Source organism: Nocardioides sp. BE266, from assembly GCF_031457855.1.
Lineage (GTDB): Bacteria > Actinomycetota > Actinomycetes > Propionibacteriales > Nocardioidaceae > Nocardioides.
In genome coordinates, this window is record NZ_JAURTI010000004.1 from 1 (window position 1) to 111,326 (window position 111,326).

Sequence of the window (111,326 nt, forward strand, 5' to 3'; positions counted from 1 at the left end):
CAGGCCACTCCTGCCCGACAACCCACGTACATGCATGTGAGAGGCCCCGGCCCGCAACCCCCTCACCCCGAGGCGGTCACGTCATACCGTCTGAGGTCTAGGGTCAGCGCCATGGCCGACTTCTCCCTCTCGCGCAGCACCCGTATCCAGGCGGCCCCCGCGAGCGTGCACGCGCTCCTCGACGACTTCCGTGAGTGGCAGAAGTGGTCCCCGTGGGAGGGCCTCGACCCTGCCATGCACCGCGAGTACTCCGGCCCCGACCACGGCGTCGGCTCGACCTACCACTGGTCGGGCAACAAGAAGGCCGGCGAGGGCGAGATGCGCATCAAGGAGTCCACGCCGACCTCGGTCGTCGTCGACCTGCAGTTCCTCAAGCCGTTCAAGGCCACCAACGTGACGACCTTCAGCCTCGCCCCGACCGGCGAGGCCACCGACGTGACCTGGACGATGACCGGCCGGCGCAGCGCGATCATGTCCCTGATGGGCTCGCTGTTCTTCGACAAGGCCATCGGCAAGGACTTCGAGAAGGGCCTGGCCTCCCTCAAGCAGGAGGCCGAGCAGGTCTGACCCGCCGCTACTGGCCCGTGAGTCTCTGAGCGACTCAAGGTTGATCCGCGGTGCCGGCAGCCCGGTCGGGTCGTGGTTCCGCCTCCGCTCTGCGCCGTGAGTCTCTGGGGGACTCACGGGCCAAGGGCACGGCGGGGTCGGGGGTCGGGTCGGGGGTTGGGGTACGGCGCCGGGCCGAGGTCGTGGGCCGGGAAGTGTCCACAGGGGACCTTGAACTCGCCGCATGGTGGGGGCCTGTGGATGGGCGGCTGTGGGTGTCGGTCGGGGTCTCTGGGATGGCGGTACGAACGCTCCGCAAGTGAGCGCAGCCGACCAGCACGGGAGACCACTGATGACGACCACTGAGACGCACAGACCCGACTCGACGGCCGAGCGGGAGGACGAGGCCATCGGCAACGAGTACGGCGGACCCCGGGTGGTGGTGTCCGAGCGGCACCACCTGGAGCCGGGGGAGACGGAGCGGTGGACCGACGCGGAGAGGCTCTGGTGGTCGTTGGGGCCGTTCGCCGGTGAGATTCCCGGACTCGTTCGCCGGGTCCGGCGGATCCTGGACGTCTCCCAGCGCGGCCTGGCCAAGCTGCTGGGGGTCTCGCAGTCGGTCGTCGCACGGTGGGAGACCGGGCGCACCAGCCCCCGGGCCATCGTGCTCCACCGCCTGCTCGACATGGCCAACGTGAAGATCGGGCTCACGGACAAGGACAGCGGTGAGGTCGTGGAGCCGATGCGTGATGACGGCGCGCGCAACCGTGCCGGGAGCCGGTTCCCGGCACACGCCGACCTGAAGGCCAAGGGGTGGTGGATCCCGCGACACCTGCGGACCTGGACCACGAACGACGCCTACCGGTGGCACAAGCGGTCGCGCCTGGCCGAGCAGCCGTCGATCGGCTACCGGGCCTCGCGGCACTGGAAGCGCCTCGAACGGGAGGTGTGGGGGACGCCGATCGACCATCCCGCGCACCACCAGGTCGTCGCCGAGCTCCACGCCCGCGACGAGCAGCGAATGGAGCGCCGTAGACAGGCTGCATGAGGCCGGCGGCGATGAGACGCGCGGTTCGGCGCGGCTGAGGGGCTACTAGCCTGACGGCATGACCCACAGAGCCGACGCACCCGACCTGAAGCCCCGGAGCCGAGCCGTCACCGACGGCCTCGAGGCGACCGCTGCGCGAGGGATGCTGCGGGCCGTAGGCATGGGAGACGACGACTGGGAGAAGCCCCAGATCGGCGTCGCGTCGAGCTGGAACGAGATCACCCCCTGCAACCTCAGCCTCGACCGGCTCGCGAAGGCGGTGAAGAGCGGCGTGCACGCGGGCGGTGGTTACCCGCTGGAGTTCGGCACCATCTCCGTCTCCGACGGCATCTCCATGGGCCACGAGGGCATGCACTTCTCCCTCGTCAGCCGTGAGGTCATCGCCGACTCGGTCGAGACCGTGATGATGGCCGAGCGCCTCGACGGCTCCGTGCTGCTCGCCGGCTGCGACAAGTCGCTGCCCGGCATGCTGATGGCTGCCGCCCGTCTCGACCTGGCGAGCGTCTTCCTCTACGCCGGCACGATCATGCCCGGCCAGGTCGACGGCAGGGACGTCACGATCATCGACGCCTTCGAGGCCGTCGGCGCCTGCCTCGCTGGCAAGATCACCCGCGAGGAGGTCGACAAGGTCGAGCGCGCGATCTGTCCCGGCGAGGGCGCCTGCGGTGGGGCGTACACCGCCAACACGATGGCCAGCGTCGCCGAGGCCCTCGGCATGAGCCTCCCCGGCAGCTCGTCCCCGCCGGCCGTGGACCGTCGCCGCGACGGGTTCGCCCACAAGTCCGGCGAGGCCGTCGTCAACATGCTGCGCCAGGGCATCACCGCCCGCCAGATCATGACCCGCCCCGCCTTCGAGAACGCGATCGCGATGGCGATGGCCCTCGGCGGCTCGACGAACGCCGTCCTGCACCTGCTCGCCATCGCCCGCGAGGCCGAGGTCGACCTGACCCTCGACGACTTCACCCGTATCGGCAAGAAGGTCCCGCACCTCGCCGACATGAAGCCGTTCGGCCGGTTCGTCTGGACCGACTTCGACCGCGTCGGCGGCATCCCGGTCCTGCTCAAGGCGCTCCTCGACGCCGGCCACCTCCACGGTGACGTCCTCACCTGCACCGGCAAGACGATGGCGGAGAACCTCGCCGAGCTCGACCCGAAGCCGCTCGACGGCGTGATCCTGCGCGAGCTCGACAAGCCGATCCACGCCTCCGGCGGCCTGACCATCCTCAAGGGCTCGCTCGCCCCGGACGGCGCAGTGGTCAAGAGCGCCGGCTTCGACGACTCGACGTTCACCGGCACCGCGCGCGTCTTCGACGGCGAGCGCAAGGCCCTCGACGCGCTCACCGAGGGCGCGATCAAGCCCGGCGACGTCGTCGTCATCCGCTACGAGGGCCCCAAGGGCGGCCCCGGCATGCGCGAGATGCTCGCCATCACCGGCGCGATCAAGGGAGCCGGCCTGGGCAAGGACGTCCTGCTCATCACCGACGGCCGCTTCTCGGGTGGTACGACCGGCCTCTGCGTCGGCCACATCGCCCCCGAGGCCAGCGACGGCGGCCCGATCGCCTTCCTCCGTGACGGCGACCAGATCACCCTCGATGTCGCCAACATGACGCTCGACGTCCACGTCGACGAGGCCGAGCTCGCCCAGCGGGCCGAGGGCTGGGAGCCGCTCCCCCCGAAGTACACCCGCGGCGTGCTGGGCAAGTACCGCAAGGTCGTCCAGTCGGCCGCCCACGGAGCGGTCTGCTACTGACCCTGCAGGCACTCTCCATCCGCTCGAGGTGTCACTGACCGGCGTCTGAGAAGGTGGGCCCGTGCCCACCCCCGCCACCTCCGCAGAGCTCGACGCCGCCGACCCGCTCGCCCACCTCCGGGACCGGTTCGTCGGTGCGACGACCGACCTCGTCTACTTCGACGGCAACTCGCTCGGCCGCCCGGTCGCGGCGGCCGCCGAGCGGCTGGCTGGGTTCGTGCAGCAAGACTGGGGCGGTCGGCTGATCCGCGGCTGGGACGAGCAGTGGATGGACCTGCCGACGACCCTCGGTGACGACCTCGCGCGGGTCTGCCTAGGTGCCGCCGCCGGCCAGACGGCCATCGGCGACTCGACCACCGTCTGGCTCTACAAGCTGATGCGCGCCGCCGTCGACGCCGCCGTACGCCGCGACCCCACGCGCACCGAGATCGTCATCGACACCGACAACTTCCCGACCGACCGCTACCTCGCCGAGGGCATCGCCGCCGAGCGCGGGCTCACCCTGCGGTGGATCGAGGTCGACACGAGCGAGGGCGTGACCGCCGAGCAGCTGCGCGACGCCGTCTGCGAGCGCACCGCGCTGGTCGTGCTCTGCCACGTCGCCTACCGCTCGGCCTGGCTGGCCGACGCGCCCGAGCTCACCCGCATCGCCCACGACGCCGGCGCCCTCGTGCTCTGGGACCTCTGCCACTCGGCCGGCTCGGTGCCGGTGGACCTCGATGCCTGGGACGCCGACCTCGCCGTCGGCTGCACCTACAAGTACCTCAACGGCGGCCCCGGCTCACCGGCGTTCGGCTACGTCAGCGCCCGCCTCCAGGACGAGCTGACCCAGCCGATCCAGGGCTGGATGGGCCACGCCGACCCGTTCCTGATGGGCCCGGGCTACACGCCGGCGAAGGGCATCCGCCGCTTCATCTCCGGCACGCCGCCGATCCTCGGGATGGTCGCGATGCAGAGCATGCTCGAGCTGGTCGAGGAGGCCGGCATCGAGGCGATCCGCGCGAAGTCCGTCGCCCTGACGTCGTACGCCGTCGAGCTGGCCGACGCGACGCTGCCCGGGGTCACCCTCGCCTCACCGCGCGACCCCGCCCTGCGCGGCGGCCACGTGACCCTCCACCACGACCGGATGCGCGAGGTCACCGCGCGGCTGTGGGAGCGCGACGTGATCCCCGACTACCGCGACCCCGGCGGGCTGCGGATCGGGCTCTCGCCCTTGTCGACGTCGTTCGACGAGGTCGAGCGCGGCATCGCCGCCGTCGGCGAGGCCCTGCGCGGGTGATGTCGGTCAGGGCCTGAGCTCGTCGTCGAGGCCGGCGAGGTAGGCCTCGCCGCGTTGCACCTGCTCGGCGCGCTCGTCAGGGGTCAGCCCCTCCCACGCCTCCTCCTGCGCCCGCATACCCCGGGCCGACATCTCGGCGAAGTCCGGGTCGGACGCCAGGTCGCGCACGTCGCGGCGCCCGGTCAGGACGTCGCGCACCATCGCGCCGAGGGGGCGGTCGGCGTACTCGTCGGCGAGCGCGCGCAGCGTGCGGCGGAACACCTCCGCCGACGCGCGGTCGCCGGTGAACTCGTCCAACCGGTCCTCGGTCACGTGGCGTCCCGGAGCTCGGCGAGCACCCGGCGGGCGGTCGCCTCGAGGTCCTCGCCCTGCAGCTCCGGGCTCGAGAGGGCGAACAGCGCGTCGTTGATCGGCGTCTCGAGCCCGGGCTCGCGCCCGAGGTCGTCGCGCAGGTCGACCGCGTCCGCCCACTCGGTGACCTCGGCGGCGTCGATCTCGCCGTCGACGAACCGCGTCAGGACGGCGGACACGTGCCGGACCTCGAGGTCGAGCAGCTCCTCCTCGTCCCAGGGGAAGCCGGCCAGGCGCGCCTGGGACTCGCGGGCGCTGACGCGGTGCTCGACGAGGTCCTCGAGCGCCTGCTGGCGCGAGATGTCGGTGTCGCTCATGGTCAACCTCCCAGCTTGTCCTTGATGTGGATGATCTTCCCATCGGGCCCGTAGGTCGTCTTGATGTACTTCACCGTGTTGCCGGCCTCGTCGACGACCTTGGTGTACTCCGCGTAGGACCCGGGCACCCGACCGGGGACGTTGGACGTGAACTGGGTGTTGCCGTTGGGCAGCCTGGAGACCGCCGTGTCCTCCGCACCGCCCGGCAGCTTCTTCTCGAACCGCTTGAGGTTGCGGGCCTGCTTGGCGTCGAGCGCCTCGCGTCCGATGCGCTGGCCCTTGCGGGTCGCGCGGTAGGTGTCCGCGATCTTGCGTGCCTTCCGGAACTTGTCGAAGGCGTCCTTGACGCGCTTCAGCTTCGGCGCCGCGACCGCGATCTTGCCGACGGCGCGGGCTGCGCGCAGGCCCCGCAGGGCGGCGAGGACCAGCTTGGCGTAGCGGATCGCCCGCGCTGCGATCACGCCGGCACCCACGGCGGCCGCACCACCGAAGGTGACGAAGCTGAGACCGACGCTGATGCCCGCGGTGACTCCGCACTCGATCGCGAGGTCCTTCAGCAGGTCCTTGATCGTCTGGCGCGTCTGGTCGACCTGGCTCGCGTAGTCCTCGCAGGCGTCGCCGAGGGCGCGCAGCTCGGTGGCCAGGTCGTCCGAGGAGGTGCGGAGCGTGGAGAGCACGGAGGTCGCGGTGTCCACCTCGGGCGAGCGCTGCTCGCGCACGAACGACTTCGCGGTGTCGACGGACCAGCCGATGGCCTCGACGGAGCTCGCCGCGGCCCGCCAGGCGGACGCCGCGTCGCGCAGCTGGTCGGTGTTGGCGCTCGGCCAGCCCCAGCCCTGGAGGTGGTCGACCACGTGGTTCCACCAGTCGGGCATGTCCTGGTTGTCGCCGCCGAGCGAGGACGGCGGCGTGAAGTCGGCGACGACCTCGGCCTCGGACTCGTTGCCCGGGCCGGCGTCGATGCTGCGGCGGTAGACGGAGTCGGCGTTGGCGCGCCGGTGGTTGTGCCCGGACGTCGCCGACGCGGTGGCGACGTTGCCGAGCGCCTCCACCAGTCCCTGCATCGCCTGTACGGCGACCGCGGCCGCGTCGTCGTACCCGGCGACGAAGTCCTCCGACGACGTGTCGTCACCCCCGAGCGCGTGGTAGCCGCCGAGCTTGCCGGTCAGCGTGCGATAGGCCGACGCCACGCTCGTGTTGGCGCTGAAGAGCGCGTCCGCCGCGGAGTCGTAGGCGCCCGCCTCGATCTCGAGCCTCATTGCAGCGACCGCCACATCGCGAGGTTGGCATCGCCGGCGGCCGTGTAGTTGCCGTGGGCGGCGCGGGCCGCGGCGCGCAGGTCTGACATGGCCTGCCGCATCGCGACCATGCCCGCGGTCCACTGGGCGTGCGCCTCCGAGTGGGCCTGCGCCGCGAGGCCCTCCCACTCGTCGTGGAGTGCGCGCATCTGCGTCTCGAGGTCGCTGGTGATCGTGTTCAGCGCCGCCTCGGTGCGCTCGAGGTCGCCGATCACCGCGTCGAGCTCGTCGGGGTCGAGGGAGAAGCTGTCGACGTCGGCCATCAGCCGAGCCTGTCCACGATCCGCGCGGCGACCTCGTCGGACCGCTGCTGCGACGCGTCGTCCTGCTGGATGAAGTCGTCGCGGGTCACGACCAGCAGCTCGCCCATCGAGGTCAGCGCCTCGTGGACGTCGCCGGCCGCGGTCTTCCACTCCTCCCAGGCCTCGACGAAGGACTCGGCTGCGACCCCGGTCCACCCGGAGTCGAGGAATCCCCGCACGCGCGTGTCGATACGTGACGTGTCGTCGCTCAGCCGGTCGGCGCCCTTGCGCACGTCGTCGATCCCCCGGTCGAAGGATCGCAGTGTCAGGTTGATGGTCACGGTGCCTCCTCGTGTCCGCTCACCGGGTGCATGCCCGGTGGCGGCGGGCCCAAACTCCCGGCCGTAGGCTCCCGGGGTGACCACACCGCCGGCACCCAGCACCAACGCCCACGGCCAGCGCCTCGGACGCGCGGTCGACTGGACCCCGGCGACCCCGCCGGACAACGCGACCGTCCTCGAGGGGAACGGCGTGCGACTCGAGCCGATCGGTCCGCAGCACGTCGACGACCTGGTGACCGCGGTCTGTGGTGAGGACGACGACCAGCTCTGGACGTACCTCTTCTGGGACCGCCCACGCGACCGCGACGAGATGGCCGCGATCGTCGAGCACGGCGTGGCCGACCCCGGCCAGGTGATGTACGCGATCGTCCCGGTCGAGACGGGCCGCGCGGCCGGCTTCTGCTCGCTGATGCGCATCGACGCGCGGATGGGCTCGATCGAGGTCGGCGGCATCGCGTTCGGTCGCCAGCTCCAGCGCAGCCGCGCCGCCACCGAGGCGATGGCGCTGCTCATGCGGCACGTCTTCGACGACCTCGGCTTCCGGCGCTACGAGTGGAAGTGCGACAGCCTCAACGCCCCGTCGCGGCGGGCCGCGATCCGGCTCGGCTTCATCTGGGAGGGCCGGTTCCGCAACGCCGTGGTCTACAAGGGTCGCAACCGCGACACCGACTGGTTCTCCATCACCGACCGCGAGTGGCCGCGGGTCCGCAAGGCCCTCGACGACTGGCTCGACGACCGCAACTTCGACGTCATGGGCCGCCAGCGTGTCCGCCTGGCCGCGCGTCCGCCCGAGCACCAGGAGGCATAGCGACATGGACCAGCGCGTCAGCTTCATCACGCTCGTCGTGACCGACATGGAGGCCACCCGGCGCTTCTACGTCGACGGTCTGGGGTGGGAGCCGGAGCTCCACGAGGCCGGCGAGGTGCTGATGTTCCGGGTCGCCGACAAGGTCGTGCTGAGCCTGTGGGCCGAGGCCTTCTTCATCGAGGAGGTCGGCCACCGGCCCGCGCGCGGCGGCGTACCTCCGATCACCCTCGCGCACAACGTCGCCACCAGGCGGGGCGTCGACACGGTCCTCGAGCAGGCCGAGGTCGCCGGCGCCAAGGAGATCGGCGAGCCGGCCGAGCGCGAGTGGGGCGGCTACACCGGCTACTTCGCCGACCCCGACGGCTTCCGCTGGGAAGTCGCCTACAACCCGGGCGAGATCGGGCAGTCTGTGCTCCCGTGAGCGACCACCTCGAGCAGACCGCCGTACCCGGCTGGGACGACTACTTCCTCGGCATCGCGACCGCGGTCGCGGCGCGCGCCAAGTGCACCCGCCGCCGCGTCGGCGCGGTGCTGACGATCGACCACCGGATCATCGCCACCGGCTACAACGGCGCCGCGCCGGGGGAGGCCGACTGCCTCCAGGGGGCGTGCCCGCGCGGGCAGCTCGGGTACGACGACGTGCCCGGGCTCGGCGACTACGACCGCCCCGGCACCGCCGGCTTCTGCATCGCCATCCACGCCGAGGTCAACGCGCTGCTCTTCGCGACCCGCGACACCAAGGGCGCGACCGCCTTCATCACCGACCCGCCGTGCCCCGGCTGCCGCAAGGCCCTCGCCGCGGCGGGCGTCGTACGCGCCGTCTGGCCGGGCGGTGAGCACGACCGCGAGGGCCTCACTGCGTGGGATCGGTAGCCCCACTGGCCCTTGAGTCTCCAGGAGACTCAAGGGCGAGGCGCCGGCGCTCTTCGGCCTTGCGCCGCCTCTTCACCTCGCCCCGAGCGATGAAGAAGGCGATCAGGATCGGGACCGCGAGCTTGCGCACCGGCTCGACCCACCCCGGGAGGCTGGGCAGGTCCGGCCACGGGATCGCGGGGAGGTGGATGTCGGGCCACGGGATCGCCGGGAGGTGGATGTCGGGCCACGGGATCGAGGGCAGGTCGGGCCACGGGATGTCGAGGCTCGGCCACGACACCATCGAGAGCAGCCAGACGAGCAGGATCGGTACGCCGACGCCCGCCGCCGCGACAGCAGTCTGCCGTGCGGTGTGGAGGTGGGGGTGCTCCCCGATCCACTCGGACCGCCGAGCTGCCTTCGACCCCGCCTCCGGCTCGAGGTCGGTGCCACCGAGGCCGGTGTGCGCCTCGGCCTCGGAGCCGTGGAGGGTCACCCGCCGGGCCGGACCGATCATCGGGAACTTCAGCCGCAGCGCGGTGTCCTCGCCCTTCGGCGAGAGGACGATGGTCTCGTCGGAGGTCTTCCTCCGGCCCACCTCGACGTCGTCGCGGGTCCACACCACCTCGCGGGTCAGCGCGCCCGGCTCGACCGCGACGGCGTGCTCGTGGCCCTCGTGCTCGACGTACCAGCGCTCGATGTCCCCCATGTCTGCAATACTAGAGCACGTACTCCAAGAATAGGAAGTGATGCATGGCCCGGACGGTCGACCCCGAGAAGCACCTCGCTCGGCGGCTCGTGATCATCGACGCCGCCCTGACCTGCTTCGCGGTCCACGGCTACGCCGGCACGACCACGGCCGCGATCTGCCGGGAGGCGGGCATCGGGTCGGGGACGTTCTTCCACTACTTCCCGACCAAGCAGTCGCTGCTGCTCGCGATCCTGGCCTACGGCACCGACGAGACCCGCGAGTGGTTCGCGGCCCGACGGCCGGACGAGGACCCGCTCGCCGTCGTCGAGGCCTACCTCGACCACACCGCCGAGGAGATGTCCGACCCGCGGCTCGCGGGCTTCGTCCGCGCCGTCAGCGCGGTGATGGGGGAGCGCGAGGTGGAGGCCGCGCTGGCGCTCGACTCGCAGGTCCTGCTCGAGGGGCTCGAGCCGTGGATCTCTCGCGCCCGCGACGCCGGCCAGGTGCGCGGCGACCTGTCCGCGCACGACCTGACGGTCTGGGTGCTCCTGGTGATCGACGGCTTCCTGGGTCGGATCGCGGTCGACGAGGACTTCACGGCCGCGGCGCAGCGCGACGCCCTCCTCGACGCCGTACGCCGACTCCTCGCGCCCGCCACCCAGCTGGTCGAGTAGCGAGGAACGAGCGTATCGAGACCCGACTCAGTGGGGCTTGACCCAGATCAGCTCGTCGGACTCCCACTTCTCCAGCGCGACCGGGACGAGCATCGTGAGCGCATCGGCGATCGAGAGCGTCTTCAGCTCCTCCGCGTGTGCCTCGCCGTGGTCCTGGCCGACGGCGTTGTTGTGCTGGTCGACCCGCGAGTCACGACCGTCGGGGCTGCCCTGCTCCTGCGCGCGCGCGATCGAGGCGGCGACCGGGCGGCCGAAGCGGGCCGTCAGCAGCGCCTGCCACATGAAGTGCCGCATCGCGTTGGTGCGGCCCGGCACCCCGCGGCCCTGGGCGGCCGCGGTGGTCAGCGCCGACTGGGAGATCCGCAGCACCTCGAAGGCTCCCGCCGGCCCGACGCCGGCCTTCAGCGCGGCGGTGTAGAGCCGCGGGACGCCGGTCGCAGCGTGGATGGCCTGGTCGAGGAATCCCATGGACACACAGTGACAGACTTCCCGCATGGCCCCGCCGCTCCGCTTCCCGCGCCCGCTGCGCCCCGGCGACCGCATCGGCGTGACCTCGCCGTCCGCCGGCGCCTCGGGTGACGCGGCGACCCGGATCGAGTTCTGCGTCGACTGGCTCCGCAACCGCGGGTACGACGTCGTGGTGGGGGAGTGCATGGACGGCACCGGCCTCACCTCCGCGCCGGCCGCGGACCGTGCGGCCGAGCTGACCCGGATGCTGGCCGACCCCGACATCCACTGCGTCGTACCTCCCTGGGGTGGGGAGACCGCGATCGACCTCGTCGACCTGATCGACTACGACCTGCTCGCCGGGGCCGAGCCGACGTGGCTCGTCGGCTACTCCGACCTGACGACCGTCCTGGTCCCGCTGACGACCCGCCTCGGCTGGGCGACGCTGCACGGCGACAACCTCGCGGACACGCCGTACGTCGTCCCGGACGGGCTGCTGCACTGGCTCGACCTCGCGAGCGGGACCGGACCGTTCACGCAGCGCGACTCCGGCCTCGTCGCCGACTGGTGGCGCTTCGCGGAGGACCCGCACGCCACCGCCTGGAAGCACGTCGGCACCGGTCGCTGGGAGGTCGAGGGCGGCGGCAGCCTCGACGTCTCCGGACGCCTCATCGGCGGGTGCGCCGAGACGATCGGCCACCTCGCCGGGACGTCGTACGGCGACGTGCGCGCGTGGGCGGAGTCGCTCGACGAGCCCACGATCCTGTACGTCGAGTCGTGCGAGGAGGACGCGGTGAACACCTGCCGCTACCTCCACTCGCTGCGGCTCGCGGGCTGGTTCGACCGGGCGGTGGCCGTTCTGGTCGGGCGGACCAACGCACCCGACCACCCCGACATCACCCAGCGCGGTGCGGTGCTCGACGCGCTCGGCCGGCTCGACCTGCCGATCGTGTGGGACCTCGAGATCGGGCACGTGCCGCCGCACCTGCCGCTGGTCAACGGCGCCCTCGCCCACGTCGTCGTCGACCGCGACACGCGCGAGATCACCCAGACGCTCGCCTGAGGCCGGCCGCACAGCGGGGGGTGGTCGCTGTCGGTGGTGCGTGGCAGGGTCGAGGACATGAGCGATGCGACTCCTGACCCGAAGGCACGCCTCACCCACGACGACATCCTCGCGGCCGGTCTCGACGACTGGCGCAAGGTGCTCAACCGGCTCAAGGCGCGCTTCCGCACCGGCGACTTCGCCACCGGCGTGGCGCTCGTCGACCGGATCGGCGCGGCCGCCGACGAGGCCAACCACCACCCCGACGTCCAGCTGACCTATCCCGAGGTGATCGTGACACTCAGCAGCCACGACGTCGGCGGCATCACCAGCCGCGACCTCGACCTCGCGCGCCGGATCAGCGGCTTCGCCGCCGAGCTCGGCGCCCATGCGGACACCTCCGGCCTGACCCAGCTCGAGCCGGGCCTCGACTCACCGGCCCCGCAGCATCTCGGTGCGTTCTACGCCGCGCTCCTGGGCGGCGAGGTGAACGACCAGGGCGAGCCGGTCGACCCCAGCGGCCAGGCGCCGGGTCTGTGGTTCCAGAAGGGCGAGCGCGGCGAGTCCGACCTGCCCGCCCAGGACCACGAGCAGCGCTGGCACTTCGACGTCTGGGTGCCGCACGACGAGGGGGAGCGCCGCCTCCAGGCCGTGCTCGACGCCGGCGGGCGGCTGGTCAGCGACGCCGAGGCGCCGTCGTTCTGGGTCGTCGAGGACGCCGACGGCAACCGGTCCTGCATCTGCACCCCGCTCGACCGCGGGTGACCAGGGTGAGCGACGACCCGCTGACGTACACCCAGGTCGCCGCCGAGGAGGGCCTCGGCGACTGGCGGATGATGTTCCAGACGCTGGAGACCCGGTTCGACACCGGTGACTTCGCGACCGGCCTCGCGCTCGTGGCGCGCATCGGCGAGGCCGCCGAGGAGCTCGGCCACCACCCCGAGCTCGACCTGCGGTTCAGCACGCTCCACGTGCGGCTGATCAGCCGCGACGTCTTCGGCGTCACCCGGCGCGACCTCGACCTCGCGCGTCGGATCAGTGCCCTCGCGGCCGAGGCGGGCGTGACGGCCGATCCGGGCGCCGTGGAGATCGTCGAGCTCGCCCTCGACACCACCGACCACGCCGAGGTGAAGCCGTTCTGGCGGACCGTGCTTGGCTACGACGACCACCCGCTCCACGACCGGGAGGTGCGCGACCTGACCGGCATCGGCCCGGCGATGTGGTTCCAGCACACCGACCCGCACGCGCCACCGGTGCAGCGGTTCCACCTCGACGTCCGGGTGCCTCCAGAGGTGGCCGGTCCGCGGATCGAGGCGGCCCTCGCGGCGGGCGGCACGCTCGTCAGCGACGAGCACGCGCCCGCGTTCACCGTGCTCGCCGACGCGCAGGGCAACAAGGCCTGCATCACCACCGGGCTCGGTCGCGACTGACCCGTGCGCGCCGCCACATGGCGAGACTCGCGTTCCAGATGTTGGGACGACTGTCACACTTGCTTGACGCCGGACCGCTCCGGCGACGACGGTTGTCGCATGCGCACCGAGATTCTTGTACGCACGCGACGCGTGAGCTGAGGTCACTCGACCGCACGCTCCCGCGTCACCCCTCGTCGCCCACCGGGCCGAGGGGCTTTTTTATGGGCTCACAGCTGTTGGGCAGGCACCGCACAAACGAACCAGGAAGTAGATCCATGAGCGAGCAGGTCACTGGAGCGCAGAGCCTCGTGACGTCCCTCGAGGCAGCCGGCGTCACCGACATCTTCGGCATCCCGGGCGGCGCGATCCTCCCGGCGTACGACCCCCTGATGGACTCCACCCGGATCCGCCACATCCTCGTCCGCCACGAGCAGGGCGCCGGCCACGCCGCGCAGGGGTACGCCGCCGCGACCGGCAAGGTGGGCGTCTGCATGGCGACCTCCGGCCCGGGCGCCACCAACCTGGTCACGCCGCTGGCCGACGCCCACATGGACTCGGTGCCGCTCGTCGCGGTCACCGGCCAGGTCGGCGCCGCGATGATCGGCACGGACGCCTTCCAGGAGGCTGACATCCGCGGCATCACGATGCCGGTGACCAAGCACAACTTCCTGGTGACCGACCCCGCCCAGATCCCGAGCACGATCGCCGAGGCCTTCCACATCGCCTCCACCGGTCGTCCGGGTCCGGTGCTCGTCGACGTCGCCAAGTCCGCGCTCCAGGCCCAGACGACGTTCGCGTGGCCCGCCGAGCTGCACCTGCCCGGCTACCGGCCTGTGACGACGCCGCACGCCAAGCAGATCAAGGAGGCCGTGCGCCTGATCCGCGACGCGAAGCGCCCGGTGCTCTACGTCGGCGGCGGCGTGATCCGCTCCGGCGCCTCGCGCGAGCTGGCCCAGCTGGCGGCGCTGACCGGCATCCCGGTCGTCACCACGCTGATGGCCCGGGGCGCGTTCCCCGACAGCCACCCGCAGCACCTCGGCATGCCGGGCATGCACGGCACCGTGGCCGCTGTCGCGGGCCTGCAGAAGAGCGACCTGATCATCAGCCTCGGCGCCCGCTTCGACGACCGCGTCACCGGCAACCTCGACTCCTTCGCCCCCAACGCGCTGGTCATCCACGCCGACATCGACCCGGCCGAGATCGGCAAGAACCGCCACGCCGACGTGCCGATCGTCGGCGACTGCAAGGAGGTCATCGCCCAGCTGGTGGCGCTCCTGCAGGCCGAGGGCGCTGACGGTGACTACGAGGCGTGGGTCGCATTCCTCGCCGGGACCAAGCAGAAGTACCCGCTCGGCTACGACACGCCCACCGACGGCTCGCTCGCCCCGCAGTACGTCCTCGAGCGGCTCGGCCAGATCGCCGGCCCCGACTCGATCTACGTCGCCGGCGTCGGCCAGCACCAGATGTGGGCCGCGCACTTCGTCGGCTACGAGAACCCGAAGACGTGGATCAACTCCGGCGGCCTCGGCACGATGGGCTTCTCGGTGCCGGCCGCGATGGGGGCGAAGGTCGGCATGCCCGACAGCACCGTGTGGGCGATCGACGGCGACGGCTGCTTCCAGATGACCAACCAGGAGCTGGCCACCTGCGCGATCAACGACATCCCGATCAAGGTCGCGATCATCAACAACGAGTCGCTCGGCATGGTGCGCCAGTGGCAGACGCTCTTCTACAACGAGCGTTACTCCAACACCGACCTGCACTCCAAGCGGATCCCCGACTTCGTCAAGCTCGCCGACGCCTACGGCTGCATCGGCCTGGCCTGCGAGACGCCCGACGACGTCGACGCCACCATCGAGAAGGCGATGGCGATCGACGACCAGCCCGTCGTGGTCGACTTCCGGGTCCACCGCGACGCGATGGTGTGGCCGATGGTCGCCGCCGGCACCAGCAACGACGAGATCAAGTACGCGCGCGACCTCGCGCCCCAGTTCGACGAGGACGACATCTGATGAGCAGCAAGCACACGCTTTCGGTCCTGGTCGAGAACAAGCCCGGTGTCCTCGCCCGGATCGCCGGTCTGTTCTCGCGCCGGGGCTTCAACATCGACAGCCTCGCCGTGGGTCCGACCGAGCACCCCGAGGTCTCCCGGATGACCATCGTGGTCAACGTCGACGAGTCCCCGCTCGAGCAGGTCACCAAGCAGCTCAACAAGCTCGTCGAGGTCATCAAGATCGTCGAGCTCGACGGTCCCGGCTCGGTCAACCGCGAGCTGCTGCTGGTCAAGGTCCGCGCCGACGCGACCACCCGCGGCGCGGTGCTCGACGCCGTCCAGCTGTTCCGGGCCAAGGTCGTCGACGTCTCGCCCGAGGCGGTGACGGTCCAGGCCGTCGGCAACGCCGACAAGCTCGCCGACCTGCTGCGGGTGCTCGAGCCCTTCGGCATCCGCGAGCTCGTGCAGTCCGGGATGGTCGCCATCGGTCGCGGCTCCCGGTCCATCAGCGAGCGGACCCAGCGCCCGGTCGCCGTACCCGCTCCCGTGTCCGCCATCCCTGTCGCTGGCTGACCAAGATCTCGATACGCCGCTCGTTCCTCGCGGCTACTCGATCACCTAGTGATTCACCCCAACATGAAGGAGAGCCCCCAGTGGCTGAGATGTTCTACGACGACGACGCCGACCTGAGCCTGATCCAGGGCAAGAACGTCGCGGTGATCGGCTACGGCAGCCAGGGCCACGCCCACGCCCTGTCCCTGCGCGACTCCGGCGTCGACGTCCGGATCGGCCTGCAGCCCGGCTCGAAGAGCCGCGACAAGGCCGAGGCCGAGGGCCTGCGCGTCCTCACCCCGCGCGAGGCCGCGGAGGAGTCCGACCTGATCGTGATCCTCGCGCCCGACCAGCACCAGCGCAAGCTCTACGCCGAGGAGATCGAGCCCGCGCTCACGCCCGGCGACACCCTCGTCTTCGGCCACGGCTTCAACATCCGCTTCGGCTACATCACCCCGCCCGAGGGCGTCGACGTCTTCATGGTCGCCCCCAAGGGCCCCGGCCACCTGGTGCGTCGCGAGTACGTCGACGGCCGCGGCGTCCCGGTGCTCGTGGCGGTGGAGAAGGACGAGTCCGGCAAGGCCTGGGACGTCGCCCTGTCCTACGCCAAGGCCATCGGTGGCCTGCGCGCCGGCGGCATCAAGACCACCTTCACCGAGGAGACCGAGACCGACCTGTTCGGTGAGCAGGCCGTGCTGTGCGGCGGCGCCTCGCAGCTGGTGATGTACGGCTTCGAGGTCCTCACCGAGGCCGGCTACCAGCCCGAGGTCGCCTACTTCGAGTGCCTCCACGAGCTCAAGCTCATCGTCGACCTGATGTACGAGGGCGGCATCGCCAAGCAGCGCTGGTCGGTCTCCGACACCGCGGAGTTCGGCGACTACGTCTCCGGCCCACGTGTCATCACGCCGGACGTGAAGAAGAACATGGAGGACGTGCTCGCCGACATCAAGAACGGCGCGTTCGCCGAGCGCTTCATCTCCGACATGGACAACGGATCGCCGGAGTTCACCGAGTTCCGCAAGGTGGGTGAGTCGCACCCGATCGAGCAGACCGGTCGCGAGCTGCGCAAGCTCATGGCGTGGGTGAAGTCGCACGACTCCGACTACACCGAGGGCACCTCCGCCCGCTGATCCGCCAGCTGTTCTGAGCGTCCTGCTCCCTCGGGGCACCCCGAGGGAGCAGGATGTGCCCCGTGACCCAGCGCCGTACTGACGTCGACGTCGTCCGGTTCCTGGCCCTGGTGTCGATGTACGTCGCCCACGTGGCGCCCGTGCCCGGGCCCGCCCACGTGCTCGAGCTCAGCGAGTACCTCACGATGCCGCTGTTCGCCGTGCTGATCGGCGTCGGTGCCCAGCTCGGCGCGCGGGGCGCACCCGGGCGCTGGTGGTGGTCGATGCTCGTGCGGGCCGCCGTGCTCGTCGGACTCGGGCTGGCCCTGGAGCGCGCCGGCTCGCAGGTCGTCATCGTGCTCGTCCACCTCGGCGTGCTCGTCGTGGTCGCCGGGCTCCTCGCCCGGCTGCCGAGCCTCGTCGTCGCAGCCGTCGGCGTCGCTGCGGTCGTCGTCGGCGAGCTCTTCCTGGGCGACGCCGGTACCTACTTCGTGGGGGACGGCTGGACCGACGACCTCAGGCGGTTCCTGTGGGTGGGCGGTCCCTACCGCCTGCTGACCATGGTCCTCTTCGCGGCCGTCGGCATCGTGCTGGCCCGGTGGTGGGTGACGGGAGAGCGGCGACGCTCGATCCTGCTGCCCGGCGCGGTCGGCGCGGTCCTTCTCGTGCCCGCCGCTGTGATGCTCGCCGCCGAGCAGGCCGGCCGGATCGACCTCGTGCCCTACTCGGGCACCCTCCAGGAGACGGTGCTCGACACCCTCCTCGCAGCCGGCGTCCTCGGCGTCGGACTCGCGCTGGGCCGTCTTCTGGAACGGGTCCGGCCTCTGGTCGGCCTGCTCGCGACGGCCGGCGCGATGACCCTCACGCTCTACGTGCTGCAGGTCCTCTGGCTCGCGTACGACGTCCGCGTGCTGCACCCCGGCGCCCGGGACGACTCGTGGACGAACCTGGGCGTGCTGGTGGCCGGCTCGCTCGTCATCGCCGCGGCGTGGCCCGTCGTCGTACGACGTGAGCCGTGGCGTCGCGGGCCGCTCGAGGGCGTCGTCGCAGGGGTCACCTGTCTCGTTCCGGGAGCCCGTCATTAGGGTTGCCTAACCTTAGGTGTAGCCTGCTCGACTGTGCTGGCGAACTACCTGATCGGGTTGCGCGAGGGGCTGGAGGCAGCCCTGGTCGTGAGCATCCTGGTCGCCTACCTGGTCAAGACCGACCGACGACACCTGCTGCCGCGCGTGTGGGCCGGTGTCGTGCTCGCCGTCGGCGTCAGCCTGGCCTTCGGCGCGGTGCTCACCTTCGGTCCGCGCGGGCTGACGTTCGAGGCGCAGGAGCTGATCGGCGGCGGGCTCTCGATCATCGCCGTCGGCTTCGTGACCTGGATGATCTTCTGGATGGCGCGCGCCGCGCGGGGCTTGAGTGGAGAGCTGCGGGGGCAGATCGACGCTGCCGCCGAGGGCAGCCGCTGGTCGCTGGTGGTCGTCGCGGTGCTCGCCGTCGGCCGCGAGGGGCTGGAGACCGCGCTGTTCCTCTGGGCGGCGACCCAGGCCGGCACCCGCGAGACGGTCGGCACCGCCACTCCGACGTGGGAGCCGCTGCTCGGTGCCGCCCTCGGCATCCTGACCGCGGTCGCGCTCGGCTACCTGATCTACCGCGGCGCGATCTCGATCAACCTGTCCCGCTTCTTCACGTGGACGGGCGCGTTCCTCATCCTCGTCGCCGCGGGTGTCCTGGCCTACGGCGTGCACGACCTCCAGGAGGCCCGATTCCTGCCCGGCCTCCACGACCTGGCCTTCGACGTCTCCGACACGGTCGACCTGAACACCTGGTACGGCGCCGTGCTCAAGGGGATCTTCAACTTCTCGCCGGCGACCACCAAGCTCGAGGCCGCCGCCTGGCTGCTCTACGCCGTCCCGGTGATGGCCCTGTTCTTCGTCGGCGCCCGCCGACGCTCCACCACCCCGGCCGCGCCGTCGCGCGCGGCCGCCTGAGAAAGAAGCACCTGCCCATGCGTACGTCCCTCGTGGTGACCGCCCTGATCACCCTCCCTCTCCTCGCGGCCTGCACGGAGAACGCCGACCCTAGCGGCTCGGGCGCGGCGGCCGACCCCCGCGCGCTGAGCGTCGACTCGTCCGCCGACGCCTGCACGCTGTCCGCGACCGAGGCGCCGGCCGGCACGCTGACCTTCGACGTCACCAACTCCGGCGACCAGGTCACCGAGTTCTACCTGCTCGGCGAGGACGGTCTCCGGATCGTCGCCGAGGTCGAGAACGTCGGGCCGAGCATCAGCCGCGCGCTGACCGTCAACGCCCCGGCCGGGTCCTACGTCACCGCGTGCAAGCCGGGCATGACCGGCGAGGGCATCCGCGCCGACTTCACGGTCACCGCGTCCGACGAGGACGTCGCGGTCAGCGAGGACGAGGCGCAGCTCGTCGAGGACGCGCAGACCAACTACGCCGCCTACGTCGAGGACCAGTCGGCCCAGCTGCTGGAGAAGACCCGGCAGTTCGTCGAGCTCTACGAGGCCGGCGACGACGACCAGGCCCGCGCCCTCTACCCGGTCGCCCGCACCCACTGGGAGCGCATCGAGACCGTCGCGGAGTCCTTCGGCGACCTCGACCCGATGATGGACGCCCGCGAGGCCGACCTCGAGCCCGGTCAGAAGTGGACCGGCTGGCACCTCATCGAGAAGGACCTCTGGCCGCAGCGCGCGAAGGGCTACGCGCCTCTGACCGACAAGCAGCGCGCCACCTACGCCGACGACCTGCTCGCCAACACCGAGGAGCTCGATTCCCGCGTGCAGGAGCTGACCTACACCGTCGACGCGATCGCCAACGGCTCGCGCGGCCTGCTCGAGGAGGTCGCGACCGGCAAGGTCACCGGCGAGGAGGAGTACTGGTCGCGCACCGACCTGTGGGACTTCCAGGCCAACGTCGACGGCGCCCGCGTGGGCTTCGAGGGCGTCCAGCCGATCCTCGAGGAGAAGGACCCCGACCTCGCCGACCAGCTCACGACCCGCTTCGACGAGCTCCAGACGCTGCTCGACGCGCAGCGCGACGGCGACGGCTTCGTCTCCTACGACGCGCTCTCCCCGGCCGAGGTCAAGGACTTCTCCGACTCCGTGAACGCGCTCTCCGAGCCGCTCTCGCGCCTCACCGCGGCGGTCCTGTCCTGACCGAGCAGCCGGCGGCCCGCACGGGCGGACGACTCAGCAGGCGCGGGCTGCTGGGTGGTGGCGCCGCGGTCGCGGGCGTGGCCGGCGCCTTCGCCGCAGGTCGTACGACGGCGCACGCCGGCGACGGTGAGGCGGCCCTGTCCTCGGGCGGGCGGGCGACGTCGTACGGCTTCCGGGGTGCGCACCAGGCCGGCATCACCACGCCGGCCCAGGACCGGCTGCACTTCGCGGCCTTCGACGTGGTCACCGACTCCCGCGACGAGCTCGTCGACCTGCTCCAGCGCTGGACGCTGGCCGCCGAGCAGATGACCGCCGGCGACCCGGCGGGCAACGGCGCGGTCGGCGGGGACACCCACCTCCCGCCCGACGACACCGGCGAGGCGCTCGGCTTGCCGGCGAGCGGCCTGACGATCACGTTCGGCTTCGGGCCGTCGCTGTTCCGCGACGCCAACGGCAAGGACCGCTTCGGCATCGCCGACCGGCAACCGGAGGCGTTGCGCGACCTGCCGCACTTCCCGGGCGACGTGCTCGACCCGGCCCGCTCGGGTGGCGACCTGTGCATCCAGGCGTGCGCCGACGACCCGCAGGTCGCCGTGCACGCGATCCGCAACCTGGCCCGGATCGGCTTCGGCACCGTCTCCGTGCGGTGGTCGCAGCTCGGCTTCGGCCGCACCTCGACCACCTCGACCAGCCAGTCCACCCCGCGCAACCTCTTCGGCTTCAAGGACGGCACGGCCAACGTCAAGGCGGAGGAGACCGCCGCGCTCGACGAGCACGTGTGGGTCGGGTCGGACGACGATGCCGCTGCCTCCTGGCTCGCCGGTGGCTCCTACCTGGTGGCCCGGCGGATCAACATGACGATCGAGGTGTGGGACCGCCAGCCGCTGGGTGACCAGGAGATGTTCGTCGGCCGGACCAAGGACACCGGCGCCCCGCTGTCGGGTGGCGAGGAGTTCACCGAGCCCGACTTCGACATGCCCGGCAGCAACGACCAGCCGGTCATCCCGGTCGACGCGCACGTGCGGGTCGTCCACCCCGACCAGCACGGCGGCGCCCGGATGCTGCGCCGCGGCTACAACTTCGTGGACGGGTCGAACTCCGTCGGCGGTCTCGACGCCGGGCTGTTCTTCATCGCCTACGTCCGCGACCCCGAGACGCACTTCATCCCGCTCCAGCTCGCGATGTCGAAGACCGACGCCCTGGTCGAGTACCTGAAGTTCACCGGCTCGGCGCTCTTCGCCGCGCCCCCCGGCGTGCAGCCGGGGGAGCACGTCGGCCAGGCCCTGTTCGCCTGATCCGCCCGGCCCTAGAGTCGGACGGCGCGCACCTTCACCGGCAACGCGCTGGTCCGCGAGAACTGGGCGGCCGTCCTCGCGGGCGTGCCCGACTTCCGTGCCGAGCTGCTGGCGCACGCGGTCGCCGGCGACGACGAGTGGGGCGAGGTCGACTGGTCCGGGCGGCATGTCGACGGATCGGCGTTCGCGATGCGGGGCGTCATAATCGTGACCGTGCGTGACGGCCGCGTCGCGGCTGCCCGGCTGTACGTCGAGCCGGTCGAGGCCGACGGCGAGACCATCGAGGCCGCGATCGACTCCCTCTACCGACCGCCTCGCTGAGCGGCGCGGTGCTTCCACCGGGCCGCAGGGTGCGCGACGATGCGGACATGAGTGAGACAGCGACCTCCGGCTCGGGCCTCGAGCAGACCCGCCGGCTCGGCGTCGAGACGACCGGCATCGAGATCATCGAGGAGTCCGAGCGCACCGCGCAGCCCAAGGACCTGTTCTGGCCGTGGTTCGCGGCCAACGTGTCGGTCTTCGGCCTGAGCTACGCCTCGTTCGTCCTGTACTTCGGCATCTCGTTCTGGCAGGGCGTCCTGGTGTCGGTGATCGGCATCGTGGTGTCGTTCCTGCTCTGCGGGATCATCGCGATCGCCGGCAAGCGCGGCTCCGCGCCGACGATGATCCTCAGCCGGGCCGCCTTCGGCGTGACCGGCCAGAAGGTGCCGGGCGTGATCTCGTGGCTGGTGTCGATCGGCTGGGAGACCTTCCTCGCGATCCTCGCCGTGCTGGCCACCTCGACGATCTTCACGAGGCTCGGGTGGGGCGGTGGCACGGGCACCAAGGTGGTCGCCGCTGTCGTCGTGGCCGCCCTCATCGTCAGCGCGAGCGTCGCCGGCTACCACATCATCATGCGGATGCAGTCCGTGCTGACGTGGGTCACCGGCATCGTGACCGTGCTCTACATGGCGCTGACCCTCGACGACATCAACTGGTCCGCCGTCCAGGACATCCCGGCCGGCTCGACCCAGGCGGTGATCGGCGCGCTCGTCATGGTGATGACCGGCTTCGGCCTCGGCTGGATCAACATCGCGGCCGACTGGTCGCGCTACCAGCAGCGCACCGCCTCCGGCCCGTCGATCGTCGCTTGGAACACCTTCGGCGGCGCCCTCGCGCCGGTCGTGCTGGTGCTGTTCGGGCTGGCGCTGGCCGGCTCGTCGAGCGACATCCTCGACGGCGTCGCCGGCGACCCGATCGGCACGCTCGCGACCCTGCTGCCGACGTGGTGCCTGATCCCGTTCCTGCTGGCCGCGATCCTCTCGCTGGTCAGCGGAGCGGTGCTCGGCATCTACTCCTCGGGCCTGACCCTGCTCTCGCTGGGCGTGCGGCTCAAGCGTCCGCAGGCCGCCGGGGTCGACGGGGTGATCCTCACGCTCGGCACGATCTACGTGGTCTTCTTCGCCGACAACTTCATCAACCCGTTCCAGAGCTTCCTCATCACGCTCGGCGTACCCCTCGCCGCGTGGGCCGGCATCATGATCGCCGACCTGGCCCTGCGCCGTCGCGACTACGACGAGGAGGCCCTGTTCGACGCCTCCGGCCGCTACGGAGCCTTCGACTGGACCTCGATCGGCACGATGATCGTCGCCTCGATCGTCGGCTGGGGACTGGTGATCAACACGTTCTCCGACGACGCCTCGTGGAACAACTGGCAGGGCTACCTCCTTGGCCCGCTCGGCCTCGGCGGCAAGGACGGCGCCTGGGCCTTCGCCAACCTCGGCGTGCTCTTCGCGCTCCTGATCGGCCTCGTCGGCGGATACCTCCTCCGGCGTCGTACGGTCCAGCGCCAGGAGGCCTGACCACCCGCACTGGCCCTTGAGTCTCTGGGCGACTCAAGGGCTAGCGCGGCGCTTGTCTGCCCGCCGTACGCCTTGAGTCTCTGAGCGACTCAAGGGCTAGTGCGGGCCTTGTCCGCCGGCCGTACGCCTTGAGTCTCTGGGCGACTCAAGGGCGAGGGCGCGCCCCCGCCACGCCCGGGATGCGCCTTGAGTCTCCGAGAGACTCAACGCACAGCGTCGCGGGGAACACGCAGGTCAGGGGCGGTGTTGGGGGAGTCGTGAAGATCGAGATCTGGTCCGACGTCGTCTGTCCCTGGTGCTACATCGGCAAGCGCCGCATCGAGAACGCGCTGGCTGAGTTCGGCCACGCCGACGAGGTGGAGGTGCACTGGCGCTCCTTCCAGCTCGACCCGGGCGCGCCGACCGAGCCCACCGAGAAGACCTCGGTGATGCTGGCGCGGAAGTACGGCCAGTCGGCCGCCGGCGCCCAGCAGATGCAGGACCGCGTCGAGGCCGTCGCGGCCGAGGAGGGGCTGATCTACCGCCTCTCGGAGACGCTGCACCTCAACACCGTCGACGCCCACCGCGTCATCCACTTCGCCCACGAGCAGGGCGGCCATGAGCTGCAGGGCCGGGTCAAGGAGGCGCTGCTCGAGGCGTACTTCACCGACGCCCGCAACCTCGCCGACCACGCCGTGCTCCGCGAGGTGGCCGTCGCCGCCGGTCTCGACGCCGCTCGCGTCGACGAGGTCCTCGGCTCCCGCGAGTTCGAGAACGACGTGCACGCCGACATCGAGCAGGCGCAGGCCTACGGCGCCACGGGTGTGCCGTTCTTCGTCATCGACCAGAAGTACGGCGTCTCCGGCGCGCAGCCGACCGAGGTCTTCACCCAGGTTCTCGAGCGCGCCTGGTCGGAGTCGCACCCGCAGATCGAGGTGCTGGCGACCGGCGAGGAGTGCGGGCCCGACGGCTGCGCCATCTAGCCCCGGCGCCATCTAGCCCTGCGCCTTCTCCCCACGTGCGGCCTTCTCGGCCGTGGTCTCGACCCGCGTCGCGCGGGTCTCGGGCCGCTTGGCGAGCACGATCCAGGTGAGGATCAGCTTCTGCGCCGAGGGCGACCAGGATTCCCAGTGCTCGCGCGAGCCCGGGTGGCGCTCGAACGCGGCGGCGAGGTCGTCGGGCACGACGAGGTCCTCGACGTCGTCCATCAACGTCCACATGCCCGTGTCCTTGGCGACCGCGATGGCCGCGGCGCCCGCCGGCTCCATCAGGCCGGCCTCCTCCAGGCGCGCGACCCGGCCCTTGTTGATCCGGGTCCACATGCTCGAGGCGCGGCGGGGGGAGAACCACTGCATCGAGCGCAGGTCGTCCACGGGCTTCACCGTCGAGTCGACCCAGCCGTAGCGCAGCGCCTCGACCACGGCCTCCTCGTAGGAGAACGCCCGCTCGGCGGCCTTGCGCGGGCTGACCAGCCAGACGCCCTGCGGCTGCGTGTGGTGCTCGCGCAGCCACGCGCTCCACTCCTCGACCGTGGCCGGCTCGAGCAGCTCGGCGTCGTCCATCGCTCCCATGGCGGCATCCTAGGAGCGACAACCGACACCAGAGGGAGCCGAACTCTGGGACGTCTCCCGGCCGCACCCGACCCGCGGGTAGTGTGGTCCGGGCACAGCGTCGTGCAGTCCCGCACCCACCCTTGAACCACCACGAGGACCCGCTGTGAGCGCACCCGTCAAGCCCGTCGTACTCATCGCCGAAGAGCTGAGCCCCGCCACCATCGAGGCGCTGGGCCCGGACTTCGAGATCCGCACCTGCAACGGTGCCGACCGCGCCGAGCTGATCCCGGCGATCGCCGACGTCGACGCGATCCTGGTCCGCTCGGCCACCAAGGTCGACGCCGAGGCACTCGCCGCCGCCAACCGCCTCAAGGTCGTCGCCCGTGCCGGCGTCGGCCTCGACAACGTCGACGTGAAGGCCGCGACCCAGGCCGGCGTCATGGTCGTGAACGCCCCGACCTCCAACATCGTCAGCGCCGCCGAGCTGGCCGTCGCCCTCATGCTCGCCGCGGCCCGCCACATCAGCCCGGCACACGCCGCGCTGCGCAACGGCGAGTGGAAGCGCTCGAAGTACACCGGCATCGAGCTCTACGAGAAGACCGTCGGCATCGTCGGCCTCGGCCGCATCGGCGTCCTCGTCGCGCAGCGGCTCAGCGCGTTCGGCATGAAGGTCATCGCCTACGACCCGTACGTCCAGGCCGGCCGCGCCGCGCAGATGGGCGTGCGCCTCGTCGACCTCGACACCCTGCTCGCCGAGTCCGACTTCATGAGCGTGCACCTGCCCAAGACGCCCGAGACCGTCGGCCTGATCGGTGCCGACCAGCTCGCCGCGGCCAAGCAGAGCCTGGTGCTCGTCAACGCCGCCCGCGGCGGCATCGTCGACGAGGCCGCCCTCTTCGACGCCCTCAAGACCGGCCAGATCGCCGCCGCCGGTCTCGACGTCTTCGCCAGCGAGCCCTGCACCGACAGCCCGCTCTTCGAGCTCGAGAACGTCGTCGCCACCCCGCACCTCGGCGCCTCGACCGACGAGGCGCAGGAGAAGGCCGGCATCGCGGTCGCCCGGTCCGTGCGGCTCGCGCTCAGCGGTGAGCTCGTGCCCGACGCGGTCAACGTGCAGGGCGGCGTGATCGCGGAGGACGTACGTCCCGGCATCCCGCTGACCGAGAAGCTCGGCCGCGTCTTCACCGCCCTCGCCGGCGAGGTCGCCCAGCAGCTCGACGTCGAGGTCCGCGGCGAGATCACGGAGTTCGACGTCAAGGTCCTCGAGCTGGCCGCCCTCAAGGGCATCTTCGCCGACATCGTCGAGGAGCAGGTGTCCTACGTGAACGCCCCGCTGCTCGCGGCCGAGCGCGGCACGGAGGTACGCCTGGTGACCGAGGCCGAGAGCCCCGACCACCGCAACCTGATCACCATCCGCGGCACCCTCGCGGACGGCACCCAGGTGTCGGTCAGCGGCACGCTCGTCGGCATCGGGCAGAAGGAGCGGCTCGTCGAGGTCAACGGCTTCGACGTCGACCTCGAGCCCACCACCCACCTGGCCTTCCTCACCTACGAGGACCGGCCGGGCATGGTCGGCACCGTCGGCGGGATCCTCGGCGACGCGGCGGTCAACATCGCCGGCATGCAGGTCTCGCGGCAGGACAAGGGCGGAGCGGCGCTCGTCGCGCTGAGCGTCGACTCGGCAATCCCGGCCGCCACGCTCGCGGAGATCGAGGAGGCCATCAAGGCAGCCTCGGTGCGCGCGGTCGACCTCTCCTGAGGACAGGGGTCACGGAGGTCCCTCCGGAACGCGGGCTGGTCCAGACGTAGGTCACGATCTGGTAACGATGGCACCATTTTGCCTGCGCCCGCGTTCCCTGTGAGGCAGCGCACGGAACAGGATCCGTTCGGGTCCGCGCAACCGCGAGGGCCGCCCCGCCTTGTGCAGGGATCGACTCGGGCCACACGAAATTCGCGTTCCTGGGCGTCCTGCCGAAAGATTTCCGAGGGAACTCCGTGACTCACCACCCCCGCAAGGCTCGGCGCCTTGCTGTGGCGGCGGCTGTCGGCGGCCTGCTGATCGCAGGCTCTGCCGTGGCCGCCCCGAGCATCGCGCAATCGCCGAAGAAGCCGACGTACAAGCAAGCGACCACCGCCCCGTTCGACGACCAGGCCACCGAGCGCCCCGGCGCCGGCCACGAGCCCGAGCACCCCCTGGCCATCGCGCACAAGCGCGACGAGCAGCTGGCGGCCGCCCTCGAGCGCAAGGCCGAGGGCAAGAACCCGTTCCGCGCGGGCCGCCACGGCCGCAACCAGGAGGTGCCGCTCGAGCGCGAGGGCACCGACCGGATCTTCGTGGTGCTCGCCGAGTTCGGCAACCAGCGCTACGAGACCGCCACCGACAAGCGCTTCGTCGACCCGCCGAACAACGGGTTCCCGCTGCCCGACCCGCAGCCGCAGACCTTCGACGGCCCGCTCCACAACCAGATCCCCGAGCCCGACCGGGCCACGGACAACACCACGATCTGGCAGGACGACTTCAACCGCGAGCACTACGAGGACATGTACTTCAACCGCATGGCGAAGTACTACGAGCGGCAGTCCTCGGGTCGCTACTCGGTCGAGGGCGACGTCACCGAGTGGGTGAAGGTCCCCTACAACGAGGCCCTCTACGGCCGCGGCTTCTGCGGCGTCCCGCCGGGCTCGCCGGTCACCACCTGCGCCTCGACCAAGGCGCTGATCCGCGACGCGCTCGCGGTGTGGGTCCAGGACCAGCTCGACGCCGGCCAGACGATGGCCCAGATCACCGACTACCTGAAGACGTTCGACCTCCAGGACCGGTACGACATCGACGGTGACGGCAACTTCCAGGAGCCCGACGGCTTCATCGACCACTTCCAGATCGTCCACGCGGGCGGCGACGAGGCGGCCGGTGACCCGGTCTACGGCTCGGACGCCATCTGGAGCCACCGCTGGTACTCCAACCTGCAGGCCGGCGGCCCCGGTGGCCTCACCGGCGTCAACATCGGCTCCAACGGCGGTGCCTACGGCCTCGGTGCCAGCGCCACCAACCCAGTGCCGAACAACCCGACCGGCGTGTGGGTCGGTGACTACACCATCCAGCCCGAGAACGGCGGCCTCGGCGTCTTCGCGCACGAGTTCGGCCACGACCTCGGCCTGCCCGACCTCTACGACACCTCCGGCAACACCGGTGGTGCGGAGAACTCCACCGCCTTCTGGAGCCTGATGTCCTCGGGCGCCAACATCGGCGACGGCGGCGACACCATCGGCGACGCCCCGACCGACCTCGGCGCGTGGGAGCTGTTCCAGCTCGGCTGGCTCGACCAGCAGGGCGACAAGGGGCCGTTCTACAGCGTGGTCCAGCCCGGCCAGAAGGCGACCGAGAAGCTCGGTGCCAACGTCCCGGCGACCAAGAACGCCAACCAGGCGGTCATCGCCGTGCTGCCGGACAAGGAAGTGCCACTCGAGCTCGGGGCCCCAGCAGCAGGCTCGGGCGCGAGGTACTTCTGGTCCAACCAGGGCAACGACCTCAACACCACGATGACCAAGACCGGTGTGACCGGCACGGCGCTGACGGCCAAGGTCAACTACCAGATCGAGGAGGAGTGGGACTACGCGTTCCTCGAGGCCTCGAGCGACGGTGGTACGACGTGGACCCCGGTCATGACGAACCTGTCCGACTCGGCCAACCACGCCGGCCACAACCAGAGCGGCTTCAACACCAGTGGCGCCGGCCTGACCGGCGGCACCGCTGGCTGGGTCCCGCTCACGGCGACCCTGCCGGCCGGCACCACCGCGGTCCGCTTCCGCTACCAGACGGACGGGGCGGCGGTGGAGAGCGGCTTCCGGGTCGACGACATCGCGATCGGCGGCACCGCCATCGGCACCGCCGAGACCGACTCCGAGGGCTGGGTCCTCGACGGGTTCCGCACCACGACAGGCTCGGAGGTGGAGACGTTCTTCAACGCCTACATCGCCGAGAACCGCCAGTACGACGGCTACGACACGTCGCTGGAGACGGCGTACAACTTCGGCTTCCTGCCGGCGTCGCCCGACAAGGTGGAGACCTACCCCTACCAGGACGGCATGCTCGTCACCTACTGGGACTCGTCCCAGAGCGACAACAACGTGGGCGACCACCCCGGTGAGGGCCTGATCCTGCCGGTCGACGCGCATCCCAGCTTCAGCCACTGGGGCGACGGCACCCTGATGCGGCCGCGCATCCTGTCCTACGACTCGACCTTCGGGCTCGAGAAGACGGACTCGATCACGCTGCACCTGGGTGGCGTGGCCGCACGCATCCGCAGCCAGAAGGCGGTGCCGACGTTCGACGACACCCTCAACTGGTGGTTCAACCGCGACGAGCACGCCGTGACCGGTGCTCACGTCGGCCGCTACCAGCCCGGCTGGTACGGCGTGAACGTGCCGAAGACGGGCACCCTCATCCGGGTGCTCGACGACAACCGTGGAGTTCTCAAGATCAGGGTGGAGCCGAAGAAGGTCCGCTGATCACGCACCACCTCGCACGAGCCCGTCCCCGCAGCCAGCGGGGGCGGGCTCGTCCCGTGTGGAGGTCAGGCGACCAGGACGCGGCTCGGCCGGCCCGGTAGCGGTCCGCCGTGCGCGGCGACGACCTCCCACGCGGCCGCGAGGCGTCGGGTCGCCTCGACCAGCTGCTCGGGATCGGCGGTCCACGGGATCCGGACGAACCGGTCGAGGCCGCCCTCGACGGCGAAGACCGGTCCCGGCGCGACCACGACGCCACGCCGCGATGCCTCCTCCGTGAGCGCGGTGCCGAGCGGGGCGGGGAGCTCGCACCACAGCGCGAGCCCGCCGTCGGGCACCCGGAACCCCCAGTCGGGGAGGCTCTGCGCGACGGCCTCGACGAGCGCGTCGCGCCCGGCGACCAGCCGCGCGCGGTGGACGGGCAGCACCTCGTCGGCGCGCTCCATCAGGTCGGCCAGCACCAGCTGCTCGTAGACCGGGGCGCCGAGGTCGAGCCCGATCCGCGCCTGGAGCAGGCGGTCCATCTCGGACAGGGGAGCGCGCACCCAGCCCAGCCGCAGGCCGCCCCAGTACGACTTGCTGGCGCTGCCGATCGTGATCGTGTCCGGGGCGTGGAAGGCCAGCGGCTTCGGCATGTCGTCGGCCAGCCCGGGGCGCAGCGCGAGCGCCTGGTGGGCCTCGTCGGCCACCGCGACCGTGCGGGTGCGGGCCAGCGCGGAGGCGAGCTCGGCGCGCTGGGCGTCGGACATCAGGTGGCCGGTCGGGTTCTGGAAGTCGGGGATCAGGTACGCCAGTCGCGGCGAGGTCTGCCGCAGCGTCGCGGCGAGGGCGTCGAGGTCCCAGCCGTCGGGGTCGACGGTCGCGGGCACGAGCCGGGCACCGGCGTGCCGGACGGCCTGGGTGGCGTTGGGGTAGGTCGGTGACTCGACGACGACGCGCTCGCCGGGCGCCGTGAACGCCTGCGCCACGATGGACGCCGCGGCGAGCGCGCCGGCCGTCACCATGATCTGCTCCGGCACGGTCGGCACCCCGCGGACGTCGTACGCCGCCGCGATCCGCGCCTGGAGCACCGGCACGCCGAGCGGGAAGTAGCCGGGACCGCCGAGGTAGGCGGGCAGCTCGTCGGTGGCGCGCTGGTAGGCCTCGACCAGGCCCGGGGGAGCGGAGTGCGCGGCGCAGTTGAGGTCGATGACGTCGTCACCGCCCGGCCCGGGCATCAGCGCCCGGTCGTGGGCGCGGCGGCGGCCACCCGGCACCCGCGTGAACGTGCCCGACCCGCGTCGCGCCTCGGCGTACCCGCTCTCGCGGAGCACGTCGTAGGCGCGGGTCACGGTGGCGCGCGAGACGTCGAGTGCGGTGGTCAGCTCACGCTCGCTCGGCAGGCGCACGTCGAGGCCGATGCGGCCGTCGCCGATCAGCACCCGGAGGCTCTCGGCCAGGCCGACGTAGGCCGGGGAGCGGTGAAAATCGCCCACCAGAGTGGCTACGCGCTGGGCACTGATCAGGCGGCTCATGCAGGCCACTGTTCCACGATTGGCTATGTTCGACAAGGCCAATCAGGCGCACACTGGTGCCCATGACCAGCACCGTCTCCGCCGGCAGCACGGCTCCCCGTGGCGTCCTCGTCGACCTCGGCCCGGTCGCCCAGCTCCGCGCCGGGCGGCTGGCCCGCCGGCTCCCGCAGCTCTACGTCGGCCTGTTCCTGTACGGCGTCTCGCTCGCGCTGATGGTGCGCGGCTCGCTGGGCCTCGCGCCGTGGGACGTGCTGCACTCCGGCTTCATCCGCCACGTGCCGATGACGCTCGGCCAAGCCGTCGTGCTGTTCAGCTTCGTGGTCCTCGTGCTGTGGATCCCGCTGAAGGAGATGCCGGGCCTCGGCACGATCAGCAACGCGCTGGTCGTCGGCTTCTCGGCCGACGCGACCCTGGCCGTGCTGACGGAGCCCGACGCGATGGGGGCGCGGATCGCCCTGATGGTCGGGGGTGTGGTGCTCTGCGGGCTGGCCAGCGCCCTCTACATCGGCGCACAGCTCGGTCGCGGCCCGCGTGACGGCCTGATGACCGGCCTGGCCCGGCGCACCGGCCTCTCGCTGCGCCTCGTGCGCACCGGCCTCGAGGTCACCGTGGTCGTGATCGGCCTGCTCCTCGGCGGCGTGCTCGGCATCGGCACGGTCTTCTACGCCCTCGCCATCGGTCCGCTGACCCAGCTGATGCTGCCCTGGTTCACCGTCGACGTGCTGGCGCCCGCCGCGGAGTAGCGGCCACTCAGCGGCGGGTGGCGATCACGGCGGACGCGTCGGTCGCGACCATCACCTCGACGGCGGTGAATCGCTCGTCGGTGAGCCACTGCTCGCGCAGGGTGTCGACCCGGCCGTAGGTGATCGGCGGCCACGACTCGCACGGCGCGAAGTCGTCGAGCACGACGATGCCGCCCGGCTCGACGAGGTCGATGACCTGGTCGACGCCGACCTCCGACGGGCTGCCGGAGTCGAGGAAGAGCAGCGAGAACGGGCCGTGCTCGCGCAGCACGCTCCAGTCGGCCGCGAGCACCTCCACCTTCGCGTCGTCGACGAAGATCTGCTGGGCCGCGCCGGCGAGGGACTCGTCGAGCTCGGCGGTCAGGATCCGCGCCCCGTTGCGTACGCCGCTGCGCAGCCACGCGGTGCCGACGCCACACCCGGTGCCGAACTCGGCCATCGTGCCGCCGCGGGTGGCGGCCAGGGTCGCGAGCAGGCGACCGGTCTCGTTGCGGCAGAACGCGACGTAGCCGGCCTGGCGGCACACGTCGAAGGCGCGCGAGACGACGTCGGGAAGATCCGGAGGGGCAGACATGAGGCCGCCGAGTCTGTCACCCCACGCGGCAAATCCCAGGGACCGGGCCGACATCTCACGATCTGACACGGTTCGCCAAACCAGGTGCGCGCGACCCGCGGACGGTCGTACAGTCGACTCACCATGCGGACGTTCTTCGTACTTATCGATCGCCGCGGCGAGGCCTGACAGAGAGGCCACCTCGTCGCGGTGTTCGGCGTTGACGAGGTTCCGCCCCCGGCCTTTCGACAGAGATTCCTCTCTGAGTTCGAAGCCGTCGACTCCATGGCGGGTCCACGCAGTTCCTGCGCGATCCGCACACTCGTCGGCCGGCCGCCGGGCCCCGGGCGATCCCCGGACACCCCGCATCCCTCACCCGCCGTGGTGTCGGTGGCTTCGGACCCGCTTCGAGGAGTCATCCGATCCCGCACACAGGAGTGAGACCGATGTACGACATGTATCCCGACTCGTGGGGCCCCGCGGCCCACGACCCCGAGAACGCCCGCAGCGCCGAGAACACCGCAGTCGCCGTCCAGACCGCGCTTGACCTGCGAGACGGCGGCGGCGAGCGCCCGGACGACAACTAGCCTCGCCGCATGCCCGACACCCAGCAGCCCGCGTCCGCACCGGCCACCTCCTCGGCCCAGGGGAGCCAGACCCTCGCCGTCATCCCCGGCGACGGGATCGGCCCCGAGGTGACCGCCGAGGCCCTCAAGGTCCTCGAGGTCGCCTCACCGGTGAAGTTCGAGTCGACGCGCTACGACCTCGGCGCCGAGCGCTACCTCGCGACCGGCGAGGTGCTGCCCGACTCGGTGCTCGCGGAGATCCGCGGGCACGACGCGATCCTGCTGGGAGCGGTCGGCGGCAAGCCGAACGACCCGAACCTGCCGCCCGGCATCCTCGAGCGCGGCCTGCTGCTCAGGCTCCGGTTCGAGCTCGACCACTACGTCAACCTGCGCCCGTCGCGCCTCTTCCCGGGCGCCGCCTCACCCCTGGCGGAGCCCGGCGACATCGACTTCGTGGTGGTCCGCGAGGGCACCGAAGGCCCCTACACGGGCAACGGCGGCGCGCTGCGCGTCGGCACGCCCGCGGAGGTCGCCACCGAGGTCTCCGTGAACACGGCGTACGGCGTCGAGCGCGTCGTGCGCGACGCCTTCGCCCGCGCGCAGAAGCGACCGCGCCAGAAGCTGACCCTGGTCCACAAGACCAACGTCCTGGTCAACGCCGGCTCGCTGTGGTGGCGGCTCTTCGAGAAGGTCGGCGCGGAGTTTCCCGACGTCACGACCGACTACATGCACATCGACGCGGCCATGATCTTCATGTCCACCGACCCCGCCCGCTTCGACGTGATCGTCACCGACAACCTCTTCGGCGACATCATCACCGACCTCGCCGCCGCCATCACCGGTGGCATCGGGCTGGCCGCCTCCGGCAACGTGAACCCGGACCGGACGGCGCCCTCCATGTTCGAGCCCGTGCACGGCTCGGCCCCCGACATCGCCGGCCAGCAGAAGGCCGACCCGACCGCCGCGATCCTCTCCGGCGCGCTGCTCCTCGACCACCTCGGCCACACCGACGCCGCGGCCGCGATCGAGGCGGCCGTGCTGGCCGACCTCACCGAGCGCGCGCCCGATGCGAGCCGTCGTACGAGCGAGGTCGGCGACGCCATCGCCTCCCGCCTCTGACCTCGCCCGAGGTGGTCGAGTAGGCCCGAGGGACGAGGGCCGTATCGAGACCATGACCCTTGGAATAGGTTGACCCCATGCAGATCAGCACCACCGCCAACCCCACGCCCGTCGAGCAGGCCCGGCTGGAGGAGATCCACGCCAACCCCGGCTTCGGAACGCACTTCACCGACCACATGCTGCTGGTGGAGTGGACGCCCGACGCGGGCTGGCACAACGCCCGGATCGAGCCCTACGGACCGCTGACGCTGGACCCGGCGACGGCGGTGCTGCACTACGCCCAGGAGACCTTCGAGGGCATGAAGGCCTACCGGCACGCGGACGGCTCGATCTGGACCTTCCGTCCGGAGCAGAACGCGGCCCGCATGATCCGGTCGTCGCAGCGCCTGGCCTTCCCCGAGCTCCCGGTCGAGCACTTCGTCGACTGCGTGGACGCGCTCGTCGAGGCCGACCAGCGGTGGGTGCCGGACAACACCGGCGGCGGCGAGAAGTCGCTGTACCTGCGGCCGTTCATGTTCGCCTCGGAGAAGTTCCTCGGCGTCCGCCCGGCCCAGCACGTCACGTTCATGGTGATCGCGTCGCCGGCCGGCGCCTACTTCAAGGGCGGCATCAAGCCGGTCAACCTCTGGCTCTCCGAGACCTTCACCCGCGCCGGCCGCGGCGGCATGGGCGCCGCCAAGACCGGTGGCAACTACGCCGCGTCGCTGGCCGCGCAGCGCGAGGCGATCGAGCAGGGCTGCGACCAGGTCGTCTTCCTGGACGACCAGGAGTTCCGCTACATCGAGGAGCTCGGCGGCATGAACCTCTTCTTCGTCCACAAGGACGGGAGCATCGTGACGCCGGAGACCGGCACGATCCTCGAGGGCATCACCCGCGACTCGATCATCGAGCTCGCCGGCAAGCTCGGCCACGCGGTCGAGGAGCGGAAGTTCTCGATCGACGAGTGGCGCGACGGCGTCACCTCGGGCGAGATCACCGAGATCTTCGCCTGTGGCACCGCAGCCGTGGTGACCCCCGTCGGCGAACTCCGCACCCCGTCCGCGGTCACGCCCGCCCCCGCGAGCACCGACCTGACGATGCAGATCCGCGACGCGCTGGTCGGCATGCAGTTCGGCCGCACCGAGGACACCTTCGGCTGGATGCACCAGGTCTGCTGACACGCGCCTCCGCTGGTTGAGGTGCGAGCGCCAGCGAGCCTCGAAACCACATCGGCCGATCGGCTGACCCGCACGGACCGCGGGGCCGATCCGTCGTACGCCGTGAGCGACGAGGCTCGTCGGCATGACGACGACCGCGCTCCGACCCCGCACCCCCACCCGGACCCGGCGGGACTGGTGGATCCCGGCGAGCCTGCTCGCCCTCACCTTCGTGCCGGCCGCCGCCGGAGCAGCGCGGCTGGTCGACCTGTCGTCGGGCCGCACGGCGGAGAACGCCCGCTTCTTCGACCTGCCCCTGCCGATCCTCGTCCACATCTTCGGGGCGACGACGTTCTGCCTGCTCGGCGCCTTCCAGTTCATGCCGTCCTTCCGTCGGCGCCGCCCGGGGTGGCACCGCTGGAGCGGTCGCATCCTCGTCCCGGCCGGCCTCGCGGGAGCGCTCAGCGGCATGTGGATGGCCGCCTTCGGCGACCTGCCGGTCTACGACAACACCGCGCTCATGTGGTTCCGCCTGCTCTTCGGCTCGATCATGGTCGTCGGGCTGGTGCTCGGGCTGGTCGCGATCCGACGGCGGGACGTCCGTACCCACCAGCGCTGGATGGCGCGTGCGTACGCCGTCGCGCAGGGCGCGGGCACGCAGGCGCTGGTCCTCGGGCCGATGGTGTTCTTCGTGGGCCAGCCCAGCGGAACGCTCAAGGCCAGCGGGATGGCTTTCGCGTGGGTGCTCAACCTGGTCGTGGCGGAGTGGCTGGTGCGCCGGTCACAGGCGCGTCAGCCGAGGCGACGGGTCTGATAGGCCCAGAGCGCGAGCTCGACCCGGTTGCGCGCGCCGAGCTTCATCATCAGCGCGCCGAGGTGCGTCTTCACCGTGCTGAGCGAGATGTAGAGCTCCGCGGCCACCTCGTGGTTGGTGAGGCCGCGGGCGACGGCGACGAGCACCTGCTCCTCCCGCTCGGTCAGCGGTGAGGTGGGCTGCGACGGCACGTCGCGGTCGGCGTACGTCCTGAGGAGGCGGGTGGTCACCGTCGGCGCGATGAGCGAGCCGCCGTCGGCGGCGGCGCGGACGGCGTGGGTCAGCAGCTCGGGCCCGCAGTCCTTGAGCAGGAAGCCCTTGGCGCCAGCGAGGAGGGCGCCGTAGACGTACTCGTCGAGGTCGAACGTGGTCACCACGACCACCGCCATCGGGTCGGGCACGTCGGGGCCGGCCAGCGCACGAGTGGCCTCGATGCCGTTGAGGCGCGGCATCCGGATGTCGAACAGGCAGACGTCGGGCCGGATCGCGCGCGCCCGCTCGACGGCGTCCTGGCCGTCGACGGCCGTGGCCACCACCTCGATGCCGTCCTGGGCGCCGAGGATCATCGCCAGTCCGGTGCGGACGATCTCCTGGTCGTCGGCGACGAGCACGCGCAGCGTCATCGGCGCTCCTCCGAGGGGAGGGTGGCCGTCACGCGCCAGCCGCCGTCGGGTGCCGGTCCGGCCGCCAGCGTGCCGCCGAGGAGGGCCGCACGCTCGGTCATCCCGACGATGCCGAAGCCCTCGGCCGACCGGGTCGGCGCACGCCCGTCGTCGGTGACGACGAGCTCGACGTCGTCCAGGTGCCTGCGCACCTGCACGTGCACCGAGGTGGCGCCGTCGGCGTGGCGGCGCGCGTTGGCGACCGCCTCCTGGGCGATGCGCTGCAACGCCGCACCCACGGTGGGGGACAGGTCGTCGAGCCCGTCGGCGACCTGCACGTCGACGCTCGGTCCGGGGCCTCCGGTGGAGGCCAGGCCGGCCAGGTCGTCGAGCGGCCGGTCGACCTCGTCCTCGTCAGTGCGGAGCATCCGCACCACCTTGCGGGTCTCGGCGAGCGTGCGGGTGGCCTCCTCGTCGATCCGGCGCAGCGCGTCGCGGGCCGCCTCCGGCTTCGCGTCGGCGACGGCGAGGCCCGCCTGGGCGCTGATCGCAATGGCGGTGAGGTGGTGGGCGACCGTGTCGTGCAGGTCGCGCGCCAGTCGCTCGCGCTCCTGCTGCCGTACGACGTCGAGCTGGCGCGACTGCAGCATCGCGCGAGCACGGACAGCAGCACCCATTGCTGCGGCCGCCACGATCACAGCGGTGCCGCCGACGCGGTCTCCGGTCGGTGTTCCCTCCCACAGCAGTGACCTGGCCGCCACGAGACCGAAAAGGAACAGGTCCGGGATGACGGCGCGACCGGACTCCCAGCGCGTGATCGAGTAGGGGATGAGCAGGGCGACGATTCCGGTGTGGAGGTCATCGGGCGGGCGGCCGGACGACTCGAAGGCCTCGTAGACCGGGACGAACATCACCACCGCGAAGACCGTCACCATCACACCGGGGCGCGTGCGTCGAAGGAGCAGGGTCGGCAGCCACACGAGGAATGCGGCGAGCGAGAGCCATCGCCGGTCGAGGTCCGGACGGAGCACCGTCGCCTCCAGCACTGCCATGACGGCGACCGCAGCCACGAAGGCGTAGTCCCATCGCCCCGCCGGCCGAGCGTCCGGCGGCGCAGGAAGACGCCACAGCGACCGAGCCAGGGTGAGCATGCGGAAACCGTAGTGCTCGGGCCGCCTCACCCGGATCGGCCGGATGACCGAGTCGCTCGCCTCGAGGGTGGCGGCAGATCGCAACCGAGAGGGCCCGCGGCCTGCGATGTGCCGCCACCTTCGCGACGCTCAGCGAGGGACGAGGTACTGGTCCGCCCAGGCGCTGATGATCCGTGCTGCCCGCTTGGCCTGGCCGGGGGCGGTGAGGAGGTGGTCCGAGCCCTCGAGGGACACGAAGTTCCGCGGGTGGCGGGCGGCCTTGAAGATCTCGCTGGCGTTGGCGATGCCGACGGTGTTGTCGGTGGGCGAGTGCATGACGAGCAGCGGCCGCTTGAGGGTGGTGATCGCCTCGTGCAGGTGGGCACGGCGGACGTCCTCGACGAAGGCGCGCTTCATGGTGAGGGTCTTGTTGCCGAAGGTCGCCGGCGCCTCGCCCTCCGCCATCACCCGCTCGACCACGGCGTCGTACTGGTGCTCGACGTGGGAGGGGTCGTACGGCGCGGCGACGGTCGCGATCGCGCGCGCCTGCGGGATGCCGCGGGCGGCGGCGATGACCGCGGCGCCACCGAAGGAGTGGCCGACGAGGAGGTCGACGGGGCGCCCGGTCGAGTCGAGGAAGCGCGCCGCCTCGATGGTGTCGGCGACCTTGTGGGAGAAGGAGCCGTCACCCCAGTCGCCTGCGGAGTCGCCGAGGCCGAGGTTGTCGAAGCGGAGCATGCCGATGCCCTCCGCGGCGAGCTGCTTGCAGATCCGCGACGCTGCGGGGCAGTCCTTGCCCAGGGTGAAGCCGTGGGAGAAGACGCCCCAGCCGCGGACCTCGCCGGCGGGCAGGTCGACGATGCCGGCGAGCGGCTCGCCGGAGATGCTGGGGAAGGTGACGCGCTCGGCCATGGGGTTCATCGTGCCGGATCCGCGCCCCGCCGCGCGTCGTCGGGATCGAACCGATGGCGGGTGCAGTCCGTATCCTCAGGGGGTGACGACGTACCAGCGCCCGCAGGCGCCGCCGGCCGGGCTGACCGTGGGCGGCTACACGCTGCGCGCCCGCCTCGGCGAGGGCGGCATGGGCGTGGTCCACCTCGGGCAGAAGCCGGGGGAGCGGCCCGTCGCGATCAAGGTGCTGCGTCCGCACATCGTCGGCGACGACGAGGCCCGCCGCCGGCTGGCGCGCGAGGTGAGCTCGCTGAGCCGCATCCGCAGCCGCCGCATCGCCGAGATCGTCGACTCCGACCCGTGGGGCGAGATCCCCTACGTCGCCACGCGCTACGTCCCCGGCCTCTCGCTGCACGACCACGTGCAGGAGGAGGGACCGCTCCGCGGCGACGACCTGCTGTGGTTCGCCGACTGCCTCGCCGAGGCGCTCGAGGCGGTGCACTCGGTCGGCGTGCTGCACCGCGACATCAAGCCCTCCAACGTGATCATGGAGGGGCGCACCCCCATCCTGATCGACTTCGGCCTGGCCCGCGTCGCCGACGACTCGCGCATCACGATGAACGGCTGGCTGCTCGGCACGCCGGGCTACCTCGCCCCCGAGATCCTCTACGGCGACGACGCGACCGTCGCCTCCGACGTGCACGCGTGGGCCGCCACGATGGCGTACGCCGGCACCGGACGCGCGCCGTTCGGCCGCGGGCCGTCGGTGGCGATCATGGACCGCGTCCGCCGGGGCGAGCACGACCTGACCGGCCTCGACCCCGAGGTGCTGGAGCTCGTCGAGGAGGCGCTCGCGCCACGGGCCGAGGACCGGCCCACGCTCGACGAGGTGCGCGACTGGATCGAGGACCTCGCCGGCGGCGAGCCGCGTGAGCCCCGCGTCCAGGCGCACCCGGTGACGCTGCCCTACGCCGCTGCGGCGCAGCAGGGCTATACCGCGCCGACGGAGGTCGAGACGCCTGCCGCGGAGCCGGTGCACTGGTCGTCCGACTGGAGCTCCCCGATGGAGGGCTTCTACGACGACCGCGACGCACCGGACGACCACACCGTGCCGCAGCGCCAGACGCGCGTCCTGCCCGACGGCTCGACAGAGTACGTCTCGGCCGAGTACGGCGGCCCCGCCCGCGAGCGCGTCCCGGCCGGGGAGCGGATCCGCCGGTCGCTGCTGCTGCTCGCCGGCGGCGGCGTCGTCACCGGCGCCATCGCCTTCGCGCCGTGGATCGCCCTCGCGGTCGTCGCGATCGTCATCTGGCTGCTCCGCACGGGCTCCATCGCGGCGAGCTCGTCGGCCGACCGCCGCAACCGCCGCGGCGCCAAGTGGTACGACGGCATCCAGGCGCTGCTCGCCGCGCCCTGGCACGTCGTGGCCGGGCTCGGCGGGACCGTGATCCTGCTCTTCTGGAGCCTCGGCATCGCCGTCGCGGTCGCCCTCGTCTGCTTCGCCGCGTCGCTCTCGATGACGACGTCGCTGACGGTCGTCGGTGTCTTCTTCGCCCTCGCCACCTGGTGGGGTCCGGGCTCGGAGCGGGTCCAGTCACCCATCCGCCGGGTGGTCCACCCGCTCGCCCGGCGCGGCGTGCCCTGGCTGCTCGCGACCCTGCTCGTCGCGGCCCTCGCCTCCGCCCTCGGCGCTGCCGTCTCCGCCCAGGGCACCGACTGGACGCCCGACGACTCCGCGCCCTTCTCCGACGTGAGCCTGCCCAGCTGGCTCTGAGGCCTCAGGCGGGCGTCAGCGTCGCCCGCATCGCCGCGATGTGAGCGGGCGTCGAGCCGCAGCAGCCGCCGACGAGGTCGATGCCGAGGTCGGCGAGACGCTGCGCGTGGGCAGCGAGGTCGTTGGGGGTGGCGTCGTACTCGAAGTGGTCGCCGACGACCTGGGGGAGGCCGGCGTTGGACTGCGCGACGAGGAGCACGTCGCCGGTGCGGGCGGCCACCATCTCGGCCGCGATGAGCTCCATCTCCTCGGGGCCGCGGCCGCAGTTGGCGCCCACGGCGTCGACGCCAGCGGCGGCCAGGTGCGCCACCGCCTCGCCCGGGCGGACGCCCATCATGGTCCGGACGTTGGTGTCGAAGCTCATCGTCACCACGATCGGCAGGTCGGGTGCGACCTCGCGGGCCGCGGCGACGGCCGCGTCGGCCTCGCCCAGGTCGCTGAGCGTCTCGACCAGCACCAGGTCGATGCCGCCCTCCACGAGTCCGGCGACCTGCGCGGCGAAGAGCGCCTGCGCCTCCTCGGGCGTCATCGTGCCCAGCGGCGCCAGCAGCTCGCCGGTCGGGCCGAGGTCGCCGGCGACGAGCAGGCCGCGCGGGTCGGCCACCGAGCGGGCGATCTGCGCGGCGTTGCGGTTGACCTCGGCGAGCCGGTCGCCGAGCCCGTGCATGTCGAGGCGCGGGCGGGTGCCACCGAAGGTGTTGGTCGTCAGGATGCGCGAGCCCGCGTCGGCGTACGCCGTGTGCGCGGCGCGGATCGCGTCGGGGTTCTCGAGGTTCCAGAGCTCGCCGGGGTTGCCGTCCTCGAGGCCGCTGTCCTGGAGCAGCGTGCCCATGCCGCCGTCGAGCAGGACCGGGCGGTGCGCGCCGAGCAGCGCGGCCAGCCGGTTCACTGGCCCAGCCCGTCGAGGTAGCCGGCGATCCGCTCGCTCGGCCACTCGGCCTCGAGCTCGGCGACGACCCGGTCGAGCACGTCGGCCGGCGAACCGTCGGCCTCGGTCCACGCCGTGCGCTCCCAGCCGGCGAGGTAGTCGTCGGCGCCCGTGTCGCCGAGGCGCATCGCGGCCTCGTCGATCGCCTCCTGGAACCGTGGCGCGAGCGTGGTCTTGACCGTCTCGTCGCCGGCGCGGGCCGCGACCATCGACGGCAGCTCGCGCCACCGCGTCACCTGGTAGTCCGTCATGCCGGGAGCCTAGGTCGACCGTGCGACATCGGCGAGGTCGTCCGCCGGGTGAACGGATCACGGCCGCACTCGGGCGGCGCACACCACGCACGTGCGCGCCGCCGGCAGCGCGTCGAGCCGAGCTTCGCCGACCGGGCGACCGCACACCTCGCACACGCCGTAGGTCCCGGCGTCGACGCGCTCGAGGGCGGCGTCGACCTCGGCCACGTGGTGGCGGACCTGCCGGACCAGCGCCCCGATCTGCGAGCGCTCGAAGGCGATCGTGTGGCCCTCGGGGTCGTGCTCGTCGTCGGCGTTGGTGTCGAGCGACGCGGCCACCACCGCGTCGTAGTCGCCGGTCAGGCTCGCCAGGCGGTCGAGCGCCTGCTGGCGCTCGACCGCGAGGCGTTCACGGGTGTCCACGACGTCATCCTGCGCCGGTCCACCGACAGCGCTCAGGCCGGGTCGGCGACCAGGTGCGGGTAGTACTCCCGCTTCTTGCCGTTGCGGTCGATGAGCGTCGCCAGCCGCAGGCCGGCGACCTCGACGGTCCGCGAGCTGATCCAGGCCAGCGCGATCGACGGCAGCGCGACCACCACCGCAGTGGCGAGGAAGGCCGGCCCGGTCTGCGGCTCGGGCACCAGGCCCCACGACGTCACCACGCGCAGCACGGGCTCGTGGATCAGGTAGATGCCGTAACCGAGGCCGCCCAGCCAGGCCATCGTCGGCTCGGAGAGCCATCCGGCCCACTCGCCCTCGTGCAGGACGATCGCGGAGAGCGCGACCCCGAGCGCGACGGCGTACAGCGTGGGCCACCAGTGCAGCATCGTGGTCTCGGGACGGGCCACGACCAGCGCGAGCAGGGTGCTCAGGCCGACCGCCGCCGCCAGCCGTCGCGGAACCGTCGGCAGCGCGACGCCGCGGGCGCTCAGCACGGCGAGCAGCATGCCCACCGCGAAGGTCGCGGCGCGCGAGGCGGGGGAGAACCAGACCGACCAGTCCTCGGCGGCGATGTGGAGCACGTTGATCGTGAGCGCGTTGTACGCCAGCCCGATCACGAGCAGCAGCGCCGCCGGCGCCAGCAGGATCGTCGTACGCGCCTCGGGCCACTTGCGCAGCGCCCACCGCACCACCGGGAACGACAGCGCGACCAGGAGGTAGAAGTGGAACTCCACGGCCAGGCTCCAGGCGGGGCCGGCGGTCCAGAAGATGTAGGTGTCGCTGTAGATGTGCGTGAACGTCAGGTGCAGCACCAGGTCCTGCCAGTGGCCGGGCATGGAGTGGTTGGTCAGGCCCCACACCACCAGCACGACCGTGAAGTAGAGCGGCAGCAACCGTGCCGTACGACGCAGCAGCATGGCGCGACCCGAGCGGGTCTCCTCACCGGACAGCACGGCGCGGGCGACGGGCACCCACAGCACGAGCCCGGAGAGCACGAAGAACATCTCGACGAACAGCTCGGTGCCGAGCATCAGGCGGTGCGCGAGGCCGTCCCACGGCCATGCGGCGTCGGGTCCGCTGCGCGAGGACTGGTAGGCGTGGAAGGTCACCACGCTGAGCGCGGCGATCGCGCGCAGCGTGTTGAGGGGGAAGACCCGCTTGCCACGCGTCGTGGTGGCGGTCGGGGCGGACATGTCCAGGGTGGTGCTCATGCGGCCACCTCCAGGCGGTCGGAGCGGTCAGGATCGGGGGACGAGGAACCGGTGCTCGAGGCCGTCCGCGGGGTGACGACCCACTGGTGCTCGCCGCGCAGCTGCTTGAGGTGCGCGACGCGGTTCACCAGGTTCTTCGCCTCGGTGTAGACGAGCAGGTTGAGCAGCGCGGCGGTCACGAACCACCGCTTGTGGCTGCGGACCGACGGGGCGGCCAGCCGGTACGCCGCCAGCGTCTGCAGCGGGCCGGAGACCGTCACGAACAGCGTGATCAGCACGAAGAGCGGCGTGCCCATGTCGAGCCCGCCGTCACGCCAGGCGAGGAAGCCGAGCAGCGGCCACGAGGCCAGCGAGATCCATGGGTAGACCTCGCGCCAGCCCATCAGGTAGGTCAGGCCGACGCGCTGGCGCAGGCCCATGTGCGGGTTGCGGAGCAGCGGCCAGAGGTGCCGCATCGACACCTGGAACCAGCCCTGCGCCCAGCGCATCCGCTGCTTCCACAGCGCGCCCACGGTCTCGGGGGCGAGCTCGTGGCTGACGAGGCCGGGGTCGTTGACGATGCTGCCGCCGGCGGCGAGGGTGCGCATCGAGGCCTCGATGTCCTCGGTGAGGTACGACCCGCGCAAGCGGATCCGCTCGAGAGCGGACGCGCGCCAGTAGCCGTTGGAGCCGCCGAAGATGCCGAAGCCGTGCAGCGACGCGCGGCCCGGGTGGGCGACGGCGTAGATCTGCTCGAACTCGACGGCGACGAGCCGCGCGAGGGCGGAGTCGGCGCCGTTGCGGATCACGCAGTGGCCCTGGACGACGTCGTGGCCGGCCGCGATCCAGCGCCAGGCGCGCTCGAACGAGCCGTCGGCGGGGTGGTGGTCGGCGTCGAAGATGCCGATGAACTCGCCCTGCGCGACGCGCAGCGCGGCGTTGACGTTCTGCGCCTTGGAGGTGCTGTCCTCGACCTTGAGGACCGTCAGCCGCTCGTGCTGCCGCTCGAGGGCGGCCAGCTCGGCCTCGACGGGGAGGTCGACGGGTGTGTTGTAGGCGAGCACGACCTGCACGCCGCCGTCGTACTCGTGGGCGACGAAGTGCTCGAGCGTCTCCACGATCGTGTCGCTCTCGTTGGGGAGGTAGGCCGCGATCACGGCCGTCGCCAGTGGCGCCTCGCCCTCGGGCGGCGGTGGCAGCGTGGGCGGGGTGAAGGCGTGGGAGACCTCGGCCCAGATGGTCAGCGCGGTGATCGACAGCGCCGAGACGAGCACCCAGTAGAGGGCGCCCGAGACGTCGATGCCGAGGTGGTAGAGCCCGACCATGGCGAGCCACGGCAGAGCGACGCTGCCGACGGTCGCCAGCAGGATCTGCCGGCTGATGGTGAAGCCGGAGATGCGCGGGTTGCGCGAGCGCACGTGCGCGCCGTCCTGCCGCGGCTGGAGGTCGCGCTGGCGCAGCGACTCGGCGGCGGCGTCGGTGGCCGCCTCGGCCGCGGCCTCGGGGTCCTGCTTGCGGGTGATCGGCGCCCAACCGACACCCAGGTCGACGACGCCGTCGGCCCGGTGCAGGCGGTCGAGCACCTCGAGCGCGAAGTACGCCATCTCCTGCAGGCGGACGGGCCGCGCGGCGCGGTCCTCGCGGCGCAGCTGGAGGAGCAGGCGGCCGTTGGGGGTGGCCGAGATCAGCTCACCGGGCTTGAGCCGCGAGGTCAGAAGCTCGGCCGCGCGCTCGATCGTCTCGCGCGGGGCGCGGGTGTGGTCGGTGGGGTCGTCGTTGTCGGTCGCCCACACCGGGTCGATCACCGCGACGATGCGGCGTCGGGTGGTCCGGTGGAAGCGGGAGACCGAGGCGACGATCTCGCGCCGGTCGACGACGGCACCGGTGGTGCTGGGCCGGTCGAACGGCGTGGCGGTGCGGGGGAGTGTGGTCACGGGAGTCCTTCTCATCGGCGGATGTCGGTGAGTGCGTCTGCGTGAGCCGCGAACGTTCTGGGAGCGGGATGGCCGCTTGAACGAGCCGTCGACCATTCCGAAGTCGGCGGCGTCGGTGCAAGTCCTCGGCGGCGTTTCGGCGGTGAGCCGAGTCACTGGGCCGGAAGCCGGAGGGAGGTGTCCGCATTGCGGGGCCGCGACCGGGATTCGAGACGTCGGTCTCACGGCAGCCGGATCGGTGGCACGATGCTCTCGTGAGCAGCACCACGATCATCATTGCCTAGCGCGACGGGACTCCCCGCCGCGCCGACCTCCTGCACCCCAGGAGGTTTTTTCATATCCGCACCACGACCGAGAGAACTCCGATGGACCTGCACGGCGCGTTCCACGTCTACGACACCACCCTGCGCGACGGCGCCCAGCAGGAGGGGCTCAACCTCTCCGTCGCCGACAAGCTGTCAATCGCGCGGCAGCTCGACGGGCTCGGCGTGGGCTACATCGAGGGTGGCTGGCCGGGCTCGAACCCCAAGGACACCGAGTTCTTCCGCCGCGCGCGGGAGGAGCTGGACCTGAAGCACGCCAGGCTGGCGGCGTTCGGCGCGACCCGCCGGGCCGGCGTACGAGCTGCGGACGACCCGCTGGTCGCCGCCCTGCGTGACTCGGGGGCGGGTGTCGTCACGCTCGTCGCGAAGTCGCACGACCGCCACGTCGAGCTCGCGCTGCGCACGACGCTGGAGGAGAACCTCGCGATGGTGCGCGACACCGTGACGCACCTGCGCGAGGAGGGGCAGACGGTCTTCCTCGACGCCGAGCACTTCTTCGACGGCTACAAGGCCAACCGGGCCTACGCCCTCGAGGTGCTGCGCACCGCCGCCGAGGCGGGCGCTGAGGTCGTCGCGCTGTGCGACACCAACGGCGGCATGCTGCCCGACTGGGTCTCCGACGTGGTGCTCGACGTGATCGACACGACCGGCGCGCGCGTGGGCATCCACGCCCACAACGACAGCGGCTGCGCGGTCGCCAACTCGCTGGCCGCCGTCGCGGCCGGTGCGACGCACGTGCAGGGCTGCATCAACGGCTACGGGGAGCGCACCGGCAACGCCGACCTCGTCACCGTCGTCGCCAATCTCGAGCTCAAGCTGGACCGCTCCGTCCTGCCCCAGGGCCTGCTCCGCGAGGCCACCCGCATCGCGCACGCCGTCGCCGAGGTCACCAACGTGCCGCCCGCCTCGCGCCAGCCCTACGTCGGCACCTCGGCGTTCGCGCACAAGGCCGGCCTGCACGCCAGCGCGATCAAGGTCGACCCCGACCTCTACCAGCACATGGACCCGCTCGGCGTCGGCAACGACATGCGCCTGCTGGTCTCCGACATGGCGGGCCGGGCGTCGATCGAGCTCAAGGGCAAGGAGCTCGGCTACGACCTCAGCAACGACCGCGAGCTCGTCACCCGCGTCACCGACCGGGTCAAGGCGATGGAGCAGCGCGGCTACACCTTCGAGGCCGCCGACGCGTCCTTCGAGCTGCTGCTCGCCGAGGAGGTCGAGGGCGCCCGGCCGTCGTACGTCGACGTGGAGTCGTGGCGCGTGATCACCGAGACCCGCCCGGGAGGCGAGGCCATCTCCGAGGCCACCGTGAAGCTGCGAGCCGAGGGCGTGCGCTACGTCGTGACCGGCGAGGGCAACGGCCCGGTCAACGCCCTCGACGCCGCGCTGCGCGAAGCGATCGGGCAGGCCTTCCCGGAGGTCGCGAAGTTCGAGCTGATCGACTACAAGGTGCGCATCCTCGACCAGGGCCACGGCACCGACGCGATCACCCGCGTGCTGATCGAGACCACCGACGGCGAGTCGTCGTGGGTCACCGTCGGCGTCGGCGCCAACGTCATCGAGGCCTCGTGGGGTGCGCTGCTCGACGGTCTCACCTTCGGATTGCGCCGCCACCACCGCTGAGGCTCGGCTAGGTTGCGCGGCGTGAGCCAGCCGACGTCGTACGCCGACCAGCGCGGCGCGGTGTCGCCCGTCGACCGGGTGGTCACCGTGCTGCTCCTCATCGGGCTCGCGCTGCTCGTGCCGATCGCCGGGTTCATGGGTCTGCTGACCGCGATGGCCTCCGACGGGTGCGGCGTCTCGACGTGCAACGACACCCTCATGACGCTCGGCGTGGGCACCTCGGCGATCTCGCCGGTCGTCGTCGGGGTCGGCGCGCTGGTCTGGGTCATCGTGCGCTGGGTGCGCGGACTCTCGACGTGGTGGGTGCCGCTCGTCGCCGTGCTGCTCGGCGCGGGACTCTGGGCGCTCGGCGCCGTGCTGACCTTCTCGGCCGTCGGCTGACAGGTCGCGTCAGGCGCCGACCACGCGTCGCACGAGGTCGTCCCAACCCGCCTCGATCCGCTCGAGGGAGATGTTGTCGCGCTGCTGCTGCTCGATGACCATGATGTCGAGCGGCGCCATGATCGCGATCGAGAGCAGCACCAGGTCGCCGGTGACGCCGAGCTCGTTCAGCAGGTGGCGCACGTGCATCACCGCGAACGACGCCGCCGCGCGGGAGCGGGCCGAGCTCTCGCCGGTCGCCGCCTTGATCAGCGCGCCGTGGGTGACGTTGGTGCGCATCCGGGAGTGGCCGAAGGCCAGCAGCCGGTCCATCGGGGGAGCGCCCGGGCCGAGCGGCGGGGGACCGGAGATCACCTGCGCCTGCCAGCCCGCCTCGGACTCGTTGAGCACCGCCGCCATCAGGCCCTCGCGGCTCTCGAACCGCCGGAACAGCGTGCCCTTGCCGACACCCGCCTCCGTGGCGACCGTGTCCATCGTCACGCAGTCGACCCCCCGCGTGCGCACCAGCTCCAGGGCCGCTGCGAGGATCGCCTCGCGGTTGCGCGCGGCGTCGGCCCGCTCGGGGGCGGGATCGTCCGCCAGAGGCAGGAGGTGGGTCACGCCACCAGCCTAGGTGCGAAAAAAGTTCGGAAGCCACGGAATAGAAGCGGACCGCGGTCCGTTTCGACCGTCATGACTACTGACAAGCAGACCCGTGTCGCCGTCCTGCTCGGTTCCTACCGCGCCGGCTCGCTCAACCGCCGCATCGCCGAGCACCTCCGCGACAACGCCCCCGCGGGTGTGACCGTCGACGTCGTCGAGGGCATCGACGCCATCCCGTTCTACAACGAGGAGATCGACGGCGAGACCGCTCCCGCCAGCGCCACCGCGCTGCGCGAGTCCGTCGCCGCCGCCGACCGCGTCCTCGCCGTGACCCCCGAGTACAACGGCACCATGCCTGCCGTGCTCAACAACGCCATCGACTGGCTCTCGCGCCCCTACGGCCAGGGCGCCATCGTCGGCAAGCCCTTCGCGGCCATCGGCGCCACCCCGACGCCGTACGGCGGCAAGTGGTCGCACGAGCACGCCCGCCACTCGGCCACCATCGCCGGTGCCGTCGTGGTCGAGGGCATCGTCGTCGACGAGTCCGCCGTCGAGGGTGACCCGCTGGAGAACGAGGCCGCCGTGCAGCGCTTCCTCGGTGCGCTCGACGCCCTCGTCGCGCACGAGGTCGAGATCGCGGCCTGATCTGACCGCGAGGCGGCCGCTACGGTCGGGGAGTGAGCCTCCACGACCTGACCGCGCTCGAGCAGGGCGACGCCGTACGCAACGGTGACGTGTCGCCGCTCGAGCTGGTCGAGCACTACGCCGGGCGTGCCGACTCGGTCGGCGCGTTCATCACCACCACCCACGAGCAGGCGCGCGAGCACGCGCGCCGGCTCACCGAGCAGGGACGCCCCACGGACGCAGGTCCACTGTGGGGCGTCCCTACTGGCATCAAGGACCTCCACCCGACCGCGAGGGTCCGCACCACCTTCGGCTCCGCGGCCTACGACGACTTCGTCCCGGACGAGTCCGACGAGCTCGTCCGGTCCGTCGAGGCCGCGGGCATGCCGAGCCTGGGCAAAACGAACACCCCGGAGTTCGGCTCGCCCTGCTACACCGAGCCCGACGTCGCGCCGCCCGCGGTGACGCCCTGGGACACCACCCGCACCGCCGGTGGCTCGTCCGGCGGAGCAGCCGCGGCGGTCGCCGCCGGCCTGCTGCCCGTCGCGCCCGGCTCCGACGGCGGCGGCTCGATCCGCATCCCGGCCTCCTGCTGCGGCCTCGTCGGGCTCAAGCCGACGCGTGGCCGGATCAGCGGCGCCCCGCGGTACGGCGACCCGGTCGGGCTCGCCACGGCCGGCACGCTCGCCCGTACTGTCCGCGACGCCGCCGCCCTCCTCGACGTGCTGGAGGGCAGGCGCGTCGGCGACCCGTTCTGGGCGCCGGCCCCGACCACGTCCTTTCTCGACGCCTGCGACCGTGAGCCCGGCCGGCTCCGCGTCGCGCGCTTCGTCGCCCCGGTCATCGCCGAGGTCGAGGTCGATCCGTCGTCGGTCACCGCGTGGGACGATGCCTCCCGACTCCTCGAGCGGCTCGGCCACGACGTCGAGGACGTACCGGTGCCGATCCCGCTCGAAGCCGTTGCCGACTTCGAGACCTGCTGGGCCGTGCTCACCGCGCTCTCCGAGGCGCCGACCGGCCGCGAGCACCAGTTGCGCCCGCTCACCCGATGGTTGTCCGAGCGCGGGCGTGCCGTCAGCGGCCCTGAGTTCGGCCTTGCGATCGCCCGGCTCCGCCAGCACGCGGCCGCCGCGCTCGCGGCCCTGGCGCCGTACGACGTCGTCCTCACGCCCACCCTCGCGTCGCCGCCGGTCGAGGCCGGAGCGCTGCGGGACGACGCCGATCCGGCCCGCGACTTCGCCGCCCAGAAGGCCTTCACGCCGTGGACCAGCGCCTGGAACGTCACCGGCATGCCCGCGATGTCGCTGCCGCTGCACTGGACCGACGGCGGCCTCCCGGTCGGCGTGATGCTCGCCGCCCGACCGGCCGAGGAGGAGCTGCTGGTCTCGCTCGCCGCCCAGGTCGAGGCCGCCGCGCCGTGGGTGGACAGGCACCCGCCCGGCTGGTGAAGTGGCGGCATGGGTGAGCTGACGCCGTACATCTGCGTCGCCGACGCGCGCGCCGCCATCGAGTGGTACGTCGACGTGCTCGGCGCCGAGGTCGTGCTCGAGCCGATCGTGATGGACGACGGGCGCATCGGCCACGTCGAGCTGGCGGTCGGCGGCGGTCGCTGGATGATGTCGGACGAGTTCGAGTCCGCGGGCGTCGCCGCTCCTGACACCTCCCGCGGCCCGTCCGTGTCGCTCCACCTCGAGGTCGACGACGTCGACGCGGCGTGCGAGCGGGTCACCGCCTCCGGCGTGACGCTCGACCGCGGGCCCGAGGACAGCCCGCCGGCGGGCCGGGTCGCGGTGTTCCGCGACCCGTTCGGCCACCGGTGGTTCCTCAACCAGCGCCTCTGACGGTCCCCCCAATGAACTTCCACCCGAGCGCGTGGAAGTTCATCGCTTCGGAGGCCGACCCACGCTCGACCCCGGATGAACTTCCACCCGAGCGCGTGGAAGTTCATCGCTTCGGAGGCCGACCCACGCTCGACCCCGGATGAACTTCCACCCGAGCGCGTGGAAATCCATTGCGGGGGACGCCGGGCCGGACCGCTCCTGAACGGCGTTCAGGTTAGGCTGCCCGCGTGGCCCACAACCGCAGCGACGTGCTCGCGCACGCCGTCACCCTGCTCGACACGCACGGCCTGTCGGCGCTGACGATGCGCCGCCTCGGCGCCGAGCTCGGCGTGCAGCCGAGCGCGATCTACCACCACTTCGAGAGCAAGCAGGCGCTGCTCGCGGCGGTCGCCGACGAGATCCTGGCCCGGGGCGCCCGGCCCCGCACCGCCGACGAGTGGCCCGACCAGCTGCGCGAGATCTGCTCCGAGCTCCGCCACGCGATGCTGGCCTGCACCGACGGCGCCGACGTGGTCGCCACCGTCTGGGCCTTCGGCCTCGGCGCCGCCGCGCCGGTCGCGGAGATCGAGAAGGTCCTCACCGACGCCGACGTCCCCGCCGAGCTCGTCGCCGTCGCCTCCCGCACCCTCGTCCACTACGTCTTCGGCCACGCCTTCGAGGAGCAGACCGCCCGCCAGGCCGTCAGCCTCGGCGCGGTCGAGCGGTCGCTGGAGTCGCTCCCGGACTTCGACCTCGGCCTCGACCTGGTGATCGACGGCCTGCGCGCCCGCCTCTCCTGAAGCCCGATATCTGAGGACGTGGTGGACGGATCACGGCCCAGATCCGTCCACCACGTCCTCAGATATCCGGGCGGGCGGAGCGGCCTCAGGCGGAGGTGTCGACGTCCGCTCCGTGCAGCTCCGCGAGCAGTACGGCGCCGGCGAGGTCGAGCTTCGTCCTCTTCAGCGTCGCGGCCGTCAGGTCGACGCCGTCGAGGCTCGCGCCGCGCAGGTCGGCGCGGTCGAGGACGGTCTCCCGCAGCACCGACCGGTCGAGCCGGGCGCGGGACAGCGTGGTCAGGCTCAGGTCGGACATCGACAGGTCGGACTCGCGCAGGTCGACGCCGGACAGGTCCAGCCGCGACAGGTTGGTGCCGCGGATCGTCACGCCGAGCCACGAGCCGCCGACGACGGTCAGCGGCCGCAGCACGCACTCGGCGAAGACCGAGCCCACCAGCTTGCAGCCGTCGAGGGTCGCGTCGAAGAACGAGACCCGCCGGAAGTCGCAGCCCACGAACGCCGTCGCGGTGTGCGTCGAGGCGTTGAACCGACCGCCGTGGAAGGTGCACGACTCGAAGGTCGCACCCGACGTGGTGGCCTCGGAGAGGTCGACGTCGGTGAAGGTGCAGTCGGTGAAGCGGGCGGCGCCCAGGTCCTCGGCGTACCAGTCCTCGCCGCGGAAGTGATGGTCGGTCGCTTCCTGAGGGACGGTCACGCCGCCCACCGTATCGGGGGCCCGACGGATAGGGTCGTGCCCGTGATTGCGTCCCACCGACACCGCTTCATCTTCCTCAAGACCCGCAAGACCGCGGGCACGAGCGTGGAGATCGCGTTGTCCAAGGTGTGCGGACCCGACGACATCATCACCGAGATCAGCCCGGAGGACGAGGCGCTGCGCCGGGCCGCCGGCGGCCGCGCGCCGCAGAACTTCGAGTCGCCGCCGCTGTCGCGCAAGGCGTACAACCACATGGGGGCGAAGCTGACCCGCGACCTGGTCGGTGCCGACGTCTTCGACGACTACTTCACCTTCGCGATCGAGCGGAACCCGTGGGACGCGGTCGTCTCGCTCTACTTCTGGAAGTACAAGGACCGGCCCGAGCTGCCCGACTTCGAGACCTACGTCCAGGAGATCTGGATCGAGCAGCTCGCCAACAACCGCCGGCTCTACCGGATCCGCGGGAAGATGGCGCTCGACCGGGTGCTGCGCTACGAGCACCTCGACACCGAGCTGCGCGAGGTCTGGTCGCAGCTCGGCCTCCCGGGCGAGCCCGACCTGCCGCGCGCCAAGGGCAACGCCCGTCCCGCCGGCCACTACCGCGAGCTCTACACCGACGTCTCCCGCGAGCGGGTGGCCACCGTCTTCGCCGACACCATCGAGGCGTTCGGCTACGAGTTCTGATGTTCGCCCCCGGCGAGGTGATCTCGCGGCGCGAGATGCTGCACGGCGAGCTCTGGCTCTCGTCCCCGGTGACCGTCGTGGCCGACGACGGAGACGTGCTGGCGACCCGGTGCGACCCGGGCGCGCCGTTCCACTTCCCGGAGCACCCGTTCGGGCCGCACCCGTGGGGCGCGCACACGGAGTGGGGCGGCTCGATCGTGATGCACCTGAGCCGCGCCGACACGGCCTACGGAGTCTGGAAGTTCTTCGAGACCGACGGCACCTTCCGCTACTGGTACGTCAACTTCGAACCCCCGATCGTGCGCGTCGACGGCGGCTTCGAGACCGACGACTTCGGCCTCGACCTGATCATCTGGCCCGACGGCCGGCGCGAGTGGAAGGACGTCGAGGACCTCCACCACCAGGTCGTCGAGGGCCGGATCTCGCCCACCACCGTCGGCGAGGTGCTCGCCACCGCCGCCTCGGTCGTCGACCTCCTCGACCGCGACGAGCGCTGGTGGAGCGACTGGGACGACTGGACGCCCTGACGTCAGGCGCAGCGACTCACCCCGGCTCCCGTACGACGCCCAGCAGGCGCTCGCACTCGGCCACCAGTCGGGCCCGCAGGGGAGCGCCGCGCTCCGCGAACGACCTCTGCGCCTCGACGTAGGCCGCCTTGCCCTCCGCCGTCTCGATCATGACCGGGTCGAAGCCGAGGTCGGCGAGGTCGTAGGGCGCGGCCCGCATGTCGAGCACGCGGATCTCGCGCGCGAGCTCGAAGCAGTCGGCCACCAGGTCGCTGGGGACCATCGGCGAGAGCCGGAAGGCGTGCTTGTAGAGGTCCATCCCGGCGTGCAGGCAGCCCGGTTGCTCGAAGGACGGCCGGTCGTCGCGGCCCGGCTGGAGCGTGTTGAGCGGGCGGGCGCTGGGGGTGAAGAACCGGAAGGCGTCGAAGTGCGAGCAGCCGATCCGGTGCGACTCGACGACGGCGTCGGTGCCCTCCTGGCCGAGCCGCAGCGGCCAGTCGTGGCGCTTCCCGAAGTCGGCGGAGCGGTGCACCATCGCCCACTCGTGCAGGCCGAAGCACCCGAACTGGGGCGCCCGGTCGGCGGTCGCGGACAGCAGGGCGTGGAGCTGCTCGAGCAGCGGCCGCTGCGAGGCGACGTAGTCCTCCGAGACCGAGCAGACCGCTGGTTGAGCAGGTCGCGCAGCGACCGTGTCGAAACCAAGGCCCACATAGCCCTTGAGCCCGGCGTGCTCGGGCGCGTCCTCGAGCGCGATCCCGAAGCCGGGGTGCCAGCGGCGCAGCTGTGCGGGGCGCTGGGAGTAGTAGGTGAACAGGAAGTCGTGCACCGGGTGCTTGACCTGCCCGGCCCGGCGGGCGAGGTGCGGCTCGACCAGCGCGTCGACGCGCGCGGCGTGCGCGTCGGCCAGCGGACGCCACTCGGCCGGGGACAGGACCTTCACCGAAACGAGGCTAGTCGGAGAACGCGCCCGGGCGGACACTGACGGGATGGACATCGACCGCAGCTCGGGGCTCGACCGCGCCCATGCCCTGGCCCAGGAGTGGCTCGACTCGCTCGCCGACAGGAAGGTGCCGCCGCAGCTGACGGTGGCCGAGATGGCGGCGCGGCTCGACCCGGTGCTCCCCGACGGGCCCACCGACCCGGCGAAGGTCGTCGACGAGCTGGCAGCGGCCTGTGAGCCGGGCCTCAACGCGATGCCGGGCGGCCGGTTCTTCGGCTTCGTCATCGGTGGCACGCACCCCGCCGCGCTGGCGGCCGACTGGCTGGTGAGCGCCTGGGACCAGAACACCGGCCTCCGGGTCATCACACCCGCTCACTCGGCGGTCGAGGACCTCGCCGAGCGGTGGCTGCTCGACCTGCTCGGCCTGCCGGGCGGCAGCGCGGTCGGCTTCGTGACCGGCGGGACGATGGCCAACTTCACCTGCCTGGCCGCCGGCCGTGACGAGGTGCTGCGCCGCCACGGCTGGGACGTCGCGACGCAAGGCCTGGTCGGCTCGCCGGGCGTGCGCGTCCTGGTGGGCGCCGAGCGCCACGACACCATCGACCTGGCGCTGCGCTACCTCGGCCTCGGAGCGCCGGAGGTCGTGGCCGCCGACGACCAGGGGCGCATCGAGCCGGCCGCCCTCGCGGCGGCGCTTGAGGCGGGGGACGGGAGCCCGACGATCGTGTGCCTGCAGGCGGGCAACGTGCACTCCGGCGCGTTCGACCCGTTCGTCGAGACGATCGCGGCCGCCCACGAGGCCGGTGCGTGGGTGCACGTCGACGGCGCCTTCGGGCTCTTCGCCGCGGCCTCACCGAACCGGCGCCACCTCGTCGAGGGCTTCGAGGCCGCCGACTCGTGGGCGACCGACGCGCACAAGACCCTCAACGTGCCCTACGACTGCGGCCTCGCGATCGTTCGCGACCGGGCCGCGCTGCGCGCAGCGATGGGCATGCACGGCGACTACCTCATCTTCGACGCCGCCGGCGAGCCGATGGACAAGGTGCCCGAGATCAGCCGGCGGGGTCGCGCGTTCCCGGTCTGGGCGGTGCTGCGCTCGCTCGGGCGCGACGGGGTCGCCGCGCTGGTCGACGGCTACTGCGAGCACGCCCGTGCCTTCGCCGACGGCATCGCCGCCATCGAGGGCGCCGAGGTGCTCAACGACGTCGACTTCACCCAGGTGTGCGCCACCTTCGGCGAAGACGACGCCACCCGCGGGGTCGTCGACGCGATGCTCGCGGACGGTACGGCGTGGACGACCGGCTCGCGGTGGCGTGGCCGGGCCGTGCTGCGGGTGAGCGTCAGCAACTGGTCGACGACGGCCGCCGACGTGGAGGCGAGTCTCGATGCGCTGCGGCGTGCAGCCGCTCGATAGGGTCGGTGCATGCGCATCTGCAGGTTCAGCACGGGTGACGAGCCGCGCTTCGGCGTGGTCACGGGCGACGTCGACCAGTTCGGCCAGCCCGCCGAGGACTCGGTCGTGGTGGCGCTCACCGGCGACCCGCTCTACGTCGGGATCAAGCTCCTCGAGGAGGAGCACAAGCTCAGCGACGTGAAGCTCCTCGCGCCGATCATCCCGCGCAGCAAGGTCGTCGGCATCGGTCGCAACTACGCCGCGCACGCGGCGGAGATGGGCAACGACGTGCCCGAGGAGCCGCTGATGTTCCTCAAGCCCAACACGACCGTCGTCGGCCCGGGCGACCCGATCTTCTACCCGCCGCAGACCAGCAACCTCCACTACGAGGGCGAGCTCGCGGTCGTGATCGGACGCATCTGCCGCGACGTACCTGCCGAGCAGGCGACCGACGTGATCTTCGGCTACACCATCGGCAACGACGTGACCGCGCGCGACCTCCAGCGCTCCGACGTCCAGTTCACCCGTGCGAAGGGCTTCGACTCCTTCTGCCCGCTGGGCCCGTGGATCGAGACCGACCTCGACCCGCAGGCCTTCAACGACGGCCGCCAGGTGCAGACCTACCTCAACGGCGACCTCGTCCAGGACGGCTCGACGGCCGACATGATCTTCGACGTGCCGACCCTGGTTGCCCACGTGTCCTCCGTGATGACGCTGCTGCCCGGCGACGTCATCCTCACCGGCACCCCCGAGGGTGTCGGCCCCATGCAGGTCGGTGACGAGGTCGAGATCTCGATCGCCGGCATCGGCGCCCTGACCAACCCCGTCGCCACCCGCAGCTGACAAGAGAGCCTGAGCACTTCGATGAGCACCCCAGTCCGCGTCCGCTTCTGCCCCTCGCCGACCGGCTCGCCGCACGTCGGCCTGGTCCGCACGGCCCTGTTCAACTGGGCCTTCGCGCGCCACCACGGCGGCCAGATCGTCTTCCGCATGGAGGACACCGACAAGGAGCGCAGCACCCAGGAGTCCTACGACGCGATCCTGGAGCTGTGGCGCTGGCTCGGCCTCGACTGGGACGAGGGCATCGAGGTCGGCGGCCCGCACGGCCCCTACAAGCAGAGCGAGCGCGGCGACATCTACCGCGACGTGCTCGCCCGCCTGCACGAGTCGTCGTACACCTATGACTGCTTCTGCACGAGCGAGGAGGTCGACGCGCGTCGCAAGGCGTCGGGCTCCAAGGCGCAGGGGTACGACGGCTTCTGCCGCGAGCTCTCCGACGAGCAGCGCGCCGCCTTCGAGGCCGAGGGCCGGGCGCCGGTCGTGCGCTTCCGGATGCCCGACGGGTCGATCACGTGGGACGACCTGGTCCGCGGCGACATCACCTTCGACACCGAGAACGTCCCCGACTACGCGCTCTCGCGCGCCAACGGCGACCCGCTCTACACGCTGGTCAACCCGATCGACGACGCGCTGATGGAGGTCACCCACGTCCTGCGCGGCGAGGACCTGCTCTCCAGCACCCCGCGCCAGCTCGCGCTGTTCGACGCGCTGGTCGACCTCGGCATCGCCAAGGAGGTGCCGGCCTACGGCCACCTGCCCTACGTGATGGGCCAGGGCAACAAGAAGCTCTCCAAGCGCGACCCCGAGGCGCACGCGCTGGCCTACCGCGAGCAGGGCTTCCTGCCCGAGGGCCTGCTCAACTACCTCGCGCTCCTCGGCTGGTCGATCGCCGCCGACCGCGACGTGTTCTCCGTCGCGGAGATGGTCGAGAAGTTCGACATCAAGGACGTCAACCCCAACCCGGCGCGCTTCGACCTCAAGAAGGCCGAGGCGATCAACACCTCGCAGATGCGGCTGCTCAGCCTCGACGAGATCACCCACCGGGCGCTGCCGTTCCTCAAGGAGGCCGGCGTGGTCAGCGACCCGGTCAGCGACGCCGACGCGCAGCTGCTCGAGCTCGCCATGCCGCTGGTCGGCGAGCGGATCAACAAGCTCACCGAGGCCGCCGGGATGCTCGGCTTCCTCTTCGTCGACGAGGCCGACTTCGTCCGCGAGGAGGAGCTCGACGGCACCGCCAAGGACGTCGTGAAGGCGGCGTACGACGCCCTCGCCGGCCTCGACGCCTGGAGCACCGCCAACATCGACGAGGCGCTGCGCGCGAAGCTGATCGACGGGCTCGGCCTCAAGCCGCGCGTCGCCTTCGGCCCGGTGCGCATCGCGGTGAGCGGCAAGAAGGTCAGCCCGCCGCTCTTCGAGTCGATGGAGCTCCTCGGCCGCGAGCGCTCGCTCGCGCGCCTCCACGACGCGATGTCCGACTGAGGCCCGAGGCGACCATGGGGGCACCTCTCGCGCCGGACTTCCGGCCGCAGTACCACGAGCTCCACCGTGTCGGGCGTCCCGGCATCTGGCGCTCGCTCGTCGGCTCGCTGCTGCTCCTGGTGCTGGTCTTCGTGCTGGTCCCGTTGGTCGCGGGTCTCGTGGCGTTCGCCCTGCTCATCGCCGCAGGCCGTACGACGACGGAGGCGGCCGCGACGCTCGACGTGACCGCCGAGGCCACACCGACCGGGCTCGCGCTGCTCAACATCGTCATCGCCTCCGCGATCCCCATGACCTTCGCGATCACCTGGTGGTTCCACCGGCTCAAGCCGCGCTGGGTCTCCTCGGTCGCGCCGCGGATCCGCTGGCGCTACCTCTTCGCTTGCCTCGGTGTCTCCGTGGTCGCGCTGCTCGCCTCGCTCGGCGTCGGCATGCTGCTGCCGCTCGCGCCGGGGGAGGCGCCGGTCGGCGAGGTGAACGAGTTCACCTCCCGCACGCGCGACTTCCTGCTGGTGATCCTGCTGCTGACGCCGCTCCAGGCGGCAGGTGAGGAGTACCTCTTCCGCGGCTACCTCACCCAGGCCTTCGGGTCGATGGTGTGGTCGCGCCGGGCCTCGCAGGCGCTCGCGGTGCTCGGGCCGGCGCTGATCTTCGCGCTCTTCCACGGCCTCTCGCAGGACGTCCCGGTCTTCTTCGACCGCTTCGCCTTCGGCGTCGTCGCGGGCATCCTGGTGATCCGCACCGGAGGCCTCGAGGCCGGCATCGCGATGCACGTGCTCAACAACTTCCTGGCCTTCGGGCTGGCCCTGGCGTTCGGCGACCTGACGTCCGCGCTCAACGCCACCGGCGGCAGCAGCTGGTGGATGATCCTCACCACGCTGACCCAGTCGCTGGTCTACCTCGGCCTCGCGTCGTGGGTCGCGCGGTCGATGGGCCTGGTCAACACGGGACCGCCGGTCGGGGGAGCGCTGCCGCCCGCGGCGGGCAGCCCCGAATTGGTCGGCCAGCCCCCGCGCGTGTAACGTTCGGGGTCGGTTCTGGAAGGTTTCCGGACAGGACCGCGTGGGAGTCGGGGACGTCCTCGGGATCGATCCGATACCCCCATGGGGTATGGTGTAATTGGCAACACGGCTGATTCTGGTTCAGTTGTTCTAGGTTCGAGTCCTAGTACCCCAGCGGATCCGAGGCCTCCGGGCCGAGGATTTGGAGCGAGAACTCCAGCACCGCTAGAGTTCCTCTCCGTTGCTCGCACGAGCAGCACCTGCAAGCCCCCGTTGTGTAGCGGCCTAGCACGCCGCCCTCTCAAGGCGGTAGCGCCGGTTCGAATCCGGTCGGGGGTACAGCACAGAGATTCGGCCCTGACCAGCGGAGACGCTGGAAGGGGCCGTTTCTGCGTTTCCCCCGAGATAGGTCGTCGTCCGACATGGGAGACTCCTGGCATGGAGACCGCGCCGACCTGGCTGCGCTGGGCGCGCGCCGGGACAGTCGCCACGGTCGCCACTCTCCTGGGCGTGGTCGCACACGCCCATGCAGATGGTCATGCGCCGTCGCTGCCGACGATGGCGTTCCTCGTCCTGGTCCTCACTGCGGCAGCCGCGGTGGTCCTCGCTCGACCGGCTTCCACGGCGCGCGTCGTCTCGTTGACCGTCGGCGGCCAGTTCGTCGCGCACTACGTCCTCGCAGTCGCCTCCCCCCACGCCACCGGTGGCGCAGCCGCCTCCGCGGGTACCTCCATGCAGGGGATGCCCGGCATGTCCGGGGTGCACCCCGGACACGCGGCCGAGGGTGCCGCTCGAGCCAGCGACGGGGCGCTCACCGGTCTGCTGGCCGGCTTCCACGGCCTCGATGCCCGGATGCTGGCTGCTCACCTCGCGGCTGCTGTTGTCGTCGGGTTGTGGCTCGCCGCCGGAGAACGGGCCGTGTGGAGCGTGGTCACGCACATCTGGCGGACCCTGCGTCTTCCCGCACTGCGGCTGCCGTCCACGCCCGCAGCCGTTCGCGCGCCGGCCCCTCGGCTGGCGGCCGTCACGCTGGCTCGGCTGGCGTCCGGGAGCGTCGTACGACGCGGCCCACCTCTCCTGCTCGGAACCTGACGACCCACCCGTCGCTCATCCGCGCCCGAACGTCACCCGGCTGATCCGGTGCCCAGCACCGCGTCGTCGGGCACGGGCGCGTTCCGTCCTGCCCGGCCCCGCCACGCGGTCACGGGCGCACCGAGGAGACCCATGACCCAGCTAGATGCTCGACCCCCGACCGACCCAGACCACCCGCCAACCAGCCGCACCAGCCGACGCACCAAGCAAGCGACCGGGACTCGCCCCGGTTCCGGAGGCTGGTTCCGCGCCGTGTGGCGATGGCACTTCTTCGCCAGCATCGTCGTCGTACCCGTCCTGCTCGTCCTGGCCACCACCGGCCTGATCTACCTACTCCGGTTCCAGCTCGAACCGCTGCTCCACCCCGACCTGCTCAAGGTCGAACAACCTGCCGGGATCGACTTCCAGCAGCCGTACAACGCCCAGCTCGACGCGGCTCAGCGCGCCTATCCCGACGCCACCCCCACATCGGTGGCCGAACCGCGGTCCGCGGACCGGCCGACGGTCATCACCGCCGAGATGCCCGACGGGACCGCGCGCGAGATCTACGTCAACCCGTGGGGTGCCGACGTCCTCGGCTCGATGAACCCTGACACCACTCTCAGCGGGTACGCCGTACGCCTGCACGCCGACCTCATGGCCGGTGCGTGGGGCGACCGGCTGATGGAGCTCGGCGCCTGCTGGGCCCTGGTCAGCGCCCTCATGGGCTACTACCTGTTCTTCCGCGGACGACGTGCCCGGGCCCGCAAACCCAGGTCGCTGCGGTCCTGGCATGCTCGCTTCGGTGTCGTCGCCGGCATCGGACTCCTCACCCTGCTGGTGTCAGGCCTTCCCTGGACCGGGTTCTGGGGCGGCCAGGTCCAGGAGCTCGCCACCAAGCAGGGCACGTCCATGTGGAGTCTCGACCACGGCGCCGAGTCCGACCCCGCATCCACCCTCGACGAGTCACTTCCGCACAGCCACGCCGTCCCGTGGGGTGCCGGGAAGACCGAGGTACCGCGCTCCGAGGGGGAGGGCCACGAGGGGGCGGTCGCGAACGTCGACACGGCCATCGAGGTCGCCGACGAGCAAGGACTACGGCATCCCATGACTGTCGCGCTGCCCGACGGCGACGACGGCGTGTACTCCGCCATCGGCTACGCCTTCGATGCACCTTCCGACGAGAAGACCGTCCACGTCGATCGGTTCGGTGGTCAGGTCGTCTCCACGTACGGGTACGACGACTACCCGCTCCTCGCGAAGGTCGTGTCACAGGGCATCGGCCTGCACGAAGGACGCTCGCTCGGTCTCGTCTCGTTCTGGGCGTCCATCTCGATGTGCGTGCTCATCATCGCGTCGTGCGTGACCGGGCCGTTGATGTGGTGGCGCCGACGCCGACGCGGCGCCGGACTCGGAGCACCCCGCGGACGGATGCCCGTCACCGGGAGCCCATGGCTGCTGGTCGGGCTGCTCGCCCTGGGCGTCTTCCTGCCGTTCTTCGGCATCACCCTGCTCGTGGTGCTCCTGCTCGACAGGTTCGTCGTACGACGCGTCCCCGCCCTCGCCGGGTGGTTCAACACCCAGTAGCCCACAGCATCAGGAAGCGGCCCTCTCCCGCGGAGAGGGCCGCTTCTGCTTTCCTGGCCGCTGGTTCGGGTGCCAGCTCGAGAATGACGCGGAGATGACCGTTCTCGTGCGCTCGTTCCCAGCGCCCGCGCTCCAGCGGATGATGAGGTGATGTGTGGTGCACGAAGGCACCTGCCCATGAGGAGAGCGAGGACGGCCCATGGTGTTGCGGTCCGTGCTCACGGCCCTTGCGGCGGCGACGCTCTCGTGCGGTTCGCTGGTCGCCCCCGCGCACGCTGAGGGCGTCCACACGCTGAGCGGGCCGGCCACCGACGATCCCGACGTCTATCTCACCTACGTCGACTGCAGCAACCTCTTCAGCCCCGGCACACCACCGGCGTCGCGGCTCAACCTCGGTCCGTTCAGCGCCCCGATGGGCCAGCGGTCGCTGGGGCTGGTCCCGACCGCCCCCGGCAGTGCGTCCGGGCCGGTCGTGTGGTTCGACTCGCTGGCATCGGTCCAGGCGACGTTCTCGGTCGCGTCGACGCAGGGCAGCGCCGGGGTGTCGTACGTCGTGGTGATCACGCCCGACACACCTGCCGGGGCCGCGTGGCTGGCGCGGACCCCGCTGGCCGCGCCGAGCGGTGGCTGGTCCCAGGTCTCGGCGGCCGTGCTGACCTACGACTGGACGCTCGTCGACCTCACGTCCTACGCCACGGTGGCCGACGCAGGCCAGGCGACACCTGCCCAGTTCGCGGCCGCCCACGGCGACGGAGAGGGGCTGGTCGTGTCGGGGTTCGGGTGCGACGGCCGCGCGTTCAACCTCGACGCCGTGCAGGGCGCCGGCTCGACGTTCGACTTCGAGGGCCTCGCCCTCGACACGTCCATCTCGGCCGATCGCGCAGAGGCGGCGTCGGGCGACGTGGTGTCCATCACCGGCCGGGTCACCGACGCCCACACGCGGGTCATGGGCGACCCGCTCGTGCTGGAGTCCCGAGCGCCGGGCGGGGCATGGGGCGCTGTCGGTGGCAGCGTGCTCGCCGGCGCGGACGGCGTCGCGCAGGTCGACGTACCCGTCGCCGAGACGACCGAGTTCCGCTGGCACCGTCCAGCGAGCCAGTACGCCGACGAGGGTTGGTCGGACGCGGTGACAGTCACGGTCGCACCACCCGCCTGAGCCGTCGTACGCCCTGCGGTGCAGCGTCAGGCCGCGGGCTCCACGGCCTTCGCCAGCTGCAGCGGCTCCGGCGCTGCCGGCTCGCGCACCTTCTCGTGCGTCGGTAGGACCATCAGGACCAGGGCACCGCCCTCGGCCGACCGGCCCGCCACCAGACGCCCACCGTGCTCGCGGACGACCTCGTCGACGATCGCGAGGCCCAGCCCTGACTTGTGGCTCCGCGCATCGTCACCTTGCTGGCCCAAGGCATCGATGCGGTGCTGGTTGACCGACTCGAGCTGGCTCGCCGAGAAGCCGGTGCCCGAGTCGGCGACGCCGAGGCAGACCTGGTCGTCGATGCGGACGCCGACCAGCCGGATCGTCCCGTCCGAGCGGGTGTGCCGCAGGGAGTTCTCGATGAGGGTGTCGAAGCAGGCGCGCAGGCGATGGGGCGAGGCCTGGATGAGCCCGGCCCCCGGGTCGATCTGCCAGTCCCGCTGGGCGACGGCCGACCACCGTGCGAGCACCTCTGCCATGAAGCCATCGCCGCTGAGGGGCTCGAGCGCGAACTCCTCCTGCATGCGCATCATGCGGATCAGGCGCTCGCTGGCTCGACTCAACCTGTGCAGCTCGTCGCGCGCGACCTGGACGTCGTCGCGCGCGTTGGAGGGGGGCGAGGTCGCGACGACCAGGTCGAGGTAGCCGCTCGCGATCGTCACCGTGGTCTTGATCTCGTGCGAGACCAGGCCGGCCATGAGCTCGCGCCGCTCCGCCCGGTCGCGCTCGGCGCGGCGGACCTGGTCCATTGCCTCGAACGCCAGCACACGCTGGTTGACGTGCCAGATCATGCAGATCACGAGCATCGCCATCAACGGGATCTCGGTGGTCTCCTCGAGCGGGATGATCCCGCGCAGCGCCCGGTCGACCAGCACCACGCCGGTGATGGCGGCGTAACCGATGACGGCGGTGATGGCCCAGCGCAGTGGCCACGGGTAGAGGCCGTAGGCGAGGCCGAGCGCGATCCAGCCGACGTGGTAGGAGACCGTCTCCCCACCAGGGAAGAGGAGCATCAGCCCCAGGCACGCCATCGCCAGGACGACCCAGGGCAGCAGGAGGCCGTCGCGCCGCTCAGTGTCACTGCGCATAGAAGCAGTACCCCACGCCTCGGACGGTCTCGATCGGCGGGTCCATCAGCTTGTTGCGCAGCCGACGCACGCAGACCTCGACCAGGTTGGTGCCGGGGTCGAAGTCGAGGCCCCACACGTCGTGGAGCAGCTCGTCGCGTCCGCACACGTCTCCGCGGCGCCGCATGAGGTGGGCGAGCAGGCCGAACTCCCGTGCGCTCAGCACGACATCGCGCTCCTGGACCTGGGCCCGTCGCCGGTCGAGGTCCAGGGTGACCCCGCCTGCGCTGAGGAAGCGCTGGTCGGTCCGGTCGACGGGTGCTGCCACGTCGATGTGCCGACGCACCCGCGCGGTGAGCTCGGCCACGTGGAACGGCTTGCCGACGAAGTCGACAGCCCCGCGGTCGAGCGCCTGGACGCGGGCTCCGACGTCGGAGACCGCGGACAGCACGATGACGGGCGGTGTCGCCGGGCGGGTCCGGAGGGCGTCGAGCACCTGCAGCCCGCCGAACCTCGGCATCATCAGGTCGAGGAGCATCATGTTGACGGCCTGCACGTCGAGCGTCTCGAGCGCAGTGCGGCCGTTGCTGGCGGTCACCACCCGATGGCCCTCGTCGGTGAGGAATCGGGTGAGGAACGTCAGGACGCGGGGTTCGTCGTCCACGGCGAGGATGGTGCCCATGCTGCCCCCAGGAGTGCCAGGTGGCGTTGTGCCACCCTTCAGGTTCCTCCTGCGGCGCCCGGTCGTCCTGACCAATACAGGGTATCTGCGTACACCATCGCGTCACGACACGTCGAAGGCGTCGACGTCGAGCGCCGGCGAGGTGCCGAGGCCGGCCGCCGTGCCGTCGAAGTACGTCGACCAGCTGCGGCCGCGGAGCACGACGACGTCCTCGTCCTGCACGTCAAGGGCGGTGCCTCCGCTGCCTGGAAGGACAAGGGCCGGGGTGGAGAAGGACACGTGGATGCTGGATCCATCGACGTCGACCCCGTCGACCCTGGCCTGCGCCGGGACGCCGTTCCTGCTGGCGTCCAGCACGCGCGTGAACGGAACTCGCGAACCCGGGCCGTTCCAGCGGTAGACGTCGGCGGGACCACCGGGCGACGTCACCGAGGACGGTGCGCCACGCGACAGGGCGAAGTAGAGCCGGCCGCCCGACACCGCTGCCCCGACCAGGTCAGCGGCGGCCGGCACGCCGTGCTCGCTCCCGTCGAACCACAGTGACCAGCGTCCGCGGTCGAGGCGCACGACGTCCTCGTCCTCGACGACCAGGTCGCGGCCCGGTCGGGGCAGCACGACGCGGGTGGAGAAGGACAGGAAGGCGTGGTCGGCGTCGACCCACTCCAGGCCGTCGACGTCGGCATTCCGCGGCACCCCTGCCGAGGAGGCGTCCCAGGCGAGGACGTGCGTCGCGCCGGTCCAGCGATAGATATCGGCGTCGTCCGGATCGCCGGTCGCCAGTGGTGGCGGTTCAGCCCCGCTCGTGGAGAAGAACAGCGGGGGAGGTGTCGGCTCCGGCGTGGGAGTGGGTGTGGGAGTGGGAGTGGGAGTGGGGGTGGGTGTCGGGGTGGGTGTCGGCGTGGGTGTCGGCGCCGCTGTGATGTCGAGCTGTGCCTGCGCGGTGTGGGAGGCGGCGCCGCTCGTCCCGGTGACGGTGAGGCTGCGGGTGCCGGGCGTGGCGTTCGCGGCCGTGGTGACGGTCAGCCGCGACGCGCCGGCGCCGGTGATCGTGGGCGGGGAGAAGGACCACGTGCCGTCGGACGGTGCGAGTCCGTCCAGCTGCAGGGTCACGTCGCCGCCGAACCCACCGAGGGACGTCGTCGTCACGTCGTACGTCGTCGCGGTGCCCGCCGTCACGGAGGCGGTCGGCGGGCTGAGGGTGAAGCCGAAGTCGGGCGCCGGCAGGGGAGCCACCGACTCCCACGCGGCGGTCGCGTCCACGAGTCCTGCGCCGTAGGTGTCGTCGGGGCCGGCCGGTCCCAGGTCGTGCGCGGTGCTGAGCAGGGCTTGCTGCTGCTGGTCGGGGGTCAGCCCCGGAGTGCCGCCCAGGAGGAGGGCGAGTGCACCGGCGACGTGCGGTGCCGCGGCGGACGTCCCGCTGACGGTCTGGTAGTTGCCGTACCGGTCCGCCGTGCTCACGCCCACGCCCGGCGCGACGAGGTCGGGGAACGGGCGGCTGCGCCCGCCGCAGGTGGAGGGTCCGCGGCTGCTGGCCGAGTAGATCAGGGAGGTCGACGACACCGCGCCGACGGAGAGGGCCTCGGGGTAGTTGGCGGGGCTCACGCTGCTGCCGGCGCCGGGGCCGAAGTTGCCGGCCGCGAAGACGGGCAGGATCCCTGCCGCGCGCAGTGCCTGCACGTCGGAGCGGAACGACAGGTCGCACCCGGGGCCGGAGCCCAGCGACCACGAGGCGTTCACCACGCGCGGTGCATCGGCCGTGCTCGGGTCGTGGTCCGGGTCGAGGACCCACTGGAAGGCCTGGTGGACGGCGGTGGCGGTGGCGGCTCCTGAGTCGTTGAACACGCGGGCGGCGATCCAGCGGGCACCTGGTGCGGTGCCGATCGACGTACCGCCCTCGTCGCCACCGACCATCAGGCCCATCACTCCGGTCCCGTGCCCGGTGAGGTCGGTGGGCGTGGCGTGCTGCCCGTAGGGGTCGTACCAGCTGTTGGTCCCGCCTCGCCACCGTCCGGCGAGCGCAGGGTGGGTCGCGTCGACACCGCTGTCGAGGCTGGCGACCACCACGCCCTGCCCGGTGGCGCCGTGGTCCCACAGCGTCGGCGCGGTGATCGCTGCCTGGTTGGGGGTGGGGCTGCCATAGGCGGGGACGAGGGCCACGTCGTCCTCGACGACGCTGCGGACGTCGGCCCGCGCTGCCAGCTCGGCCACCAGCTCCGGGGTGGCGGTCACCGAGACCGCGTTCGTGATCCAGAGGGGCGTCACCGCGGAGACCTCGCCGCGGGCCGCGGCGCGGAGCAGGTCCTGCATCAACGGTGCCTGGGCGGTGGCTGCATGGGTCTGCAGCTGCTCGACGGCCTCCCGGAGCCGGTGCCGGCGGCCACCGTCGACACCGGTGAGGTCCGCGCGACCACGCAGCGTGAGCACGACGGTGACCAGGTCGGTCCTCTCGCTCGCGTTGTCGCGGGCCGGGCCCGCGTGGACGGTCGGGGCGGCCGGGGTCGGTTCGGCGGCGAGGACCACCGCCACCGACGCGAGGGTCGCGACGATCCACGTCCTCATCGACCGCTCCCCACGAGCTCCGGCTCGGCACCGAGCGGCTCGGGCGCCGCGCCGCCGCCGGTGCCTCTCCCCGCTCGCCTCGAGCGCCGGGCGGCGAGCACCGCCCCCAGACCGGCGAGGAGCAGCAGCGCGACCAGCGTGGTCACGGTCCGCAGGGGGGTGAAGGAAGAGTCGTCGGGGTCAGCCACGCGCCAGGGTGCACTCATCACGACGTCCGGCATCCCTGGTCGAGCCACCGCCACCGTCGCCGTCCACGTTCCAGGTGCAGGCCGGGCGACCCGCGCCTGGTACGACCCCACCTCGAGGATCTTCATCGGGACGGCGGCCTGTGACGCGCCGGGACCGCTGATGGAGACGCTCACGCCGTTGACCGGGGCGGGCTGGGGAACGACGGTCGCCCGCACCCGCACGAGCAGCGTGACCTCGTCGGATCCGCCGGGTAGTGCCTCGAAGGTGACGTAGAGGCCGTCGATCTCCTCGTGGTGCGGGGTGGTCGACACCTTGGCCGCGGCTGCCTCGGCAGCTGTCGGGACGGAGGTCATGAGCGCGGCGACGCTGACGCCCAGAGCCAGTACGACGACCTCGGCGAGCACGACGCCCGCTGGGCGAGGACGCCAGTCCGGACCTCGGCCCAGGGCCCTGCCGACGTCGGCCGCCAGACGGGGGTGGACGACCACAGTGTTGATGCCGGCGAGGGCGAGCGCGCCACCCGCGAGCACGACCTTGGTCATCACGGACCAGCCGTACACCGACGACGAGAGGGCGCTGACGGCCGGCACGTGGATGCCCATCTGCAGCAGCCCGGTCGCGATCAGGACCACTGTGGCCGTCGCCGCCATGGAGCTGAAGCCGCGCCACACCGCCCGGGTCGCAGGGTCGCGCAGGTCGACCCGGCGGGCGCGTCGGCCCGACAGGCAGACCACGAGCACGGCCAGCCCTCCGGCCCAGACCCCTGCGGCCACGAGGTGCGCTGCCGAGGCGAGCACGGCGACGACCGAGCCACCGGAGAGCGCGGACGCGTGTCCGGACGCGCCCTCCAGGAGTGCGGCCACTCCGAGCAGGAAGAGCGCGCCCAGGCGCACCCGGGGGTCGGCCTGGGCGCCGTGCCGCAGCGAGGTCGCGACCAGCACCAGTGCCAGCACCAGCACCGCTTGCAAGGCTGCCAGGTTGTGCCCCCACTGCGTCCCGACGACCACGTCCCACGCCTCGGCGAGCCACACGCTCGTCGGGTTTCCCGGGAGCCGCGTCCGTGCCAGAGGAGTGAGCACGCCGGCCCACAGCGAGGTGGTGACGCCGAGGAGGGCGAGGAGCGTGGCACGTCGTCGTACGGCGATCCCGGCGGGTCCCAGCGCTCCCAGGATGCGTCCGGAGACCGCCAGCGCGCCGATGGCCAGCACGAGCCCGGTGAGGTCGAGCACCCGCGCCGCCAGCGGCAGGGCACCGGGGAGCCGGGCGCCGCTGTCGGCGAGGATGTCGGGACGGAGGCCGGCTCCGAAGGCGAGCGAGCCCGAGAGCGGGTGCCCGTCCGCGAGCGAGATGACGCGCCACTGCAGCTCGTAGGTCCCACGGCGCAGCGCGGCGATGTCCAGCCGGATGACGGTGTTGTTGCCGTCCACCGCGCCGATGCGCAGGTCCACGCTGGTGCCGTCGTCACGGTGGAGGTCGAAGCGGCTGGCGCTGGCACTGATGGGCTCACCGAACCAGAGCGTGAGGTAGTCACGTCCGGGAGCCACCATGCCGCCGTTGGGTGGATCGGAGCGGTCGAGCTCGCTGTGTGCCTGCACGGGGCCGGGCGACAGCACGACCACGGCCACGGCGGCCAGCACGCACCCGACGCGGCCCCACCACCTGCGAGCGCCCCCCATCACGTCCGGCTCCTATCCCTGCACGACCAGGTGCTGCATGCGGAGTTCGCCCATCACGAGAGTGACCTCGGCGCCCTTGTGGACGGCGTTGTGGGCGTTGGCCATGAGGAAGAAGTAGGTGCCGCCGAGCCTGAGCTCGGCGCCGTGGTGGTGGGGAGCGGTCTTCATCACCAGGGTCTCGCCGGTGTCCTCGACCACGAAGGCCGGCGCGAGCGAGGGGTCGTGGTTGATCCGGTCCGCCTTGTCGGGGTCGACCACCTGGTAGCGCAGCTCGATCAGCCCGCCTGCCGCGGTGACCGCGACCATGTCGACGTCGATGCCGTACGCCGCTGCCAGCCCGTCGGCGTCGACGAGCGTGGTGCCCGACCGGATGTCGGCCCGCTGCTGGCTCCACGCCCGCCAGCCGAGTGCGCCGCCGAGGAGCACGAGCGCCAGGACGAGGACGAGCACGACCGGACCGCGGTGACGTCGCCGGGGCGGCGCCGTGGTCTCCGGGTCGTCCGGGAGCTCGGTGAGTGTCGCTGTGGTCATGTCGGCCTCTCGTGCGAGGAGTGGACCGCCCGCCCGGCGGTATGGGGGATAGCCGCCGGGCGGGAGGGGTCAGGGGAGGTCGAACGCGTCGATGTCGAGCGCGTTCGAGGTGAGGCCGTGCCCGGTCCCGTTGAAGTAGGTGGACCAGGCCGTGCCGGTGCGGTGGATGACGTCCTCGTCCTGCACCGCGCCCAGACCGGGCACGGTGATGTCCGAGCTGAACGACAGGTACAGGTGCTGCAGGCCCTGGTAGGCCAGGCCGTCGAGCTCGGCTGCCGCCGGCAGCCCGGCCGAGCCGGGACCGGAGGCGTCGAATACCCGGGTGTAGGAGTTGCCCGGCGCGCTCGCGTTCCAGCGGTAGACGTCGGCGTCGTCACCGGCGCCTCCGGCACCCGGCGGGACGGCGGTGTTCTGGGTGGCGAGGTAGAGCGTTCCTCCCTGGATGGTCATCGGGCCCAGGTCGAAGGCACCACCCAGGCCGTGGGCGCTGCCGTCGAACCACCGCGACCAGGAGCCTGCGTTGTAGTAGACGATGTCCTCGTCCGGGACGGTGTTCGCCAGGCCGGGTACCGTCGTGTTGCCCGTGAAGGACAGGTAGAAGTGGGTGGCGTCCACCCGCACGAAGCTGTCCACGTTGGCGCCGGCCGCGATGCCGTAGGTGCTCAGGTCGATGGCCCGCGCGTGTGCGGTGCCGTTCCACCGGAGGATGTCGGCGTCGTCGGCGGTTCCGCCCACTCCCGGCGGGTTCGCGTTGCCGGTCGTGGAGTAGTACAGCGGGGCCGTCACCGTCAGCGGACGGGGGGTCGGAGCACTCCAGTTGCCGGCGGCGTCCCTCACCCTCACCTGCAGGGTCGTGGTGCCTTCCGGCAGCAGGCTGGTGTCGACGCTGGTCGACAGCGCTGCCGGAGAGGCGCCGGAGCCGTTGGTGAACGCCGTCCCGCGGCCCGCGCCGGGGTCGGCGCCGGTGAACCACTCAGCGGCTGCGATCGCGCTGGCGGTGTCGGTGGCGGTGAGGCTCAGCGTCGCCGACAGCCCACCCTGGGTCGGGTTCGGCGTGACCGTCAGCCCGCTGACGGCCGGCGCCTGCTTGTCGACCACCAGGGTGGTCGTGCCCACGGTGCCCCAGTTGCCGGCGGCGTCACGGGCGTGCACGGAGATGGTGTGCGGGCCGTCCGGGAGCTGGCGCACGGTGGTGAGCGGGATGTCGGCGTAGCCCCCCTCCGAGGTGTCGTTGAAGAGCCCGTCGCTCGCGATCAGCGGGATGCCGCTGCCGTTGGCGCCCACGGTGTCGATGAAGGCCTCGGCCTTGGTGATCGCACTGTTCAGGTTGCTCGAGACGGGGTCGGACATCGTCGCCACCATGACCCGGAGCGCCGGCTGGCCGGAGTTGTAGGCGAGCGTGCCGTTGTTCGGCGTGGGGGCCACCGTGACACCGGTGGTCGTGGGGGCGGTGTTGTCCACGGAGAGGTTGACCGAGATCCAGTCGCCCCAGTTGCCCTGGGCGTCCTGGCTGCGGATCGTGATGACCCGTGCTCCCTCGGCGAGGGTGTCGACGGTCGCGCCCGGGATGGTGGCGTCGATGCTCGACACCGGTGCTGCGGTGCCCACCGTCATCGGGACTGCCGTGCCGCCGTCGATCGAGTACTCGGCGGCCTGGATGTCGGCGTTGCCGGACGCGCTGTCGTCCGCGGTGGCCGAGATGACCACGCCGCCACCGCCCGTGCGGATCAGCGCAGGCGTGAGGGTCGGGTACTTCGTGGTCGGGCCGCCGGTGTCGTTGCCGTCCACGAGGACCGACGTGAGCGGTCCCCAGGTGCCGCTGGCATCGCGCCCGCGCACGTAGAGGACGTGGTGCCCGGACCCGAGCGTGACGTCGGCGGTCACGGCCTCGGTCGGGCTGTCGAAGGCACCGTCCTGCGCGGCGAGCGCGACGGGCGTGCCGCTGGCGTCGTCGACGTACAGCTGGGCCTCGGCGATGTTGGCGCCACCGCGGCCGGCGTCGCTGACCGTCGCGGTGAGCGTCCCGGACGCCACGGCGGCGTTGCGGGAGACCGGGCCGGTCGCATCGGGGCCGGCAGGGAGGTTCGCGCTGACCTCGACGGGGGCGAGCATGCCGCCGAAGCCTCCGGACGCGACGTTGCTGTTGTGGAGCAGCAGGCTGCCGTCGTAGAGCGACATGGCGACGGCGACGGACGACTCCGGAGCCTTCACGAGGGCGTCCGCGGTCTGTCCGGGCCCGATCGTCTCGGCGACATAGCGCCGGGCGTCGGCGAGGCCGCTGCCGTCGAGGCCGACGACGGTCTGCCCGGCCCCGAGGACGGACATCGAGTGGTACTGGGTGCCGGCGTTGACGTAGCGCAGCAGCAGCTGGTGCCCACCGGTCGTCGCGATCGGCTGGGTGTTCGGGTGCGCCCGACCGTTGATCAGGAAGTAGCGCGGGCGATAGCTCCGCATGTCGAAGGCGGCCGGGTCCGGCGCGTTGTTGAGGGCCGGGTCGATCTCACCGAGGACCAGCACGGACTCGTCGTCGAAGCCCGTCGCGGGAGATCCGTACGCCGTTGCCGGGGCGCCTGCGGGCCGCACGACCAGGGCGCCGTAGAGGCCCATCGCCACCTGGTGCTGGGCGTTCGGGATGGGCGCTGCCTCGTAGAGGTACGTGCCCGGCTGGTCGGCGGTGAAGGTGTACGTCCGCGTGCCGCCGGCAGCGACCCCCTCCAGGTCCGGGGGCAGCTGCTGGCCCTGGAAGAGCAGCCCGGTCCGCTCGGTGAGCTCGTTGTGCAGGGTGAGCGTGACCTCCTCGCCCTCGGTGACCTCGAGGACGGGTCCTCCGGGTCGGGCGACGGGGGCGTTGGTGGAGCTGTAGCCCCACACGTGGACCGCCTGGCCGCCGGGCAGGACCGCGTCGTTGCCCACCACGGCGTAGAGGTCCAGGGTGACGGCGGCCGCCGCGGGGGTCGCGGGGACGGCCACCAGGCCGAGCAGTGTGAGCGCCAGCGCAGCGAGCAGCGCTGCGGACCGGGTCCGGGTCGTGGTCGTGTTCATCGTCGCGCCGCCTCTCAGGACCTGCAGTGGTTGGAGCCGGGCGGATCGATCCGCATGTACGTGATCGGGCCGGTCATGTTCGCTCCCCACGAGGTGATCTGGAAGAGCGCGTGGTTGTGGCTGATGATGTAGAACTCGCCGCACTGGTTGAGCGTCTGGACGCCGGGCGGGAGTGCCTTCTTGCTCCCCAGATACGGGGTGCCGCTGTAGAACGTGCCGATCGAGCTGTTCGACAGGTCGGGGACCGTCACCGGCACGGGGTTCGCGGCGCTGTAGTCCTCGGCGTCGTACCACCTGAAGATCACGTCCCAGGTCTGTCCCGGCCCGATGTTGATGGCGAACTTCTCCATCGAGAGGTCGTTCCCACCTGCGTTCTCCAGGGGCTGCCCGTCACGCCCGACCACCAGCCCGTTGTTGCCGTGCGGGTGGAACGGGTAGTCCTCGGTGCCGACGTTGAGGTAGCGCGCCATCCCGGGGAGCGGGTGGTCGGTGGCGTCGTAGCCGTAGATCTGGGCCAGCGCGCCGTAGGGCTGGGTCGGCAGCCAGGAGGCACCGTTGTCGGCGATGCTGTCCGGGAAGCCGCGGCCGTTGATGAGCCAGTAGCGCGGGTGGTAGTTGTTCATGTTGAACGCCCGCCCCTGCTCGACGCGCTGGTGCTGGTAGGGGTCGATCTCGGACAGCAGGACCATGAACTCCTCGTCCGCGTTGAACTGGGTGTCCGCCCGGTTGTAGGCGTGGTCCGCCCCCATCGCCGGCCGCACGATGAGCGCGCCGAACAGGCCCATCCGCACCTGCTTCTCGGGGTTGGTGCCCGACTCGTAGAGGAAGGTCCCCGGGTGGTCGGCGGTGAAGGAGTAGGTGATCGTGCCGCCGTCCGCGGGAGCGGGGTCGGTGAGCGAGGTGACCAGGCCGTCGACGTCGCGCTGGAGCTGCGCGGGCACGCCGTCGGCGAGCACGTCGGTCTGGCCCGGGAAGGCGATCGACGACGGGTCGGGGAGGGTGTTGTGCAGGATGACGGTGACCGAGTCGCCCTCGTTGACGCACAGCACCGGGCCGGGGTGCTGGAAGGCGTCGAAGCCGCTCGAGTAGCCCCACATGAAGGCGGTGTTGCCGTCCGGCAGGCTGATGTAGCCGGTCCTGGTCGTGATGTTGAAGATCTTCTGGCCGCCGGGTCCGGCCTCCGGTGTCGTGCACACGATGCCGACAGGAGGCATGGACGACGGCGCCGCCGAGGCGCCGGTCTGCTCGATCGCCGCGGACCCGAGGGTCGCCAGCGCGGCCACCGGGAGGGAGGCTGCGACGAGGCGGAGCCGGCTCGACCGGGTGAGGTGGGTGCTCATCACTGGACCGCCCATTCGTTCGGGTACTGCTGGGGACTCAGGGCTCCGGCCGGATGCACGCGCACCTCGGTCGCCTGGCCGCCGAACCCGCCGGGAGCCAGGTTGTTCGACCGGGTGTACGCCCGGTTGTAGAGCAGGTAGGTGTCGTACCCCTGACCGCTCGTGCCGCTCCCTCCGGTGTGGGCGGGAGCGGTGAAGACGACGTCGTAGCTCTCGCCGGGGCCGATGTTCAGCGTCTCGGTCTCGTACGACGTGTCGGTGCCGTCGCGACCGCGCATCGGGGTGGCGTCGCGTCCCACGACCCGCATCCGGATGCCGGCCAGGGACATGGCCTGCTCGCGGAAGCCGAGGTTGGCGAACCGCAGGGCGACCCGCTCGCCGGGCTGGCAGGTCACCAGCGACGAGTGCGGCTGGTACTTCAGGTTCGGGTGGCCGGCCGGCGCGATGAGATCACCGTCGGCGTCGTGGACGGGGTGGAACGGGTCGATGGAGCCGTTCGGCGCCAGGGTGTCGGGGTAGACGCGCCCGTTGAGGAGGGTGAAGTCGGCCTGGTAGTCGCTCCACTCGGGGAGCTGGATGTGCGCGTCGGCCCAGTGCGCCTCGGCCCACACCTCCGAGAGGAACATGGCGAACTCCCGGTCGAAGCCGGTCGAGCCGTCGCCGTCGTTGTAGAGGTAGCGACCGCTCGGGTAGAGCGTGGTGTTGCCGTCCTGGAGCGGACGGACGAAGACCAGCCCCGTCATGCCCATCTGCACGTGCTCCACGTCCTCGACGTGGCAGTGGTACATGTACGTGCCCGGGTCGCGCGGGCGGTAGACGTAGGTGAAGCTGCGGCCGCTGGGCACGGCCACCGACCCCGACGGCTCGCCGTCGAAGAACGGGATGACGTTGCGGAAGCCGTGCCAGTGGACGGTGTGCGCGTCGAACAGGTCGGGTCGCAGGGCCAGTCCGAGGTTGGTGAGCTGCACCCGGAAGTCCACCGGGTGGTCGGGGTCGAACTGGTCGACCCAGAAGAGCGGCGCCGAGTGCTGGGCGTGGTTCTTCTGCGCGGACCGCTGCAGCGTGGTCATCCCGGTCACGTTGCGGAACCCGAAGATGTAGGTGGTCAGTCCGTCGGGTGCCAGCACGTCCGGGTGGAACGGCGGGATGGCGGGCGTGGGCGGCAGGTACATCCACCCGTCCGTGCCGCCCAGCGCCAGGTCGGGCGGCAGGTCGGCGGCGACCGCAGCCTCCGGGAGGAGGAGGCGACCCCGCCACGCCACGGCGCCGACCGCGGCGGCACCGCCCGCGAGCTGGAGGAAGCGTCGTCGGCCGAGTCGGGCCCCGGTGGCCGCGTCCGTCTCGCTGGAGAGCCCTGCAGTGGAGTGGTCGTCCATGGGGCCACCTGTTCCCTTCGGGTGTCGGTGCTGCGTGGTCATGGCAGGTCGATCGCGTCGATGTCGAGGTCGGCGCTGGCATCGAGGCCTCGAGCGGTGCCGTCGAAGTAGACGGACCAGGCGCCGGCTGCGTAGTGGACGACGTCCTCGTCCTGCACCGTGCCGAGACCGGGGACGGTCACCGTCGCCGTGCTGAACGACAGGTCGAGGTGCGTGGCGTCCGTGACGTCGACCCCGTCGACGTTCGCGCTCGCGGGCAGCCCGGCCGCGGAGGCGTTGAAGACCCGCGTGTAGGTGTTGCCCGCGCCTCCGGAGTTCCACCGGTAGACATCGGCGTTGTCACCCGTGCCACCTGCGCCGGGCGGCGTCGCGTTGGTCGTGGAGAAGTACAGCGTCCCCGACTCCACAGAGATGTCCCCGACATCGGTCGTGGCCGGGAGGCCGTGGGCGCTGCCGTCGAACCACAGCTGCCACGTGCCGGCGTTGTAGTAGACGACGTCGTCGTCGCGCACCGTCAGGTCCGGGCCCGGCCGGGCGATGGTCGTCCCGGTCGAGAAGGACAGGTAGAAGTGCGTGGCGTTGACCCGGGAGAACCCGTCGACGTCGGCTCCCAGCGGCAGGCCGTACGGTGATGCGCTGGCGTCGACCGTGCGGGTGAAGGCGGTGCCGTTCCACCGGTAGATGTCGGAGTCGTCGGCGGTCCCGCCGACCCCGGGCGGGTTCGCGTTCCCGACGGTCGAGAACGAGAGCGGGCCGGCCGGGGTCGGCGGTGGGGGTGCCGAGGCGCCGCTGGCCTGGGAGATCGCGTCGATGTCCAGTCCGGCGTTGCCGGAGAGGCCGTGGGTCGTGCCGTCGAACGAGACCGACCAGGCGTTGGTCGAGAAGGAGACGACGTCCTCGTCCTGCACTCCGTTGGCGGGAAGTCCGGGGACGCTGGCATTGTCGTTGGAGAAGGACAGGTGCACGTGTGTGGGGTCCACGTACACCAGGCCGTCGACCTGGGGGTTGGTCGCACTGCCAGCGGCCCCGGAGTTGGGGAGGTTGTAGGGAGCAGCGGTCGCGTCGATCACGCGCGTGTAGCTGGATCCGCCGTCCCACCGGTAGACGTCCGCGTCGTCGCCGGTGCCGCCGGCACCCGGCGGGACCGCGGTGTTCTGCGTGGTCAGGTAGAGGGTGCTCCCGACCACGCTCGTCGCTCCGAGGTCGACACCGGCGGCCGTGAGCCCGCGGGCGCTGCCGTCGAACCACAGCTGCCACGAGCCGGCGCTGTAGTAGACGACGTCCTCGTCCCCGACCTGTCCCAGGCCCGGCAGCGACACCGTCCCGGTGAACGAGGCGTAGAAGTGGGTGTCGTCGACCCTCGAGTAGCCGTCGAGGTTCGCCCCGGCCGGCACGCCGACGGCGCTGGCGTCCCAGTGACGGGTCGTGAGGGTGCCGTTCCACCGGTAGACGTCGGCGTCGTCCGCGGTGCCGTTGACGCCGGTCGGGTTCACCGAACCTGCCGTGGAGTAGAAGAGCTCCATCGCGGGCGGCACCGTGCCACCGCCCACCTCGTCGGAGCCGGCGTCGAAGCCGCCGCCAGCCGGTCGGCTGTCGTCGTCGATGTCGGTGCCGGGCGCCGAGAGGCTGGCCGGCGGCGCCTGGTAGGCCGGGACGGCGGCGCTCGCGGTGCCGCGGTTGCAGGCGGGCGAGGCGGGGCAGCCGGTCAGGTGGTAGTCGCCGAGCTGGTCGGCGGGCGCCTCGACCGCGACGAGCGTGGCGTCGACGAACGCGGGGTTCTGCCGCCAGGCCGCGAAGCTCACGGAGAGGTCGTACGGCGCCTGCACGGCGGGGTCGTCGTTGCTGTTGGTCGCGCTGGGCGTGTACGGGTGCATGCCCTGCGCCTGCTGGACGATCGAGCTCGTCGGGGCGAGCTCGCCGGTGCCGTCGGAGACCCCGAGGTCCCAGTGCTCGATGGCCGACGCGTCACCGGCGACCCCGATCCCGGTCACGGTGTTGCCCGCCCGCGTGCCGGCGCGGTTGTCCCAGAAGATGTTGTTGAAGAGCAGCGGCTTGCTGAAGGTCGGCGACCCGTTGGGCAGCGTGCTCTGCAGCTGCTGGCTGTTGGAGGTGGTGGAGAGCCCGGCCGGCGCGGGGGAGCCGTCCGAGGTGACGGCGGTGGCCGTCGTGAGGTTCTTCATGATCGTGTTGTTGTAGATCCGCACGTTGGGCGCGTCGTCGAGGGCGATGCCGCCGCCCTCGTGCGTGGAGACGTTGTTGACGATCGTGTTGTTGTAGACGTTCATCGCGTCGGTGCCGCCCGAGCCACCGGCCATCAGGAACCGGATGCCGCCGCCGTCGTCGTTGGAGAGGTTCGCCTGGATCTGGTTGGCGTAGATGTCCACGGCCCCGGTGCCCGGGGAGAGCGCGTTCGGGTCGGCAGGCAGCTGGCCGGCCATCATGATGGCGCCGCCCTCGTCGTTGGCGTGGTTGAAGGTGATCCGGTTGTGGTCGATGCGGCCGTTCGGGCTGCGCCCGTAGACGCTCACACCGGCGCCGTACTCCAGCGAGAAGTTGCCGCAGATGTCGTTGCGCGACACCTGGTAGGCGTCCGAGCCGGCGAAGAGGCCGATGCCGCCGGCGAGGTTGGTGCCGGCGTTGTTGACGATCCGGTTGTCGGTGATCCGCACGTTCTCGTTGTGCTGGTTGGTGTCCGGTGCGGGCAGGTCCGGGGTGCCGAGCCGGATCGTCCCGTAGGCCCCGCCGTTGTTCTCGACCACGTTGTTGGTGATCTGGAGGTTGCGCACGTAGGCGTTGGCGAAGACCGCACCGCCTTGGGTGGTGATGTTGGCCGGCAGGCCGGTGGGTGCGCCTGTCTGGTTGTTGATGTTGCCGGGGAAGCCCTGCTGGTCGCCGCCGCGGATGTCGAAGCCGTCGATGGCGGCGGGGAACGCGCTGGTGAACTGGCGGGCGCGCCCGGCGGCGTTGGTGGCGTTCTGGGAGGCGAGGAGGTAGATCACCTGTCCGTCGTTGACGTCCTGGTTGCCGTCCCACGTCATCGCGCCGAGCTTGGTGTACCAGTCCGTCGCCAGCTGGGTGTCTCCTGCGAAGGACGAGCCGTCGATGATCGAGCCGGGCACGAACGTGGTGCCCTGGAAGCCGCCCGGGCCGACGCCCTGCAGCTTGACCGGCGAGGCCATGATCAGGTTCTCGTAGTAGGCACCACGCGGGTTCAGGCGCGGGTTGTTGGTCGAGGGAGTGCCGGGGTAGACGACGACGAGGTCGTTGCCGCTGTTGGTGAAGCCGGCGTCGAGAGCGGCCTGGATCGTGGCGTAGGTCCTGCCTGGGCCGACCTCCCGCACGGCCGGGTTGTAGCCCTGCCCGAGGACGTGGAACGTCAGGCCGTTCGCCGTGTGCTGGCCGTTGTTCCCGGTGATCCGGAGCGTGTGGGCACCGGTCGGCGTGCCCGGCGGGACCGTCACGTCGATCGCCGTGCTCGACCAGTTGGTCGTGGGCAGGGCGACGCCGTCGAGCGTGACGCTCCCGGTGCCCTGGGCGGCCCCGAAGCCGGTGCCCTCGATGTGGACGGCCCCGGACCCGTTGACGTAGGGACGGCTGACGGCGAACAGCTGCGGCGTGCCCCCACCCTGCGGGCAGGTGACGGGGACCAGCTGCCCGGTGCCGGGACGACCGATCGTGGTGCCGACCTGGGTGACCGCGAGGTCGGTGGGGATGGTGACCCCGGGAAGCGCCTCGAACTCGGTGGCGATCGTGCGGTAGCGGGGATTGAAGTCGGGGTTCAGCGATCCCGGCACGCCGGGGTCGTTGCCCACGAAGCGGTACATCCCGCCGCACACGCCAGACGGGGTGGGACACGAGATGTGGTTGGACGACGGCAGCAGGACATCCCAGAAGCCGTTGTAGTCCGACTGCACAGTCGTCACGAGCTGGTTGTCGAAGTCGTAGATCCCGACGGGGACGAAGGCTGCCCCCAGCTTCTCGCCGTACGCCGTCGACTTGATGTCGGCAGAGAAGTTGACGTCGTCGATGATCAGCCCGCGCAGGCGCGAGGGCACCGGGACGTCGGTGAAGACGTTGAACATCGGCACGACGGACTTGCCGTTGCTGACGGTGACCAGCTTGGTGCCGCACCGCGGCCGCTGCGTGCCCTCGTACGGCGAGCCGCCGAGGTCGACGAAGGTCTGGTTGCGCACGGCGTCCGGGCCGTCACCTCCGAAGGCCGGGTTGGGGCTGCCGTCGGGAAGCTCGGCGAGGTCGCCCTGGGCATCGATGCCGGCGACGTCCACCGTGTGGAGGGGTCCCGCGCACGCCGGCGGCGGGATCTGCGGGACGATGTCGTTGCCGTTGCCGATGTTGATGTCCTCCTCGGAGGTCACCTTGTACATCGGGCTGCCGGTCTCGTCGTCGGGGATCTCGACCGCGACGAGGTAGTCACGTGCCTTCAGCGAGGTGAACTGGCCGCCCACGCACTCCGGGGCGGAGGGGTCTGTCGCGTCGAGCGTCCCGTTGAAGCAGCCGTCTCCGAAGCCGTAGTTGCCGTTGACCGCTGCGCCGAAGTTGGCGTCCGGGGTGCCCTGATCGGTGGGGTACGTCCCGAACTGCACGCTCTGCGAGAACGCCGGGATGCAGATCCCGTCGGTCTCCTGGTTGCGGGCGAGCACGTCCTCGTCGACGCCGTGGACCAGCGCGACGCCGTCCAGGTCGCGCGCGGTGCAGCCGCGCGGCTTCTCCCAGGTCTCCGACAGGTAGCTGTTGAGCAGGGCGCCGCGTCGGTAGGACCCGTCCGGGTCGAGCTCGTGGTTCTCGTCGGCGTCGCACGGGACACCGGGGTGGGTGCCGCAGTCGACGGTGTCGTAGAGCATCACCGGGATGTCGGGGACACCGGGCTGCCAGTCCTCCGCAGCGGCGTAGCGGGGGTCGAGCTCGTTGCGGGTGGTGTCGTAGGTGATCGAGCCGACGATGCCGCCGTTGCTGGGGTCGACGGTGCCGTTGGGCGGGCCATAGGCGTGCACCCCGAAGTCGATGGTGCCGCCCAGGCCGATGATGTTCAGGGTGCTCACGTCGACGCCGGCACCCTTGACGGTGGTCGGTTGGGCCTGGTTGTCGGCCTGGTAGGTGACGCCGGTGGTGTAGAAGGAGTCGCTGTAGGCCTCCAGCACGGTCCAGCCGAACTCGCCGAGCGGGTAGGCCCCGTCGAGGCTGTAGTAGCCGTTCGCGTCCGTCGTCACGGTGGTCATGCCGCGGTCCATGAGCGAGTTGTCCCGCTTGCGCAGGGTCAGGGTGAAGTTGGGCACCCCGTTCTCACCGGCGTTGCGCACGCCGTTGCGGTTGGCGTCGTTGAACACGAAGCCGGAGTACTCCGTCCACCAGCCCGTCATCGGCACCGTGCCCATCTCCACGGTGCCCCCGTTGCTCACCGTCACGGCCTGGAGCGCGAGCAGGTTGTTCTGCGCCTCGTCCCACCACGTCAGCGTGTAGTCGCCGTCGGGCACGCCGCTGATGTCGAAGCGACCGTCCTCGCCGGCACGCCCGACCCACACGGCCTGGTCGCCGTTGCCCAGGTCGGAGAGGGACAGCCAGGCGTCCGTGATGGGTCGCTGCACCTTCGACCCGGTGTAGCCGTTGTAGAGGTCGAAGATGCCTCCCTTGGGCGGGACGTAGTGCAGGGTCCGCATGACGCGCCCGGTGATGTGGCCGTTCGCCTGGGGGTTCAGCGGCTGGCCGTCGCGCGTCGGCACGGCGAAGCCGAAGAGCGGCGCGGGCACCGCCTCCCCGGCGAGCACGAACTCGGTGTCGTAGCCGGTGGAGCCCTCCATCACCCATGTGTCCCAGTCGTGGTTGCCCTCGAGCGTGGTGGTCTGCACCCACTGGGACGGGTCGCCGGCCTGGGCCGGACGCGGGGTGACGTACTGGGTGTAGCGGTTGGTGCCCATGTGCGGATACGTCACGACGCCGTCGGCGTCGCTCACGCACTCGCCGCCGATCTTGTCGACGACGGGGAGCATGTCCTGGTCGAGTGATGCCAGCGGGATCTCGTGGGTGACCGGGTCCTCGTCGACGTACGTCGTGCAGAGCGGGTTGCCGTAGACGTCGGTGCTCACCTCGCCGAGCACGTCGTTGAGGTGCCCGACGAAGCCGGCGAGCGGTCGGTCGCCGGCATCGTACGCGCCGTTGGTGGGCGCCATGTCCTCGAACACCTGGCCCCTGACCGTCGAGTCCGGCAACGGCATCGGCTGCACCTGGACCGGCACCGGAACGGTGTCCGGCAGGGGCATGGTGAAGTGGGCGCCGTCGAGCTTGAACCCGTCGGCCAGCACCGAGACGAGGTAGTTGCCGTCGGGCAGCGTGAGCCCGCCCGCGAGCGTCGTCTCGTCGCCCTGCGCCACGATCGGTGCCTGGTCCGGAGCGGCGTTGAGCGAGGTCCAGCCGCACGACGTCGGGTAGTCGTCAGCCGCGGTCGAGCACGGGCCGGTCGGTGACTTCTGGTTGGTGTCGCCGGTGGTGTCGCGGTTGACGATGAAGGTGAACTGGTCGACCGCGTCGCCCTTCTGCACCCCCGCGCCGCCGAGCGCGCGCGGTTCGGTGCGCGCGCTGGTGACCGCGAGCACCAGGACGTTCGTGGGTGCCGCGTCCGCGGTGACGGCAGGCAGGACCGTGAGGCCCGCCGCGCCGAGGGTCACGGAGGCCAGGACCGCGAGGGTCCGCCTCCCGACTGCCGTGTGGAAGCGGCGTCCGGTGTCCGTGCTCGTCGTCCTCTGACCGCGCATGTGCGTCACCCCTCCGGGAGCGTGGGAGATTCCCGGCGGTCACGGTCTCGCCGGGCCCAGCTCGGACGACGGTTCCTTGCAGCGGCGTCACGGCTTTGTCATGAAGTGATCATCTTCGTGGCGCGCGTGAGCGGGACCAGCGAGCGAGGTGGACCAGACCAACGCGAGACAGCGGCGCTCGGGAGCACGCCCGGGCGACGATGCCGGCAGTCAGCCGACGAGGCGCAGCGCCAGCTGCGGGCACGCGCGCACCGCTGCGCGGGCGTCGGAGAGCAGTTCCGCGGTCACCGTGCCGGTGACGACCGGATATCCCCACTCGTCGAGGTCGATGACCTCGGGCAGCAGCTCGTGGCACAGGCCGCGTGCCCGGCACGCCGGCCAGTCGACCCGGATCGTCGACGTCACGACGCCCGCCCGTCCGCGTCGAGGGCGCGGCCGCAGCGCCCGTGCAGGTGGGCCTCGACCTCGTCGGCCAGCGTCGTGAGTGCGGTCCTCACCAGGCGCGACGTGCCGTCGGGGTGGGCGCAGGCGCCACGTCCGGTGACGAGGCCGGTCAGCCGGGAGAGCCGTGCGGGGTCACCGTGGCCACCCACCACGGCGCGCAGCTCGCGAGCGATCGCCGGGAGTCCGTTGACGCAGGGCCCGCAGCGTCCTGCCGACTCCCCGGCCAGGTAGGCCGCGACGTCGGCGGTGAACGCGAGCGGGCAGGTCGCAGCATCGGCGACGTGCACGACTCCTGCTCCGAGCGGGATGCCCGCCGCGAGCATCTCGGTCGGCGAGACCCTCATCGAGGAGAGGGTCTCCCACCTGGTCCAGCTTCCGTGGAAGCCTCCGACGAGCACCTCGGTCCGGGGGGCGAGCGGGCGGATCACCTCGCTCCACGGAGTCCCGAAGGCGACCTCGTGCACCTCGGGCGTGGTGGCCGACCCGGTCCGGGTGAGGGTCACGAGCGTGGAGCCCGGCTCGACCTGGGTGCCGAGGCGGCGGTAGCTGCTCGCCCCGCCGAGGGCGAGCAGGCCCACCTGCGCCCAGGTCTCGGCGTTGGACAGGAGGGTGGGTCGTCCGGCGAAGCCCGAGAGCGCTTCCGGTTCCCAGGCGGTGACCGGGAGGTTCGGGCGGCCCGACATCAGCTCGATCACGGCGCGGGACTGTCCCGACACGAAGCCGTGGGTCGTGGTGTGGACCCGGATCCGCATCCGGTCGTCGCGCTCCTCGGACGCGAGATGCATCGCTGCCTGCACCCGGACGCGCTCACCGGGCAGCACGACGTGGATCTCACGGGCCCCGAGCGCACGAGCAGCCGCGACCGCGCCGTCCAGGACCAGGTGCGGGCGCGTCAGCGCCAGGGCCATGTCCTTGGCGCTGGCCGGCTCGCCCTCTGCGAAGTTCACGACCACGACCGGCCTCCGGCGCCGGGCGACGGTCTCGAGCTTGGTGGCGAAGGGGAAGGCAGCTCCGCCGCGGCCGCGCACGCCGACGCGCCCGACGAGGTCCTGCAGCACGTCCAGGCCGATCCACGGCAGTGCGCCGAACTGGTGGCGGTGCGCCGCGAGCGAGGGTCCTCTCGTCAGCCCGGCCAGGAGTGCGGGGCCGGGAAGCACGGTGATGTCGTCCGGCAGGGGGACTGGTGATCTCGCAGCCAGCGTGCTCGTCATGCCGACCTGCCCCACGTCTGGCCGGCCACCGGCGGCGCCGGGCGGGCCAGGCGTACGACGAGCGACAGGGCGACGACCACCACGCAGGCGGCAGCGGGGACGACGGCGAGACCGTCGAGGGAGGACAGGTCCGTCCCGATCCCGACGGAGTGCACGACGGCGACGACCCAGGCCGCCCACGAGAGCAGGTGCACCGAGCGCCACGCCCGGAGGCTGAGCCGGGTCCGCAGCAGGCTCGTGACGGTGACCGCTGCGACCAGGTCGAGCGAGAGCGTGCCGAGTCCCAGCCACAGTGGTTCGTAGCTCGCACCGACCGGCACCACGGCCTGCCACCAGCGGATGTCGACGTACTCGTCGACCACGGCGGTGACCACGTGGGCGAGCAGCATCAGGACCGACAGCAGCGCGACGTTGCGGTGCAGTGCCTGGCTGACGAAGCGGGGCAGGCCGCGGCCGGGACGCCCGCCGATCGACAGCACGCCCAGCGCCACGCTCACCGTGAGCAGGACCAGCAGCACGACTCCCGTCGAGCGGTTGAGGTACCAGAGCAGCGGGCCGTCGGTCATGCAGCGTCCTCGTCGGAGGGCCACCCCGCCGTCGTCACGACCTGGCCGTCGCTGCCGACCAGTCGCGCCGTGACCTGACGGGCAGCGAGCCATGCGGGGGCGTCGGTCCCCAGCACGACCGCCGCGGTGCTGGCGGCGTTGGCGGCGGTGCACGTGGGACCCGTCGTCGTGACGGTGCGCCACACCTCACGGGCCGGCCGTCCGGTGCGGGGATCGAGCAGGTGGTGGAGGCGGGTGCCCGCACGGCTCCAGCGCCTCACCTGGGTGCTCGAGGTCGCCAGCCCGCCGCCGTCCAGGGTGACGACGACGTCGGGGTCCGACCCGGGTCGCTCGCTGACCGCCACCGGCCACGAGCCAGGGCCGGCTATCCGTACGTCGCCTCCGACGCTCACGATTGCCGGGGTGTCGAGGTCGCGCTCGATCGCGGTCGCCACCAGGTCGGCCGCCCAGGCCTTGCCGGTCGCGCCGAGGTCCAGGGCGGTGTCGTCGGGGATCCTGATCGCGCCGCCCGGGTCGAGCTCGATCTGCTCCCAGGCACGCGGGTCGGGCGGTGGCGTGCCGAACGGGCTGCCGCCGAGGTCGACGAGGGCGTCGAAGTCGCGGTCGTAGCCGAGCTGGACGAGGTGGCGTCCCAGGAGCGGGTGCACCAGGCCGTCGGTCTCCGCGGCGGCGTCGACGGCGACGGCCACACCGGCGACCAGCAGCGGGTCGACGGCCACCCAACGTCCGGGGTGGGCGTTCACCACCGACAGGTCGGAGTCGGACCGGAACCGGCTGCAGACCTGGTCGACGTCGCGCAGCACCAGCTGGGCCAGTCGTTCGACCCGCTCGAGGAGGACGCGGTCACGCACGGCCACGAACGTGTAGGTGCCCAACGCGGTGAAGGTGGACCACGTCGCGCCCACGATCAGGAGCCGCTCGTCGGAGTGGGCGGCGGGGGAGGAGGCGGCGGAGGCGGCGGGGGCGGCTGCGGGGTCGTGCTCGTCCCTCCACCTCCACCACCACCGGTGCCGCTGGACGCAGGCTGGGTGGGCTGGACGGTCGTGGGCTGCTGGCTCGTCGAGCCGGTCGACGGACTCACCGTGCCACCCGGGCCGGGCGCGGGGTTGGTCCCGGCGGCGGTCACGTAGCGCGTAGTGACCCGGGTCCGGGTCGGACGCTGGCGCAGCACGGGGTGACTGCGTTCACGGCTCCGTGCGGTGTCGCCGTAGCGCGCCAGCCAGCGGTCGTACTGCCGCTGCGCCTTGGCGTCCTGCGCAGCCCGGGTGGCGGCCGCGTCCGTCGCCTCGTCGTGCGCGGCGACCCCGGCCACCCATCCCGTGGCGCTGATGGCACCGGCCGCGACGGTCGCCGTGGTCGCCCAGACGGCAGCGCGGTAGCGATCGCGGCTTCGGGGGGTGTACGACATGGCGCCCATCGTGGACGGTGGCCCGGCAAGCGGTCCTCATCGTCGTGTTAAGTCGAGGTCATGTCCGGACTTGACCTGGACTTGAGGTTCTCGCGAGGTGCCGATAGCAGGCGCGACCCCAAGATGCGTCGCATGAAGATCCTCACTGCCGGCCTGATGTCGGCCATGCTCGCCGCCGGGACAGCCGCCTCCGTTGCCGCCTACCGGACGCAGGCCGCCTCCGCCGATGCGGTGCACGCCGCTCAGCCCAGCGCACAGCCGACCGCGACGGCGACGGCGACGACCGACGGTGACGCGGGCCGGACCAAGCGCTGGGCCCCGTGCCCGGCGGGCAGCACGCTCGAGGAGGGCACCTGCGTCATCGACGTCGTACGCACGGTCGTGCTGCCGGCCGCCACGCCGACGGCACACCCCTCCGCCACCCCGCAGGCGCACGCCACGTCGCACCCCGACACGGACGACCCCGACGAGTCCGACGACGAGTCCGACGAGGGTGACGAGCAGGGCGACGACACCGACCACGACGAGCAGACCCAGCACGACCAGGCCGACCACCACGACGACGATGACGAGGATGACGACGAGGCGGAGCACGGCGACGACGACGGCGACGACGACCACGCCGACGGTCACGACGAGGACGACGACCACGAGGACGAGCACGAGGACTGAGTGAGCAGGTCAGGCGGAGGCCATCGGCAGCCGGACGTCCACCAGCACCCCGTGTCCGGTGGTGCGGCGGCCGAGCACCAGGCTGCCGCCACACTCCCGGGCGATGCGGGTGGCGATGTCCAGCCCGAGCCCGGTGCGCCCCTGGCGATCCGGGTCCTCGGTGTCGCGCGACGGGTCCAGGCCCGGGCCGTCGTCGCTGACCGACAGATGAGCCCGGTCGCCGTCGACGTCGAGGGCGATGTGCAGGGCCACCCCTTCGTCCGTGTGAGCGAACACGTTGTCGACCAGCACGTCGAGCAGGTCCGTCAGGTCCTGGCTCGCCAGCCGCACCAGGACCGGCGACGCGGGCAGCCGCACGTCCAGTGCCCGGTCCTGGTCCTCGGCCAGCGGGCGCCAGAACTCCATCCGCTGCTGCACCGTCGCACGGGCATCGCTGGTGACGTCGAGGTCGGCGCGCACCGGGCGTCGGGCCTCCCGCACGATGGCGTCGATGGAGCGCTGCAGCACCCCGATGTGGGTCTGGAGGCGCTGGGCGAGCTCCGGCTCGGCCACGGCCTCCGCGTCGAGGCGCAGCGCAGTGACGGGCGTGCGCAGCCGGTGGGAGAGATCGCCGACGGCGGCACGCTCGAGCGCCAGGAGCTCGGTGATCCGGTCCGCGAGGCCGTTGAGGGCGCGGGCGAGCTCCTGCGTCTCGGCCGGACCCGCGACACCTGCGCGGGCATCGAGGTCGCCCTCGCGCAGCCGGTGCGCGGTGGACGACACAGCGCGCAACGGCGCGCTGATCCGCCGCCCGAGCTGCCATGCGATGCCGACCGAGAGCAGCATCAGCAGCAGGCCGACACCGATGATGCCCGTCCAGGCGGTGGTCACCCCGTGGCGGAGGTCGGCCTCGCTCACCTGCGAGCGGACGACCGCGGTGCCCTCCTCCACGATGACCGGCAGCAGGACGCGGGCCCCGTCGTCGTCGACGACCGTGAATGCCTCGCCGTCGAGCGCGCGACGTACCTCGGGGTCGCCGGCCAGGTCGGTGCCGCCGCCCAGCACGCGGCCGTCGGCGGTGAGCACGCCCGTGGTCGGCGTGCCGCGGTCGTCGATGCTGTCGACGAGCTCACCGAGCCGGTCGTCGTCGCGCAGGCCGGCGACCAGGATCGCCACGTTGCGCGCCTCCTGGTCAGCGGCCGCGACCGCGCGATCCTGCGCGAGGGTCTGCACCAGGAGGCACAGGGGGATCACGAAGGAGACGACGACCGCCGACGTCGTCGCGACGACCAGCAATGAGATCCTGCGCCGCATCACTCCTCCCCGGCATCGGGGTCCACGAGCCGCACCCCGACGCCGCGGACGCTGATCAGGTGGCGCGGATGGGCGGCGGACTCGCCCAGCTTGCGGCGCAACCAGGACAGGTGGACGTCCACGCTCCGGTCCGACCCGCCGTAGGCCTGCTGCCACACCTCGGTCAGCAGCTCACGCTTGGTCACGACCTGACCGCGTCGCGAGGCGAGCACCGCGAGCACGTCGAACTCCTTGCGCGACAGCTCGAGGACCTTGCCGTCGAGCGTCGCCGTCCGCGTGCTCTCGTCGACGACCAGGCCGCCGATGCGGATGACCGACGGTGTCAGGTCGCGGTCCCCGCGGCGCAGCACGGCGCGGATGCGAGCATCGACCTGGTCGGTGCCGAACGGCTTGACGACGTAGTCGTCGGCACCGCTGTCGAGGGCTCGCACCATGGTCGGGTCGTCGTCCTGTGCGGTGATGACGATGAGCGGGACGTCGCTCGCCGCCCGGACCATGGCGATCAGCGTGAGTCCGTCGACGTCGGGAAGCCCGAGGTCGAGCAGCACGACCTGCGGCCGCTCCCGGAGGATGTGCTCGAGACCCGCGAGGCCGGTGGCGACCATGGCTACGGGGTGCCCGCGCTCGCGCAGGCCTCGGGCGATCGCGGACCTGATCGCATCGTCGTCCTCGATCACGAGGATGGTCGTCATGAGCGAACCGTAGACCCCTGCCGCTGCTCCCGGACTGGAAGGATGCGCCCATGAGCCGTCGACGACTCCTCGGTGCCGCGCTCGCCTGGCTGGCGGTCGTCGTCAGCGTCTCGGCCCTCGTCTGGCTGGTCATCTCGCAGGCAGGCAGGGACCTCATCGCCTCCGACGGCCCGTCCGCGGCCTCGGGTGCGGCCTCCACGTCGGCCCCGCCGGCGCAGCGGACCCCGCGCGACCGGGCCGGCACCACTCACAAGCCGCCCCGCACCCCCTCCGGGACGTCGTCGCCGGCGCCCGAGTCACCCAGCTCGCCTGCGTCACCCGAGTCTCCCGAGCCGTCACCCGAACCGTCGAGCACCCCGACCTCGCGCCCCACCACGCCCCATGCCAGCGGCACGCCGGACTCGCCGACGGGCTCGCCGTCGCCCTCCGCGACCGACGTCCGACGGACGTGGCAGGGGCAGGCCGGGACGGTGGTCGCGGCCTGCACGTCGTCCGGCATCCGCCTGGTGTCGGCCCAGCCCGCGAACGGCTTCAAGGTCGAGGTGCATCCCGAGGACTCGCGGCTCGAGGCCGAGTTCGAGGGACGGGAGGACGAGAGCGGCACGCACGTCAAGGTCGTCGCACGCTGCGTCGGCGGGACGCCCTCGTTCTCCGTGGAGTCGGAGGAGTGATCAGGTCGTCGGCTTCACTGCGGTGACGGCGCACTCGGCGCCGAGCAGGATCCGCTGCGCGACGCTGCCCATCAACAGCTTGCCGACGGGGGAGCGGCGGCGCAGGCCGATGACGATGAGGTCGGCCGACACCTCGTCGGCCACCTCCAGCACCTGGTCGCCGACGTCGGCGCCCATCGAGCGGCGTACGTCGACGGCGACGCCCGTGCCGGCCAGCTCCGTGGAGAGCCGCGCGAGCTGGTCGTTGTCGGCGTAGCGCTCGTCCACCAGGGCGTCGCCCCGGGTGGCGTTGACCACCACGACCCGGCCTTCGCGGAGCCTGGCCTCCTCGACACCGCGCTGGAGCGCGGCCTCGCCGTACTCGTCGGGTGTCCACCCGACCACGATCGTCGTCATCGCAGAGCCTCCTCGTTGCCCGGACTGTCGGCTGCGTCGTCCTCGACACTGCCAGATGCGTCCACGGTCGGCACCTCCGGTGTCGGGCGGACCGCGCGGACCACGAACGGCGCGACGACCACGAGTGCCACGACGACATAGATCGCCACGGCCAGCGGCTCGCTCCAGAGGCCGGAGACGTCGCCGCCGGAGATCGCCATCGCCTCGCGGAGCCGGAACTCCATCAGGGGTCCCAGGATGACACCCAGGATGAGCGGCAGCACCGGGAGGCCGAAGCGTCGCATCGCCAGGCCGAGCAGGCCGAGCAGCACCAGCAGGAACAGGTCGAAGGCCTGCAGGTTGGAGGCGTACGCACCGAGGGCGGCGAAGAACAGGATGCCGGCGTAGAGCTGCGGCCGGGGGATCCGCAGCAGCTTGGCCCAGACCGGCGCCAGCGGGAGGTTGAGCACCAGCAGGAGCGCGTTGCCCACCAGCAGGCTGGCCAGCAGCGCCCACACCAGCTCGGGCTGGTCGGTCATCAGGCCGGGACCCGGCTCGATGCCGTAGCCCTGCAGTGCGGCGAGCATGACCGCCGATGTCGCGGTGACCGGCAGGCCGAGCGCCAGCAGGGGCACGAACGTGCCGGCGGCGGAGGCGTTGTTGGCTGCCTCTGGGCCCGCGACGCCCTCGATGGCGCCCTTGCCGAACTCGTCGATGCCCTTGCGCTTCGCGATCCGCTTCTCGGTCAGGTACGACAGGAAGGTCGGGATCTCCGCACCGCCGGCCGGCAGCGCGCCGAACGGGAAGCCGTACGCCGTGCCGCGCAGCCACGGGCCCCACGAGCGTCGGAAGTCCGAGCGGTCCATCCAGGGGCGACCGACGGGGATGACGTGCAGCGGGCTGCGCCGCAGGTGCGCGGCGACCCAGAGGGCCTCGCCGAGGGCGAAGATGCCGACCGCGACCACGACCACGTCGATGCGGTCGGCGAGCAGCGGCTGGTCGAAGCTGAGCCGCGGCTGGCCGGTGTTGAGGTCGAGCCCGACCAGGCCGATGGTTAGGCCGATGAAGAGGGCGATGAAGCCGCGCAGCGGCGAGCCGCCGAGCACGCTGGTCACCATGATCATCGCGAGCACCATGAGGGCGAAGTAGGACGGTGCGCCGATCTCGACGGCCACCGACGCGAGCGCCGGGGCGAAGAAGACGACCAGCAGGGTGCCGATCGTGCCGGCGATGAAGGAGCCGATCGCCGCGGTGGCCAGCGCCTGTGCGGCACGGCCGGCACGGGCCATCAGGTTGCCCTCGAGCGCCGTCATCACCGACGCCGACTCGCCCGGGGTGTTGAGCAGGATCGAGGTGGTCGAGCCGCCGTACATGCCGCCGTAGTAGATGCCGGCGAACATGATGAACGCCGGGATCGGGTCGAGGCCGTAGGTCACGGGCAGCAGCAGCGCCACCGCCATGGCCGGGCCGATGCCCGGCAGCACGCCGACGAACGTGCCCAGCAGCACGCCGATGGCGGCGAAGAGCAGGTTCTCCGGGGTGAGGACGGAGCCGAAGCCGTCCGCGAGCAGTCCGAGGTTGTCCATCACAGCACCCCGTCCAGGATCCCGGCCGGGAGGATCACGCCCAGGCCCTCGTGGAAGGCGTACCAGCTGCCGACGGACAGCACGAGGCCGACGATCACGTCGCGCACCAGCGTGCGGCTGCCGAGCGACCACGCCGAGCCGACGAACAGGATCGCGCCGCTGATCGCCCAGCCGAGGAAGGAGACGGTCAGGACGGTGACCATGAGGACGCCGACCAGCTTGAGGACCGTGACCCAGTCGGCCGGCTGGCGCAGGTCGACGTCCTCGCCGCCCTCCGCCTCGGGCACGTCACCGCGCAGGGTGGAGAGGGCGAGCAGCACGCCGAGCAGCACGGTGACCGCGCCGATGACGTAGGGGAAGACGCGCGGGCCGACGGGGTCGCCGAAGCCGATGCGCAGCGTCGTGGCGTCGTAGAAGGTGTACGCGCCGACCAGCACGAGCGCGGCGGCGAGGCCGAGCTGGGGCAGGTCGCGGTCGGGGGTTCCGGCGTCGGGCGTCCGCGCCGCACCGGTGGTGGTGTCGAGTGGTGTGCTCACAGCAGGTCCAGCTCCTCGAGGGTGGTGGCGACGCGCTGGTCCTGCTCCTGCAGGAACGCGGTGAAGTCGTCGCCGGTCTTGAACTCGTCGATCCAGCCGTTGTCCTCGAGCGCCTGGCGCCACTCGGGGGTGTCGTGCATCTCCTGGAGCATCGCGATCAGCTGGTCGCGGCGCTCGTCCGAGATGCCGGGCGGCGCGAAGACGCCGCGCCAGTTGGTGAAGACCAGGTCGATGCCCGACTCGGTGAGGGTGGGCGAGTCGCTGATGCCCTCGCCCTTGAGGCGGTCCTCGCCCGACACGGCCAGCAGCCGCAGGTCGCCGGAGGAGAGCTGGCCGGTGAACTCGCCGACGCCGGAGAAGCCGACGTCGATCTTGTTGCCGAGCAGCGCGCTGGTGAGCGGGCCGCCGCCGTCGTACGGCACGTAGCGCACGTCGCGGGGCTCGACGCCGACAGCGCTGGCCAGCTGCATCGGGAACAGGTGGTCCGGGCCGCCGGGCGACGAGCCGCCGCCGACGACGATCGAGCCGGGGTCGGCCTTCCAGGCCTTCACGAGGTCGTCGATGGTCTCGTAGGGCGAGTCCGACGGGACGAGCACGCCCTCCTGGTCCTCGATGAGCTGGGCGAGCGGCGTGGCGTCGTCGAGCTTGTAGGGGGCGCCGAAGGAGTAGAGCGACCCGACGACGCCGAGGCCGGCGGTCATCATGGTGCGCTCGTCGCCCTCGGCGTTCATCAGCCGCGTCATCGCCACCGAGCCGCCGGCACCGATCACGTTGGTGACCTCGAAGGAGCCGCCGGTGATGTCACCGTGGTCCATCACCGCGACCGCGGCACGGCCGGTCTGGTCGTAGCCGCCTCCGGGGCTGTTGGGGATCAGCATCGTCAGGTCCCGGCTCTGGTCGCCGCGGGTCACCCCGCAGCCGGTGGCCAGCACCAGCGCACTGCCGAGCGCCACAGCCGTGGCGATGGCTCTCGTCGTCCTTCGGCGCCTCATGCGCACTCCGATCTGTCCGATCTCGTGGGGGTCGTCGCACGGTCCGCGGACGGACCGGCCACGACGATGGTGGAGACTGCGTGTGGTGCTCGTCACGCTTGGGAAAGCAATGGAGGTTGTGGAACTTGTGGTCACGCGCGAGGTGGTGGCCGGCGACGCTCGCCGGCCAGTTCCTGGTGCTGCAGGTCAGCGTGATGCTCGTCGTCGTCGTGGTGGCCAGCGTGGTCTCGGTCCAGCAGAGCGACGCCGACTTCCGTGCCACCCGCGGTGCCGCGATGCGGTCCGCGGCGGAGCACCTGGCCAACACCCCGTTCGTGCGGCAGTCCTTCCGGACCGGCGCGGTGGCCGAGAACCGGGCACCGCTGGCCAACCGCACCCAGCTGGAGCGTGACAGCGCCCGGGCCAGCGGGGTCTACCTCGCCGCTCCGGACGGGACGGTGCTGGTCAGCAGCGACTTCGCGGGTCGTGACGAGCGGATCGACGTGTCGAGCAGCACCGTGCAGGACCTCCGCGCCTGGACCGGTGACGTCGACGACTTCGGCACGCCCTCGATCGCGGCGCAGGTGCCGATCATCAACCGCAAGCTGGACCTGGTCGGCATCGCGATGGTGGCCGAGGAGTACCCGACCTGGGGCGAGCGTGCCCGAGGCGTGCTTCCCGACCTGCTGCCGGTCGCCGGGCTCGGGCTCGGGCTGGGGGTGGCCGGCTCGTTGCTGCTCTCGCGCCTGATCCGGCGGCGTACGCGCGGGCTCGAACCTGCCGCCATCGCCGCCCTGGCCGACCAGCGCGAGGCACTGCTGCACGCGATCCGCGAGGGTGTCGTGGCGGTGTCCACCGACGGCATCGTCACGGTCTTCAGCGACAGCGCCCGCGAGCTGGTGGGCCTCGACGGGCCCGTCGAGGGGCGGCGCGTGGACGAGCTCGACCTCGATCCGGCGCTGCGCGGCCTGCTGACCGACGACGCCGAGATCCGCGACCACGTGGTGGTCGTCGGCGAGCGCGTGCTGGTCGTCAACCGCAACGCCGTCCTCGAGGGCGGCCGCCCGGTTGCCTCGGTCACCACGCTGCGCGACCGCACCGAGCTGCTCGCGCTGCAGAGCGAGCTGAGTGCGCGCGAGTCGATCACCAACACCCTGCGCGCCCAGACGCACGAGTTCCACAACCAGCTCCACACCATCTCGGGCCTCGTCCAGCTCGGTGAGTACGACGAGGTGTCCCGGCTCGTCGGCACCCTCAGCCGGCGCCGCGCAGAGATCTCCGACGCCGTCACCGCGCACGTCGAGGATCCGACGGTCGCCGCCCTGCTGATCGCCAAGACCAGCCTCGCGTCGGAGCGGGGCGTCGACCTGGTGGTCACCGCCGACAGTGACCTGCCCCGGCTCGACCCGGAGTCGTCGACCGACGTCGGCACCGTGCTGGGCAACCTGGTCGACAACGCCGTCGACGCCTCGGTCGCCGTCGAGGGCCGGTCCGTCGAGGTCACCCTGCGCCACGATCGCGACGTCGTGCAGCTGGCGGTGGCCGACAGCGGACCGGGCGTCCCGCCCGAGCTGGTGGGCGAGATCTTCCGCCGGGGCTGGAGCTCCAAGGCGCCGACGGTCGGTGGGCGGGGTGTCGGACTGGCACTCGTGCAGGTCGTCTGCGAGCGTCGGGGCGGCTCGGTCACCGTGCGCCCCGGCGCGTCCGGGAGGGGTGCCGTGTTCGAGGCCGAGCTGCCCGGGGCCGACCTGACCCTGACAGCCGAGACAGGAGTGGACGCGTGAGCGACGTCGCCGTGCTGGTCGTCGACGACGACTTCATGGTCGCGCGCATCCACACCCAGTTCGTCGAGCGGACTCCCGGCTTCCGGGTCGTCGGGGTCGCCAGCACCGGTGCGGCCGCGCTCGACGACGTGGCGCGGCTCCGCCCCGACCTGGTCCTCCTCGACGTGCACCTGCCCGACATGACCGGCATCGAGGTGCTCCGCCGACTGCGGGCCGGCGGCGACGACGTCGGGGTGCTCGTCGTGACCGCCGCGCGGGAGGCCGACACGGTCCGCGCGGCGGCCGCCGGGGGAGCGGTGCACTACCTCGTGAAGCCGTTCGACTACGACGACCTGCGGGTGCGCCTCGAGTCCTTCCGCACCGCGTTCCTGGCGCTCTCTGGCTCGTCTGCCCCCGGGCAGGACGACATCGACGCCGTCTTCGGCGCCGCCGCCCCCGCTCCTGCGGCGACCCTGCCCAAGGGGCTCAGCCCGGAGACCGCCGACGCCGTGGAGACCGCGCTGCGGGAGGCCGGCGAGCTCTCGGCCGCCGAGTGTGCCGACGTCGTCGGCATCTCGCGCGTCTCGGCCCGGCGCTACCTCGAGCACTTCGTGGCGCGCGGCGTGGTCGTCGTACGGCTGCAGTACGGCGGTGGCGGGCGGCCCGAGCGCCGCTTCCGGTCCGTGTAGGCCGGTCGCTCAGGTCGTCCGCAGGTTCGCCGGATCGGCGGCGCGCCGGAGCCAGGGGCGCACCAGCCGGGTCGAGGCGACGAGCGCGAGCCAGACGAGGGCGAGCGTCAACGCCGAGAGGCCGACCTGCACCACCACGGCCCCGAAGTCGCCGGTCATCGCCAGCGAGCCGAACACCCCCACCCCGACCAGGGCGAGGACCGAGGTCGGGAGCGCGGCGAGCCCGACCTCCCACCTCAGGGCGTTCTCGAGCACGGTGACGGGCACGCCCTCGGCCGCCAGCGACGAGAGCGACCGGCGTCGGTCGGTGAGGGACTCGACACCGTGGACCACGAGCGAGAACGTCGCCACGACCAGTGCGACGAGGACCACGGCGAAGACGAGTGCCACGGGCACCGAGTACATGGCGTCGATGCCGTGGTCGCTGGAGCGCGAGGTCCGCAGGAGATCGGCCAGCAGGCTCGAGGCTCCGCCCGAGACCAGGGCGATGACGCCGATCGCCGCGGCCGCGCGGCCGGCTGCGCGGGCGTCCGTCACCAGCCAGCGCGATGCCAGCAGGAGTGAGGGCGACGAGGTGCGCCCGGCAAGCGCCCCGCCCACCCGGAAAGCGAGCCACGGCGCCGCGGACAGCAGGCCGAGCACCAGCAGGGCGATGCCGACCATCCCGCCGAGCTGGGCCCACCACGCCTCGAAGAACGGCACGTAGACCGGCCCGCAGAGGAAGAGCCCGGCAGCCACGAACACCGCCGGCACCCACCCACGCGGCGGCGTACGACGTGCGCCGCGCGCGACGCCCAGGGGCGACACGACGACGGTGCGGGACGCCAGGGCGCCGGCGAGGACGCCGAGCAGCCCGACGGCGAGGACGACGAGCACGACCTGCCACCAGGCGGGAGAGTCCCCCGGGACCATGCGCAGCTCGCGCGCGACGTCCATGTCCCCGGCCCACGACGTGTCGGCAGAGACGCCGAACAGGGCGCGCAGGGCCAGGTAGACGGGCCAGCCGAGCACTGCGCCGAGCACCGCCGGCAGGCCGACCTCCCACGCGCCGACGGTGCGCACCTGGTGCGGGGTGGCGCCGGCCAGCCGGAGCGCCGCGAGCCGGCGCTCGCGCGCCGCGGTGCCGAGTCGCACCACCTGCTGGAGCAGGGTGAGCGGGACCAGGCAGATCAGCAGGAGGGCGAAGGCGTAGCCGGGTCGCACGCCTCCGTCCCGGAGCAGGTTGGCGACGTTGCCGCCGGAGCTCAGGTAGACGACGGTGCCGTCGGGCATGACTCGCACGTCGGCGGAGGCGTACTGCGCGACCGTGACGGCGACCAGCAGCAGACCGGTGACGACGGCCGTGCACGCCCCGATCGCGAGGGCGCGCGCTCGTCCGCCGCCGCGGAAGGAGCCGAGGGCCAGGTCGAGCTCGATCACGGGGTCACCGCCGCCTGCCCGCTGGCGAGCCGGCCGTCCTGCAGGACGACCTCGCGGTCGGCGCGGGCTGCCACCCGGTTGTCGTGCGTGACCACCAGCAGCGCGGTGCCCGCGTCGCGGACCGCGGCCAGCAGCTGGGTGAGGACGACCTCACCGGCGACCGTGTCGAGGGCGCCGGTCGGCTCGTCGGCGCAGACCAGGCGCGGTCCGGTGACCAGGGCGCGGGCCACGGCGACGCGCTGGGCCTCGCCACCGGACAGCTCTGCCGGCACCTGGTCGGCGACCTCGGGCACCCCGAGGCGTTCGAGCCAGGCGAGCGCGGCCGTCCGGGCCGTCCGCCGGTCCGTGCCGTCGAGCAGCAGCGGCAGCGCGGCGTTCTGGACGGCCGTCAGCTCGGGCACCAGCTGGCCGAACTGCAGCACCAGCCCGATCTCGCGTCGCCTCAGCCGGGTGCGTGCAGCCTCGTCGAGCTCGTCGAGCCGCGTCCCGTCGAACCTCACCGAGCCCGCCTCCGGGGCCAGGACGCCTGCGGCGCAGTGGAGGAGCGTCGACTTCCCGCTCCCCGACGGGCCGCTCACCGCGACGACCTCGCCGGGACGCACGTCGAGGGAGACCCCCCGGAGGGCTTCGGTGCGGGCATAGGACTTGTGCACGCCGCGCAGCTCGAGCAGGTGGGTCATGCGGGTGCCTTTCCGGCGTCGGCGACGCGGGCGGCGGCGGACTCCAGCCACCGCAGCTCTGCGTCGAGGTGGGAGACCGTGTGGTCGATGACGATTCGCGCGGCCGTGTCGGCGGTCGAGTCCTGCAGGTGGAGCTGGTGCTTCATCGCGGCGAGGTGCACGCCGCGTTGCCGGTCCAGGAAGCCCGCAGCGTCGGCGCCCAGGCGCAGCGCCGTGACGGTCTTCCGGACCAGGTCGTCGGCCGGGTAGGGCCCGGCCCGCTCGGCCGTAGCGAGCCAGGTGTCCAGCTCGTCGCGGCCGAGCGGCGTGATGGCGTACGTCGTGCGCTCCGGACCCCCGTCCCGGAGCGTCTCGGCGACCTCCACCAGCCCGTCCTTCTCCAGCTTCGCCAGGGCTGCGTAGACCTGGCCGAACGCCAACGGTCTGGCGCCCGGGAACCGCTCGTCGTGGATGCGCTTGAGGTCGTAGCCGTGGGCGGCGCCCTCCGACAGGATCCCGAGCAGGACGTGGGAGACGGACATGGCTTGAACTATACACAGTGTGAATACACGCCATGAATAGTCTGGCGACGAGCGGCGGTGGAACGAGGCTTAGGCCTCCATGGCCTCCGGCAGGCCGACCGCGTCGTCGCCGAGGAGCATCGCGTAGCTGAACCCGGCGACCAGGCCCCCGACGACCGGCGCGAGGATGAAGAGCCACAGCTGGGCGATCGCATCACCACCGGCGAACAGGCCGACACCGATCGAGCGGGCCGGGTTCACCGAGGTGTTGGTCACCGGGATGCTGATCAGGTGGATCAGCGTCAGCGCGAGGCCGATGGCGAGCGGCGCCATGCCCTTGGGTGCGCGGGTGTCGGTCGAGCCGAGGATCACCCACAGGAACACCGCGGTGAGCAGCACCTCGATCACGAGGCAGGCCAGGAGGCCGTAGCCCATCGGTGAGCGATCGCCGTAGCCGTTCGATGCGAAGCCGCTGTCCTGGGCCGAGAAGCCGTCGAGCCCACTCGCGACCACCAGCAGCAAGGCACCCGCGACGATGCCCGCCACCAGCTGGGTGCCGATGTAGGCCGGCACCTCGCTCCAGGCGATCCGCCGCCCGGCGGCCGCCCCGAGGGTGACGGCCGGGTTGAAGTGTCCGCCCGAGATGTGGCCCACGGCGTAGGCCATGGTGAGCACGGTCAGACCGAACGCGAGCGCGACGCCGAGCCATCCGACGCCGACGTCGGGGTTGGTCGTGGCGAGGACGGCGGTGCCGCATCCGCCGAAGACGAGGACGAAGGTGCCGAGGAACTCCGCGGCGAGCTTCTTGCTGGTGCTGGGAACGGCTGCCATGACGACCTCCTGAGTCGTCCGGGCCCGGGAGTGGGGCCGATCCCTTCGAGTGTGGCGAGGGGCCGGCCGGCCTGGGAAGATCCCCGGCCCGCAGATGTGTCCGCCAGCGGGAGCGCACGCGTTCCGTGCCGTGTCCGTTTTCCGCTGGTACGACGACCTGGCCGGGGTCAGACTTGAGCCATGACACCGACCGGACACCTCGACACCGAGGCCTGCTACCGCGCGGTCCAGAGCCGCGACCGGCGCTTCGACGGGGTGTTCTACACCGCGGTCCGGACGACCGGGATCTACTGCCGGCCGTCCTGCCCGGCCCGGACGCCGGCGGTCGCCAACGTGACCTTCCACGCGACCGCGGCCAGTGCCCACGCCGCCGGCTACCGCGCCTGCAAGCGCTGCCTGCCCGACGCGACGCCCGGCAGCCCGGAGTGGGACGTCGCCGCCGACGTCGCCGGGCGGGCGATGCGGTTGATCGCCGACGGCCTGGTGGATCGCGAGGGCGTCGACGGCCTGGCCCGTCGGGTCGGCTACACGCCGCGTCACCTCGGCCGGCTGCTCACCCAGGAGCTCGGTGCGACGCCGCTGTCGTTGGCCCGGGCCCGCCGCGCGCAGAGCGCCCGGGTGCTGATCGAGACCACCGACCTTCCGCTCACCGACGTGGCCTTCGCCGCGGGCTTCGCGAGCGTGCGCCAGTTCAACGAGACGCTGCGCGAGATCTACGCCGCGTCGCCGACCGAGCTGCGCGGGCGACGCGGGGGCGTCCCGACCCACGGCACCGTGACGATGCGGCTCCCGGTCCGGACGCCGTACGACGGCCGGGCGCTCTTCGACTTCCTCGCCCTTCGTGCGGTGCCGGGCGTCGAGGTCGTCCACGACGGGGTCTACGCCCGCACGCTGCGGCTCCCGCACGGGCACGGCACCCTCGAGCTGCGGCTGCCCGACTCCGACACCGTCGGCGAGACCGCGGTCGCCGAGGCGACGTTCGCGCTGAGCGACCTGCGCGACCTGAGCGCTGCCTCCGAGCGCACCCGCCGGCTCCTCGACGCCGACTGCGACCCGGTCGCGGTGGCGGCGGCCCTGGGTGACGACGACGTCCTCGGTCCGGTCGTGCGCAGCGCTCCCGGCCTCCGCGTCCCCGGTCATGTCGACGGCGAGGAGGTGGCCGTCCGCGCGGTGCTCGGCCAGCAGGTCAGCGTCGCCGGCGCGCGCACGGTCGCCGGCCGGTTCGTCGAGCAGTGGGGCGACCCCGTCGAGACCGACGTCCCTGGCCTGACCCACCTGTTCCCCTCCAGCGCCGCGATCGCCTCGCAGGACCCCGAGACCCTGCCGATGCCGCGGGCACGTGGCCGGGCGCTCGTCGGGATGTGCGCCGCCCTGGCGGCCGGCGACATCGTGCTCGACCGCGGCGCCGACCGGGACGACGTACGTGCCGCGCTGCTGGCGCTGCCGGGGATCGGCCCGTGGACGGCCGACTACATCGCGCTGCGCGCGCTCGGCCACCCCGACGTCTTCCTGCCGACCGACATCGGCATCCGCGATGCGCTGCACGGGCTGGGGCAGGACCCCGCGCGTGCCGCCGAGCTCAGCGAGACCTGGCGCCCGTGGCGGTCCTACGCCCAGGTGCACCTCTGGAACACTCTGACCCGAAGCAAGGAGAACTGACATGTGGACCGTGATGCCCTCGCCCATCGGCGACCTGCGCATCGTGGAGCGGGACGGCTCGATCGTGGCGATCGAGTTCTCCCCGTTCCGGCAGCCGGCCGACGGACGGCCGCTCGGACCCCGCTCCGACGACGAACCCGTGCTCGTCGAGGCGGTGCGCCAGCTGACGGCGTACTTCGGCCGCGAGCTCACCGACTTCGACCTCCCGCTCGCGCCCGTCGGCACCGACTTCCAGCGTCGCGTGTGGAGCCAGCTCGAGAAGATCGCCTACGGCGAGACCGCGTCCTACGGTGAGATCGCCGGGCGGCTCGGCATGACCAACGCGGCCTCGCGCGCCGTCGGCCTGGCCAACGGCCGCAACCCGATCCCGATCGTGGTGCCGTGCCACCGCGTCATCGGCGCCAACGGCACCCTCACCGGGTACGCCGGCGGGCTGGAGCGCAAGCAGCAGCTCCTCGAGCTCGAGCAGGACGCGCTGTTCTGAGACGCGCAGTGTCGAGCGAGGAACGAGGTCGGCACGTGGGCGCGGCCAGATTGAGCAAGACCCGCGGCTGAGGGACGAAGCCGCGACGGTCGCGTCGAAATCCCTTCAATGGTCAAGATCGTCGAAGGGACGCCGACCCGGGTTACGCAGACCAGTGCGGATCGCGTCCCGAGCGCGCCAGCACCTGCTCGAACCTCGACGCGCCCGTGTCGGCGGTGACCGACGGTCCGAACAGTCCCGGGGTGCCGGTCTCCTCAAAGCCTCCGACGAACTGCATGACCGCGTCGGCGGTCGGGTCGTCGGCGTCGTACGACTGGCCGGTCGCGCGGGCCAGGTCCCAGCCGTGCAGCACGAGCTCGTCGAGCGCGACCAGGCCGCCGACCTCGCCGGGCAGGTCGACGCCGCCGGCGCGCGTCATCCCCTCCCAGGCCTCGGGTCGCCGCCACGCCTCGACCAGGGGAGGCACCCGCTCGGCGAGGGCCTCGCGCCACCCGTCGGGAGCTTCCGGCCATCCGGACGCGTCGGGACTCGTGTCGGTGAGCGGGCCGAGCTCCTTGTCGGCGGCGGCGCGGAACGCCACCACCAGCCCGGTGAGGTGCCCGATCAGCTGGCTGACCGTCCGACCCTCGCACGGGGTCGGGTCGCCGAGCTGGTCGTCGGTGATGCTGTCGGCGACGTGGAGCAGGGCGTCGCCCGCGGCCTGGAGGTCGACAGGAGGCATGCTCGCGAGTGTGCCACCGGAGGGTGGCGGCGTACGACATCCCTTCGGACCATGCTGATGTCGCGCGCCGCCAGGGTCGCGGCGGGCTCGCGAGGGTGGCGGCTCGCGACATCGCGACGGCCGGGACCGATGTCGTACGCCGCCAGGGTGGCGGCAGATCGCAGGTGGGCGGCCGCCAGAGGTGCGATGTGCCGCCACCCGGGCGACGGCCCCGCCTACTCCGAGGCAGCGCGGCGGAGCGACTCCGAGAGCCGGTCGGCGGCGGCGAGCACGGCGGGTGCGTGCATCCGGCCGGGCTGGCGCGAGAGGCGCTCGAGGGGGCCGGAGACCGAGACGGCGGCGATGACCTTGCCACCGGGGGAGCGGACCGGCGCGGAGACGGACGCGACGCCCTGCTCGCGCTCGCCGACCGACTGCGACCAGCCGCGGCGGCGGATGCCGGAGAGGGCGGTGGCGGAGAAGGCGGCGTTCTGCAGGCCGCGGTGCATCCGCTCCGGGTCCTCCCACGCGAGCAGGATCTGCGCGGCGGAGCCGGCGTTCATGGTGAGCTGCGAGCCGACCGGGATGGTGTCGCGCAGGCCGGACGGGCGCTCGGCCGCGGCGACGCAGACGCGGTGCTCGCCCTGGCGGCGCCACAGCTGGGCGGACTCGCCGGTGATGTCGCGCAGTCGCGCGAGCACCGGACCGGCGGCGGCCAGGAGGCGGTCCTCGCCAGCGGCGGCGGAGAGCTCGGCCAGGCGCGGACCGAGCACGAAGCGGCCCTGCATGTCGCGGGCGACGAGGCGGTGGTGCTCGAGGGCGACGGCCAGGCGGTGGGCGGTGGGTCGGGCCAGGCCCGTCCCGGCGACGAGTCCGGCCAGGGTGGCCGGTCCTGCCTCGAGGGCAGCAAGCACGAGGGCGGCCTTGTCGAGTACGCCGACGCCAGATCCGTTGTCCATATGCCGATATTCTCATCTCAGGGAGTGGGATGCAAGCCTATGGTCGTAGACACCGCCAGACCAGAAGGAGATTCGTCGTGGGCAAGACCCTGTCCGAGAAAGTGTGGGACGAGCACGTCGTCCGCAGCGCCGCCGGAGAGCCCGACCTCCTCTTCATCGACCTGCACCTCCTCCACGAGGTGACCTCGCCGCAGGCCTTCGACGGCCTGCGTCTCGCCAACCGCACCGTCCGCCGGCCCGACCTGACCCTCGCCACCGAGGACCACAACGTGCCGACCGTCGACTGGGACAAGCCGATCGCCGACCCGGTGAGCCGCACCCAGGTTGAGACGCTGCGCAAGAACGCCGCCGACTTCGGCGTGCGACTGCACCCGCTCGGCGACGTCGAGCAGGGCATCGTCCACGTCGTCGGCCCGCAGCTGGGTCTCACCCAGCCCGGCATGACGATCGTGTGCGGCGACTCGCACACCTCCACGCACGGCGCCTTCGGCGCGATCGCCTTCGGCATCGGCACGTCCGAGGTCGAGCACGTCCTCGCCACCCAGACCCTGACGCAGGCCCGCCCGAAGACGATGGCCGTCACGGTCAACGGCACGCTTCCCGAGGGCGTCACCGCCAAGGACCTCGTCCTCACCCTCATCACGCACACCGGCACCGGCGGTGGCCAGGGCTACATCGTCGAGTACCGCGGCCAGGCCATCGAGGAGCTCTCGATGGAAGGCCGGATGACGGTCTGCAACATGTCGATCGAGTGGGGCGCGAAGGCCGGCCTGATCGCGCCCGACCAGACGACCTTCGACTACATCGAGGGCAAGCCCGAGGCGCCGAAGGGCGCCGACTGGGACGCCGCCGTCGCGCACTGGAAGACCCTGCGCACCGACGACGACGCGGTCTTCGACGAGGAGATCGTGCTCGACGCGTCCACCATGACGCCGTTCGTCACGTGGGGCACCAACCCCGGCCAGGGCGCGCCGCTCGGCGCCAGCGTGCCGAGCCCCGACGACTTCGACGAGCCCAACGACAAGATCGCGACCGAGAAGGCCCTCCAGTACATGGGTCTCGAGGCCGGCACCCCGCTGCGCGAGGTCAAGGTCGACACCGTCTTCGTCGGCTCGTGCACCAACGGCCGCATCGAGGACCTGCGTCTCGCCGCGTCGATCCTCGAGGGTCGCCACGTCGCGGCCGACACCCGTCTGCTGGTGGTGCCGGGCTCGGTGCGCGTACGCCTCCAGGCCGAGGCCGAGGGCCTCGACAAGGTCTTCACCGCCGCGGGCGCCGAGTGGCGCGGCGCCGGCTGCTCGATGTGCCTGGGCATGAACCCCGACCAGCTCGCGCCCGGTGAGCGCAGCGCGTCCACGTCCAACCGCAACTTCGAGGGCCGCCAGGGCAAGGGCGGACGTACGCACCTCGTGTCCGTCCCCGTCGCCGCTGCGACCGCGATCCGCGGCACGCTCTCCAGCCCCGCCGACCTGCAGGAGGTCTGACCCATGGACTCGTTCACGACCCACACCGGCGTCGGCGTCCCGCTGCGGCGCAGCAACGTCGACACCGACCAGATCATCCCGGCGGTCTACCTCAAGCGGGTCACCCGCACCGGCTTCGAGGACGGGCTGTTCGCGGCCTGGCGCAACGACCCCGAGTTCGTCCTCAACAACCCGACGTACGCCACCGCGTCGGTGCTCGTCGCCGGTCCCGACTTCGGCACCGGCAGCTCGCGCGAGCACGCCGTCTGGGCCCTGCAGAACTACGGTTTCAAGGTCGTCATCTCCTCGCGCTTCGCCGACATCTTCCGCGGCAACTCCGGCAAGGCCGGCCTGCTGGCGGCCCAGGTCGACGAGAAGGTCGTGCAGCGCCTGTGGGACTGGCTCGACGACAACCCGGGTGGCGAGATCACCGTCGACCTCGAGAGCCGTACGGTCCGCGCGGGCGCCGGCGAGGACGCGATCGAGGACTCCTTCGACATCGACGACTACACCCGCTGGCGCCTCCTCGAGGGGCTCGACGACATCGGCATCACCCTCGGCCACGAGGACGACATCGCGTCCTTCGAGGCCGCGCGACCGAGCTGGAAGCCCGCCACACTCTGAAAAAACCCCAGAAAATAAGGGCGATGGTGATTGTGGTCACCCTTCCATGTGCCTAGCGTGCCCAGCAGAGGGCCGAGCACGAGCTCGGCATCCAAGGTTCATTGGAAGGGAAGCTAGTGAACAAGTCAGAGCTCATCGACGCGCTCGCGGCGCGTTACGAGGGGAACCGCAAGCAGGCGGCCCACGCACTGGAGTCGGTCCTCGACACCATCACGCGCGAGGTGGCCAAGGGCGAGAAGGTGGCGATCACCGGCTTCGGCTCCTTCGAGAAGGCCGTGCGCAACGCCCGTTGGGTCCGCAACCCGCAGACGGGTGAGCGGATCAAGTCCAAGAAGAAGTCCGTGCCGAAGTTCTCCGCGGGCAAGGAGCTCAAGGACGTCATCTCCGGTGCGAAGAAGTTGCCGAAGCTGACCGCGGCCACCATGCCCAAGCCGCCCGCCAGCGTCCGCGCCGCGGCTGCTGCCGTCACCGGTGCCACGGCCAAGAAGTCCGCGCCGGCGAAGAAGGCCGCTCCTGCCAAGACCGCCGCCGCCAAGAAGTCCGCGCCGGCCAAGAAGGCAGCCCCGGCGAAGAAGGCGGCTCCGGCCAAGAAGGCCGCTGCGAAGAAGGCTCCGGCGAAGAAGGCGGCTCCCGCCAAGAAGGCCGCTCCCGCCAAGAAGGCCCCGGCCAAGAAGACCACCGCTGCCAAGGCTCCGGCCAAGAAGGCGGCTCCGGCCAAGAAGACCGCTGCGAAGAAGGCTCCCGCGAAGAAGGCTCCGGCCAAGAAGACCGCGAAGAAGTCCTGACGCCGCAGCTGCTGCGATCCGAGGGCGGGTCACCCCGAGGGGGTGGCCCGCCTTTCGCTTGCCCGCGACGTGTGCGGCCCGACGCCCGTCACGAGCGCCGCCCCCAGATCGGCGAAGTCGTCGACGTCCGTACGCACACTGGTCGCGCCGGCCCCGACCTCGATCGCGCCGGCGCCGGAGTGCCGGGCAGCGGAGTCGATGCCGAACTCCGGCTCGAACCGATCCGCAGGCGCGGCGTAGAGCGTCGTGCCGACGCCCGCGCGGTCGCGCACGAAGACCGACTGCCCAGCCGCGACCAGCTCTGCGGCCTCCGCCAGCACGACGGCGAGCTCGTCGGGACGCAGCGCGGGCAGGTCCGCACACAGCGCGACCGGCACGGCCTCAGGCCATCGTCGTACGGACTCGGCGGCGCCCTGCACGAGGGTCGCGTTGAGGTCCTCGCTGGCGCCGTCGGGCATCACCGCGCAGCCGAGCTCGCTGACCGTCGCGGCGAACCGGAAGTCGTCGGTGACGACGAGGACGGCCTCCACGCCGGTGGTCGACAGTGCTGCCTGGACGGTGTCGAGGGCGAACGCCTCGGCGAGCTCGCGGCGCTGCTCGTCGGTGAGCCCGACGAGGCGGGACTTGCCGAACGCAGGCGGCTTCACGGGTACGACGACGACGCAGCGCGGGCGGGTGGCAGCGGGGGTCTGGGGGCTGGACATCGCCTCGATCCTCCCATCCGAGACCAGCGCGCCGCTGAGGTCCCCGGGCCCATCGGACCGAGTAGCCTGCTCGCGACGCAGGGAGCGTCGTCGCCCGCGTCGAGTGGGCCGGCACGAGGAACGGGAGAGGTGACGGGTGCGCGTCAGGAAGCTGGAGCGGAAACGCGGCTGGGCGTTCACCGTCGCGGCGTCGATCCTGAAGCCGACGTTGCTCGCCGCCACCTCACGCACCTGGATCGACGGTGAGAAGATCCCGGCATCCGGCGGCTGCATCATCGCGATCAACCACATCTCCCACGTCGACCCGCTGCTGTCGGCGCACTTCGTCTACGACCACGGTCGGCTGCCGCGCTACCTCGCGAAGTCGGGCCTCTTCACCAACAAGTACCTCGGCGGCTTCCTGAAGTCCGCAGGCCAGATCCCGGTCGAGCGGCTCAGCCGTAACGCCATCGGGGCCTACGACGCCGCGGTGAAGGCGGTGGGCGATGGCGAGTGCATCATCGTCTACCCGGAGGGCACTTTGACCCGTGACCCCGACCTGTGGCCGATGAAGGGCAAGACCGGCGCCGCCCGGATCGCCCTGGCCACCGGGTGTCCGGTGATCCCGGTCGGCCAGTGGGGTGCGCAGGAGGTGCTCCCGCCCTACACGAAGACACCGCACCTGGTGCCGCGCAAGAACGTCGTGATGAAAGCCGGCGACCCCGTGCCGCTCGACGACCTCGTCGCCGGGCCGCACACCCCGGACGCCACAGCCCAGGCGACCGAGCGGATCATGAGCGCCATCACCGGGCTCGTCGAGGACCTCCGCGGGGGCACCGCCCCGGCCGAGCGCTTCGACCCGCGCCAGCGCGGCGTACGGGAGACGGGCAACCCCAACGACACCAAGAGCAGGAGGAAGCGCAGCCGATGACGAAGATCGCAGTGTTCAGCGCCGGATCGTGGGGCACCGCCTTCTCGCTGGTCCTGGCCGACGCGGGCAACGACGTGTCCCTCTGGGCGCGCCGCGACGACGTGGTGGAAGCGATCAACGAGCGCCGCGAGAACACCGACTACCTGCCGGGCATCGAGCTGCCGCCGTCGATCAGTGCGTCCACCGACCCCGAGCAGGTCGCGGCCGACGCCGACGTCGTCGTGCTGACCGTCCCGTCGCAGAGCCTGCGCGAGAACCTCACGAGTTGGGCGCCGATCCTGCCGGAGAAGTCGACGCTGGTCTCACTGATGAAGGGCGTCGAGCTCGGCTCGCTGATGCGGATGAGCGAGGTGATCCAGGAGGTCACCGACGCCGACCCCCGCCGGATCGCCGTCGTCAGCGGTCCCAACCTGGCCCGCGAGATCGCGCGTCGCGAGCCCGCCGCCTCCGTGGTCGCGTGCCTCGACGAGGAGCGCGCCAAGCACATCCAGGCGATCACCCACGGCCCGTCGTGGCGGCCCTACACGTCCGTCGACGTCCTCGGCTGCGAGATCGGCGGTGCCTACAAGAACGTCGTCGGGCTCGCGGTCGGCATGGCCGTCGGGCTCGGCTTCGGAGACAACACGACCGCGTCGGTGATCACCCGCGGCCTCGCCGAGACCGCCCGCCTCGCCACGGCCCAGGGCGCCAACCCGCTGACCCTGATGGGCCTGGCCGGTCTCGGTGACCTCGTCGCCACCTGCTCCTCGCCGCTCTCGCGCAACCGAACGTTCGGCGAGCGCCTCGGCCAAGGCATGACGACGGAGGAGATCTACGCCTCCACCCGCCAGGTCGCCGAGGGCGCCAAGTCCTGCAAGTCCCTCCTCGCCCTCGCCCAGCAGACCGGCGTCGACGCCCCCATCGCCGAGGCGGTCGACGCCGTCGTCGACGGCCGCATGACGGCGCAGGACATGATGAACTCCTTCATCGCGCGCGACACGAAAGCTGAAACCGACTGAGCCCTCCGCTGGTTGAGCAGGTCGCGCAGCGACCGTGTCGAAACCAAGGCTGCTAGCCGACGCACCCGTCCAGCGCGGTGCGGAGGTCGTCCCAGAGGTCGTCGACGTCCTCGATGCCGACGGAGAGGCGGACCAGGCCGTCGGGGATGGTCGCGGCCTCCGACTTCCAGCGGCGACGGCGCTCCAGGCTCGACTCGACGCCGCCGAGCGACGTCGCGTGGATCCAGAGCCGGGTCTTGCGGCTGAGCAGGTCGGCGGCCATCTCGCCCTGGGCGAGCACGATGCTGACGATGCCACCGAAGCCGGGGTAGCGGACCTCGGAGAGCGCCGGGTGCTCGGCGAGGCGTCGTACCAGCTCCTGCGCGTTGGCCTGCGCCCGCTCGACGCGCAGGTGCAGGGTGCGCAGGCCGCGCAGCGTCAGCCACGCCTCGAACGGCCCGGGGATCGCGCCGACGAGGTCGCGGCGGTTCTTCAGCACGCCGTGCAGCTCGTCGTCGCGGGTGACGATCGCCCCCATCTGTACGTCGGAGTGGCCGGCGAGGTACTTCGTCGCGGAGTGCACCACGAGGTCGACGTCGTCCTCGAGCGGGCGCTGGAGCAGGGGAGTGGCGAAGGTGTTGTCGACCACGACGTAGGCACCGGCCTCGTGCGCGGCGGCGGTGATGGCGGGGATGTCGGCGATCTCGAGCGCCGGGTTGGTGGGCGACTCCAGCCACACCAGCGCCGCGCCGTCGCACGCCGCGATCACGGCGTCGGTGTCAGTGATGTCGACCAGCTCGGCGCGCAGCCGGCCGCGCGCCTCGAGGTCGGCGAGCTGCATGACCGTGCCGGTGTAGGCGTGCTTGGGGGCGACGACCTTGCCATCGGTGCCGACCAGGTCGAGCACCGTCGCGACGGCCGCCAGCCCGGACGCGAAGGTCAGGCAGCGGCCGCCCTCCAGCGCACCGAGGGCGTCCTCGAGCGCGGTCCAGGTCGGGTTGCCGTAGCGGCCGTACTCCACGTCGCCGCCGGCGACGTAGGTCGCGGCCATCGTGATCGGCGTGTTGAGCGGGGCGTCGGGCACCTTGTCGGGGCGACCGGCGGTCACGGCAATCGTGGAGAGGGCCGGCGTGGAGGGCCTGAGGGGTGAGTCTGCAGCCATGCGCGCCAGCGTAGGTGGATAGGGTCGAGGCGATGAACGAGACCTCCCCTGGCAAGACCCCCGATCCGGCGGCCCACAAGCCGCGCGTCGCCGTCGTCTTCGGCGGGCGCTCGTCCGAGCACGGCATCTCCTGCGTCACCGCGGGCAGCGTGCTGGCCGCGATCGACCGCGAGAAGTACGACGTCGTGCCCGTCGGCATCGCCCTCGACGGCCGGTGGGTGCTGGAGGCCGACGAGCCCACCCGACTCGCGATCCGGGGCAGCGAGCTCCCCGCGGTCGACGCCGACCGGTCGCCCGTCGCGCTGATGGGAGCGACGACGGGCACTGACCTCGTGGTCACCGAGCCGTCGAGCGTGCCGTCCGTGATCGGTGAGGTCGACGTGGTCTTCCCGCTGCTCCACGGCCCGTGGGGCGAGGACGGCACCCTGCAGGGCATGCTCGAGATGGCCGCGGTGCGCTACGTCGGCTCCGGTGTGCTGGCCTCGGCGATCGGCATGGACAAGGCCTACATGAAGGTCGTCCTCCAGGCCGCCGGGCTGCCGGTGACGCCGGGCATCGTCGTCACCCGATCCGAGCTCGAGCAGGACCCGGTCGGCGTACAGGCGCGGGTCGAGGAGCTCGGCTTCCCGTCCTTCGCCAAGCCCGCCCGCGCGGGCTCGAGCATGGGCATCAGCAAGGTCCACGACGCCTCGGAGATCACCGATGCGCTGGAGGAGGCCTTCCGCCACGACCCGAAGGTGCTCGTCGAGCAGTCGATGGAGGGCGCCCGCGAGGTCGAGTGCGGCGTGCTCGGCACGCTCGAGGGCCCGCCCGAGACGTCGCGTCCGGGCGAGGTGCGCACCGGCGGAGACCACGAGTTCTACGACTTCGAGGCCAAGTACCTCGCCGACCAGCACACCGAGATCGACATCCCCGCCGACCTCCCCGCCGAGACCGAGCAGGAGCTCCGCGCGATGGCGGTCCGCGCCTTCGAGGCGCTCTCGTGCGAGGGCCTGGCCCGCGTCGACTTCTTCGTGATGCCCGACGGCTCGCTGGTGATCAACGAGCTCAACACGATGCCGGGCTTCACGCCCACGTCGATGTACCCCCAGATGTGGGCGGCCTCGGGGATGACCTACCCCGAGCTGGTCGACCGCCTGGTGCAGCTCGCGCTGCGGCGCGACACCGACCTGCGCTGACCGCGCGTCAGAGGCAGGACAAGCCCTCTCCGAGGTGCTTCTTCAGCACCGGCGCCAGCTCGGACAGCGCGCCGTCGATGCCGTCGGTGCGGTAGCGCGCGGGCACCAGCACCGCGACGTACGGCTCCAGGCTGAGCGCGACCGGTGTCGCGTCGACACGCAGGTCGCCGAGCTGGTCCTCGTCGACGTACCAGCCCACGCCCTCGATGACGCTGCACTCGGCGGTCGGCTCGTAGTCCGAGGGCTCGTCGACGCCACACGTGAGGACGTACGCCGGATCGCCCCAGGCCGCGCCGAGCGCGTCGTCCGGGTCGGTCGAGCGGCGCACCTCGCCGGCCAGCGTGTCCGGCAGGTCGTCGACCAGGGCCTCGCAGGTGGCCCGGTCGGCCTCGGAGAGGTCGGGCTCGTCGATCTGCACGCGGCCGGGGGAGCAGGCCGAGAGCAGGACGGCTGCAAGCACCGCGGAGACGACGACGCCCCGGCCCGCAGGTGGGCCGAGGCGTCGAAGCAGGTGCACGTGGGTCAGATGTGGACGACCGGGCACGTCAGCGTGCGGGTGATGCCGTCGAGGTTCTGCACCTTCGACACCACGAGCTTGCCCAGCTCGTCGACGTTCTTGGCCTCGGCCCGGACGATCACGTCGTAGGGACCGGTGACGTCCTCAGCAAGCGTGACGCCACTGACCTGCGCGATGGCCTTGGCCACCTCGGCGGCCTTGCCGACGTCGGTCTGGATCAGGATGTAGGCCTGGACGACCATCGTGGACTCCTCGGTCTCGTTCAGCGGGGTGGGACCGGGCCAACCTACCGCGCGACGCGCACGAGCCGACAGGGGCCGGGTGACTGTGGTCACCGGGCCGGTCTGGTGGGATGGACCCATGGCGCTCCCACCTGACGCAACCCTCGGCGACGCAGGCGAGTTCGGGCTGATCTCGGAGCTCGTGGAGATCTTCGAGGGCGACGAGCACGTGCTCGTCGGACCCGGTGACGACGCCGCCGTGCTGCGCATCAAGCACGGCCACGTGGTGGTCTCGACCGACCTCATGGTCGAGGGCCGGCACTTCCGCCGCGACTGGGCCAGCGCCTCCGACGTGGGGCACCGCGCGGCCGCGCAGAACCTCTCCGACATCAACGCCATGGGCGGCACCGCGCGCCACCTGACGATCGGCCTCGCAGCCCCCGCGGATCTGCCGGCGGAGTGGGCGCTCGACTTCGCGCGCGGCTTCGCCGAGGAGTGCGCGGCCGTCGGCGCCACCGTCGTCGGCGGCGACGTGACACGCGCCGACCAGCTCGTCATCGCGGTGACCGTGCTCGGCCAGTGCTTCCAGTCGCCGGTCCTGCGCTCGGGTGCCCGCCCGGGCGACCTGCTCGCGCTCACCGGCCGCCAGGGCTGGGCCGCGGGCGGGCTCGCGGTCCTCGGCCGCGGCTTCCGCTCACCACGGGCGCTGGTCGAGGCCTACCGCCGTCCGGAGCCGCCCTACGCCGCCGGCAAGGTGGCGGCCGATGCCGGCGCCACGGCCATGATCGACATCTCCGACGGCCTGCTCGCCGAGGCCGGGCACATCGCCGAGGCGAGCGGCGTCGCCATCGACGTACGCCGTGACGCCTTCGACGTCCCCGAGCCCCTCCAGGCGGTCGGCGCCGCGCTCGGCGCCGACCCGATCCAGTTCATCCTCGGCGGCGGCGACGACCATGCCCTCCTCGCCACCTTCCCCGACTCGGCCTCGGTGCCGGCCGGCTGGCACGTGATCGGCGAGGTGAGCGAGGGCGAAGGCGTCACCGTCGACGGCGGGGACTACGACGGCCCCACCGGCTGGACCCACTTCTGAGCGCCCCTGGCCCTTGAGTCTCTGGGAGACTCAAGGGCTACTGGCCCGTCGCGGCGCCGTCCGCGAGGTCGCTGAAGATCCTCAGGAAGGCGGGCCGCCGCCGCACGGCCCAGGTGAGCTCGCGGAGCTGGTCGACCGGGCCGAGGGGCCACTTCCCGGAGAT

At 71.8% G+C, this 111,326-nt stretch carries 108 protein-coding genes, 2 tRNA genes and 1 pseudogene (1 of these 111 running past the window's edge); 59 read left to right on the top strand and 52 right to left on the bottom strand.

Features of this window, described 5'->3' with window-relative positions; all coding sequences use genetic code 11:
- Positions 1–111: 111 nt before the first annotated feature.
- From J2X46_RS12160 to kynU, 4 genes are all read left to right on the top strand, one after another.
- Positions 112–567, top strand: a complete 456-nt coding sequence (locus J2X46_RS12160; RefSeq protein ID WP_310250731.1) for an SRPBCC family protein — start codon at positions 112–114, stop codon at positions 565–567.
- A 331-nt stretch (positions 568–898) separates the two neighbouring features.
- Positions 899–1,594 carry a helix-turn-helix transcriptional regulator gene (locus J2X46_RS12165; protein ID WP_310250734.1) on the top strand — a complete coding sequence of 232 codons (696 nt, stop codon included), beginning with the start codon at positions 899–901 and terminating at the stop codon, positions 1,592–1,594.
- 58 nt (positions 1,595–1,652) lie between these two features.
- Positions 1,653–3,344, top strand: coding sequence for a dihydroxy-acid dehydratase (gene ilvD, locus J2X46_RS12170; protein WP_310250738.1), 1,692 nt, complete (start codon positions 1,653–1,655; stop codon positions 3,342–3,344).
- Between the two features lie 61 nt (positions 3,345–3,405).
- Positions 3,406–4,623, top strand: coding sequence for a kynureninase (gene kynU, locus J2X46_RS12175; protein ID WP_310250740.1), 1,218 nt, complete (start codon positions 3,406–3,408; stop codon positions 4,621–4,623).
- A gap of 6 nt (positions 4,624–4,629) precedes the next feature.
- Here kynU and J2X46_RS12180 read toward each other — a convergent pair whose 3' ends face one another.
- From J2X46_RS12180 to J2X46_RS12200, 5 genes are read right to left on the bottom strand one after another with little or no spacing between them, the layout of a single operon-like run.
- Positions 4,630–4,935: a hypothetical protein gene (locus tag J2X46_RS12180; protein ID WP_310250741.1), complete on the bottom strand. Its 306-nt coding sequence runs from the start codon at positions 4,933–4,935 to the stop codon at positions 4,630–4,632.
- A complete protein-coding gene (locus J2X46_RS12185; protein WP_310250744.1) occupies positions 4,932–5,291 on the bottom strand; it encodes a hypothetical protein in 360 nt (119 codons plus the stop codon). Before J2X46_RS12185 ends, J2X46_RS12180 begins: the two co-directional genes overlap by 4 nt.
- A gap of 2 nt (positions 5,292–5,293) precedes the next feature.
- Positions 5,294–6,550 (bottom strand): hypothetical protein, encoded by a 1,257-nt coding sequence (locus J2X46_RS12190; protein ID WP_310250747.1) that lies wholly within the window; start codon positions 6,548–6,550, stop codon positions 5,294–5,296.
- Entirely contained in the window at positions 6,547–6,852 is a 306-nt protein-coding gene (locus J2X46_RS12195) for a WXG100 family type VII secretion target (protein WP_310250749.1), read from the bottom strand. Before J2X46_RS12195 ends, J2X46_RS12190 begins: the two co-directional genes overlap by 4 nt.
- Positions 6,852–7,172, bottom strand: a complete 321-nt coding sequence (locus J2X46_RS12200) for a WXG100 family type VII secretion target (RefSeq protein ID WP_310250752.1) — start codon at positions 7,170–7,172, stop codon at positions 6,852–6,854. Before J2X46_RS12200 ends, J2X46_RS12195 begins: the two co-directional genes overlap by 1 nt.
- 76 nt (positions 7,173–7,248) lie before the next feature.
- Between J2X46_RS12200 and J2X46_RS12205 the strand changes: the two genes are divergently transcribed.
- The 3 genes from J2X46_RS12205 to J2X46_RS12215 are packed head-to-tail and all read left to right on the top strand — an operon-like array spanning position 7,249 to position 8,853.
- Positions 7,249–7,980, top strand: a complete 732-nt coding sequence (locus J2X46_RS12205; protein ID WP_310250755.1) for a GNAT family protein — start codon at positions 7,249–7,251, stop codon at positions 7,978–7,980.
- A 4-nt stretch (positions 7,981–7,984) separates the two neighbouring features.
- A complete protein-coding gene (locus tag J2X46_RS12210) occupies positions 7,985–8,401 on the top strand; it encodes a VOC family protein (protein WP_310250758.1) in 417 nt (138 codons plus the stop codon).
- The gene (locus J2X46_RS12215) at positions 8,398–8,853 is read left to right on the top strand and encodes a deaminase (protein WP_310250760.1); all 456 of its coding nucleotides are present in this window, start codon (positions 8,398–8,400) and stop codon (positions 8,851–8,853) included. Before J2X46_RS12210 ends, J2X46_RS12215 begins: the two co-directional genes overlap by 4 nt.
- Here the strand turns inward: J2X46_RS12215 and J2X46_RS12220 are convergent.
- Complete coding sequence (locus J2X46_RS12220) at positions 8,834–9,541, bottom strand: hypothetical protein (RefSeq protein ID WP_310250762.1); 708 nt, start codon at positions 9,539–9,541, stop codon at positions 8,834–8,836. The two genes, J2X46_RS12215 and J2X46_RS12220, sit on opposite strands and share 20 nt — an antisense overlap.
- Positions 9,542–9,585: 44 nt before the next feature.
- Between J2X46_RS12220 and J2X46_RS12225 the strand changes: the two genes are divergently transcribed.
- Positions 9,586–10,197: a TetR/AcrR family transcriptional regulator gene (locus tag J2X46_RS12225; RefSeq protein ID WP_310250765.1), complete on the top strand. Its 612-nt coding sequence runs from the start codon at positions 9,586–9,588 to the stop codon at positions 10,195–10,197.
- 27 nt (positions 10,198–10,224) lie between these two features.
- Here J2X46_RS12225 and J2X46_RS12230 read toward each other — a convergent pair whose 3' ends face one another.
- Positions 10,225–10,665, bottom strand: a complete 441-nt coding sequence (locus J2X46_RS12230; RefSeq protein ID WP_310250768.1) for a DUF6973 domain-containing protein — start codon at positions 10,663–10,665, stop codon at positions 10,225–10,227.
- A 25-nt stretch (positions 10,666–10,690) separates the two neighbouring features.
- Between J2X46_RS12230 and J2X46_RS12235 the strand changes: the two genes are divergently transcribed.
- The 13 genes and pseudogenes from J2X46_RS12235 to J2X46_RS12295 all read left to right on the top strand — a co-directional run bounded on the left by J2X46_RS12235 (position 10,691) and on the right by J2X46_RS12295 (position 24,016).
- Entirely contained in the window at positions 10,691–11,707 is a 1,017-nt protein-coding gene (locus J2X46_RS12235) for an LD-carboxypeptidase (protein ID WP_310250771.1), read from the top strand.
- Positions 11,708–11,764: 57 nt separating this feature from the next.
- Positions 11,765–12,451, top strand: a complete 687-nt coding sequence (locus J2X46_RS12240) for a 4a-hydroxytetrahydrobiopterin dehydratase (protein ID WP_310250775.1) — start codon at positions 11,765–11,767, stop codon at positions 12,449–12,451.
- 5 nt (positions 12,452–12,456) lie between these two features.
- Complete coding sequence (locus tag J2X46_RS12245) at positions 12,457–13,116, top strand: VOC family protein (RefSeq protein ID WP_310250776.1); 660 nt, start codon at positions 12,457–12,459, stop codon at positions 13,114–13,116.
- Between the two features lie 257 nt (positions 13,117–13,373).
- A complete protein-coding gene (locus tag J2X46_RS12250; RefSeq protein WP_397214147.1) occupies positions 13,374–15,110 on the top strand; it encodes an acetolactate synthase large subunit in 1,737 nt (578 codons plus the stop codon).
- Complete coding sequence (gene ilvN / locus J2X46_RS12255; protein ID WP_310250780.1) at positions 15,110–15,664, top strand: acetolactate synthase small subunit; 555 nt, start codon at positions 15,110–15,112, stop codon at positions 15,662–15,664. The genes J2X46_RS12250 and ilvN overlap by 1 nt, the downstream gene beginning before the upstream one ends.
- Before the next feature lie 80 nt (positions 15,665–15,744).
- Positions 15,745–16,773, top strand: coding sequence for a ketol-acid reductoisomerase (gene ilvC / locus J2X46_RS12260; protein WP_310250782.1), 1,029 nt, complete (start codon positions 15,745–15,747; stop codon positions 16,771–16,773).
- A gap of 62 nt (positions 16,774–16,835) precedes the next feature.
- On the top strand, positions 16,836–17,837 hold the full coding sequence (locus J2X46_RS12265) for a hypothetical protein (RefSeq protein ID WP_310250785.1): 1,002 nt from the start codon (positions 16,836–16,838) through the stop codon (positions 17,835–17,837).
- A 33-nt stretch (positions 17,838–17,870) separates the two neighbouring features.
- Positions 17,871–18,734, top strand: coding sequence for an iron uptake transporter permease EfeU (gene efeU, locus J2X46_RS12270; RefSeq protein ID WP_310250788.1), 864 nt, complete (start codon positions 17,871–17,873; stop codon positions 18,732–18,734).
- 17 nt (positions 18,735–18,751) lie between these two features.
- Positions 18,752–19,918, top strand: a complete 1,167-nt coding sequence (gene efeO / locus J2X46_RS12275; protein WP_310250791.1) for an iron uptake system protein EfeO — start codon at positions 18,752–18,754, stop codon at positions 19,916–19,918.
- On the top strand, positions 19,915–21,213 hold the full coding sequence (efeB, locus tag J2X46_RS12280; protein ID WP_310252054.1) for an iron uptake transporter deferrochelatase/peroxidase subunit: 1,299 nt from the start codon (positions 19,915–19,917) through the stop codon (positions 21,211–21,213). Before efeO ends, efeB begins: the two co-directional genes overlap by 4 nt.
- Positions 21,214–21,252: 39 nt before the next feature.
- A pseudogene (locus J2X46_RS12285) lies at positions 21,253–21,534 on the top strand (nuclear transport factor 2 family protein); the annotation flags it as partial.
- 47 nt (positions 21,535–21,581) lie between these two features.
- The gene (locus J2X46_RS12290) at positions 21,582–23,054 is read left to right on the top strand and encodes a cytosine permease (protein WP_310250795.1); all 1,473 of its coding nucleotides are present in this window, start codon (positions 21,582–21,584) and stop codon (positions 23,052–23,054) included.
- 257 nt (positions 23,055–23,311) lie between these two features.
- A complete protein-coding gene (locus J2X46_RS12295) occupies positions 23,312–24,016 on the top strand; it encodes a DsbA family oxidoreductase (RefSeq protein ID WP_310250798.1) in 705 nt (234 codons plus the stop codon).
- Positions 24,017–24,028: 12 nt separating this feature from the next.
- On the opposite strand, the gene J2X46_RS12300 is transcribed toward J2X46_RS12295, so the two are convergent.
- Positions 24,029–24,604, bottom strand: coding sequence for a YdeI/OmpD-associated family protein (locus J2X46_RS12300; protein WP_310250801.1), 576 nt, complete (start codon positions 24,602–24,604; stop codon positions 24,029–24,031).
- Positions 24,605–24,749: 145 nt separating this feature from the next.
- On the opposite strand from J2X46_RS12300, the gene serA reads away from it, so the two are divergent.
- Both serA and J2X46_RS12310 read left to right on the top strand, forming a co-directional pair.
- The gene (gene serA, locus J2X46_RS12305) at positions 24,750–26,345 is read left to right on the top strand and encodes a phosphoglycerate dehydrogenase (protein ID WP_310250804.1); all 1,596 of its coding nucleotides are present in this window, start codon (positions 24,750–24,752) and stop codon (positions 26,343–26,345) included.
- Between the two features lie 236 nt (positions 26,346–26,581).
- A complete protein-coding gene (locus J2X46_RS12310; protein WP_310250807.1) occupies positions 26,582–29,095 on the top strand; it encodes an immune inhibitor A domain-containing protein in 2,514 nt (837 codons plus the stop codon).
- A gap of 65 nt (positions 29,096–29,160) precedes the next feature.
- Here J2X46_RS12310 and J2X46_RS12315 read toward each other — a convergent pair whose 3' ends face one another.
- Positions 29,161–30,606, bottom strand: coding sequence for a PLP-dependent aminotransferase family protein (locus J2X46_RS12315; protein ID WP_310250809.1), 1,446 nt, complete (start codon positions 30,604–30,606; stop codon positions 29,161–29,163).
- Between the two features lie 62 nt (positions 30,607–30,668).
- Here J2X46_RS12315 and J2X46_RS12320 point away from each other — a divergent pair, with 62 nt between their 5' ends.
- Complete coding sequence (locus tag J2X46_RS12320) at positions 30,669–31,349, top strand: hypothetical protein (RefSeq protein ID WP_310250812.1); 681 nt, start codon at positions 30,669–30,671, stop codon at positions 31,347–31,349.
- Positions 31,350–31,356: 7 nt separating this feature from the next.
- Here J2X46_RS12320 and J2X46_RS12325 read toward each other — a convergent pair whose 3' ends face one another.
- Positions 31,357–31,923, bottom strand: a complete 567-nt coding sequence (locus tag J2X46_RS12325) for a class I SAM-dependent methyltransferase (protein WP_310250815.1) — start codon at positions 31,921–31,923, stop codon at positions 31,357–31,359.
- Positions 31,924–32,348: 425 nt separating this feature from the next.
- On the opposite strand from J2X46_RS12325, the gene J2X46_RS12330 reads away from it, so the two are divergent.
- The 4 genes from J2X46_RS12330 (at position 32,349) to J2X46_RS12345 (ending at position 35,537) form a co-directional block, all read left to right on the top strand.
- Positions 32,349–32,489 (top strand): hypothetical protein, encoded by a 141-nt coding sequence (locus J2X46_RS12330; RefSeq protein ID WP_310250817.1) that lies wholly within the window; start codon positions 32,349–32,351, stop codon positions 32,487–32,489.
- Between the two features lie 9 nt (positions 32,490–32,498).
- Positions 32,499–33,587 carry a 3-isopropylmalate dehydrogenase gene (locus J2X46_RS12335; protein WP_310250819.1) on the top strand — a complete coding sequence of 363 codons (1,089 nt, stop codon included), beginning with the start codon at positions 32,499–32,501 and terminating at the stop codon, positions 33,585–33,587.
- 77 nt (positions 33,588–33,664) lie between these two features.
- Positions 33,665–34,744, top strand: coding sequence for a branched-chain amino acid aminotransferase (locus J2X46_RS12340; protein ID WP_310250822.1), 1,080 nt, complete (start codon positions 33,665–33,667; stop codon positions 34,742–34,744).
- Between the two features lie 124 nt (positions 34,745–34,868).
- On the top strand, positions 34,869–35,537 hold the full coding sequence (locus tag J2X46_RS12345) for a DUF2306 domain-containing protein (RefSeq protein ID WP_310250825.1): 669 nt from the start codon (positions 34,869–34,871) through the stop codon (positions 35,535–35,537).
- On the opposite strand, the gene J2X46_RS12350 is transcribed toward J2X46_RS12345, so the two are convergent.
- The 3 genes from J2X46_RS12350 to J2X46_RS12360 all read right to left on the bottom strand — a co-directional run bounded on the left by J2X46_RS12350 (position 35,516) and on the right by J2X46_RS12360 (position 38,181).
- Positions 35,516–36,160, bottom strand: a complete 645-nt coding sequence (locus J2X46_RS12350) for a response regulator transcription factor (RefSeq protein WP_310250827.1) — start codon at positions 36,158–36,160, stop codon at positions 35,516–35,518. The two genes, J2X46_RS12345 and J2X46_RS12350, sit on opposite strands and share 22 nt — an antisense overlap.
- Positions 36,157–37,290, bottom strand: coding sequence for a sensor histidine kinase (locus J2X46_RS12355; RefSeq protein ID WP_310250829.1), 1,134 nt, complete (start codon positions 37,288–37,290; stop codon positions 36,157–36,159). Before J2X46_RS12355 ends, J2X46_RS12350 begins: the two co-directional genes overlap by 4 nt.
- 129 nt (positions 37,291–37,419) lie before the next feature.
- A complete protein-coding gene (locus J2X46_RS12360; protein WP_310250831.1) occupies positions 37,420–38,181 on the bottom strand; it encodes an alpha/beta fold hydrolase in 762 nt (253 codons plus the stop codon).
- Positions 38,182–38,263: 82 nt separating this feature from the next.
- Here J2X46_RS12360 and J2X46_RS12365 point away from each other — a divergent pair, with 82 nt between their 5' ends.
- Positions 38,264–39,934, top strand: a complete 1,671-nt coding sequence (locus tag J2X46_RS12365; RefSeq protein WP_310250834.1) for a serine/threonine-protein kinase — start codon at positions 38,264–38,266, stop codon at positions 39,932–39,934.
- Between the two features lie 4 nt (positions 39,935–39,938).
- Here the strand turns inward: J2X46_RS12365 and J2X46_RS12370 are convergent, their stop codons facing one another.
- Genes J2X46_RS12370 through J2X46_RS12390 form a run of 5 tightly spaced genes read right to left on the bottom strand, consistent with a single transcriptional unit; the run spans position 39,939 to position 44,657 of the window.
- Positions 39,939–40,823 carry a homocysteine S-methyltransferase family protein gene (locus J2X46_RS12370; RefSeq protein WP_310250836.1) on the bottom strand — a complete coding sequence of 295 codons (885 nt, stop codon included), beginning with the start codon at positions 40,821–40,823 and terminating at the stop codon, positions 39,939–39,941.
- Entirely contained in the window at positions 40,820–41,113 is a 294-nt protein-coding gene (locus tag J2X46_RS12375; protein WP_310250839.1) for a virulence factor, read from the bottom strand. The genes J2X46_RS12370 and J2X46_RS12375 overlap by 4 nt, the downstream gene beginning before the upstream one ends.
- A gap of 57 nt (positions 41,114–41,170) precedes the next feature.
- Positions 41,171–41,515 carry a TraR/DksA C4-type zinc finger protein gene (locus tag J2X46_RS12380; RefSeq protein WP_310250841.1) on the bottom strand — a complete coding sequence of 115 codons (345 nt, stop codon included), beginning with the start codon at positions 41,513–41,515 and terminating at the stop codon, positions 41,171–41,173.
- A gap of 32 nt (positions 41,516–41,547) precedes the next feature.
- A complete protein-coding gene (locus J2X46_RS12385; protein ID WP_310250843.1) occupies positions 41,548–42,744 on the bottom strand; it encodes an acyltransferase in 1,197 nt (398 codons plus the stop codon).
- Positions 42,741–44,657 (bottom strand): glycosyltransferase, encoded by a 1,917-nt coding sequence (locus J2X46_RS12390; protein WP_310250846.1) that lies wholly within the window; start codon positions 44,655–44,657, stop codon positions 42,741–42,743. Before J2X46_RS12390 ends, J2X46_RS12385 begins: the two co-directional genes overlap by 4 nt.
- Before the next feature lie 365 nt (positions 44,658–45,022).
- Here J2X46_RS12390 and cimA point away from each other — a divergent pair, with 365 nt between their 5' ends.
- Positions 45,023–46,603, top strand: coding sequence for a citramalate synthase (cimA, locus tag J2X46_RS12395; protein ID WP_310250849.1), 1,581 nt, complete (start codon positions 45,023–45,025; stop codon positions 46,601–46,603).
- 21 nt (positions 46,604–46,624) lie between these two features.
- Entirely contained in the window at positions 46,625–46,984 is a 360-nt protein-coding gene (locus J2X46_RS12400) for a hypothetical protein (RefSeq protein ID WP_310250853.1), read from the top strand.
- A 9-nt stretch (positions 46,985–46,993) separates the two neighbouring features.
- Here J2X46_RS12400 and J2X46_RS12405 read toward each other — a convergent pair whose 3' ends face one another.
- Entirely contained in the window at positions 46,994–47,584 is a 591-nt protein-coding gene (locus J2X46_RS12405) for a helix-turn-helix domain-containing protein (protein ID WP_310250856.1), read from the bottom strand.
- A 72-nt stretch (positions 47,585–47,656) separates the two neighbouring features.
- Between J2X46_RS12405 and J2X46_RS12410 the strand changes: the two genes are divergently transcribed.
- The 4 genes from J2X46_RS12410 (at position 47,657) to J2X46_RS12425 (ending at position 50,810) form a co-directional block, all read left to right on the top strand.
- A complete protein-coding gene (locus J2X46_RS12410; protein ID WP_310250859.1) occupies positions 47,657–48,211 on the top strand; it encodes an NAD(P)H-dependent oxidoreductase in 555 nt (184 codons plus the stop codon).
- Between the two features lie 32 nt (positions 48,212–48,243).
- Positions 48,244–49,638 carry an amidase gene (locus tag J2X46_RS12415; protein WP_310250862.1) on the top strand — a complete coding sequence of 465 codons (1,395 nt, stop codon included), beginning with the start codon at positions 48,244–48,246 and terminating at the stop codon, positions 49,636–49,638.
- 9 nt (positions 49,639–49,647) lie between these two features.
- Positions 49,648–50,031 carry a VOC family protein gene (locus J2X46_RS12420; protein WP_310250864.1) on the top strand — a complete coding sequence of 128 codons (384 nt, stop codon included), beginning with the start codon at positions 49,648–49,650 and terminating at the stop codon, positions 50,029–50,031.
- Between the two features lie 227 nt (positions 50,032–50,258).
- Positions 50,259–50,810, top strand: a complete 552-nt coding sequence (locus J2X46_RS12425; protein ID WP_310250867.1) for a TetR family transcriptional regulator — start codon at positions 50,259–50,261, stop codon at positions 50,808–50,810.
- Positions 50,811–50,895: 85 nt separating this feature from the next.
- On the opposite strand, the gene J2X46_RS12430 is transcribed toward J2X46_RS12425, so the two are convergent.
- Positions 50,896–51,504 carry a pentapeptide repeat-containing protein gene (locus J2X46_RS12430; RefSeq protein ID WP_310250869.1) on the bottom strand — a complete coding sequence of 203 codons (609 nt, stop codon included), beginning with the start codon at positions 51,502–51,504 and terminating at the stop codon, positions 50,896–50,898.
- A gap of 42 nt (positions 51,505–51,546) precedes the next feature.
- On the opposite strand from J2X46_RS12430, the gene J2X46_RS12435 reads away from it, so the two are divergent.
- Together J2X46_RS12435 and J2X46_RS12440 are read left to right on the top strand one after the other, a co-directional pair.
- Positions 51,547–52,188: a sulfotransferase family 2 domain-containing protein gene (locus J2X46_RS12435; RefSeq protein WP_310250872.1), complete on the top strand. Its 642-nt coding sequence runs from the start codon at positions 51,547–51,549 to the stop codon at positions 52,186–52,188.
- Complete coding sequence (locus tag J2X46_RS12440; RefSeq protein ID WP_310250875.1) at positions 52,188–52,715, top strand: DUF402 domain-containing protein; 528 nt, start codon at positions 52,188–52,190, stop codon at positions 52,713–52,715. The genes J2X46_RS12435 and J2X46_RS12440 overlap by 1 nt, the downstream gene beginning before the upstream one ends.
- 16 nt (positions 52,716–52,731) lie before the next feature.
- Here J2X46_RS12440 and J2X46_RS12445 read toward each other — a convergent pair whose 3' ends face one another.
- A complete protein-coding gene (locus J2X46_RS12445) occupies positions 52,732–53,634 on the bottom strand; it encodes a 3-methyladenine DNA glycosylase (protein WP_310250877.1) in 903 nt (300 codons plus the stop codon).
- 46 nt (positions 53,635–53,680) lie between these two features.
- On the opposite strand from J2X46_RS12445, the gene J2X46_RS12450 reads away from it, so the two are divergent.
- The 9 genes from J2X46_RS12450 (at position 53,681) to J2X46_RS12490 (ending at position 62,158) form a co-directional block, all read left to right on the top strand.
- Positions 53,681–55,048 (top strand): aminotransferase class V-fold PLP-dependent enzyme, encoded by a 1,368-nt coding sequence (locus J2X46_RS12450; protein WP_310250879.1) that lies wholly within the window; start codon positions 53,681–53,683, stop codon positions 55,046–55,048.
- A 9-nt stretch (positions 55,049–55,057) separates the two neighbouring features.
- Positions 55,058–55,870: a fumarylacetoacetate hydrolase family protein gene (locus tag J2X46_RS12455; RefSeq protein ID WP_310250881.1), complete on the top strand. Its 813-nt coding sequence runs from the start codon at positions 55,058–55,060 to the stop codon at positions 55,868–55,870.
- 21 nt (positions 55,871–55,891) lie between these two features.
- A complete protein-coding gene (gltX, locus tag J2X46_RS12460) occupies positions 55,892–57,346 on the top strand; it encodes a glutamate--tRNA ligase (protein WP_310250884.1) in 1,455 nt (484 codons plus the stop codon).
- A 14-nt stretch (positions 57,347–57,360) separates the two neighbouring features.
- Positions 57,361–58,365 carry a type II CAAX endopeptidase family protein gene (locus J2X46_RS12465; RefSeq protein ID WP_310250886.1) on the top strand — a complete coding sequence of 335 codons (1,005 nt, stop codon included), beginning with the start codon at positions 57,361–57,363 and terminating at the stop codon, positions 58,363–58,365.
- Between the two features lie 82 nt (positions 58,366–58,447).
- Positions 58,448–58,519, top strand: a tRNA-Gln gene (locus J2X46_RS12470).
- A gap of 91 nt (positions 58,520–58,610) precedes the next feature.
- A tRNA-Glu gene (locus J2X46_RS12475) sits at positions 58,611–58,683 on the top strand.
- A 99-nt stretch (positions 58,684–58,782) separates the two neighbouring features.
- Positions 58,783–59,436 carry a hypothetical protein gene (locus J2X46_RS12480; RefSeq protein ID WP_310250889.1) on the top strand — a complete coding sequence of 218 codons (654 nt, stop codon included), beginning with the start codon at positions 58,783–58,785 and terminating at the stop codon, positions 59,434–59,436.
- A gap of 252 nt (positions 59,437–59,688) precedes the next feature.
- On the top strand, positions 59,689–61,002 hold the full coding sequence (locus J2X46_RS12485; protein ID WP_310250890.1) for a PepSY domain-containing protein: 1,314 nt from the start codon (positions 59,689–59,691) through the stop codon (positions 61,000–61,002).
- Positions 61,003–61,201: 199 nt separating this feature from the next.
- On the top strand, positions 61,202–62,158 hold the full coding sequence (locus J2X46_RS12490; RefSeq protein ID WP_310250891.1) for a hypothetical protein: 957 nt from the start codon (positions 61,202–61,204) through the stop codon (positions 62,156–62,158).
- Between the two features lie 26 nt (positions 62,159–62,184).
- On the opposite strand, the gene J2X46_RS12495 is transcribed toward J2X46_RS12490, so the two are convergent.
- The 14 genes from J2X46_RS12495 to J2X46_RS12560 all read right to left on the bottom strand — a co-directional run bounded on the left by J2X46_RS12495 (position 62,185) and on the right by J2X46_RS12560 (position 85,052).
- Complete coding sequence (locus J2X46_RS12495; protein ID WP_310250894.1) at positions 62,185–63,282, bottom strand: HAMP domain-containing sensor histidine kinase; 1,098 nt, start codon at positions 63,280–63,282, stop codon at positions 62,185–62,187.
- The gene (locus tag J2X46_RS12500; RefSeq protein WP_310250897.1) at positions 63,272–63,925 is read right to left on the bottom strand and encodes a response regulator transcription factor; all 654 of its coding nucleotides are present in this window, start codon (positions 63,923–63,925) and stop codon (positions 63,272–63,274) included. Before J2X46_RS12500 ends, J2X46_RS12495 begins: the two co-directional genes overlap by 11 nt.
- A gap of 120 nt (positions 63,926–64,045) precedes the next feature.
- Complete coding sequence (locus tag J2X46_RS12505; RefSeq protein ID WP_310250900.1) at positions 64,046–66,502, bottom strand: S8 family serine peptidase; 2,457 nt, start codon at positions 66,500–66,502, stop codon at positions 64,046–64,048.
- A complete protein-coding gene (locus J2X46_RS12510) occupies positions 66,499–68,367 on the bottom strand; it encodes a copper resistance protein CopC (protein ID WP_310252055.1) in 1,869 nt (622 codons plus the stop codon). Before J2X46_RS12510 ends, J2X46_RS12505 begins: the two co-directional genes overlap by 4 nt.
- A gap of 12 nt (positions 68,368–68,379) precedes the next feature.
- Positions 68,380–68,898, bottom strand: a complete 519-nt coding sequence (locus tag J2X46_RS12515; protein WP_310250905.1) for a hypothetical protein — start codon at positions 68,896–68,898, stop codon at positions 68,380–68,382.
- 69 nt (positions 68,899–68,967) lie between these two features.
- Positions 68,968–71,940, bottom strand: a complete 2,973-nt coding sequence (locus J2X46_RS12520) for a multicopper oxidase family protein (protein ID WP_310250908.1) — start codon at positions 71,938–71,940, stop codon at positions 68,968–68,970.
- A gap of 14 nt (positions 71,941–71,954) precedes the next feature.
- Entirely contained in the window at positions 71,955–73,280 is a 1,326-nt protein-coding gene (locus J2X46_RS12525) for a multicopper oxidase domain-containing protein (RefSeq protein WP_310250911.1), read from the bottom strand.
- On the bottom strand, positions 73,280–74,656 hold the full coding sequence (locus J2X46_RS12530; RefSeq protein WP_310250914.1) for a multicopper oxidase domain-containing protein: 1,377 nt from the start codon (positions 74,654–74,656) through the stop codon (positions 73,280–73,282). Before J2X46_RS12530 ends, J2X46_RS12525 begins: the two co-directional genes overlap by 1 nt.
- A gap of 38 nt (positions 74,657–74,694) precedes the next feature.
- Positions 74,695–81,423 carry an SdrD B-like domain-containing protein gene (locus J2X46_RS12535; protein WP_310250915.1) on the bottom strand — a complete coding sequence of 2,243 codons (6,729 nt, stop codon included), beginning with the start codon at positions 81,421–81,423 and terminating at the stop codon, positions 74,695–74,697.
- A 210-nt stretch (positions 81,424–81,633) separates the two neighbouring features.
- On the bottom strand, positions 81,634–81,828 hold the full coding sequence (locus J2X46_RS12540) for a ferredoxin (protein ID WP_310250916.1): 195 nt from the start codon (positions 81,826–81,828) through the stop codon (positions 81,634–81,636).
- Complete coding sequence (locus tag J2X46_RS12545) at positions 81,825–83,078, bottom strand: NADH-ubiquinone oxidoreductase-F iron-sulfur binding region domain-containing protein (protein WP_310250918.1); 1,254 nt, start codon at positions 83,076–83,078, stop codon at positions 81,825–81,827. The genes J2X46_RS12540 and J2X46_RS12545 overlap by 4 nt, the downstream gene beginning before the upstream one ends.
- Positions 83,075–83,644 carry a ferric reductase-like transmembrane domain-containing protein gene (locus J2X46_RS12550; protein WP_310250920.1) on the bottom strand — a complete coding sequence of 190 codons (570 nt, stop codon included), beginning with the start codon at positions 83,642–83,644 and terminating at the stop codon, positions 83,075–83,077. The genes J2X46_RS12545 and J2X46_RS12550 overlap by 4 nt, the downstream gene beginning before the upstream one ends.
- Positions 83,641–84,549 (bottom strand): FAD:protein FMN transferase, encoded by a 909-nt coding sequence (locus J2X46_RS12555; protein WP_397214192.1) that lies wholly within the window; start codon positions 84,547–84,549, stop codon positions 83,641–83,643. Before J2X46_RS12555 ends, J2X46_RS12550 begins: the two co-directional genes overlap by 4 nt.
- Positions 84,550–84,551: 2 nt before the next feature.
- Positions 84,552–85,052, bottom strand: coding sequence for a hypothetical protein (locus tag J2X46_RS12560; protein ID WP_310250926.1), 501 nt, complete (start codon positions 85,050–85,052; stop codon positions 84,552–84,554).
- A gap of 132 nt (positions 85,053–85,184) precedes the next feature.
- Here J2X46_RS12560 and J2X46_RS12565 point away from each other — a divergent pair, with 132 nt between their 5' ends.
- Positions 85,185–85,724 (top strand): hypothetical protein, encoded by a 540-nt coding sequence (locus J2X46_RS12565; RefSeq protein WP_310250928.1) that lies wholly within the window; start codon positions 85,185–85,187, stop codon positions 85,722–85,724.
- 9 nt (positions 85,725–85,733) lie between these two features.
- Here the strand turns inward: J2X46_RS12565 and J2X46_RS12570 are convergent, their stop codons facing one another.
- A complete protein-coding gene (locus J2X46_RS12570; protein ID WP_310250929.1) occupies positions 85,734–87,017 on the bottom strand; it encodes a HAMP domain-containing sensor histidine kinase in 1,284 nt (427 codons plus the stop codon).
- Positions 87,017–87,709: a response regulator transcription factor gene (locus J2X46_RS12575; RefSeq protein WP_310250931.1), complete on the bottom strand. Its 693-nt coding sequence runs from the start codon at positions 87,707–87,709 to the stop codon at positions 87,017–87,019. Before J2X46_RS12575 ends, J2X46_RS12570 begins: the two co-directional genes overlap by 1 nt.
- A 50-nt stretch (positions 87,710–87,759) precedes the next feature.
- Between J2X46_RS12575 and J2X46_RS12580 the strand changes: the two genes are divergently transcribed.
- On the top strand, positions 87,760–88,380 hold the full coding sequence (locus J2X46_RS12580) for a hypothetical protein (protein ID WP_310250933.1): 621 nt from the start codon (positions 87,760–87,762) through the stop codon (positions 88,378–88,380).
- Here J2X46_RS12580 and J2X46_RS12585 read toward each other — a convergent pair whose 3' ends face one another.
- Genes J2X46_RS12585 through J2X46_RS12600 form a run of 4 tightly spaced genes read right to left on the bottom strand, consistent with a single transcriptional unit; the run spans position 88,381 to position 91,869 of the window.
- The gene (locus tag J2X46_RS12585) at positions 88,381–88,776 is read right to left on the bottom strand and encodes a universal stress protein (protein WP_310250936.1); all 396 of its coding nucleotides are present in this window, start codon (positions 88,774–88,776) and stop codon (positions 88,381–88,383) included.
- Positions 88,773–90,341 (bottom strand): tripartite tricarboxylate transporter permease, encoded by a 1,569-nt coding sequence (locus tag J2X46_RS12590; RefSeq protein WP_310250939.1) that lies wholly within the window; start codon positions 90,339–90,341, stop codon positions 88,773–88,775. Before J2X46_RS12590 ends, J2X46_RS12585 begins: the two co-directional genes overlap by 4 nt.
- Positions 90,341–90,877, bottom strand: a complete 537-nt coding sequence (locus tag J2X46_RS12595; RefSeq protein ID WP_310250941.1) for a tripartite tricarboxylate transporter TctB family protein — start codon at positions 90,875–90,877, stop codon at positions 90,341–90,343. Before J2X46_RS12595 ends, J2X46_RS12590 begins: the two co-directional genes overlap by 1 nt.
- A complete protein-coding gene (locus J2X46_RS12600) occupies positions 90,874–91,869 on the bottom strand; it encodes a tripartite tricarboxylate transporter substrate-binding protein (RefSeq protein WP_310250944.1) in 996 nt (331 codons plus the stop codon). The genes J2X46_RS12595 and J2X46_RS12600 overlap by 4 nt, the downstream gene beginning before the upstream one ends.
- A gap of 125 nt (positions 91,870–91,994) precedes the next feature.
- Here J2X46_RS12600 and J2X46_RS12605 point away from each other — a divergent pair, with 125 nt between their 5' ends.
- Both J2X46_RS12605 and J2X46_RS12610 read left to right on the top strand, forming a co-directional pair.
- Positions 91,995–93,632 (top strand): ATP-binding protein, encoded by a 1,638-nt coding sequence (locus J2X46_RS12605; RefSeq protein ID WP_310250947.1) that lies wholly within the window; start codon positions 91,995–91,997, stop codon positions 93,630–93,632.
- Entirely contained in the window at positions 93,629–94,300 is a 672-nt protein-coding gene (locus J2X46_RS12610) for a response regulator (RefSeq protein WP_310250949.1), read from the top strand. Before J2X46_RS12605 ends, J2X46_RS12610 begins: the two co-directional genes overlap by 4 nt.
- 9 nt (positions 94,301–94,309) lie before the next feature.
- On the opposite strand, the gene J2X46_RS12615 is transcribed toward J2X46_RS12610, so the two are convergent.
- The 4 genes from J2X46_RS12615 to aqpZ all read right to left on the bottom strand — a co-directional run bounded on the left by J2X46_RS12615 (position 94,310) and on the right by aqpZ (position 97,730).
- Positions 94,310–95,719: an FtsX-like permease family protein gene (locus tag J2X46_RS12615; RefSeq protein WP_310250952.1), complete on the bottom strand. Its 1,410-nt coding sequence runs from the start codon at positions 95,717–95,719 to the stop codon at positions 94,310–94,312.
- Positions 95,716–96,399, bottom strand: coding sequence for an ABC transporter ATP-binding protein (locus J2X46_RS12620; RefSeq protein WP_310250955.1), 684 nt, complete (start codon positions 96,397–96,399; stop codon positions 95,716–95,718). Before J2X46_RS12620 ends, J2X46_RS12615 begins: the two co-directional genes overlap by 4 nt.
- Positions 96,396–96,920: a PadR family transcriptional regulator gene (locus tag J2X46_RS12625; RefSeq protein ID WP_310250958.1), complete on the bottom strand. Its 525-nt coding sequence runs from the start codon at positions 96,918–96,920 to the stop codon at positions 96,396–96,398. The genes J2X46_RS12620 and J2X46_RS12625 overlap by 4 nt, the downstream gene beginning before the upstream one ends.
- Before the next feature lie 69 nt (positions 96,921–96,989).
- Positions 96,990–97,730, bottom strand: coding sequence for an aquaporin Z (gene aqpZ / locus J2X46_RS12630; protein WP_310250960.1), 741 nt, complete (start codon positions 97,728–97,730; stop codon positions 96,990–96,992).
- Positions 97,731–97,910: 180 nt separating this feature from the next.
- Between aqpZ and J2X46_RS12635 the strand changes: the two genes are divergently transcribed.
- Positions 97,911–99,389: an AlkA N-terminal domain-containing protein gene (locus J2X46_RS12635; protein ID WP_310250962.1), complete on the top strand. Its 1,479-nt coding sequence runs from the start codon at positions 97,911–97,913 to the stop codon at positions 99,387–99,389.
- A gap of 1 nt (position 99,390) precedes the next feature.
- A complete protein-coding gene (locus tag J2X46_RS12640; RefSeq protein ID WP_310250965.1) occupies positions 99,391–99,873 on the top strand; it encodes a methylated-DNA--[protein]-cysteine S-methyltransferase in 483 nt (160 codons plus the stop codon).
- A 142-nt stretch (positions 99,874–100,015) separates the two neighbouring features.
- Here J2X46_RS12640 and J2X46_RS12645 read toward each other — a convergent pair whose 3' ends face one another.
- Together J2X46_RS12645 and J2X46_RS12650 are read right to left on the bottom strand one after the other, a co-directional pair.
- The gene (locus tag J2X46_RS12645) at positions 100,016–100,594 is read right to left on the bottom strand and encodes a TIGR03086 family metal-binding protein (RefSeq protein WP_310250968.1); all 579 of its coding nucleotides are present in this window, start codon (positions 100,592–100,594) and stop codon (positions 100,016–100,018) included.
- A 215-nt stretch (positions 100,595–100,809) separates the two neighbouring features.
- Positions 100,810–101,532, bottom strand: coding sequence for an IclR family transcriptional regulator (locus J2X46_RS12650; RefSeq protein ID WP_090972091.1), 723 nt, complete (start codon positions 101,530–101,532; stop codon positions 100,810–100,812).
- 77 nt (positions 101,533–101,609) lie between these two features.
- On the opposite strand from J2X46_RS12650, the gene leuC reads away from it, so the two are divergent.
- From leuC to J2X46_RS12665, 3 genes are all read left to right on the top strand, one after another.
- A complete protein-coding gene (gene leuC, locus J2X46_RS12655) occupies positions 101,610–103,016 on the top strand; it encodes a 3-isopropylmalate dehydratase large subunit (protein WP_310250973.1) in 1,407 nt (468 codons plus the stop codon).
- Positions 103,017–103,019: 3 nt separating this feature from the next.
- Positions 103,020–103,619 (top strand): 3-isopropylmalate dehydratase small subunit, encoded by a 600-nt coding sequence (leuD, locus tag J2X46_RS12660; protein WP_310250975.1) that lies wholly within the window; start codon positions 103,020–103,022, stop codon positions 103,617–103,619.
- 116 nt (positions 103,620–103,735) lie between these two features.
- Complete coding sequence (locus J2X46_RS12665; protein ID WP_310250978.1) at positions 103,736–104,404, top strand: HU family DNA-binding protein; 669 nt, start codon at positions 103,736–103,738, stop codon at positions 104,402–104,404.
- Between the two features lie 29 nt (positions 104,405–104,433).
- On the opposite strand, the gene cofC is transcribed toward J2X46_RS12665, so the two are convergent.
- On the bottom strand, positions 104,434–105,108 hold the full coding sequence (gene cofC / locus J2X46_RS12670; protein ID WP_310250981.1) for a 2-phospho-L-lactate guanylyltransferase: 675 nt from the start codon (positions 105,106–105,108) through the stop codon (positions 104,434–104,436).
- A 136-nt stretch (positions 105,109–105,244) separates the two neighbouring features.
- Here cofC and J2X46_RS12675 point away from each other — a divergent pair, with 136 nt between their 5' ends.
- Entirely contained in the window at positions 105,245–106,018 is a 774-nt protein-coding gene (locus tag J2X46_RS12675; protein WP_310250983.1) for a lysophospholipid acyltransferase family protein, read from the top strand.
- The gene (locus J2X46_RS12680; protein WP_310250986.1) at positions 106,015–107,016 is read left to right on the top strand and encodes an NAD(P)H-dependent glycerol-3-phosphate dehydrogenase; all 1,002 of its coding nucleotides are present in this window, start codon (positions 106,015–106,017) and stop codon (positions 107,014–107,016) included. The genes J2X46_RS12675 and J2X46_RS12680 overlap by 4 nt, the downstream gene beginning before the upstream one ends.
- 52 nt (positions 107,017–107,068) lie before the next feature.
- On the opposite strand, the gene J2X46_RS12685 is transcribed toward J2X46_RS12680, so the two are convergent.
- Entirely contained in the window at positions 107,069–108,157 is a 1,089-nt protein-coding gene (locus J2X46_RS12685; RefSeq protein ID WP_310250990.1) for an aminotransferase class I/II-fold pyridoxal phosphate-dependent enzyme, read from the bottom strand.
- Between the two features lie 32 nt (positions 108,158–108,189).
- On the opposite strand from J2X46_RS12685, the gene J2X46_RS12690 reads away from it, so the two are divergent.
- Positions 108,190–109,335 (top strand): D-alanine--D-alanine ligase family protein, encoded by a 1,146-nt coding sequence (locus tag J2X46_RS12690; protein WP_310250992.1) that lies wholly within the window; start codon positions 108,190–108,192, stop codon positions 109,333–109,335.
- A gap of 7 nt (positions 109,336–109,342) precedes the next feature.
- Here J2X46_RS12690 and J2X46_RS12695 read toward each other — a convergent pair whose 3' ends face one another.
- Together J2X46_RS12695 and J2X46_RS12700 are read right to left on the bottom strand one after the other, a co-directional pair.
- A complete protein-coding gene (locus tag J2X46_RS12695) occupies positions 109,343–109,852 on the bottom strand; it encodes a DUF3515 domain-containing protein (protein WP_310250994.1) in 510 nt (169 codons plus the stop codon).
- Positions 109,853–109,857: 5 nt separating this feature from the next.
- Positions 109,858–110,094 (bottom strand): Lrp/AsnC family transcriptional regulator, encoded by a 237-nt coding sequence (locus J2X46_RS12700; RefSeq protein WP_091196254.1) that lies wholly within the window; start codon positions 110,092–110,094, stop codon positions 109,858–109,860.
- 118 nt (positions 110,095–110,212) lie between these two features.
- On the opposite strand from J2X46_RS12700, the gene J2X46_RS12705 reads away from it, so the two are divergent.
- Complete coding sequence (locus tag J2X46_RS12705; protein WP_310250996.1) at positions 110,213–111,163, top strand: thiamine-phosphate kinase; 951 nt, start codon at positions 110,213–110,215, stop codon at positions 111,161–111,163.
- A gap of 37 nt (positions 111,164–111,200) precedes the next feature.
- On the opposite strand, the gene J2X46_RS12710 is transcribed toward J2X46_RS12705, so the two are convergent.
- A protein-coding gene (locus tag J2X46_RS12710) for a DUF4037 domain-containing protein (RefSeq protein WP_310250998.1) crosses the window boundary here: on the bottom strand, positions 111,201–111,326 show its end. Its footprint extends 915 nt past the window's final position; the window shows 126 of its 1,041 coding nt (coding positions 916–1,041); the start codon falls outside the window, past its right edge — the gene reads right to left on this strand; its stop codon occupies positions 111,201–111,203.

What these genes read in the sequence shown, in the direction of transcription:
- J2X46_RS12160 (WP_310250731.1), top strand. Translation starts at nt 112, where the DNA reads ATGGCCGACTTCTCCCTCTCGCGCAGCACCCGTATCCAGGCGGCCCCC.
- J2X46_RS12165 (WP_310250734.1), top strand. Translation starts at nt 899, where the DNA reads ATGACGACCACTGAGACGCACAGACCCGACTCGACGGCCGAGCGGGAG.
- ilvD (WP_310250738.1), top strand. Translation starts at nt 1,653, where the DNA reads ATGACCCACAGAGCCGACGCACCCGACCTGAAGCCCCGGAGCCGAGCC.
- J2X46_RS12185 (WP_310250744.1), bottom strand. Translation starts at nt 5,291, where the DNA reads ATGAGCGACACCGACATCTCGCGCCAGCAGGCGCTCGAGGACCTCGTC.
- J2X46_RS12190 (WP_310250747.1), bottom strand. Translation starts at nt 6,550, where the DNA reads ATGAGGCTCGAGATCGAGGCGGGCGCCTACGACTCCGCGGCGGACGCG.
- J2X46_RS12195 (WP_310250749.1), bottom strand. Translation starts at nt 6,852, where the DNA reads ATGGCCGACGTCGACAGCTTCTCCCTCGACCCCGACGAGCTCGACGCG.
- J2X46_RS12210 (WP_310250758.1), top strand. Translation starts at nt 7,985, where the DNA reads ATGGACCAGCGCGTCAGCTTCATCACGCTCGTCGTGACCGACATGGAG.
- J2X46_RS12220 (WP_310250762.1), bottom strand. Translation starts at nt 9,541, where the DNA reads ATGGGGGACATCGAGCGCTGGTACGTCGAGCACGAGGGCCACGAGCAC.
- J2X46_RS12225 (WP_310250765.1), top strand. Translation starts at nt 9,586, where the DNA reads ATGGCCCGGACGGTCGACCCCGAGAAGCACCTCGCTCGGCGGCTCGTG.
- J2X46_RS12230 (WP_310250768.1), bottom strand. Translation starts at nt 10,665, where the DNA reads ATGGGATTCCTCGACCAGGCCATCCACGCTGCGACCGGCGTCCCGCGG.
- J2X46_RS12235 (WP_310250771.1), top strand. Translation starts at nt 10,691, where the DNA reads ATGGCCCCGCCGCTCCGCTTCCCGCGCCCGCTGCGCCCCGGCGACCGC.
- J2X46_RS12240 (WP_310250775.1), top strand. Translation starts at nt 11,765, where the DNA reads ATGAGCGATGCGACTCCTGACCCGAAGGCACGCCTCACCCACGACGAC.
- J2X46_RS12250 (WP_397214147.1), top strand. Translation starts at nt 13,374, where the DNA reads ATGAGCGAGCAGGTCACTGGAGCGCAGAGCCTCGTGACGTCCCTCGAG.
- ilvN (WP_310250780.1), top strand. Translation starts at nt 15,110, where the DNA reads ATGAGCAGCAAGCACACGCTTTCGGTCCTGGTCGAGAACAAGCCCGGT.
- efeO (WP_310250791.1), top strand. Translation starts at nt 18,752, where the DNA reads ATGCGTACGTCCCTCGTGGTGACCGCCCTGATCACCCTCCCTCTCCTC.
- J2X46_RS12290 (WP_310250795.1), top strand. Translation starts at nt 21,582, where the DNA reads ATGAGTGAGACAGCGACCTCCGGCTCGGGCCTCGAGCAGACCCGCCGG.
- J2X46_RS12300 (WP_310250801.1), bottom strand. Translation starts at nt 24,604, where the DNA reads ATGGGAGCGATGGACGACGCCGAGCTGCTCGAGCCGGCCACGGTCGAG.
- J2X46_RS12315 (WP_310250809.1), bottom strand. Translation starts at nt 30,606, where the DNA reads ATGAGCCGCCTGATCAGTGCCCAGCGCGTAGCCACTCTGGTGGGCGAT.
- J2X46_RS12320 (WP_310250812.1), top strand. Translation starts at nt 30,669, where the DNA reads ATGACCAGCACCGTCTCCGCCGGCAGCACGGCTCCCCGTGGCGTCCTC.
- J2X46_RS12325 (WP_310250815.1), bottom strand. Translation starts at nt 31,923, where the DNA reads ATGTCTGCCCCTCCGGATCTTCCCGACGTCGTCTCGCGCGCCTTCGAC.
- J2X46_RS12330 (WP_310250817.1), top strand. Translation starts at nt 32,349, where the DNA reads ATGTACGACATGTATCCCGACTCGTGGGGCCCCGCGGCCCACGACCCC.
- J2X46_RS12335 (WP_310250819.1), top strand. Translation starts at nt 32,499, where the DNA reads ATGCCCGACACCCAGCAGCCCGCGTCCGCACCGGCCACCTCCTCGGCC.
- J2X46_RS12340 (WP_310250822.1), top strand. Translation starts at nt 33,665, where the DNA reads ATGCAGATCAGCACCACCGCCAACCCCACGCCCGTCGAGCAGGCCCGG.
- J2X46_RS12345 (WP_310250825.1), top strand. Translation starts at nt 34,869, where the DNA reads ATGACGACGACCGCGCTCCGACCCCGCACCCCCACCCGGACCCGGCGG.
- J2X46_RS12350 (WP_310250827.1), bottom strand. Translation starts at nt 36,160, where the DNA reads ATGACGCTGCGCGTGCTCGTCGCCGACGACCAGGAGATCGTCCGCACC.
- J2X46_RS12355 (WP_310250829.1), bottom strand. Translation starts at nt 37,290, where the DNA reads ATGCTCACCCTGGCTCGGTCGCTGTGGCGTCTTCCTGCGCCGCCGGAC.
- J2X46_RS12360 (WP_310250831.1), bottom strand. Translation starts at nt 38,181, where the DNA reads ATGGCCGAGCGCGTCACCTTCCCCAGCATCTCCGGCGAGCCGCTCGCC.
- J2X46_RS12375 (WP_310250839.1), bottom strand. Translation starts at nt 41,113, where the DNA reads ATGACGGACTACCAGGTGACGCGGTGGCGCGAGCTGCCGTCGATGGTC.
- J2X46_RS12385 (WP_310250843.1), bottom strand. Translation starts at nt 42,744, where the DNA reads ATGAGCACCACCCTGGACATGTCCGCCCCGACCGCCACCACGACGCGT.
- cimA (WP_310250849.1), top strand. Translation starts at nt 45,023, where the DNA reads ATGGACCTGCACGGCGCGTTCCACGTCTACGACACCACCCTGCGCGAC.
- J2X46_RS12410 (WP_310250859.1), top strand. Translation starts at nt 47,657, where the DNA reads ATGACTACTGACAAGCAGACCCGTGTCGCCGTCCTGCTCGGTTCCTAC.
- J2X46_RS12420 (WP_310250864.1), top strand. Translation starts at nt 49,648, where the DNA reads ATGGGTGAGCTGACGCCGTACATCTGCGTCGCCGACGCGCGCGCCGCC.
- J2X46_RS12440 (WP_310250875.1), top strand. Translation starts at nt 52,188, where the DNA reads ATGTTCGCCCCCGGCGAGGTGATCTCGCGGCGCGAGATGCTGCACGGC.
- J2X46_RS12450 (WP_310250879.1), top strand. Translation starts at nt 53,681, where the DNA reads ATGGACATCGACCGCAGCTCGGGGCTCGACCGCGCCCATGCCCTGGCC.
- J2X46_RS12455 (WP_310250881.1), top strand. Translation starts at nt 55,058, where the DNA reads ATGCGCATCTGCAGGTTCAGCACGGGTGACGAGCCGCGCTTCGGCGTG.
- gltX (WP_310250884.1), top strand. Translation starts at nt 55,892, where the DNA reads ATGAGCACCCCAGTCCGCGTCCGCTTCTGCCCCTCGCCGACCGGCTCG.
- J2X46_RS12465 (WP_310250886.1), top strand. Translation starts at nt 57,361, where the DNA reads ATGGGGGCACCTCTCGCGCCGGACTTCCGGCCGCAGTACCACGAGCTC.
- J2X46_RS12480 (WP_310250889.1), top strand. Translation starts at nt 58,783, where the DNA reads ATGGAGACCGCGCCGACCTGGCTGCGCTGGGCGCGCGCCGGGACAGTC.
- J2X46_RS12490 (WP_310250891.1), top strand. Translation starts at nt 61,202, where the DNA reads ATGGTGTTGCGGTCCGTGCTCACGGCCCTTGCGGCGGCGACGCTCTCG.
- J2X46_RS12495 (WP_310250894.1), bottom strand. Translation starts at nt 63,282, where the DNA reads ATGCGCAGTGACACTGAGCGGCGCGACGGCCTCCTGCTGCCCTGGGTC.
- J2X46_RS12505 (WP_310250900.1), bottom strand. Translation starts at nt 66,502, where the DNA reads ATGAGGACGTGGATCGTCGCGACCCTCGCGTCGGTGGCGGTGGTCCTC.
- J2X46_RS12510 (WP_310252055.1), bottom strand. Translation starts at nt 68,367, where the DNA reads ATGGGGGGCGCTCGCAGGTGGTGGGGCCGCGTCGGGTGCGTGCTGGCC.
- J2X46_RS12515 (WP_310250905.1), bottom strand. Translation starts at nt 68,898, where the DNA reads ATGACCACAGCGACACTCACCGAGCTCCCGGACGACCCGGAGACCACG.
- J2X46_RS12520 (WP_310250908.1), bottom strand. Translation starts at nt 71,940, where the DNA reads ATGAACACGACCACGACCCGGACCCGGTCCGCAGCGCTGCTCGCTGCG.
- J2X46_RS12525 (WP_310250911.1), bottom strand. Translation starts at nt 73,280, where the DNA reads ATGAGCACCCACCTCACCCGGTCGAGCCGGCTCCGCCTCGTCGCAGCC.
- J2X46_RS12530 (WP_310250914.1), bottom strand. Translation starts at nt 74,656, where the DNA reads ATGGACGACCACTCCACTGCAGGGCTCTCCAGCGAGACGGACGCGGCC.
- J2X46_RS12535 (WP_310250915.1), bottom strand. Translation starts at nt 81,423, where the DNA reads ATGCGCGGTCAGAGGACGACGAGCACGGACACCGGACGCCGCTTCCAC.
- J2X46_RS12545 (WP_310250918.1), bottom strand. Translation starts at nt 83,078, where the DNA reads ATGACGAGCACGCTGGCTGCGAGATCACCAGTCCCCCTGCCGGACGAC.
- J2X46_RS12550 (WP_310250920.1), bottom strand. Translation starts at nt 83,644, where the DNA reads ATGACCGACGGCCCGCTGCTCTGGTACCTCAACCGCTCGACGGGAGTC.
- J2X46_RS12560 (WP_310250926.1), bottom strand. Translation starts at nt 85,052, where the DNA reads ATGTCGTACACCCCCCGAAGCCGCGATCGCTACCGCGCTGCCGTCTGG.
- J2X46_RS12565 (WP_310250928.1), top strand. Translation starts at nt 85,185, where the DNA reads ATGAAGATCCTCACTGCCGGCCTGATGTCGGCCATGCTCGCCGCCGGG.
- J2X46_RS12570 (WP_310250929.1), bottom strand. Translation starts at nt 87,017, where the DNA reads ATGCGGCGCAGGATCTCATTGCTGGTCGTCGCGACGACGTCGGCGGTC.
- J2X46_RS12575 (WP_310250931.1), bottom strand. Translation starts at nt 87,709, where the DNA reads ATGACGACCATCCTCGTGATCGAGGACGACGATGCGATCAGGTCCGCG.
- J2X46_RS12580 (WP_310250933.1), top strand. Translation starts at nt 87,760, where the DNA reads ATGAGCCGTCGACGACTCCTCGGTGCCGCGCTCGCCTGGCTGGCGGTC.
- J2X46_RS12585 (WP_310250936.1), bottom strand. Translation starts at nt 88,776, where the DNA reads ATGACGACGATCGTGGTCGGGTGGACACCCGACGAGTACGGCGAGGCC.
- J2X46_RS12590 (WP_310250939.1), bottom strand. Translation starts at nt 90,341, where the DNA reads ATGGACAACCTCGGACTGCTCGCGGACGGCTTCGGCTCCGTCCTCACC.
- J2X46_RS12600 (WP_310250944.1), bottom strand. Translation starts at nt 91,869, where the DNA reads ATGAGGCGCCGAAGGACGACGAGAGCCATCGCCACGGCTGTGGCGCTC.
- J2X46_RS12620 (WP_310250955.1), bottom strand. Translation starts at nt 96,399, where the DNA reads ATGACCCACCTGCTCGAGCTGCGCGGCGTGCACAAGTCCTATGCCCGC.
- J2X46_RS12625 (WP_310250958.1), bottom strand. Translation starts at nt 96,920, where the DNA reads ATGTCCGTCTCCCACGTCCTGCTCGGGATCCTGTCGGAGGGCGCCGCC.
- aqpZ (WP_310250960.1), bottom strand. Translation starts at nt 97,730, where the DNA reads ATGGCAGCCGTTCCCAGCACCAGCAAGAAGCTCGCCGCGGAGTTCCTC.
- J2X46_RS12635 (WP_310250962.1), top strand. Translation starts at nt 97,911, where the DNA reads ATGACACCGACCGGACACCTCGACACCGAGGCCTGCTACCGCGCGGTC.
- J2X46_RS12640 (WP_310250965.1), top strand. Translation starts at nt 99,391, where the DNA reads ATGTGGACCGTGATGCCCTCGCCCATCGGCGACCTGCGCATCGTGGAG.
- J2X46_RS12645 (WP_310250968.1), bottom strand. Translation starts at nt 100,594, where the DNA reads ATGCCTCCTGTCGACCTCCAGGCCGCGGGCGACGCCCTGCTCCACGTC.
- J2X46_RS12650 (WP_090972091.1), bottom strand. Translation starts at nt 101,532, where the DNA reads ATGGACAACGGATCTGGCGTCGGCGTACTCGACAAGGCCGCCCTCGTG.
- leuD (WP_310250975.1), top strand. Translation starts at nt 103,020, where the DNA reads ATGGACTCGTTCACGACCCACACCGGCGTCGGCGTCCCGCTGCGGCGC.
- cofC (WP_310250981.1), bottom strand. Translation starts at nt 105,108, where the DNA reads ATGTCCAGCCCCCAGACCCCCGCTGCCACCCGCCCGCGCTGCGTCGTC.
- J2X46_RS12680 (WP_310250986.1), top strand. Translation starts at nt 106,015, where the DNA reads ATGACGAAGATCGCAGTGTTCAGCGCCGGATCGTGGGGCACCGCCTTC.
- J2X46_RS12685 (WP_310250990.1), bottom strand. Translation starts at nt 108,157, where the DNA reads ATGGCTGCAGACTCACCCCTCAGGCCCTCCACGCCGGCCCTCTCCACG.
- J2X46_RS12690 (WP_310250992.1), top strand. Translation starts at nt 108,190, where the DNA reads ATGAACGAGACCTCCCCTGGCAAGACCCCCGATCCGGCGGCCCACAAG.
- J2X46_RS12700 (WP_091196254.1), bottom strand. Translation starts at nt 110,094, where the DNA reads ATGGTCGTCCAGGCCTACATCCTGATCCAGACCGACGTCGGCAAGGCC.
- J2X46_RS12705 (WP_310250996.1), top strand. Translation starts at nt 110,213, where the DNA reads ATGGCGCTCCCACCTGACGCAACCCTCGGCGACGCAGGCGAGTTCGGG.